The sequence below is a fragment of the Bradyrhizobium sp. 63_E2_N1_3 genome (genome assembly GCF_052076005.1).
Taxonomy (GTDB): Bacteria; Pseudomonadota; Alphaproteobacteria; order Rhizobiales; family Xanthobacteraceae; genus Bradyrhizobium; species Bradyrhizobium barranii.
Genome location: NZ_CP197235.1, coordinates 6676374 through 6791716, shown reverse-complemented (window position 1 = coordinate 6791716; position 115343 = coordinate 6676374). Strand labels below are relative to the sequence as shown.

Genomic DNA, 115343 nt, shown 5'->3' with positions numbered 1-115343 from the left:
GCCTATGTGCCGGAGAACCGCCGCCTGTTCCCGCGCCTGTCGGTGCGCGACAATCTGCGCCTCGGCAGTTATCTGTACCGCGGTGACGCCGACCGCGAGGGGCCGCTCAATCTCGTCTTCACACTGTTCCCGCGTCTCCAGGAACGTTTGGAGCAGCGCGCCGAGACGCTCTCCGGCGGCGAGCAGCAGATGCTCGCGATCGGCCGCGCGCTGATGACGCGCCCGCGGCTGTTGATGCTGGACGAGCCCTCGCAAGGTATCATGCCGAAGCTGGTCGACGAAATCTTCCAGGCGGTACTGCGCATCCGCGACGCCGGCATGACTGTGCTGATCGTCGAGCAGCGCATGGCCGAGTGCCTGGAGATCGCCGACCGCGCCTACATCCTGCAAACCGGCCGCGTGCTGATGCAGGGCCCGGCAGAGGAGATCAGGGGGAACCCGGACGTACGGAAGGCGTATCTGGGGCTGTAGTTACTACCTGGTCGGTGTCATCGCCCGCGAAGGCGGGCGATCCAGTATTCCAGAGACGCTAGTTGGATACGGAGAAGCTGCGGCGTACTGGATTCCCCGCTTCCGCGGGGAATGACTGTGGTGGATGAGGCGTCGTTAGTCCGCCCATGATCGAAGGGCGCTAATGCTCATGCCCATGCTCCGGCAGCGTCACCCCGAACACCTTCACCAGATCCTTCACCTGCTCCGGCGACAGATACCGCGGGTTCATCCCGCGCAGCAGCAGGTACAGCTTCGCCGTCTCCTCCAGCTCCTCCGTCGCGAACACCGCGGCCTCCAGCGTGTCGCCGGCGACCACCGGGCCGTGATTGGCGAGCAGCACGGACGAATATTTGCCCGCCAGTCCCTTGATCACATCCGCAACCGCGGGATCGCCGGGGCGGTAATAGGGCACAAGCGCAGTGGCGCCGCATTTCATCAGATAATAAGCCGTCATCGGCGGCAGCGCGGCGCGCGGGTCGATCTCGGGCAGCATCGAGAGCGCGACCGAATGGGTGGAGTGCAGATGCACGATCGCCCGCGCGCTTTCGCGCGTATCGTAGAGCGCGTTGTGCAGCGGAACTTCCTTGGTCGGCGCATCGCCCGAGAGGAGGCGCCCCCGTGCGTCCAGCCGCGACAGTCGCGCCGGGTCGAGGAAGCCGAGCGAGGCGTTGGTGGGGGTGACGAGCCAACCCCCGTCGTGCATCTTGACGCTGATATTGCCGGAAGAGCCCGGTGTCAGGCCGCGCTCGAACAAGGACCGTCCGAAGCGGCAGATATCCTCACGCAGCCGGGTCTCGTTGCTCATAGCCGTCATGCCCGCTTGTCTCACGCTTTGGCAGCGCGGCCAAGCCGTGTTATTCGGATCAGTGAGCCGCCGCAAAGGGCGGCCGTCCAGGAAACGTTCGCAAGGGTCAGTTGCATGTCCGCCTCCACGTCGCAAAATCAGCGTATCGCGGTCATCGGGCTCGGCTCGATGGGATTCGGCATGGCGACCTCGCTGAAGCGCGCCGGTCATGCCGTGACCGGCTGCGACGTCTCGGCCGACGCGGTGGCGCGTTTCGTGAAGGACGGCGGCGCAGGCGCCAGCACGCCGGCGGAAGCGGCCAATGGCGCCGACATCGTCGTCAGCGTCGTCGTCAATGCCGCGCAGACCGAGACCATCCTGTTCGGCAAGGATGGCGCCGCCGAGACCCTGCCGAAGGACAGCGTCTTCCTGTCCTCCGCCACCATGGACCCGGATGTGGCCCGTCGCCTCGCAAAGCAGTTGGAGGCGACCGGCCGTCACTATCTGGATGCGCCGATCTCCGGTGGCGCGCAGCGCGCGGCCCAAGGTGAGCTGACGATCCTCGCCTCCGGCAGTCCCGCTGCCTTTGCAAAGGCACGGCCGGCGCTCGATGCCATGGCGGCAAAACTCTACGAGCTCGGCGATGCCGCAGGGCAGGGCGCCGCCTTCAAGATGATCAACCAGTTGCTCGCCGGCGTGCATATCGCCGCCGCCAGCGAAGCGATGGCGTTCGCGGCCAAGCAGGGCCTCGACATCCGCAAGGTCTATGAGGTGATCACGGCCTCAGCCGGCAATTCCTGGATGTTCGAGAATCGCATGCCCCACGTGCTTGACGGCGATTACACGCCGCGCAGCGCGGTGGAGATCTTCGTCAAGGACCTCGGCATCATCCAGGACATGGCGCGCAGCGCCCGATTCCCGGTGCCGGTCTCGGCCGCCGCGCTCCAGATGTTCCTGATGACATCAGCTGCCGGCATGGGCCGCGATGACGACGCCTCGGTGGCGCGCATGTACGCGCAGGTCACCGGCGTAAAACTTCCCGGCGACAAGTAAGCCAAGAGGATTCCGATGCCCCGTTTCGCCGCCAATCTCTCGATGATGTTCACCGAGGTGCCGTTCCTTGACCGTTTCGACGCCGCTGCGCAAGCGGGCTTCACCGCGGTCGAATTCCTCTTTCCCTACGAGCATCCGGCCGAGGTGGTCGGCGAGCGGCTCAAGCGCAACGGTTTGACGCAGGCGCTGTTCAACCTGCCGCCGGGCGACTGGAACGCCGGCGAGAAAGGCTTTGCGGCGCTGCCGGCGCGCTTCGCCGATCTCAAGGCGAGCCTGGAGACCGCGTTGCCTTACGCCAAGGCGACCGGTGTCAAGCGGCTGCACTTGATGGCCGGCATTGCCAACCGCGGCGAGCGGGTCGCGATCGAGGCGTTCTACAAGTCGGTGGCGTGGGCTGCGGAGTTCTTCGCTCCGCACGGCATCGACATCGTGCTCGAGCCGATCAATGCGCGCAATGTGCCCGGCTACTTCCTCAATGATTTCGGCTTCGCGCGCGACCTGATCCAGGAGCTGAGACTGGCGAACCTGAAGCTCCAGTTCGACATCTATCACTGCCAGATCATCCACGGCGACGTCACCATGCGCCTGCGTGAGATGATGCCGATCATCGGGCACATCCAGATCGCGAGCGTCCCCTCGCGCAACGAGCCCGACGGCGAGGAGCTGAACTATCCTTTCCTGTTCACCGAACTCGACCGGCTCGGCTATACCGGCTTCGTCGGTTGCGAATACAATCCGCGCGGCAAGACCACCGATGGCCTCGCCTGGTTCAGGCCTTATGCGGGAGTGAAGCCGTGACGCTCGCACTGGGTTGCATTGCCGACGACTATACCGGCGCCTCCGATCTCGCCAACACGCTGACGCGCGCGGGCCTGCGTACCGTGCAGACCATCGGCGTGCCCGCGGACGATCTCACGCTGCCCGAGGTCGACGCCGTCGTGGTGTCGCTGAAGAGCCGCTCGATCGAGGCGGGCCTTGCCGTGTCGCGCTCGCGTGCGGCGGAGAAATGGCTGCGTGGCCGCGGGGCGCACCATGTGCTGTTCAAGGTCTGCTCGACCTTCGATTCCACCGATGCGGGCAATATCGGCCCGGTGATGGACGCGCTGCGCGCCGATAGCGGCGAGGCCGTCGTGCTGGTGACGCCGGCTTTCCCGGAGACCGGTCGCACGGTTTATCAGGGCAATCTGTTCGTCGGCGCCGTGCCGCTGAACGAGAGCCCGCTCAAGGACCATCCGCTCAACCCGATGCGTGATTCCAACCTGGTGCGCGTGCTGGCGCGCCAGAGCAAGACGCAGGTGGGTCTCGTCGACCTCGCGACCGTCGCCCGCGGCGCGGAGGCCGTGCGGGCTCGCCTTGCCGAATTGTCAGGCAAGGGCATCGGTGCCGCGATCATCGATGCCGTGTTCGACCGCGACCTCGAGGCCATCGGCCTCGTCGCTGCCCAGCATCGGCTGTCGGTCGGCGCCTCCGGCATCGGCCTCGGACTGGCGCGGGCTCTGGTCTCGACGGGCAAGGTCAAGTCGGCCGCTGGCAGCGGCGGGGCGGACGCCGCCGTCGGCGGACCGGCGGCCTGCCTCGCCGGAAGCTGCTCGCAGGCGACGCTTCAGCAGATCGCTAATGCCGAACGCGTCATGGCGGTGCTCCATCTCGATCAGGACCGTATTCTTACGGGAGCGGACGAAGTGCAGCGCGCGATCGCCTGGGCCAAGCCGCGTTTAGCCGACGGTCCGGTCCTGATCGCGTCGAGCGCGACACCGGATCAGGTCGCCGCCTTGCAGGCGCGCCACGGCCGCGATGCAGCCGGTCACGCCATCGAGCAGGCGATGGCCGACATTGCGGAAAACCTAGTGAAATCAGGCGTCCGTCGGCTGGTCGTGGCTGGCGGCGAGACCTCCGGCGCCGTCGTCGATCGCCTCGGGATTCCCGGCTTCCTGGTCGGCGCGGAGATCGCTGCGGGCGTCCCGGTGCTGCGCGCCGTCGGCGCTGAAGCAGGCGATATGCTGCTCGCACTGAAGTCCGGAAATTTCGGCGGGCCGGAATTCTTCGCGGACGCGCTTGGGCTCATGCGCTGAGCGCAGGACGTTCTTAGCTGCCTGTTCATTTCTTTCAGGCTCCGTACTCGAACGGAGTCGTAGTTAACATCTGCTCAGTCGCTCTGTTGTCTGATGTCGGCGTCGCTCCTTTTGGTTGATTGTTAAGACCTCCCGGACGCGCGCCCGCGCCAGCACAACGAGACCCGATTATGTTCGCCACCATTTCCATTCGCGCCAAGATCATCAGTGTCGTGGCGTTCCTGCTGGTCGCGATGACCGGCATGGGCCTGCTCGCCGTCACGAAGATGCGGTCGATGAACGCCAACACCACCGACATCACCACGAGCTGGCTGCCCAGCGTCCGGGTGCTCGGCGAACTCCGCGCCAGCGTCATCACCTACCGCAACGTGGTCCGCCAGCACATGCTGTCCGAGACCCTCGAGGAGAAGCTCGCCAACGAAAAGACGGCCGGCACCGTCATCGAGGCGCTCGCCAAGTCCCGCAAGGCCTACGAGCCGATGATCACTTCACCCGAGGAACGCCGGCTGTACAACGAATGGGCCAAGCTCTGGGACGACTACAAGAAGGGCACCGAAGACGTCATGGCGCTGTCACGCAAGGAGGCCGGCAAGGTCCCGCATGACGCCCAGGAGCTGAACACCAAGACGGTCAACAAGATCGGCCTTGCGTCGGATGAGGTCCTGATGAAGGACATCGATCTCAACACCAAGGGCGGCGACCAGGCTGCCCAGGATGCCGCCGACAGCTATTTCTATGCCTTCATGCTGGTCTCGATCATCCTCGGCGCCGCCGTGATCATCGGCATCGGCGTCAGCTTCTACCTGGTCCAGGACGTCTCCGCCGGCATCAACTCGATCATCCAGCCGATGCAGGCGCTCGGCAAGGGCGACCTCTCCGCCGAAGTCCCGCATCGCGGCGAGAAGACCGAGATCGGCGCCATGGCCGACGTGCTCCAGATCTTCAAGGAAGCCTTGATCGCCAAGAAAGCCGCCGACGAGGCCGCCGCCGCCGATGCCGAAGCCAAGATCGAGCGCGGCCGCCGCGTCGACGGCATCACCCGCGATTTCGAAACGATGATCGGCGAGATCGTCCAGACCGTGTCGTCGGCCTCGACCCAGCTCGAAGCCTCCGCCTCGACGCTGACCTCGACCGCCGACCGCTCACAGCGGATGGCGACCACGGTCGCCGCGGCCTCGGAGGAAGCCTCGACCAACGTGCAGTCGGTGGCCTCGGCCACCGAGGAGATGGCTTCGTCGGTCGGCGAGATCAGCCGCCAGGTGCAGGAATCAGCGCGGATGGCGGGCGACGCCGTCGGCCAGGCCCGTGCCACCACCGAGCGCGTCAGCGAGCTGTCGAAGGCGGCTTCCCGCATCGGCGACGTCGTCGAGCTGATCAACACCATCGCGGGCCAGACCAACCTCTTGGCGCTGAACGCCACCATCGAGGCGGCGCGTGCCGGTGAAGCCGGCCGCGGCTTCGCGGTGGTCGCCTCCGAGGTAAAGGCGCTCGCCGAGCAGACCGCCAAGGCGACCGGCGAGATCGGCCAGCAGATCTCCGGCATCCAGGCGGCGACCAACGACTCGGTCGGCGCCATCAAGGAGATCTCCTCGACCATCGAGCGTCTCTCCGAAATCTCCTCGGCGATTGCGGCTGCGGTGGAAGAGCAGGGCGCAGCGACCCAGGAGATCGCCCGCAACGTGCAGCAGGCGGCGCAGGGCACACAGCAGGTCTCCTCCAACATCACCGACGTGCAGCGCGGTGCGACCGAGACCGGCACGGCCTCCTCGCAGGTGCTGTCGGCAGCGCAGATGCTGTCCAACGACTCGAGCCGCCTCAAGACCGAGGTCAGCAAGTTCCTGACCAACGTCCGCGCAGCCTGAGCCGGGACACGATCGCAGTTCTGAAAGCGGCGCCTGCGGGCGCCGCTTTTTTACGGGGGTAAGCCGCTTCTTTTTACGGGGGTAAGCCGCTTCCGTAATATTCCGGCCGCAGGCTGCATATCTGGAATGCGATTTCGCAGTGCGATAGCAGGGAAGTGACCGCACGGGGCGGCGCCGTCGTTGGCCATTTCCACGGTGTTCGGGTAAATCAGCCTCAGGAACCCGTGGGGCGTGTTCCCTGTCCCCCGATTTGGAATTGCCTGACCGATGATTGCTCTGGTCCGTATTGCCCTGAGCCGACCCTACACGTTTGTCGTGCTCGCGCTTCTGCTCCTGATCATCGGGCCGCTCGCGGCCCTGCGGACGCCGACCGACATCTTCCCGGACATCCGCATCCCCGTGATCGGGGTGGTCTGGCAGTACACCGGCCTGCCGCCGGACCAGATGTCCGGCCGCATCACCACGCCGTTCCAGCGCGCGCTGACGACGACCGTCAACGACATCGAGCACATTACCGCCAACTCCTATAACGGCTTTGGCATCATCAAGATCTTCTTCCAGCCGAACGTCGACATCCGCACCGCCAACGCGCAGGTCACCGCGATCTCGCAGACGCTGCTGAAGCAGATGCCGCCGGGCGCAACGCCGCCCCTGATCCTGAACTACTCCGCCTCGACCGTTCCGATCATCCAGGTGGCGCTGTCGGGCGATGGCCTGACCGAGCAGAACCTCGCCGATATCGGCATTAATAACCTGCGCACCCCGCTGGTCACCGTGCCCGGCGCGGCGATCCCGTATCCGTTCGGCGGCAAGCAGCGCCAAATCCAGATCGACCTCGATCCGACCGCGCTCCAGGCGCGCGGCCTGTCGGGCCAGGACGTCGCCAACGCGCTCGCAGCCCAAAACCTGATCACGCCGGTCGGCACCCAGAAGATCGGCCAGTTCGAATACAACATCCAGCTCAACAACTCGCCGCTGAAGATCGACGAGCTCGGCAATCTGCCGATCAGGACCGTCAATGGCGCGATGGTCTATGTGCGCGACGTCGCGACCGTGCGTGACGGCAATCCGCCGCAGACCAACATCGTCCATGTCGACGGCAACCGCTCGGTGCTGATGATGGTGCTGAAGGCGGGCGCGACCTCGACGCTCGACATCATCGCCGGCATCAAGCAGAAGGTGATCGACGTCAAGGACCAGCTGCCGGACGCGCTGAAGATCGGCTTCATCGGCGACCAGTCGGTGTTCGTCCGCGGTGCGATTCAAGGCGTCGCGATCGAAGGCGTGATCGCGGCGCTGCTGACCAGCGTCATGATCCTGCTGTTCCTCGGCAGCTGGCGCTCCACGGTCATCATCGCGGTCTCGATCCCGCTCTCGGTGCTCGGCGCCATCGTCATGCTGTCGGCGATCGGCGAGACGCTCAACATCATGACGCTCGGCGGCCTTGCGCTCGCGGTCGGCATCCTCGTCGACGACGCCACCGTCACCATCGAGAACATCAACTACCATCTGGAGCAGGGTAAGCCGGTCGAGCAGTCGATCCTCGACGGCGCCAACCAGATCGTGACGCCGGCTTTCGTCTCGTTGCTGTGCATCTGCATCGTATTCGTGCCGATGTTCTTCCTCTCCGGCGTCGCCCGCTTCCTGTTCGTGCCGATGGCCGAAGCCGTGATGTTCGCGATGATCTGGTCGTTCATCCTGTCGCGCACGCTGGTGCCGACCATGGCGAACTATCTGCTGCAGGCGCACGTCCATCACGAGGGCGGCCCGCCGAAGTCGCGCAATCCGCTGGTTTGGTTCCAGCGCGGCTTCGAGAAGCGGTTCGAGCGCATCCGCGGCGGCTACCATAATCTGCTGGGACTGGCGCTGGTGCACCGCGCGGTGTTCGTGATCGGCTTCCTCTGCGTGGTCGGCGCGTCCTTCGCGCTGGTGCCGTTCCTCGGGCGCAACTTCTTCCCGGCGGTCGATGCCGGCAATATCCTGATGCATGTCCGCACCCAGGTCGGCACCCGCGTGGAGGAGACGGCCAACCAGCTCGCAGACGTCCAGAAGGCGATCCGCAAGCTGATCCCCGGCGAAATCGAGACGCTGACCGACAACATCGGCATGCCGATCTCCGGCATCAACATGACCTACAACAACACGGGCGTGATCGGCCCGCAGGACGGCGACATCCAGATCAAGCTGAAAGAGGGCCACAAGCCGACGGAAGAGCACGTGCGCGTGCTGCGCGAGCAGCTGCCGCGCCTGTTCCCCGGCGTCAGCTTCGCGTTCCTCCCCGCCGACATCGTCAGCCAGATCCTGAACTTCGGCGCGCCGGCGCCGATCGACCTGCAGATCCGCGGCGCCAACATCAACGCCAACTTTGCCTACGCCAACAACCTGCTGGCGAAGGTTCGCAAGATTCCCGGCGTTGCCGATGCGCGTATCCAGCAGTCGCCGAACAATCCCACCTTCAACATCGACGTCGACCGCACCCGCGCGCAATATGTCGGCCTGACCGAGCGCGACGTCACCAACAGCCTCGTGGTCAATCTCGCCGGCTCCTCGCAGGTAGCGCCGACCTACTACCTGAATCCGGACAACGGCGTGTCCTACTCGATCGTGATGCAGACGCCGCAATACCAGATCGACTCGCTCAGCGCGCTCCAGACGCTGCCGATCACGGCCACCGGCAATTCGCAATCGCCGATCCTCGGCGGCATCGCCGACATCAAGCGCTCGACCTCGAGCGCGGTGGTGTCGCAATACGACATCCAGTCGCTGGTGCAGATCTTTGCCACGACCTCGGGTCGCGATCTCGGCGCGGTCGCCGCCGACATCCGCCAGGTGATCGCCGACACCGCCAAGGACGTGCCGAAGGGCTCCTCCGTGGTGCTGCTCGGCCAGGTGCAGACCATGAACAGCGCCTTCACCGGTCTTCTGTTCGGCCTGCTCGGTGCCGTCGTGCTGATCTACTTCCTGATCGTCGTGAACTTCCAGTCCTGGTCCGATCCGTTCGTGATCATCACGGCGCTGCCGGCCGCGCTCGCCGGCATCGTCTGGATGCTGTTCATGACCGAGACGACGCTGTCGGTGCCGGCCCTGACCGGCGCGATCATGTGCATGGGCGTTGCCACCGCCAACAGCGTGCTGGTGATCTCCTTCGCCCGCGAGCGCTACGAGGAGCTCGGTGACCCCATCGCCGCTGCACTCGAGGCCGGCTTCGTCCGGTTCCGCCCGGTGCTGATGACCGCGCTCGCCATGATCATCGGCATGGCGCCGATGGCTTTGGGGCTCGGGGAGGGCGGCGAGCAGAATGCGCCGCTTGGCCGCGCCGTGATCGGCGGCCTGATCTTTGCAACTTTCGCCACGCTGATGTTTGTTCCCGTGGTGTTCAGTATGGTACACAAGAAACAGGGCGCCAAAGCCGCCGCCCCATTGGAGACTCCGCATGTCGCCCACTGAACCCCGCTCCCCGGTGTCGCACCGGAAACTGGGCATCTTCGGCGTGGTGGCGCTGATTGCGGCAGGCCTCGTCGTGGGTACCGGCATTCGTGCCCGCGAGGAGCAGGGCTCCAAGCTGAAGGAATGGACCGACGATCAGGCCGTTCCCAGCGTTGCGGTGACCCTGCCGAACGCAAAATCCCTCAACGGCACCATCGACCTGCCGGGTCGGCTCGAAGCCTATTACCGCGCGCCTATCTTCGCACGCGTCTCCGGCTATCTGAAGAGCTGGAGCGTCGACATGGGCGCGCGCGTCAAGGCGGGGCAGGTGATCGCCGAGATCGAGGCGCCCGACCTCGACCAGCAACTGCTTCAGGCCCGCGCCGACCTCGCCAGCCAGCAGGCCAGTGCCAGGCTCTCGGAAGCAACGCTCAACCGGCGCAAGACGCTGGTCGCCTCCAACTTCGTCTCCGCGCAGGAGATCGACGAGCGCACCGCCGATCTCTCCAACAAGAACGCGGCCGTCCACTCAGGCCAGGCAAATGTCGAACGGCTTGAAGCGCTGGCCGGCTACAAGAAGATCACGGTGCCGTTCGATGGCGTGGTCACGGCGCGCGATACCGACGTCGGCGCGTTGATCAATGCCGGCGGCGGCTCCGGCCCGGCGATGTTCGTGGTCTCCGACATCACCAAGCTGCGCGTTTACGTCAACGTTCCCCAGAACTACGTGCCTGCGATCAAGATCGGCGCCAAGGCCACCATGGTCATGCCGGAATACCCGAACCGGACATTCCAGGCGACGGTCGAGGCGTCCTCGCAGGCCGTCGACGTCGCCTCAGGAACCACCCGCATGCAGCTTCGGCTCGACAATTCCAACGGCGAGTTGATGCCCGGCGGCTATGCCAGCGTGAAGCTCAACCTTCAGCGCGACACCGCGCCGCTGAGCATTCCCGCCAGTGCCCTGATCTTCAACGGCAGCGGTCTGCGTGTTGCGACCGTCGGTCCCGACGACAAGGTGCAGTTCAAGACCGTGACCATCGCACGCGATCTCGGCAAGGAGATTGAACTCGCCTCGGGCATCGCACCCGACGACCGCGTGATCACTGCCCCGCCGGATGGTATTTCCGACGGCGACCAGGTTCGCGTCGCCGGCGGTGCCGGTGCCAAGGGCAAGCCGGCGACGGCGTCGGAGAAGCAGGCGCCGAAGGGCTAGGTTGATCTCGTAGGGTGGGCAAAGCGAAGCGTGCCCACCGTCTTCATGTGATTGGAGGAAGAATGGTGGGCACGGCGCAAGAGCGCCTTTGCCCACCCTACGAAAGCTACGCCACCCGCCACTCCGGCACGTCATCCGCGGCCATCGCGATCTCGCCGAGCGAGCCTACCGGCGTGCGATCCATGTTGAGCAGATGCGCCAGCGTCGCCGCGTCGCTCGCCGGAATGCGCGCGAGTGTGCGCCGCTCGTCCGCCGTCCGCAGCATCACCACACCGTGTTCGACATCGCCGCCGCGGCCATAGAGCATCGTAAAGCTCTCGACCTTGCCCCTGCCTGAAACCTCCGTGACGAACTCGGGCACCGCGCGCTTGTTGCGGTCGGCCTCGGCTTGCACGCTGGTCTCCTGCGCCAGCGCCGCACGTGGCGTCTTCGACACCACCAATGCGTGGTGCTTGGTGACGAAGCCGCCCTGGCCGTAGAGCAGCCCGAGCTTGGCACCATCGCGCACACGCCGCACCATCGCGCAGGCCGCATGCGTCATGTAGGTGTTGAGCGGCGCGCCGAAGAAGGTGAGACCACCGGTCACGGTCGGCTGCACGTCGGCCCCGAGGCCAAGCGTCCGCCGCGCCATCTTGGGCACGCAAGGGAAGCAGCTATAGAGCTCGATCGCGTCGAATCCGTCGCCGCCGGCGAGGTCCATCGCCGCCTTCAGCACCGCATTCTGTGGATGGCTTTCATGGAACTGATCGCGCAGGAGGTAATCCCGCGGCTCTTCGGCCGAGGCGCCACCGAGCGGATAGACCAGCTTGTCCTCGGCGATGCCGGCCGCGCGCGCCCTGGCGAGGCTGGTGAGCAGCAGCGCGCCGCCCATGTTGACGCTGGGGTTGGCGACCATGAGCTTGTTGTAGGGCCAGGCGATCAGGCGGTTGTCCGCCGACGGCGTCGTGATCTCGTCCGGCGCATAGCGCCGCTTCAGCCAGGCGTTGGGATTTTCGGCGGCGGCTTCGGAGTAGCGCGACCACAGCGTGCCGGACTCTGCCATGGCTTCGCGCGGCGTCTGGCCCCAATGGGCGGAGGAGGCGGACTCATAGAATGGATAAACCGTGACGGGACGGAACACGCCGAGCTTCACCGCGAGCGGCTTCTGGAATGCCGCACCACGCTTGGGCTCCTCGACGTCATGGGCGAACGGCGTCCAGGGTAGCTTGATCCCGGCGCGCTCAGCCTTGGTCGCGGTCGACTGCGCCTCCGCACCGCAGACTGCCGCCACCGTGCACTCGCCACGCGCGATGCGTTTTGCCGCCTCGTGGATGTAGCGGATCGGGCTCTCGCCGCCGACCGGGCCGTAATAGCAATGCGCCGGCGCAATGCCGAGCCGCTGCGCCAAAAGCTTTTCCGGATCGCGATAGCGCCAGCTCAGGAAGTTGACGACGTCGAGCGACTGCACCTCGCCAAGCAGTTTTGCGCCGGCGTCCTGCTCGGCCCGCCGTAGCGCCTGTTCGAGCAGATCCAACGGCTCGAGGCCGTCGGTAATCTCCTTGGGTCGGTCGATGATCTCGCCGACGCCGACGATGACGGGGATGAGGTCTTCCGGGATATTGGTCTTGTCAGTCATAATCTCGATTCACGATGTTAGTTGCTTCGTCATTGCGAGGAGCTCGCGACAAAATTGCGAAGCAATTTTGCGTTGTAGCGACGAAGCAATCCAGAAATGCATCAGCGGAGGCAGTCTGGATTGCTTCGCTTCGCTCGCAATGACGATGTGGATGCTACTCCGCCACCAGCGCATTCATGTGCTCGACGGCCTCGGCAAATTCTTCCTTGAACTCCTGCACCACCGCGCCCGCCGACTTCACGCTGTCGATCAGGCCGACGCCCTGGCCGACGAAATAGCTGACGAGGTCGCGCGCTTTGGCGTTGCCGCTCGCCGCCGCGCGGTCGATCGCGTTGAAGGCGTCGCGGCTGATGACGCTTTGCAGCGGCATCGGCAGCGCGCCTGGGCTTTCCGGCGCGCGGTCCCAGGCATCGGTCCAGACCGAGCGGAGCTGGCGTGCCGGCTTGCCGGTGCGCCCCTTCGAACGGATCGCGTCGCGCGAGGATGCCGCGATCATCTTCTCGCGGAAGATCTCCGTGGTCTCGGCCTCGACGGTGGCGAGCCACACCGAACCGGTCCAGGCGCCGGCCGCGCCCATCGCCATGCAGGCGGCCATCTGCCGTCCCGTCATGATGCCGCCGGCCGCGAGCACCGGCACGTCGCGGATGTTCTTGATCGCCTTGATCACCTCCGGCACCAGCACCAGGGTGGAGACCTCGCCGCAATGGCCGCCGGCCTCGGTGCCCTGCACCACGAGAATGTCGACGCCGGCCGCAACCTGCCGCAACGCATGCTCCTTGGCGCCGACGAGGGCGGCAACCGGCACGCCGTGCTTCCTGCCCATCTCGATCATCGCCTTCGGCGGCACGCCCAGCGCGTTGGCGATCAATCGGATCGGATGGTTGAAGGAGACCTCGAGCAGCTGAAGTGCGGTCTTCGCGTCGAACGGTTGCGGCTGATTGTCGGCCACATCACTTGTCGTCAACTCGATATCGTACTTCATCAGGAGGTCGCGCGTGTAGGCGCGGTGCTCCTGCGGTACGCGCGCCTCCAGGCTCTTCCAGGTGACGTCCTTCTCGCCCGCGGTCGAGATGTTTTCGGGGATCAGGACGTCGATGCCGTAGGGCTTGCCGTCGACATGCTCGTCGATCCATTTCAGCTCGCGTTCGAGCGTGTCGGGCGTGTGCACGGTGGCACCCAACACGCCAAAGCCGCCGGCACGGCTGACGGCGGCAACGACGTCGCGGCAATGGCTGAAGGCGAGCAGCGGGAACTCGATGCCCAGCATGTCGCAGATCGGCGATTTCATGGCTCTCTCCCGGCAGCCGTCGCGTTGCTGTTGTTGCTTTGCTTGAGCGAAGGCGCTTCGAAGCTAGCCCATCGTCGTCAACGATGCCAATCCGGATTTGGCCGCGCATCTTGCGTGCAGACGCCACGCGGCGGATGAGCCATTCCGCTGCACAAAATAAACAGGCCAGAGCCCGCCGATTTGTCTCTTGCGCTTTTGTGAGTCTGTGAGAATGCTGGCGCAAACAAAGAGAAAACAGCGAGGGAGCGCCAACCGATGTCGCAAGCGCAAGCGAGTCCGGCTCGAACCGTGAAAGCTTACGACGTGGTCGTCGTCGGCGCGGGCTTTGCCGGCATGTACATGCTGCACCGCCTGCGCGGTCTTGGCTTCTCGGCGCGCGTCTATGAGCAGGGCGGTGGCGTCGGCGGCACCTGGTACTGGAATCGCTATCCCGGCGCGCGCTGCGATGTCGAGAGCATGCAGTATTCCTACTCGTTCTCGGAAGAGCTTCAGCAGGAGTGGGACTGGAGCGAGCGCTACGCGCCGCAGCCGGAGATCCTGAACTACGCCAACCACGTTGCCGACCGTTTTGATCTTCGCCGCGACATCCAGTTCGACACCCGCGTCGAGCGCGCGGCGTTCGACGCGCGGGCGAAGTGCTGGTCGGTGACGACGTCCGACGGCAAGACGGTTGAGGCGCAGTTCATCGTGCTCGCGACCGGCTGCCTCTCGAACGCGCGCAAGCCCGACATCAAGGGCCTTGAGAGCTTCAAGGGACCGGTCTACCACACTGGCAGCTGGCCGCATGAAGACGTCGACTTCACGGGCTTGCGCGTCGGCTTGATCGGGACGGGATCGTCTGGCATCCAATCGACGCCCGTCATCGCCGAACAAGCAAGACATCTCACCGTGTTTCAGCGCACGGCGAATTTTTCGATTCCCGCGCGCAACGCCGCGCTGACCGACGAAGAACGCAGTAACGTCCGCAAGACCTATCCGGAGATCCGCCGCTTCGCCCGCGAAGTCGCGCGCAACGGCATTTTCGCCGAGCAACCCGATCGCGGCGCGCTCGACGACAGCGATGAGACCAGGAATGGCAAATATTCGGCGCGCTGGGAGCGCGGCGGGCTCACCTTCATGTATGTCTACAACAATCTCGGCCTCGAGCCGTCCGCGAACGATACCGCGGCGAACTTCGTGCGCAGCAAGATCGCCGAGATCGTGAAGGACCCCGAAACCGCGAAGCTGCTCCAGCCCAACAGCCATCCGATCGGCACCAAGCGCATCTGCATCGATACGGATTATTTCGCGACCTTCAACCGGCCGAACGTCTCGCTGGTCGATATCAAGACCAATCCGATCGAGGAGATCACCGCGAATGCCGTGCGTGTCGCAGGCAAGGACCACGAGGTCGACGCGCTGGTGATGGCGACGGGGTTCGATGCCATGACCGGCTCGGTCGCGAAGATCGACATCAGTGGCCCGGGCGGACGGACGCTGAACGAGAAATGGGCGGAAGGCCCAAAGACCTATCTCGGGCTGATGAGCGCGGGCTTTCCGAACCTCTTCATCATCACCGGCCCCGGCAGTCCGTCGGTGCTCTCGAACATGATCGTCTCGATCGAGCAGCATGTCGATTGGATCACCGATTGCCTCGTCCACATGCGCAGGCAGGGTGTTGCCACCATGGAGGCAAGCGGGGAGGCCGAGGACAAGTGGGTCGCCCATGTCAACGAGGTCGCCCGCGGCACGCTCTATCCGCAGGCCAATTCCTGGTACATGGGCGCCAACATTCCAGGCAAGCCGCGCATCTTCATGCCCTATATCGGCGGCGTCGGTGTCTACCGCCGGATCTGCGACGAGGTCGCGGCGAAGGGATATGAGGGGTTTTTGCTGGGGCGGGCCGAGCAGGGGCTGACGGCAGCCGCGTCCTGAACCTGGCTCTTTCCGATCGTTATTCCCGGGGGGCGCGGAGCGGCGGGCGCGGAACGAGGGCGGGGAAGTGGCCTGCCATGACGAAACGTAGAGTTGCCCTGCCCGGCAATGCATTTCTGCGCCCTTGCCATCGGCCATTCGCGGGCTAATTAATGCAGGCGCATCTTTTTCGCCGGAGCCCCCGCATGACCGACGCCCCCGCCTACGTGCCGCCCAAAGTCTGGACCTGGAACAAGGAGAACGGCGGGCAGTTCGCCAGCATCAACCGCCCCATTGCCGGCGCGACCCACGACAAGGAGCTGCCGGTCGGCAAGCATCCCTTCCAGCTCTATTCGCTGGCGACGCCGAATGGCGTGAAGGTCACGGTGATGCTGGAGGAACTGCTGGCGCTCGGCCACAAGGGCGCGGAATACGATGCCTGGCTGATCAGGATCGGCAATGGCGACCAGTTCGGCAGCGGCTTTGTCGACATCAACCCGAATTCGAAAATTCCCGCGCTGGTGGACCGCTCCGGTCCGGAGCCGATCCGGGTGTTCGAATCCGGCTCGATCCTGGTCTATCTCGCCGAGAAGTTCGGCGCCTTCCTGCCAAAGGACATCAAGAGCCGCACCGAGGCGATGTCCTGGCTGTTCTGGCAGATGGGCAGCGCGCCCTATCTCGGCGGCGGTTTTGGTCACTTCTACGCCTACGCGCCGACCAAGATCGAATACGCCATCGACCGCTTTGCGATGGAGGTCAAGCGCCAGCTCGACGTGCTCGACCGGCGCCTTGCCGACAACGAGTACCTCGCGGGCAATGATTACACCATCGCCGACATCGCGGTGTGGCCCTGGTACGGCGCGCTCGCCAAGGGGCTGGTCTATGGCGCCGGCGAATTCCTGTCGGTGCAGGACTACAAGCACGTGCAGCGCTGGACCGATCAGATCGCCAAGCGTCCGGCCGTCAAGCGCGGCCGCATGGTCAACCGCGTCTCCGGCGATCCCGCCAGCCAGCTCCACGAGCGGCACGACGCCGGCGATTTCGACACCAAGACCCAGGACAAGATCGGCGAGCCGGCCGCGACGTAGGTGGTGCTCGCTTCACCTCGCCCCACTTGCGGGGAGAGGTCGAATTCGATCGAAGATCGAATTCGGGTGAGGGGGACTCTCCGCGAGTCCAACTCACACTGTTTTCTCGGAGGCAGCCCCTCACCCCAGCCCTCTCCCCGTAAGAACGGGGCGAGGGAGCGCGATGGCGCGGCCTACTTCCCCTTCGCCCCTTCCGCCGCCGGAAACACCACTCGATCATCCGTGCGGCAGTAGCGATCGGCGAACATGCGGCCGATCGGGTGATAGCGGTCCATGTGCACCCGCATCGCCTTGTCGTCCCACAGTTCGTCGCGGATATGGAAGTGGATGCCTTCGCCCATGATCAGCCGGCGATCGTCGTTGACGTCGATCATCTTCCAGAGCTTGCACTCCATCGCCCAGGGCGTGTCGGCGAGCCGCGGCACGGCGATCTTCGCCGACGGTGCGAGCTTCAGCCCGAGATAGTCAGGCTCGCCCACTTCAGGGGGAAAGTCGCCGCTGCTCTCGTGCATGGCCTTCGCCAGCGGCTCGTCGGCGAGGTTGACCACGAACTCGCCAGTGCGCTGGATGTTGAGGAACGTGTCCTTGTCCTGGCCGTTGGGCTTGCGGTTCGCCGCGAACATGCACAGCGGCGGATCTTCGCAGAAGGCGTTGAAGAAGCTGAACGGCGCGGCGTTGACGATTCCGGTCGGCCCGACCGAGGTCACCCACGCGATCGGCCGTGGCAGGATGAAGGACGTCAGCACCTTGTAGCGCTCGCGTGGCGTCAGGTCGCTGGCGGCGTATTCCATGGTGGCTCCGTGAGTTGTCGCCCCGCTCATGTCCGCCGAAGCTTTAGCGAAGGCGGATGCGGGGAGAGGTCGAATTCGATCGCAGATCGAATTCGGGTGAGGGGGTACAGGTCCCTCGATGATCTCACGTGTAGAGAGAGGCCCCTCACCCCAACCCTCTCCCCGTAAGAACGGGGAGAGGGGGAGGAGAGACTTTTACGCCATGCTCAGCTCGTGGCGTCCCACCACCATCCAGTGCACCTCGTCCGGACCGTCGGCGAAGCGCAGATGGCGCACGTCCTGGTACATCTCGGCAAGCGGGGTCCAGTGCGAGATGCCGGTGGCACCGTGCATCTGGATCGACTGGTCGATGATCTTGCAGGCGCGCTCCGGCACCATGGCCTTGACCATGGAGACCCAGACGCGGGCCTCCTTGTTGCCGAGCACGTCCATGGCCTTGGCGGCCTTCAGCACCATCAGCCGCATCGCCTCGATCTCGCAGCGCGCCTGCGCGATGATCTGCATGTTGCCGCCGAGATGGGCAATCTTCTTGCCGAAGGCCTCACGGGTGAGGCCACGCTGCACCATCAGATCAAGCGCCTTCTCGGCCTTGCCGATGGTGCGCATGCAGTGATGGATGCGGCCCGGGCCGAGGCGGAGCTGCGAGATCTCGAAGCCGCGGCCTTCGCCGAGCAGCATGTTCTCCTTGGGCACGCGGACGTTGTTGAAGCGCATGTGCATGTGGCCGCGCGGGGCGTGGTCCTGGCCGAATACGTACATGGGCCCGAGCACCTCGACGCCGGGCGTATCGCGCGGCACCAGGATCTGCGACTGCTGCTTGCTCGGCGCCGCATCCGGATTGGTCTTCACCATCACGATGAGGATCTTGCAGCGGGGATCGCCGACGCCGGAGATGTAATATTTCTCGCCGTTGATGACCCATTCGTCGCCGACGAGCTTTGCGGTCGTCGAAATGTTCTTGGCGTCGGAGGAGGCGACGTTCGGCTCGGTCATGACATAGGCCGAGCGGATCTCGCCGTCCATCAGCGGCTTCAGCCACTTCTCCTTCTGCTCCTTGGTGCCGACGCGCTCCAACACTTCCATGTTGCCCGTGTCCGGCGCCGAGCAGTTCATCGTCTCGGAGGCCAGCGGACTCTTGCCCAGTTCGGAGGCGATATAGGCGTAGTCGAGATTCTTCAGGCCCTGGCCGGTCTCGTCGTCGGGCAGGAAGAAGTTCCACAGGCCTTCCTTCTTGGCCTTGTTCTTGGCGACCTCGAGCACCTCGAGCTGCTTCGGGGTGAAGCTCCAGCGATCCTGCTTGCCTTCGCCGGCCTTGGCGAATTCGATCGACATCGGCTCGACGGTGTCGCGGATGAATTTCCTGACGTGATCGTAGAGCGGCCGGACCTGGTCCGACATGCGCAGATCGTTGAGCTCGTCGCCGGGATTGAGAGTGTAGTTGGTGGTGCGGGGTATGTAGGCGTGCTTTGTCATTGTTCCTCCCGGGGTCACTGAGATCGCGTTGGGCCGCAGAATAGTCGCAGCGCGGCCAAAGCGCGAGCGCACATTTTTTCAGGCGACCCATGCCATGCGATGGAATATCGCGAGCGTGTTTGAAATGTTGTTTGAACGGGGTGAGGAGGCAGGTGCGGGCCGCACTCACTGTTGTCATCGCCCGGCTTGACCGGACGATCCAGTACTCCGTGACGTCAGCGATTTACGGAGAAGCCGCGGCGTACTGGATTCCCCGCTCCAGTGCGCAATTGCGCACAAGGCGGGGAATGACACCGTCCTGGAGCAATCAGTTCGGCAGCCGATGCATCGCGCAGATCTTGTTGCCATCGAGGTCGCGCAAATAAGCGATGTAGAGCTTGTTCCCTGCGCCCTCCCGGATGCCGGGCGGATTCTCGATCGGCGTTCCGCCGGCGGCGACACCGGCTGCGTGCCACTTGTCGACCTGCTCAGGCGAGTTGGCGGCAAAGCCGATGGTGCTGCCATTCGCACACGTGGCGGCCTCGCCGTTGATCGGCTTCGTCACCGAGAACACGCCGGTCTTGGTGATGTAGAAGATGCGATGGCCGTCGACCCTGGCCGGGCGCACCTCGAGCGTGCCGAGCAGCTGGTCGTAAAAAGCCTTGGCCTTGTCGAGATCGTTGGTGCCGATCATGATGTGTGAGAACATTTGCCCATTCCCCTCAGAGTTTGTAGCCCGGATGGAGCGCAGCGAAATCCGGGTCTTGCTTGTTTTTGAAAATCCCGGATTACGCTTCGCTCCATCCGGGCTACGAGATTCAAAACGCCGTATAGCCGCCGTCGATCACGAACGTATCCGCGGTGTGATACGACGACGCCTTGCTCATCAGATACACCGCGATGCCGCCGAAATCGCTGGCCTCGCCGAAGCGCCGCATCGGAATGCGCGGCATCACATTGGCGACGAACTTCTCGTTGGCCATGATGCCCGCGGTCATGTCGCTCTTGATCCAGCCGGGCAGGATCGCGTTCGCGGTGACGCCGTGACGCGCCAGCTCGACGCCGAGCGCGCGCACCAGCGCGTTGATCGCGGCCTTGGTCGCGGCATAATGCTCGTTGCGCGCCGTGCCGAAGATCGAGGCGAGGCTCGATGTCGCGACCAGCCGGCCGAAGGGATCGCCGGCATTGGCGCGTTCGGTCATGTGTTTTGCGGCGGCCTGGAACGCGTGGAACACGCCGTCGAGATTGGTCGCAAACATCGTGCGCCATTCTTCCTCGGTGCGCTCGATGAAGGAACGCCGGCCGCCGCCGCCGATTCCGGCATTGGCAAAGCAGCCGTCGACCCGGCCGAAAATGTCGAGCGTCGCCTTCATCGCGGCATTGACCGAAGCCGGATCGGTGACGTCGCAGACGCGGGTGTCGACCTTGCCGGAGAGGCCCGTCATGCTCGCGGCAGCAGCCTTGTTCTTGTCAGGATTGCGGCCCCAGATCGAGACGTTGCAGCCCTGGCCGGCGAGCGCCTGCGCGATGCCGAGCCCGATACCGCCATTTCCGCCGGTGATCACGGCGACGCGGCCGGTGAGGTCGAAAAGGTTCATGGCGCGTTTCCTGTTTTTGGCACGGGCGCGCACCAGCCTGTGCGCGCAAGATTGTGCGATACGACGACAAGGTATGTTCGGACCACCATGGACAAGGCCGCGACAAAAATCAAATATGCGCCCCGGCAAAACTAATTCCGGTCTGCGAAACATCGCTAGTACCAACTGACGAGGAAACCATGCAGTTCAAACACGTCACGCTCGATTTCGATGGTTCGGTCGCGATCCTCCGGCTCGACCATCAGGAGGTGATGAACGCGGTCTCCATGGACATGCTGGGTGGCCTCTCCGATGCCCTCGACGCGATCGAGGAGAAGAAGGGCGAGGTCCGCTGCGTGGTGCTGACCGGCGCGGGGCGGGCGTTCTGCACCGGTGCGAATCTGCAGGGGCGCAACAACCAGTCGAAGAAAACCAAGGCCGGCCTGACGCTCGAGACCGGCTTTCATCCCTTCTTGCGGCGCATCCGCAATCTGCATTGCCCGATCGTGACCGCGGTCAACGGCCCGGCGGCCGGCGCCGGCATGAGCTTCGCACTGCTCGGCGACATGATTTTGTGCGCGCGGTCCTCTTATTTTCTTCAAGCGTTTCGTCGCATCGGCCTGGTGCCGGATTGCGGCTCGACCTGGCTGCTGCCGCGCCTGATCGGCCGGGCGCGCTCGGTCGAATTGTCGCTGATGGGTGAGCGGCTGCCGGCCGAGAAGGCGCTGGAATGGGGCCTCGTCAACCGCGTCTATGACGACGGCGTGCTGATGGAGGAGGCGATGAAGCTTGCGCGCGACCTTGCCAGCGGCCCGACCGTCGCGCTGTCGCTGATCCGCAAGCTCTACTGGGACAGCCCCGAAAATTCGTTCGAGGATCAGCTCAATCTCGAATTCCAGTGCCAGCTGCGTGCCGGCGACACGGACGATTTCCGTGAAGGCGTTGGCGCGTTCCTGGAGAAGCGCCCGGCGCAGTTCAAAGGCAAATGATCGAGGCCGAGCTCTCCCGCAGCGTCGCGCGCTGGTGCGAAGGGGCGACCGGCGTCACCGGCGCAGCAAAACTGTCCGGCGGCGCCAGCCAGGAAACCTGGCGCTTCGACATCGAGCATCCCGATGGGCTGATCGGCGCGATCCTGCGACGCTCGCCGAAGGGCTATGGCGCCGCGCCGACGCGCGCGGCGGGTCTCGCCGCTGAAGCGCAGTTGATGCAGCTCGCTTTCGAGGCAGGCGTGCCGTCGCCGCGCGTCATGCATGTGCTGACGCCGGACGAAAATCTCGGCACCGGCTTCATCATGCAGCGGGTCGAGGGCGAGACCATCGCCCGCAAGATTCTTCGCGATGATGAGTACGCGGCGGCGCGGCCGCGTCTCGCGCGGCAGATCGGTGGCGTGCTCGCCGGCCTGCACAAACTGCCGCAGGACAAGCTGCCCGAGCTGCGCAGCCGGTCCGCGACTCAGGAGATCGGCGAGTTCGAGCGCGACTATCGCAGCCTGAACTGGCCCAAGCCCGTGTTCGAGCTGGCGCTGCGCTGGCTGCGCGACCATGATCCCGGTCCCTCGGCCGAGATGACGCTGGTGCACGGCGATTTCCGCAACGGCAATCTGATCATCGGCGCCGACGGTGTCCGTGCCGTGCTCGACTGGGAGCTCGCCCATCTCGGCGATCCCATGGAGGATCTCGGCTGGGTCTGCGTCAATTCCTGGCGTTTTGGTGAGATCGACAAGCCGGTCGGCGGTTTTGGCACACGCGAGGAGTTGTTTGCCGGCTACGAAGCGGCAGGCCGAAAAGTCGATCCCGTGCGCGTAAAATTCTGGGAAGTGATGGGCACGCTGCGCTGGGGCATCATGTGCGGCGGCATGATGCAGCGGTTTCGCGAGGGGCCTGACCATTCGATGGAACGCGCCATGATCGGCCGCCGCGCCAGCGAGACCGAGATCGATCTGTTGCGGCTGCTGGCGCCGCGCGGGAGCTGACACATGCAGGACGAACCAACACCGACCGAGCTGACCAAGGCGGTCGCCGATTTCCTCCGCAACGACATCACGCCGCTGATCTCGGGCCACCAGGCCTTCAAGCTGCGCGTCGCCGTCAACATCCTCGACCTCGTCACGCGGCAGCTGACGCAGGAGGAGGGGAGCGACGCGAAGGAAGTCGAGCGTTTGCGCGCGCTGATGGGCATGGATGGCTCGGTCACCGATCTCAACCGCGCGCTCGCCGAGCGCATCGCCACGGGCGAGATCGACCTCGCAACGCCGGGGCTCGCCGAGCATCTGTGGGCGACCACGATGGACAAGCTCGCGGTGGACCAGCCGAATTACGCGTCATACAAGCGGGAGCTGGGGCGATAGGCGGGTAGACGGTGCCATATTCTCCGCTGTCATCGCCCGCCTAGTGCGCAATTGCGCACAGGGGCGGGCGATCCAGTATTCCAGAGACGGCAGTGAGATACGTTGAAGCCGCGGCGTACTGGATGCCCCGGTCAAGCCGGGGCATGACACCTGTGGTGTTGGGGCATCCGTCGTCGTGACGAGGAGAGCGGCGCTCTACTTCCCCACCCATTTCGGTGGCCGCTTCTCCGAGAATGCCTTTGGGCCCTCGATATAATCCTGCGAGGCCACCATCGCCTTCACCGCCGGATATTCGCGCTGCTCCTCGATCGCCTGTTCCAGTGACACGGCGAGGCCCTTCTGGATGGTCTGCTTCGATGCCCGGATCGACATCGGCGAGTTCTTGGTGATCATCTCCGCCCAGCGCAGCGCGCCCGACAGCGCCTCGCCCTGCGGCACCACCTCGTTGACGAAGCCGAGTTCGTGGCCCTCCTTGGCGCTGACATGGCGCGCGGTGAGGATCATGCCCATGGCGCGCTTCAGCCCGATCTGGCGCGGCAGGCGATGGAGGCCGCCGGCGAGTGCGGCGAGGCCGACGCGTGGCTCGGGCAGGGCGAAGGTCGCGTTCTCGGACGCGATGATCAGGTCGCAGGCGAGCGCGATCTCGAAGCCGCCGCCCATGGCGACGCCGTTGACCGCGGCGATGATCGGCTTGTCGCAGTCGAATCGCGAGGTGAGGCCGGCAAAGCCGCCCTTGTCCCAGCCGCGCTTGCCGCCCGCCGCCTGCCATTTCAGATCGTTGCCGGCGCAGAACGCCTTGTCGCCGGCGCCGGTGACGACCGCGACCCACTGCTCGGGGTCGGCGGAGAAGTCGTCGAACACCTTGTTGAGCTCGAAATGCGCATCGATGTGCAGCGCGTTGTAGACCTCGGGCCGCGACAGCGTGATGATCGTGATTGGCCCCTTGCGTTCCACTTTTGAGAATTTCAGATCCATCGCGCGCTCCCGCATTTTCTCGTGAAGGAATATTGCGGACATACTAGCGCGCGTCGGCGCCGCGACACCATCGAATTGCGCGGGCGCGCCTTGCGCCCGTCACACGCCTTGCCTTGCTTGACTTGCGCGCGCACTTCTCACCTTAATCGTGCGAAGCAAAAAGCGCGGTAGCGCCTTAACGCAAAACAACAAAATCAATCCGGGAGAGAGCCGTGGATTTCTCATTGCCTGCCGATCTCGTCGCCTATCTCGGAGAGCTCGATCGCTTCATCGAACGCGAGATCAAGCCGCTCGAACAAGCCGACGACAACATCCGCTTCTTCGACCATCGCCGCGAATGGGCGCGCACCGATTTCGACAATGGCGGCCTGCCGCGCCATGAATGGGAAGCGCTGCTGCGCAAGGCCAAGGATCTGGCGGACGCCGCCGGCCATCTGCGCTTTCCGGTGCCGAAGCAATATGGCGGCAAGGACGGCTCCAACCTCTGGATGGCCGTGATCCGCGAGCACTTTGCCGCCAAGGGTCTCGGCCTGCACAACGATCTCCAGAACGAGCACTCCATCGTCGGCAATTTCCCTGTTGTCACCATGCTCGATCGCTATGGCCGCGACGACCAGAAGGCGATGATCGACGGCTCGATCAAGGGCAAGTACCGCATCACCTTTGGATTGACGGAGCCGCATCACGGCTCGGACGCCACCCACATGGAGACGCGCGCGGTGCCCGCGACCCGCGACAACGTCAAGGGCTGGATCATCAACGGCGAGAAGATGTGGACGACCGGCATGCACGTCGCCACGCATTGCGCGCTGTTCGCGCGCACCTCGGGCAATGACGGAGATGCCCGCGGCATCACCTGCTTCCTGGTTCCGGCCAAGAGCCATGGCGTGAAGGTCGAGGAATACATGTGGACCTTCAACATGCCAACCGACCATCCCCGCGTCAGCTTTACGGACGTGTTCGTGCCGGAGGATGCGTTGTTCGGCGAAGTCGGCCGCGGCCTGTCGCTGGCGCAGTGCTTCGTGCACCAGAACCGCATCCGCCAGGCGGCAAGCTCGCTCGGTGCTGCCGTCTACTGCATCAACGAGAGTGTGAAATACGCGCGCGAGCGAAAGCCGTTTGGCAGGGCGCTGGCCGAGAATCAGGCGATCCAGTTCCCACTCGTCGAGCTCGCCACGCAAGCCGAGATGCTGCGCCTTTTGATCCGCAAGACGGCGTGGGAGATGGACAAGCTCACCGAGGAGCAGATCGAGCGCACGCTCTCCGACCGCGTCTCCATGTGCAACTACTGGGCAAACCGCCTCTGCTGCGAATCCGCCGACCGCGCCATGCAAGTCCACGGCGGCATGGGCTATTCACGCCACAAGCCGTTCGAGCACATCTACCGCCACCACCGCCGCTATCGCATCACGGAGGGGAGTGAGGAGATCCAGATGCGCAAGGTGGCGGGGTTCTTGTTCGGGTATATGGGGCCGGGGAAGCATTGAGCGGTTGCTGCGAAGCATCGCTGCCGTAGGGTGGGCAAAGCGGAGCGTGCCCACCGTTCTTGTTGCAAACGAAGATTGGTGGGCACGGCGCTTCGCGCCTTTGCCCACCCTACGGTACCGCACCAAGCGGTCAGTTCACCCTTCTATCCTTCCCCGCCCAATAAGGCTCGCGCAGCTGCCGCCGCAAAATCTTGCCTGACGGGTTCCTCGGCAGGGCCGGCAAAAACTCCACGCTCTTCGGCGTCTTGAACCCGGCAATGCGTTCGCGGGTGAAGTTGATGATGTCGGTGGCGGTCGCCTGCTTGCCGGGCTTCATCACCACGACGGCCTTCACGGCCTCGCCCCATTTGTCGTCGGGCACGCCGATCACGGCGGCTTCCGCGACATCGGGATGATCGCACAGCGCGCTCTCGACCTCGGCGGGGTAGATGTTCTCGCCGCCGGAGATGATCATGTCCTTGATGCGGTCGTGGATGTAGAGGTATCCGTCCTCGTCCATGTAGCCGGCGTCGCCCGTGCGCAGCCAGCCATCGCCGCGCAGGGTCGCCGCAGTCGCCTCCGGCAGGTTCCAATAGCCGGCCATGTTGGAGCCTGAGCGCGTCGCGATCTCGCCGACCTCGCGCGGCGGCAGCGGCTTGCCGTCCGCATCCAGGATCGCGATCTCGACGCCCGGCAGCGCCTTGCCGGCCGAGCGCATCCGCTCGAGGCCCTCGACGTGGTCCTCCGGCGGCAGCGCGACGATGGTGCCTGTCGTCTCGGTCATGCCGTACATCTGCACGAAGCCGCATTTGAAGATCTCGATGCATTCCTTCAGCAGCGCCGCCGGAATCGGCGAGGCGCCATACAGCATGTATTTCAGCCGCGAGAAATCGACCGTCCTCGCGCGCGGCTGCCGCACCACGAACTGCATCGCCGCCGGCACCATGAACAGCTTTGTGATGCCCGACTGCTCGAAGAAATCCAGAACCTTGGTTGGATCGAACTCGCGCGCGATCACGCCGCGGGCGCCGTGATAGAGTCCCATCACGCCCCAGCCGGAGCCGCCGATGTGGAAAATCGGCATCGCCACCAGCGACACGTCGTCGGTGGACCACCGATTCCATTCCGGCTTGTCCTCGGCATTGCCGGTTTGCACGAGGTTGAGGAAGTTCGCATGCGACAGCATCGCGCCTTTCGGCTTGCCTGTCGTGCCCGACGTGTAGAGCTGGATCGCGATGTCCTTCGTGTCGATCGGCACCTTCGGGTCGTCGCCGCTTTGCGCATCGCGCCAGGCTGTAAAATCCTGCCATTCCGGCGCGCCGCCTTCGGTGGTGATGACAGTGCGCACGCTGGGCAACTGGTCCTTGATCTGGCGGACCTGGGTGACGAACTCTGGCCCCACAAACAGAACCGGCGCCTTGCAATCGGCGACAATGAAGGCGACCTCGGGCCCGGCGAGGCGCCAGTTCACCGGCGCCATCACCACGCCGGCCTTCATCGCGCCCATCAGCAGCTCGAAATAGAGATCACTGTTCTTGCCGAGATAGGCGATGCGGTCGCCGCGTCTGACGCCCATCGCGATCAATGCGTTGGCGACCTTGTTGGTCTTGACGTCGAACTCGGCAAAGCTGGTGACGCGGCCCTCGAACTCGTAGGCGGTGGCATTGCCGCGGCTGGTCGCGCGCTCGCGCACCATGTCGGCGAGATTCGCCAATGGCTGTGTGGTGGACATGTCTCTCCCGTGGCATCTTGTTTTTGTGTCGCGGAGTGTGGCGTCATCCGCGGGCAAAGACAATACGGGAGAGAGCGAGCTACCCCCGCTTGGCCCGGTCCTTCTCGTTCTGCGCCATGATGCTCTCGCGCGCGGTTTTCCAGTCGTCGTCGCTCCAGTCGCGGAGCTGGTAGAAATTGCCGCCCATCGCCAGCGCCTGCGCGCCGTCCATGGCGATGGTCTCGCCGCTGATCCAGTCGCAGCCGCCGGAGATCAGGAACACCGCGAGGTTCTGCAATTCCTCCATGGTGCCGACGCGGCCCATCGGGTTCATGGCCTTGGTGCGCGCGCCGGCTTCGTCGCCGGGCTTGATGCGCTTGCTCATGCCCTCGGTCGGGATCTCGCCCGGCGCGATGGTGTTGAGGCGGATGCCGTAGCGGCCCCATTCGGTCGCGAGCGACATCGTCATGGCGTGGATCGCTGACTTGCTCATCGCGGACGGCACCACGTAAGGCGAGCCGTTGCGCACCCAGGTCGTGGTGATGGAAACGACATTGCCGGGCTGCTTCAAGGCGATCCAGCGCTTGCCGACCGCATGGGTCACATAGAACGTGCCGTGCATCACGATGTTGGCGACGGCATCGAAGCCGCGGGGCGAGAGCTCTTCGCTGCGCGAGATGAAATTGCCGGCCGCGTTGTTGATGAGATCGGTGAGGGGAGCGTCACGAAAGATGGTCTCGATCATCTCTTCGACCGCGAGCGCGTTGCGGATGTCGACGCCGTGGCTGGTGACGCGGCCACCATACTCAGCCATCAGCTCGGTCGCGGTCTCGTCGCACACGATCTTGCGCCGGCCGCAGATGTGCACCTCTGCTCCAAGCTGGAGGAAGCGCGCCGCCATCGACTTGCCGAGCCCGGTGCCGCCACCGGTGACAAGGATGTTCCGGCCGGCCAGAAGATTTTCCTTGAACATGGCTGTTTCCTCCGCAGGCATTGTCAGTTAATTGGTCGATTGACTAAATCCGGCCGCCGGCTTCCTGTAAAGCGGCACTGAACAAGAACAGGGGAGAATTCATCCATGGAAGAGCGCGTCTCGATCTCGATCTCGGAAGGCGTCGCCGACGTGCGCCTAGTGCGCGCGGACAAGATGAATGCGCTCGATCAGGCGATGTTCGAGGCCCTTGTTGCCGCAACCGACCGGCTTTCGAAGGAAAAGGGCGTGCGTGTCGTCGTGCTCTCGGGCGAAGGCCGCGCCTTCTGCGCCGGTCTCGACATGGGGCGTTTTGCCGCCATGAAGGAGAAGGGCGGCAACGGAATTCCGGGTGGCGAAAATCGCGACCTCACGGCGCGTACGCACGGCCAGGCGAACTTTCCGCAACAGGCGGTGTGGGGCTGGCGCCAGCTTCCGGTTCCCGTGATCGCGGCCGTGCACGGCGTCGCTTTCGGCGGTGGGTTCCAGCTCTCGCTCGGTGCCGACATGCGCTTTCTCTCACCGGATGCGCGGATGTCGGTGATGGAGATCAAATGGGGCCTCGTGCCCGACATGGCGGGCACGCCGATCCTGGCCTCGCTCGTGCGCGACGACATCCTGCGCGATCTCACCTACACCGGCCGCATCTTCTCCGCACAGGAGGCGATGAACTACGGCCTCGCGACGCGCATCTGCGACGACCCTCGCGCCACGGCTCTCGAAGTCGCGCGCGAGATCGCCGGCAAGAGCCCCGATGCGATCCGCGCCGCAAAGCGCCTGCTCAACAATCTCTCGGTCGATCCCGGCCCGGCGCTGCTCGCCGAGTCCATCGAGCAGCAGAAGCTGATCGGTCGTGCGAACCAGACCGAAGCGGTGCGCTCCAATCTGGAGAAGCGTGCGGCGAGGTATGTGGATTAGTAACTCCCCGTCATTCCGGGGCGATGCGTAGCATCGAGCCCGGAATCCATAACCACGATCGGGAGTATGGATTCTCAGATGCGCAATTGCGCATCGTAGCTTGCGCCTTCGGCGCATCCCGGAATGACGATCGCGGGTGTGGCTACAATTTTGAACCGACGAAAGATCGGAAAAGCAACAAATGAGCGAAACGTCCCCATTCCTCGGCATCGTCTCCGGCGAGCGCCGCCGTACCCACGCCGAAGTCGCCAACCGCGCGGATCGCATCGCGAGCGGCCTCGCCAAAATCGGCGTCAAGCAGGGCGATTGCGTCTGCATGCTGATGCGCAACGACATCGCCTTCCTCGAAGCCGCCTACGCTGCGATGCGGCTCGGGGCCTATGGCGTGCCGATCAACTGGCACTTCAAGCCGGAGGAGATCAACTACATCCTTGGCGATACCGGCACGTCCGTGCTGATCGGGCATGCCGACATGCTGCACGCCCTGCGCGATGCCATCCCGAAAGGCGTCACCGTGCTCAGCGTGCCGACCCCGCTGGAGATCCTGTCCAACTACAAGATCGACCCCGATCACCTGAAGACGCCGGACTTCGCGATCGATTTCGAATCCTGGCTTGCGCAACACCAGCCCTATGACGGCCCGGTCGTGCCGCAGCCCATGAACATGATCTACACGTCAGGCACGACCGGCCATCCAAAGGGCGTGCGGCGCAATGCGCCGACGCCGGAACAGGCGGCGGCCGGCGAGCGCATGCGTGCGATGATCTATGGGCTCAAGCCCGGCGCCCGCGCGATCCTGCCGGGTCCGCTCTATCACTCCGCGCCAAATTCGTTCGGCATCCGCGCCGGCAAGCTCGGCGGCGCGCTGGTGCTGATGCCGCGGTTCGAGGCGGAAGAATTTCTTGAGCTGATCGAACGGTACAAGATCGACACCATCTTCATGGTGCCGACCATGTTCATCCGCCTGATGAAGCTGCCTGAGGCGGTGCGCAAGAAATACGATGTCTCGTCGCTGCGCCACATCATCCATGCCGCCGCGCCATGTCCGGCCGACGTCAAGCGCGCCATGATCGAATGGTGGGGGCCGGTGATCTACGAATTCTACGGCTCGACTGAATCCAGCGCCGTCACCTTCGCGACCTCTGAGGATGCGCTCAAAAAGCCCGGCACCGTCGGCAAGATTTCCCCCGGCGCCGAACTGCGCTTCATCGGCGATGACGGCAGCGTGCTCCCCGTGGGCGAAATCGGCGAGATCTATTCCCGCATGGCCGAAATGGCTGACTTCACCTACCACAACAAGCCGGAGAAGCGCGCCGAGATCGACCGTGACGGTTTCATCACCTCCGGCGATGTCGGCTATATCGACGAGGACGGCTACGTCTTCATCTGCGACCGCAAGCGCGACATGGTGATCTCAGGCGGCGTCAACATCTATCCGGCCGAGATCGAATCCGTGCTGCATGCCGTGCCCGGCGTGCATGATTGCGCCGTGTTCGGCATCCCCGATGCCGAGTTCGGCGAGGCGCTGATGGCGGTGGTCGAGCCGCAACCGGGTGTCACGCTCGATGCCGGCGATATCCGCACCCGGCTCAAGGGCTCGCTCGCCGACTACAAGGTGCCCAAGCACATCGAGATTCGCACGAGCCTGCCGCGCGAAGACTCCGGAAAGATCTTCAAACGCCGCCTGCGCGATCCCTATTGGGAGCAGGCGGGGCGGAAGATTTGAAAGCCTTGTAGCCCGGATGGAGCGAAGCGCAATCCGGGGCGGTGCTCGCGTCAGAAAGACCCCGGATTTCGCTTCGCTCCATCCGGGCTACGAACACAGGAACGAATGATCATGACCGACGCCGCAAACGAAGTCCTCTATGAGGTCGCCGACCACATCGCGGTGATCACGCTGAATGCGCCGGAGCGCATGAACACGATCTCCGGCCCGATGCTGAACGATCTGGCGCGGCTGCTGACCGAGGCCAATGAGGACCGCAACGTCCGGGTCGTGATCCTCACCGGCAAGGGGCGGGCATTCTGCGCCGGCCTCGATTTGCGTCGGGAGCGCGACGGCAATGGCCTCAGTGCCGCGTCTTCGCCGACCACGATCAATCTGCGCAACACGCCGCCGACCGTGCTTCAGGCGATGGACAAGCCGACCATCTGCGCCGTCAACGGCGGCGCCGCCGGTTACGGCATGGACACCGCGCTCGGCTGCGATATCCGCATCATGGCGGAGTCCTCGAAGCTTGCGGCGGCCTTCGTCAAGCGCGGCGTCGTGCCGGAATCCGGCGGCACGTGGCTGCTGCCGCGGATGCTCGGCTGGGCCAAGGCGTCCGAGCTGATTTTTACGGGCCGCACGCTGAGCGCGCGCGAGTGCCTGGAATGGGGCCTCGCCAACGAGGTCGTTCCGGATGCCGAGCTGATGAACCGCGCCACTGCGATTGCCCGTGAAATCGCCGCCAACGCGCCGCTCGCGGTGCAGGCCTCCAAGCGCATGATGCGGATGGGCCTCAACGAGAACTTCTCCGATCACGTTCACCACGTCTACCTCCAGCTTCTGCCGCTGTTCAAGACACAGGACATGGCCGAGGGCATGAAGGCGTTCATGGAGAAGCGTGAGCCGAAGTTCGAGGGGCGGTAGGCGCCGCCTGATCGCGCACGCTGGAGTAGCAATCAGTAATCGGCTCGGCTAGGTTGACGTTCCCACGCCAACCGCTTGCGATCGCCGATGCCCTCATACCGCGCCAGCTTCTTCGAAGTTCCTCATGCGGCCCTTTACGCGCTGATGACGGTGACCGTCCTGGCGTCGGGATTCTGCTTCATCCAGGCAGGTAGTCCGGCGGCGCCGGCAGAGTTGTTGTATCGCTATGGCGGCATGTATTCGGGCGCAATCGCGCGGCATGAGTACTGGCGCCTGCTCGCCTATGGCTTCCTGCATGTCAACTTCGTCCACCTCACCATGAACATGTTGTGCCTCGTGCTGTGGGGCGGACATCTCGAGCGGCGAGTGGGACCGGCCTATTTCCTCATCATCTATCTCTGCGCGATGGTGTTCGGCGCCGTCATCGGCAATGGCATCCATTCCACGCCCTATTTGACCGTCGGCGCGTCCGGCGCCACGTCGGGCATTTTGGGTGCGCTGCTCTGCCTGTGGATCCTCGGCAAGCTCGACGTCAGGTTCGACTTCTTCGCCATCAACATCGGATTGAACATCGCGTTTGCGCTCGGCAATTCGCGGATCGACTGGGGCGTCCATCTCGGCGGCTTTGCGGCCGGATTGATCGCCTGCGCATTGCTGGACCTCATCGAGAAGGCGAATCCTTACGCGCTTCGTTGCAAATTTCCCGAAGCCGTGAAGGTCAATCTCACTCTGTTGGCCTGTGTTGCTGCTGCGTGGGCTTGGAGCGGTCAGGCCATCGCCGCCGGGATTTCCGGATGGGGCCTGGCCATCGTTGTCGTGATCGCATGCTGTGCGGTCGTGAAGGTGGTTGATCTCGTCCTCTCCATGAAGAAGGGTCTTGCGATCGTCGTGGTCGCCCTGGCTGGAGCGAATGCTGTCACCATCCTGCTGTGCGGTTTGGCTCTGGCATCTTCTTGCAGTCCGCGCTGGCCAACCGGGTCCGTTCCACTCGATAATCTTCTCGTCATATTCTGTCCCAATCCTGTTCTGATCTCGGGGCTGGCCGCGATCGGTGCCGCCGCGGTGACGCTGTGGCTCTGCGCAAGGGAAATTTCGCGCGGGATCGAGGATGTCGGATTTGTCGGCACATCGCTGCGTGCCGAACGCAGCCGGCGTCATGGACTATGACCTCGTGCTATAAGAGGGCTCATTGACCCCGGATCATCCCAAGGTTCCTAAATCTAATGGCCCCCGTTTCCATTCTGCTCAACGTGATCTGGATTCTCATCGGCGGTGCCTGGATGGCATTCGGCTGGCTGGTGGCTTCTGTCATCATGGCCATTACCATCATCGGCCTTCCCTGGGCGCGGGCGGCGTTCAACATCGCGGTCTACGCCCTGCTGCCGTTCGGCTCGCGCGCGGTCAACCGCGACGAGGTCACCGGTATGGGCGATATCGGCACCGGCCCGCTCGGGGTGATCGGGAACATTATCTGGTTCGTGCTGGCCGGCTGGTGGCTGGCACTCGGCCACGTGCTGACAGCCGTGATCTTCGCCGTCACCATCATCGGCATTCCCTTTGCCTGGGCCCATCTGAAGCTTGCGGGGATCGCGCTCTGGCCGATCGGCAAGGTGATCGTGCCGGCCTAGCCGCAAGGAGTGATCGCCCCTTTCAGTGTGCGCCGCCCCCAACTTCATCTTGCGCTGCGGCAAAAAACTTGCACACTCGGCTGAGCCGGGCAGCGAAGCGAGCTCGAACAAGGAAGCGAGCCATGTCCCTCCAGACCGTGCCACCCGACACCACTGACCATCGCCCTAATCGCCCTGAGGACGCCCAGGCGCTGGAGGCAGATGTGCGGCTGCGTGACGACATCCGCCTGCTCGGGCGCATCCTGGGCGACACGGTGCGCGACCAGGAGGGCGCGGAATTGTTCGACTTGGTCGAGCGCATCCGCCAGACCTCGATCCGGTTCCACCGCGACGAGGACCGGCTTGCCCGCCGCGAGCTCGAGCAGATCCTCGACAGCATGTCGACCTCCGAGACGGTGCGGATTGTCCGCGCCTTCAGCTATTTCTCCCACCTCGCCAACATCGCCGAGGACCAGAACAACATTCGCCAGATGCGCGCCCGCAGTGCCGCCCAGAGCACCGGTTCCGGCGTACTGGCGGAGACGCTGGCCCATGCCAGGGACGCCGGGATCAGCTCCGATGTGCTGCGTAATTTCTTCAAGACCGCGCTGGTCAGCCCGGTCCTGACCGCGCACCCGACCGAGGTCCGTCGCAAGAGCACCATGGATCGCGAGATGGAGGTCGCGGCATTGCTGGACCGCCGCGAGCGTGTGGCGCTGACTGAAGACGAGGCCGCCGCCAGCGACGAACAGCTCCGCCGCGAGGTGCTGACGCTGTGGCAGACCAATCTCTTGCGCCGGACCAAGCTCACCGTGCTCGACGAGGTCGCCAATGGCCTGTCCTTCTACGACTACACCTTCCTGCGCGAGGTACCGCGGCTGGTCAACGTGCTCGAAGACCGGCTGGAGGAGAGCGGCGAGGCGGCTGCAAGCGAGCTCGCCTCGTTCCTGCGCATGGGCAGCTGGATCGGCGGCGACCGCGACGGCAATCCCTTCGTCACCGCCGACGTCATGCGCGGGACGCTGCGGCTGCAGTCGAGCCGGGTGATGCAATTCTATCTCAACGAGCTGCATGTGCTCGGCTCGGAGCTGTCGATCGCAGCGCACCTCGCCGACGTCTCCGAGGAGCTGCGGACGCTGGCGGAACGCTCGCCCGACACCTCGCCGCACCGGAGCGGCGAGCCTTATCGTCTCGCGGTCTCCGGCATCTATGCGCGCCTGACGGCGACGGCCGAAAAGCTCGAGGTCGAGATCACGCGCCGGCCGGTCGGCAAGGGCAGGCCTTACGAGACCGTCAGGGAGCTGCAGGCCGATCTCGACGTGCTGCACCGTTCGCTGATCTCCAACAATGCCCGCGTCATCGCCCGCGGCCGGCTGCGACTGCTGCGGCGCGCGGTGGATTGCTTCGGCTTCCATCTGGCGCGGCTCGACATCCGCCAGAATTCGGCCGTGCACGAACGTACCATCGCCGAGCTGATGGATGCCGCGAACCCCGGCATGTCCTATCTCGCGCTGGGCGAGGACGCGCGCATCTCGCTGCTCACCAATGAATTGCGCAGCACACGCTCGCTGGTCTCGCCATTCGTCAAATACAGCGACGAGACCATGGGTGAGCTCAACGTCTTCCATTCCGCCGCGGAGGCGCATGCGAAGTTTGGCTCGGACGCCATTCCCCAATGCATCATCTCGATGTGCAAGGGCATGTCCGACATGCTCGAAGTGGCCGTGCTGCTCAAGGAGGTCGGCCTCGTCCATCCCTCCGGGCGCAGCGCCATCAACATCGTGCCGCTGTTCGAGACCATCGAGGATTTGCAGGCCTCCAGCGGCATCATGGATCGCATGCTGTCGCTGCACGATTACCGCCGCCTCGTCGACAGCCGCGGCAGCGTACAGGAGGTCATGCTCGGTTATTCCGACTCGAACAAGGATGGCGGCTTCGTCACCTCGGGCTGGGAACTCTACAAGGCCGAGATCGGCCTCGTCGACGTGTTCGAGCGTCACAGCGTGCGCTTGCGCCTGTTCCACGGCCGCGGCGGCTCGGTCGGCCGCGGTGGCGGTCCGAGCTATGACGCCATCATCGCCCAGCCCGGCGGCGCGGTGAACGGGCAGATCCGCATCACCGAGCAGGGCGAGATCATCTCGTCGAAATATTCCAACGCCGAAGTCGGCCGCAACAATCTGGAGATCCTCGCCGCCGCAACGCTGGAGGCGAGCCTGCTGCATCCGCGCCAGAGCGCGCCGCGCCGCGAATATCTCACCGCGATGGACGAGCTTTCAAATTTGGCTTTCAAGGCCTATCGCGGCCTCGTCTACGAGACCGACGGTTTCGTCGATTATTTCTGGGCCTCCACCGTCATCAACGAGATCGCGACGCTGAACATCGGCAGCCGTCCGGCCTCGCGCAAGAAGACCCGCGCGATCGAAGATCTGCGCGCCATTCCCTGGGTGTTCTCCTGGGCGCAGTGCCGCCTGATGCTGCCCGGCTGGTACGGTTTTGGCAGCGCGGTCGAGCAGTGGATCGCGGAGCATCCCGACAAGGGCATGCCGTTCCTGAAAGAGCTCTACAGGGAATGGCCGTTCTTCCGCATGCTGCTGTCGAACATGGACATGGTGCTGGCCAAAAGCTCGATCGCGATCGCCTCGCGCTATGCCGAGCTCGTGCCGGACGAAGCCTTGCGCGAAAAGATCTTCGGCCGCATCCGCCGCGAATGGCATTCCTGCATCGAGACGCTGCTCGACATCATGGGCCAGGACCGGCTCCTCCAGGGCAACCCGCTGCTGGAGCGCTCGGTGCGCCACCGCTTCCCCTATCTCGATCCGCTCAACCACGTGCAGGTCGAGCTACTCAAGGAGCACCGCGCGCAGAACCCGGACGAGCAGGTGTTGCGCGGGATTCAGCTCACCATCAACGGCATCTCGGCAGGGTTGAGGAATACGGGTTAATGGGGCGAGTAGCGAACAGAAGGGCGTGCCGCTGCCGACTATTCGCTACTCACCATTCGCTATTTGTTGATGTTCACGGCTTTAGTGCGCCCTGCACACTGGTGTACACAGCATAGAGCGATGTCGAGCCACAGATATACAGCCTGTTTCGCTGCTGACCGCCGAAGCTCAGATTCGCTACTGTTTCCGGAATATGAATCTTGCCGAGCAGACCGCCCGATGGCGTATAACAGCGCACGCCGTCTTCGTTCGGATCGCCCCAGCCCACCGAACACCAGACCCGTCCTTCGGTGTCACAGCGGACGCCGTCGGTGATGCTTGGCTTTGGCATCTCGGCGAAGACCTTGCTGTTCGACACCTTCCCCGCCGCCACGTCGAGGTCGAACACGCGGATATGCGATGGGTTGTCCGGTCCGTCCGTGAATCCGGTCTCGCAGATGTAGAGCTTCTTCTCGTCGGGCGAGATGGTGATCCCGTTGGGTTCCACAAAATCGTCGATGACGACCTTGACGTCGCCGGTTTTCGGGTCGACGCGGTAGACGTTCTTCTTCTCCTGCTCGGGGTCGGCCTTGATGCCCTCATAGAAGCCACCGATGCCGTAGGCCGGATCGGTGAACCAGATCGCGCCATCGGCGGTGACGACCGCATCGTTCGGCGAGTTCAGTCGCTTGCCATTGAATTTGTCGGCAATGATGGTGATCGAGCCGTCGAGTTCGGTGCGCGTCACACGCCGCCCACTATGCTCGCACGTGATCAGGCGTCCTTCGCGATCGATCGTGTTGCCGTTCGAGTTCATCGAGGGTTGACGGTAGACGCTGGTATGACCGTCATCCTCCGAGAAGCGCATGATGCGATTGTTGGGGATGTCGCTGAACAGCAGATATCGTCCGGCTGCAAAATACACGGGACCTTCGGCCCATCGGAAGCCGGTTGCAACACGCTCAACCGCCATGGTGCCGGCGAAGGCCGGGAAGTCGGCAGGCCCGAACGTTGGCGGCCCCTTCTTCGCGGATTCCAGACGGGAGTCCGGGTAGCGGCTGCCGGGAAGCGGTCCCAAGGGCAACGGGGCCGTCGATATCGTCGGAGTGCCGGTCTGGCCCAATGGCGCGACAGAGGCTGCCAGGGTTGCGTTCATCGTAACGCCGGTCGCGGCTACCGCCGCTGCCGCGCCCTTCAAGAGGGTGCGGCGTCCAAGGCACGGCTCATCAGTACCGGTAGAATTGGTCAGTGATTTTGTCATAGTCGCCTCCCGTTTTTTTGTTGGAAGGAAACCATTCGCCCGCAATCGGGCGTAATGCGGGCGATCTCCGGTCGGACAACCGGAGATCGCAATGCAACAATTGCTGGGAAAACGGCTAGACGGGATCCCAGGGGAAGATGTCGGCCGAACGGTCGAGCTTGTAGAACGAGCCCTTCAGTGCCGGCATGCCGTGTTCCGCGATCGTTTGCGGCGTCCAGCCCTCGCTGCGATGAACCGAGCGCAGCGGGCGGTTCTGGCTGAACAGGAACAGCTCGTTCATGCGTGCGCCGAAGATCTGCCCGGAGACGTCCTTGGCGGCATCGGAGAGCAGATAGGCGCAGATCGGCGCGATCTTCTCCGGTCCCATCTGCTTGATCTTCTCGACGCGCGCCTTCTCAGCTTCGGTCTCGGTCGGAATGGTGCCGATCATGCGGGTCCAGGCAAACGGCGAGACGCAGTTGGAGCGGACGTTGAAGCGGCCCATGTCGAGCGCGATCGACTTCGACAGCCCGATGATGCCGAGCTTGGCCGCGGCGTAGTTGGCTTGGCCAAAATTGCCGATCAGGCCGGAGGTCGAGGTGAAGTGCACGAATGAGCCGCTCTCCTGCTCGCGAAAGATCCGCGCCGCAGCGTGGCTGACGTAGAACGAGCCCATCAGGTGAACCTTGATGACGGCCTCGAACGCTTCCACGCTCATCTTGTGGAAGATCATGTCGCGCAGGATGCCGGCATTGTTGACGACGCCGTCGAGCTTGCCGAAATGATCGGTCGCGGTCTTCACGATCTTGCTGGCGGGGACAGCTTCCGCCACCGACTCGAAATTGGGCACCGCGATGCCGCCGCGCTTCTTGATCTCGTCGACCACCTCCTCGGCAGGCGAAGCGCTGGAACCGGCGCCGTCGGCGGCAACACCGGGGTCGTTGACGACGACCTTGGCGCCCTCCGCCGCGCAGAGCAGCGCGATCTCGCGCCCGATGCCGCGGCCCGCGCCGGTGACGATGATGACCTTGTCTTGCAGTGATTTTGTCATGTGAGTTCTCCGCTAGCCGTTCCAATTTCCGCCGTCATTCCGGGATGCGCCGCAAGGCGCAGGCCCGGAATCCATACTCCCGATCGTGGTTATGGATTCCGGGCTCGTCGCTGACGCGACGCCCCGGAATGACAGTCGTTACCTCTCGTTCGTAAACACGATCGTGCCACTTGCCGCGAACATGCCGCCGACGCCGTGACACACCGAAATCTTCGCGTTCGGCACCTGCGCCGGCGCGATGCCGCGCATCTGGCGCACGCTCTCCTGGAGCGCGTACATGCCGTACATGCCCGAATGCATGTAGGACAGGCCGCCGCCATTGGTGTTGAGCGGCAGCTTGCCGCCGGGCCGCGTGTTGCCGTCGGCGATGAATTGGCCTGTCTCCTCATGCGGCATGAAGCCGAGGTCGCCAAGGCCGAACAGCGGCAGATGCGCAAACGCATCGTAGATCATGAGATGGTCGACATCCCGGTGCGCGATGCCGGCTTCCCTGAACGCCAGCGGGCCGGCGGTCTTGAACGCGCGCGAGGAGTTGAAAGTCTCCATCTGGCTGACCATCGGCGTTTCCACGCTCTCGCCGGTGCCCATGATGTAGACGGGCTTCCTCGGAAAATCCTTGGCGCGGTCGGCCGAGGTCAGGATCAGCGCGCCGCCGCCGTCGGTGACGAGGCAGCACTGAAGCAGGCGGAACGGATAAGCGATCATGCGCGAGTTGAGGACGTCGGCGACCGTGATCGGGTCCTTCATCATCGCGCGCGGATTCTTCGCCGCCCATTCCCGCTGCACCACCGCGACCGAAGCAAGCTGCTCATGGGTGATGCCGTAGGTCTTCATGAAGCGCAGCACGGGGATCGGGAACATGCTGGGCGGGCCGTAGACGCCGAACGGCGCCTCGAATTGGCCGTTGAGGCTGTCCGGCGGCGTCGAGCGCGGCGCCTTTCCGATCATCGACTTGCCGCTCTCGGCATGCGTGATCAGCACGGTCTTGCAGAGACCGGCCTCGATCGCCGCCGCCGCATGGCGAACGTGCAGCATGAACGAGCAGCCGCCGACCGAGGTGCCGTCCACCCAGGTAGGCCTAATGCCGAGGTAATGGCAGACCTGCTGCGGCGTTTCGACCGCGGTGGCAAAGCCGTCGATGTCGGAGAGTTTCAGCCCGGCATCCGCGATGGCGTTGAGCGCCGCATCCGCGTGGAGCTGGAGCTGCGACATATTGGGGATGACACCGAGTTCGGAGGTCTCGGCCGCGCCGACGACGGCAACCTGGTTGCTGCGCATGGCCTATCCCTTCGCCGGACGGAACACGGGGAGGGTGATCTTGTCGTCGAGCGCCTGGAAGGCGACTTCGAGCTTCATGTCGAGCTCGAGCGCCTCCGGCGTCTGCGGACAATCGATGATGTTGCTCATCATCCGCGGTCCTTCGGCGAGCTCGACCACCGCGATCGCATAAGGCGGCGTGAAGCCGGGAGCGGCGGGACGATGATTGATCACGTAACTGTAGAGGAAGCCCTTGCCACTCGCCTTGAAGATGCTGACCTTGCGCGAGGCGCAGGATGGGCAGAACGGACGCGGCGGGAAATAGACATGCGCGCAGGCGTCGCAGCGCTGCAAACGCAATTCGCCCGCTTTCGTGCCGTCCCAGAAATGCTGGGTCTCCGGCGTCGGTTTCGGGCGCGCGCGCTGCGGTTCGGCCATGTCGGAAAACCCTCCCAAAGGCAATTCTTGATAAGGCCTGGGCTTCACGCCTGGCTATTTCGATCTTGATGCGACAATCGACCATCGCGCGTCAACGGTCCAGCAATGCGCATGCATGCCATCATGCGCACAATGCTTGTGTCGAACCGAGGCGGCGCTATAGATTGCGCGCGCAATATTCCGTGAGACAGACATGCCCGATTTTCCGACACTGGCGAAACTCGCCGACGACCTCGAAAGCGGCCGCACGACCTCCCGCAAGCTGGTCGAGGCATGCCTCGCCAGGATCGCCGACCCGGCCGGCGAGGGCCAACGCACATTCATCCACGTCGACAAGGACGCCGCGCTCGCAACCGCGGATGCGATGGACGGCTTGCGCAAGGTCAAGGCGGCGCCGTCGCGCTATGCCGGTATCCCGGTCTCGATCAAGGATCTCTTCGACATCAAGGGCCAGGTCACGCGCGCCGGCTCCCGCGCGCTCGACGATTCTGCGCCGGCCGATCAGGACGCCGCGACGGTGGCGCGGCTGCGCAAGGCCGGCTTCGTCGTGATCGGGCGGACCAACATGACTGAGTTCGCCTATTCCGGCATCGGCATCAATCCGCATTACGGCACGCCGAAGGGCGCCTGGAACCGAGCCGAGGGACACGTGCCCGGCGGCTCGTCCTCGGGCGCCGCGGTGTCCGTGCTCGACGGCATGGCGCATGGCGCGCTCGGCACCGACACCGGCGGCTCCTGCCGGATTCCGGCCGCCTTCAACGGCATCGTCGGCTACAAGCCGACGCAGCGCCGCGTGCCGCTGGACGGCTCCGTGCCGCTGTCCTTCTCGCTCGACAGCATCGGGCCGCTGGCGCGGTCGGTCAGCTGCTGTGCCATTCTCGATGCCGTGCTCGCGAACGAGCCGATCGTCCCGCTGAAGCCGCGGCCGGTAAAGGGCATGCGGCTCGCAGTGCCGACCACGATTGCGCTCGACGATCTCGATGCGGACGTGGCCTCGACGTTCGAGCGCGCGCTCAAGAGCCTCGCCGATCACGGTGCGATCATCGAGCGGATCGAGATGGCCGAATTTCACGACATCGGCCCGATGAACGCCAAGGGCGGCTTTGCGGCGTCCGAAAGCTATGCCTGGCATCGCTACCTCATTACGGCTAAGGGCGACGTCTACGACCCCAGGGTCTCCGTGCGCATCATGCGCGGCGAGGCGCAGAGCGCTGCCGATTACATCGATCTCCTCAACGAGCGCCGCTCGCTGATCGTGCGCGTCAATGCGCGCGTCGCGCCCTATGACGCGCTGGTGCTGCCCACCACCGCCAACACGCCGCCGAAGATTTCCGATCTCGCCGATGACAAGGCGTTCACCAGGGAAAACCTGCGGGCGCTGCGCAATTGCACCCTCATCAACATGATCGACGGCTGCGCCATCTCGCTGCCCGCGCATCGCGAGGGTGACGTTCCTGTCGGCCTGATGCTGGCGGGCGCGGGCGGATCTGACCGTCGTATTTTCGAGCTTGCTGCCGGCATGGAGGCCGTAATTCGTGTTTGACCTGACTTTCACCGTTGACGCCCAGGACACCACCACGCCGCTGACATTGGCGATCGACCAGATGGTCATTGCGGGCTGGACCGGCCGCGATCCCGTCGCGCGCGACAAGCACATCGCCGAGCTGCAAGAGATGGGCATCGCCCCGCCGGCCTCGACGCCGATCTACTACCGCGCCTCGGCGCGCCGGCTGACCCAGGAAGACGGCATCGAATGCTGTGGCGGCGATTCCTCCGGCGAGGTCGAATTCGTGCTGATCGGCTGGCAGGGCCGCATCTTCGTCGGCTGCGGCTCCGACCATACCGACCGCAAGGTCGAGGCCTACAACGTCACGGTCTCCAAGCAGATGTGCGACAAGCCGGTCGCATCCACGCTCTGGGAGCTCGAGGACGTCATCGGTCATTGGGACAGGATGATCCTGCGCTCCTACGCCACCATCAAGGGCGAGCGCGTGCTCTACCAGGAGGGCACGCTGGACGCGATGCTGCCGGTCGCCGACCTCATCGCGCGCGGCTTTGAGGGTGGCAAGTTCCCCGACGGCTGCGCCATGTTCGGCGGCACCTTTGCTGCCAAGGGCGGCATCCGCCCCGCCGATCGCTTCGATTTCGAGCTGGAAGACCCCGTGCTGAAGCGCACGATCAAGCACGGCTACGACGTGACGACGCTGCCGGTGCGGGGCTGAGGCGCCTCCCCACCGTCATTGCGAGCGCAGCGAAGCAATCCAGGCTGGTTCCGCGGAGGCAGTCTGGATTGCTTCGTCGCAAGGGCTCCTCGCAATGACGGGGAGATAATCGGGAATCGGGTGGCGGCGGGCGGATCGATCTTGCGAAAGTCGTAGCTATGACAGCAACAGCACGCAAATCGCCTCAATCGCCTCATAAGTCGGCCGCCGACCTCGCCGCCCATGTCGACACCCTCGACTGGCCGCAGATCACGGCCGAGCTCGACTCCCAGGGCAGCGCCGTCCTGAAGAATCTGCTGGCGCCCGACCTATGCCGCGCCATCGCCGCGCTCTATCCCGATGATGCGGGCTTCCGCAGCCGCATCGTCATGGGCCGCCACGGGTTTGGCCGTGGCGAGTACAAATATTTCTCCTACCCGCTGCCCGATCTGATCGCGGAGCTCCGCCCGGCGCTCTATGCGCATCTTCAGGGCGTTGCCAATCGTTGGAACGAGGCGATGGGGATCGACATCCGTTATCCAGCCGCGCATGCGGCGTTCCTCAAGCGCTGCCACGAGGCAGGCCAGGCGCGGCCGACGCCGCTGCTGCTGCAGTACGAGACCGGCGATTTCAACTGCCTGCACCAGGATCTCTATGGCGAGCACGTGTTTCCGCTCCAGGTCGCGATCCTCTTGTCCGAGCCGGGACGCGATTTCACCGGCGGTGAGTTCGTGCTGACCGAGCAGCGCCCGCGCATGCAGTCGCGTGCCGAGGTCGTGCCGCTGATGCAGGGCGATGCGGTCGCTTTCGCCGTGCATCACCGCCCGGTGCAGGGGACACGCGGGACTTACCGCGTTAATCTCCGCCATGGCGTCAGCCGGATCAGGTCCGGCCAGCGCCACACGCTGGGTGTGATCTTCCATGATGCCAAATGAGCGTTGCGATTGACGGGTGATCTGTTCGACACCGCCGCCGAGGCACAGCCGTCGCGCGAGGAGATCGCCGACGGTGCCGTCTTGCTGCGCGGGTTCGTCAGGCCGATCGAGAGCGAGTTGATCGCCGCCGTGCGCGCGATCGTGACACAGTCGCCGTTCCGCCGCATGACCACGCCCGGCGGCCACCTGATGTCGGTGGCGATGACCAATTGCGGCGAGCGCGGCTGGATCACCGATCACACCGGCTATCGCTATGATCCCATCGATCCGCGAACCGGCGCGCCATGGCCCCAGATGCCGACGGTGCTTCGCGACCTGGCCCGAGGCGCGGCGGAGCAGGGCGGGTTCACCGGCTTTGCGCCCGACGCCTGCCTCGTCAATCGCTACGAGCCCGGCACGCGGCTGTCGCTGCATCAGGACAAGGACGAGCTGGACTATTCGGCGCCGATCGTCTCGGTCTCGCTTGGGCTGCCCGCGACCTTCCTGTTCGGCGGCCTGGCGCGCAGCGACAAGCCACGCCGCTTCCGGCTTGTCCATGGCGACGTGGTCGTCTGGGGCGGAGCTAGCAGGCTCGCCTATCACGGCGTCGCGCCGCTCGCCGATGGCGAGCACGCGCTGCTGGGAAGGAAGCGGATCAATTTGACCTTCCGCCGGACGCGCTGACGCTTCTCGTCATTCCGGGATGCGCCGTAAGGCGCAGGCCCGGAATCCATACTGCCGATCGTGGTTATGGATTCTCAGATGCGCAATCGCGCATCATAGCTCGCGCTACGCGCGCCCCGGAATGACAACAACTACGGCTTCGGCGGATGAATAAACGCCCAGGGGCTGACTTCCGAATCCCGCGTCACCTCGATCGAAATCAGATATGGCCCGCCATGGGCCAGCGCCTTTTCCATCGCCGCCTTGAACTGGTCCGGCGCGGTGACGCGCGCAGCAGCCACACCAAAGGACTCCGCGAGCTTGACGAAATCCGGATTGACCAGATCGGACGCCACCACGCGGCCGTTAAAGCGCTCGCGCTGGTCGCGGCGGACATTGCCATAGGCGTTGTTGTTGAACACCAGCGTCACCACGCCGATGTTGAACTGCACGGCGGTGGCAAGCTCCTGCACGCCGAACATGAAGCCGCCGTCGCCGGTGATCGCGACCACCGGCTTGTCGGGATTGGCCACCTTGGCCCCGAGCGCGGTGGGGAAGCCCGAGCCGAGCGTGCCCTGATAGCCTGACGTGATGAAGGTGCGCGGCTCGTAGATCGGAAAGCCGTACCAGGAGGCGAAGCCGAACTGCGATAATTCATCGGTGACGATCGCGTTCGCCGGCAGCACCTCGCGCAGGATGTTGAGATACGCCATCTGCGGCTGGATGCTCTGGATCTCCGCCAGCGCGGCCGCGGTGGCCTCGCGGATCGCGGCGCGGCGGCCGGCGGTCTTGCCGTAGCCGGCCTTGCTGACCGCTTGGATCAGATCGGCGGTCGCGGTCTTGGCATCGGCGACGATGGCGGTGTCGGAGATGAAGCGCCGCATCTCGACGGGATCGATGTCGATGCGGATGCTCTTCAACCCGTCGGGCCGATACGGCCAGCGCGACATGGTCGGCAGCTCCAGCCGCGAGCCGATGCCGATCATGAGATCGGTCTTCGGCCACAGCTTGTAGGCGGCCGCCATCGTGAGCCCCAGCTCATGCGCGTTGGAGACGATGCCGCGCCCGCTGCGGAAGGCGACGACGGGTGCATCGATCATCTCGGCGAGCTCGAGGATTTCGTCGCGCGCCTCGATCGCGCCGCTGCCGACGAAGATCATCGGCGCCTTGCTGCTCCTGATCACCGCGGCCGCCTGCGTGATCAGATCAGGGTCGGGCAATGGCGCGGGCAGCGGCTCCAGCACCTTTGCGGCACAGGTGTCCGCGCGCTGGGTGAAGACGTCCCAGGGCATCTCGACCGAGGCAGGGCCGCGCCGCCCGGACGTCATTTCCTGGAAGGCGCGCGACACGGTGGTCGGCGCGTTGCCGGGCGTTTCAATCCGATCCGCCCATTTCACATAGGTGCGCAAGGTGGCGAGCTGGTCCGGCATCTCGTGCAGATGGCCGCGGCCCTTGCCCAGAAACTGCGTCGGCACCTGGCCGGTGACGCACAGCACCGGCTCGTTGCAGCCGTAGGCGGTCAGCAGCGCCGCACTCGCGTTGAGCACGCCGGGGCCGGGCACCACGCTGAACACACCGGGCTTGCCGCTGGAGCGCGCATAGCCGAACGCCATGTAGCCGCAGGCTTGCTCGTGCCGCGCGCCGATCACCTTGAGCTGGGCCTGGTGGAAGGCGTCGAACAGACCGTAGACCTGCGCGCCGGGCAGGCCGAACACGGTGTCGACGCCGTGGGCGACAAGGCCGCTTACGATCGCTTCGCCGCCGGTGAGGGTGGTCATTGTACTATTCCATTTCGATTGTTGTCAGGCTTCTTCGATTGTTGTCAGGCTTCGTCGACGACGCCATTCCGTAGCATGCCGATGCCTTCGGCTTCGACCTCGATGACATCGCCGGGCGTCAGATAGCGCGGCGGATCGAACCGCGCACCGGCACCGGTCGGCGTGCCCGTCACAATGATGTCACCGGGGACCAGCGTCGCGAAGGTCGAGATATAGCTGATGAGATAGCGGAACGGGAACATCAGCCGGCTGGTGCGGTCGTCCTGCCGGAGCTCGCCGTTGACATGCGTGGTGAGCCTGATGTCGGCGATCTGCGCTTCCCGCGTGTAGGGCACCAGCCACGGGCCGAGGCTGCCGCTGGAATCAAAATTCTTGCCCTGCGTGACGTTGAACTTGGCGTGGCGAAGCCAGTCGCGCACCGAGCCTTCGTTGCAGAGCGTGAGCGCTGCGATGTGGTCGAGCGCGGCGCTTTCCGCGATGTGCCGGCCCGCCTTGCCGATGACAAGCACGATCTCGCCTTCGTAGTCGAGCTGCGCTGACGCGCGCGGGCGCACCAAAGGCGTGTCGTGGCCGACGAAGGAGCGAGGCGAGCGCATGAACATGCTCGGATATTTCGGCGCCTCCTGGCCGTCCTTGTACTCGGCATTGCGGTCGGGATAGTTGACGCCGATGCAGATGATCTTTTCCGGTGCGGGCACCGGCGGCAGCCAGGTGATGTCGCCGAGCGCGTGGTCTGGCGTCAGGCTGGCGGCCTCCTCGGCAAGGCTCACGAGCTTTCCGGCGGCGATCACTTCGCGCAGCGTCGGATAGTCTTTTGCGTGGCGTGCGGAGAGATCGACGATGCCGCCCTCAAGGACGGCGCCGTACTTGGTTTCACCCTTGACGGAATAGGTGGCGAGGCGAGGGAGCTTCATTGGTGACTCTTCACTTCCTGTCGTCCCGGCGAACGCCGGGACCCATACCGCGGAATCTATCGATTGGATGAGGTAGGAGTACCGAACAACGGGTCTTCGCCAAACTCCTCCCTGTGGTTATGGGTCCCTGCTCCCGTGCGCAATTGCGCACTAGGCAGGGACGACGAAGAGAGAGGCTTTGCCTGTCATCGGCATTAATCCGCCACCAGCACGTCGGCCACGAACTTCGGCTCACGCACGGCCTGCCCGCTGAACGGCGAGCCCTGCTCGAACCAGGACCGCGGCGCCGGCGCGCCCCACAGCGTCTGGCGGCGCGGATCGCGCAGCGACCAGCGCAGCGGCTCGTGGTCGTGATCGCCGGTGAAATAATCGCTGGTGTAAAGTTCGAGACGGTGCCCGTCGGGGTCGCGCACGTACAGGAAGAACGCATTCGAGATGCCGTGGCGTCCCGGTCCGCGTTCGATGTTCTTGACGAAGCCTTGCGAGGCCATCACGTCGCAGAGATGGATGATGTTCATCGCCGTCGGCGTCCAATAGGCGAAGTGGTGCAGGCGCGGGCCCTTGCCGTTGGTGATGGCGAAGTCGTGGACATTGCCCTTGCGATGCATCCAGGCAGCCGCAATGCGCCCGTTCGGTCCGTCCTCCTCGGCGTATTCGGTGAGACGGAAGCCGAGCCGGGCATAGAAGTCGACGGTATCCTGCACCTCGGCGGCGAAGACGTTGAAATGATCGAGCCGCTGCGGATGGCATCCCCTGTAGAGATCGTAGCGGCGAAGCAGATGCGGGCGGCGGTCCATCGACGCGTAGAGCTCGATCTGGAAGCCGAAGGGGTCGGTGAATTGCAGCGTGCGGCCCTGGAAGGGCTGGTCGACGAAGGCGTAGGAGAGACCGTTCTCCGAGAGGAAGGAGGCGGCCTTGTCGAGGTCTTTGTCGTTGCCGACCTTGAAGCCGAGCCGGGCGCAGGCGGGTACCGCCGCCTTGCGCAACACCAGCGAGTGATGCTGGTGCTCCTCGGCTGCGCGCAGGTAAACGACCTTGTCGTCGGCATCCTCGACATGCAGCCCGACGGTGGTTTCGTAGAACGCACGGCTGAGCTTCAGGTCAGTCACGTCGAGCACGACGTGGCTGGAGCGGATGATGTTGAACGGCGGTTCGAAGATGTGTTGCGGTACGGGCATCGGCGTTTCCCCTCGGCTCGACGAGCGTCAGATTCCCAATTTCTGAATCTTGTGCGTGCCCCGCGCCAGCGAGACGTGCTTGGTTTCCATGTAGAAGTCGAACGAGTAGTCGCCGCCGTCGCGGCCGATGCCTGAGGCCTTCATGCCGCCGAACGGCGTCGGCAGATGGCGAACGTTTTCCGAGTTGAGCCAGATCATGCCGGCCTCCAGCGCGTCGGCAACGCGCAGTGCGCGGCCGACGTCGTTGGTCCAGACATAGCCGGTCAGGCCATAGCGGATGTCGTTGGCGATCTCGATGGCGTCGGCTTCGTCCTTGAAGGGCAGCACGGTGAGGAAGGGGCCGAACACTTCCTCTTGCGCCACGCGCATCTTGCCGGTTGCGCCGGTCACCAGTGTCGGCTCGACGTAATGTCCGCCGCCCGGGCCGTCATAGGTCTTGCCGCCGACGGCGATCACAGCGCCGTCCTGCCGCGCGACGTCGAAATAGGAGCACACTTTGGCCAGGTGCCGCTCGTGGATCAGCGGCCCGATCTCGGTGGCGGGATCGAGCGGATGGCCGACCTTGAGTGCCTTCACGCGCGCGGTCAGCTTCTCGATGAATGTCTCGGCAATGTCTTGCTGGATCAGCAGACGGCTCGACGACGTGCAGCGCTCGCCGTTGAGGGAGTAGATCATGAACACGACGGCATCGAGCGCGCGGTCGAGATCGGCGTCGTCGAACACGATCACCGGGTTCTTGCCGCCGAGCTCGAAATGCACGCGCTTCAAGGTCGGCGCGCCCTGAACCATGATCGCCGACCCCGTCGCGCTCTCGCCGACGAAGCCGATCGCCTTGATCGCCGGATGCTCGGTCAGGGCCTTGCCTGCCTCCTCGCCAAAACCGTGCACGGTGTTGAGCACACCGTCGGGAACGCCGGCTTCCTTGACGAGCCTTGCCAGAATGGCGGCCGTCACCGGTGACCACTCGGCCGGCTTGTGCACGACGGTGCAGCCCGCGGCCAGCGCCGGGGCGATCTTCCAGGTCGAGAGCATGAACGGCGTGTTCCACGGCGTGATCACGCCGACCGGGCCGATCGGCACGCGGGTCGAGATATTCCAGTGCTCGTCGCTCGGCGTGTTCTGGCCATCGCGCGCCTCGGCGCACTTGTCGGCGAAGAAGCGAAAATTCTCGGCGGCGCGGATCGCTGCCTTGGCCATGAAGCGATAGGCTTGGCCGGTGTCGATGCATTCGAGCACGGCGATGTCGTCGGCATTGTCCTCGATCGCGTCGGCGACGCGGTGCAGCAGCTTCTTCCGCATCGCCGGCCCCATGTCGCGCCAGGACTTGAAGGCCAGCGTAGCGGCCGTGGCTGCGGCGTCGATGTCTTCGGCGTTGCCGCGTGCGACGCTCGCAAGCGTGGCGCCATCGACCGGCGACTTCGTCTCGAATGCCTCACCGGAGATCGAGGGGACGATCTTGCCGTCGATCATGTGGCCGATGCCGTCGGCCCGCAGCTTCTTCAGCAGCGGTGCGGCGCGGTCACGATTGGCCTGGAACACATCGGCTTTCGGCGTGGGCTTATCCATGGGCAGCTTCCACTTTCAGGGCGTCGTGGATGTTGTTGCGCTTCCAGCTCGTGTCCTTGTCGTTGATCTGCATGTCGAACGACAGGGCGAACTTGCTGGCGGCGAAGACGGGATCGAGATGTTTTGAAAGCGCTTGGAAGACGTGCTCGCCGGCTTTCTGACGCGTAGGAAGGTCGCGGCCTTCGCCGATGCGCAGCACCATGTCGAGAAAGCCGTAGTCCTGTCGCGCGTCGGCGATCGCATAGTGCTCGCATCTAATGGCGCGGACGCGGATGCCGCCGAGCGGGAAGATGCCGGTCTCGACCGCCGCCTTCCGCACCACCTCGCAGACCGCGCCGATGTCGAGGCGGCCGTCGAGATTGGCCGAATATTCGATGGTGAAATGCGGCATCGCGGTTTCACTCCCTGTCTTTTTTGTTCGTCTAAGCGAAGTAGCAGCTCACCGAGCCGTAGGCGCCATAATCGGCCTGAATTGTGTCGCCCTTGCGGGTCTCGATCGGACGGATGAAGGAGCCGGCAAGCACGATCTGGCCGGGCTCGAGCGCAAGGCCGAGCGGCGCGATCTTGTTGGCGAGCCAGGCCACGGCGGTTGCGGGATGATTGAGCACGCCGGCGGCAAGGCCCGTCTCCTCGAGCTGGCCGTTCTTGAAGCAGAGCGCGCCGATCCAGCGCAGGTCGGCGTCCAGCGGGCGGATCGGACGTCCACCGAGCACGATGCCGGCATTCGCCGCGTTGTCGGCGACGGTGTCGAAGATTTTTCGTGTCGCCTTGGTGCCGGGATCGACACGTTCGATGCGCGTGTCCAGGATCTCCAGCGCCGGCACGACGAAGTCGGTGGCGTTGAGCACGTCGAACATCGTGCAGTCCGGCCCCGCGAGGCGCTTGCTCATGACGAAGGCGAGCTCGGCCTCGACGCGCGTGGCGATGAAGCGCTCGGTCGGGACGAGGCCGCCATCGGCAAAGAACATGTCGTCGAGCAGCACGCCGGAATCCGGCTCGTCGATATTGAGCGCGCTCTGCATCGCCTTCGAGGTCAAGCCGATCTTGTGGCCTTTGACGGTGCGGCCTTCCGCGAGCTTGAGGTCGACCCAGGCCTTCTGAATCGCGTAGGCGTCAGCGATGGTAATGCCCGGAAAATCCTGCGAGAGCTGCCGGATCTGGGTGCGGGTCTTCTCCGCCTGGTGCAGACGGTTCGCACAAGCTTGGATATCGTCGTTGGAAAGCGCCATCTGTGATCTTACAAATCGTGGTGCCCGGAGATACTTAACATGTTAAGTGGATGCGTCAAACACAATTTGGGTTTGCTGCACTGCAAACATTTTGCGGCTTGAAAGGGCGGCTTTGAAAGGACGACATGACGAAGAGACCGGCTGATCCCGCGAACGGAAGTGAGCCCGCCGCACGGCAGGTGCCGATGCGTGACTTCTCGCGTTCGCTGCCGATGTCGCTGCTCAGGGCACGTGAAGCGGTGATGCGGCAATTTCGTCCCAAGCTGCGCGAGCACGGCCTGACCGAGCAGCAATGGCGCATCCTCCGCGCATTGGCAGCCATCGAGGCCGCGGAGGTGACTGAGCTTGCGCGCACGGCATTTCTCCTCGGCCCGAGCCTGTCGCGCATCCTGCGCGATCTCGAGGCGCGCAATCTGATCGAGCGCAAGACCGCGAAGGTGGACCAGCGCCGCAGCATGGTCTCGATCTCGAAGGAGGGCGTGAAGCTGATGGCCGCGGTCGCCCCATCCTCGGAGGCGATCTACGCCGAGATCACGCAACGCTTCGGCGCGCGCAAGCTCGCCGAGTTGCAGGAGATGCTCGGTCAGTTGGAATCGTGTCTCGCTTCCACGGACGCGAGTGACGTCACGGATGAAACGTAACGGCAAATTTGCATGATCACTTTCCAACTACGCATGACTGTCATCATTGCATAACGCGTGGGCAGCGCGATCGCCGCGAAATGCGTGAAAATGCCGTGAGAAATCGCTGAGAATAGACAGCCGTCGCGGGTGTTGATCACTATTGGGTGCGCGCTCTGCGCAGTTAGTCGATGTTGGCGCAATATCAATTTACTCGTATCGGCAGAATTCGTAAGTAGCATCCGGTCCTGTATTCAGCGATAGAGCCAAAACAGAACCAAGACCAAGAAGGGCCGACAAGGATGCCCGGCCCCAGGGAGGAATGAATGAGACTGACGAGACGCGACTTCGCGGCCGGAATTGCTGCCGGCATTGCCGCGCCATACCTCATCAAGAGCGCGCATGCGCAAGGCGCCACCATCAAGATCGGCATGTGCGCGCCCGTCACCGGTCCAGCCGCTGAATCCGGCGGTTACGCCATCAAGGGCGCCAAGCTCGCGCTCGAAGCTGTGAACAAAGCCGGCGGTATCCTGGGAAAGCAGGGCGAGCTGATCGTCGAGGACGACCAGACCACCAATCCCGGCATCGTGCTCGCTTTCTCCAAGCTCGCCGCGCAGTCCGACATCGTCGGGTTCCTCGGCTCGATCCGTTCGACCCAGGTGCACGCGATGGCGCCCGACGTGATCAAGCTTGGCAAGCCCGTGATGATCGGCGGCACCGATCCTAACCTCACCCACATGGGCAATCAGTGGCTGTTCCGCTGCCGCCCCAATGACAGCTATTCCGGTCGCGTCATCGCCGAATACGGCGTCAATACGCTCGGCAAGAAAAAGTGGGCCGTGCTGCACTCGACCGACGCTTTTGGCACCGCCGGCGGCAAGGCGTTGACCGCCGCGCTCGAAAAGCTCGGTGCCCCCTCGGTGCTCGACCAAGGCTACGCCAACCAGAGCCAGGACTTCACCCCGGTCGTGCTCGCGATCAAGCAGTCGGGTGCCGACATTCTCGGTTCCTACTTCACCTTCGAGAACGATCTCGGCATCTTCGCCCGGCAGCTCCGTCAGCTCGGCGTGAACATTCCCTGGGTCGGCTCGCCCTCGATCGTCAACATCACCGCGTTGAAGCTCGCGGGTCCCGCGCTGTACAATACATATGGCGTTGCCGATTATGCCGAGAATTCCAGCGAAGGCTCGAAGGCGTTCGGCAAGATCTACCGTGATGCGGTCAAGGTCGCGCCCGACAACCAGAGCTCCTGGACCTTCGACGCCATCAGCGTCTTGTCGGCGGCCATCAACAAGGCCGGCACGACCGATCCGGCCAAGGTCCGCGAAGCCATCCTCGCGATCAAGAAGTTCCCGGGTGCCGAGGGCGAATACAATTTCGACCAGAACGGCGATGGTCTCCACGGCTACAACATCGTGAAGAACGAGAAGGGCAACATCGTCTTCGACAAGCACATCGAGTTCAACGACTGACGTTGAAACGGCCTCCCCGATTTCGATCGGGGAGGTCGAACCGTCTTTCGGCGAACGCATCCGACCTCCAACAGAAGCTTGTCATGGATCTCGCCCTACAACTCCTTTTTACCGGCATCGGTATCGGCGCCGTCTACGCGCTCGTCGCGCTCGGCTTCGTGCTGATCTTCCGTGCCACCAACGTGGTGAATTTCGCCCAGGGCGAATTCTCCATGGTCGCGGCCTATCTGATGGTCGTCGCGGTCGAAGCCGGTCTGCCCTATTGGGCGGCCTTCATCGTCGCGCTGCTCGGCATGGCGCTGCTCGGTGTCATCTTCAATCTCGGCGTCTATTATCCGCTGCGTCACCGCACCTATCTGCCTGTGATCATCGCCACCATCGGCGCCTCGATCCTGATGGCGAATTCGGTGCTCGCGATCTACGGCCCGCAGCCGCAGGTGCTGGAAGGCTGGTTTGAGACGCCGGGCATTCAGGTCGGCCCGGTCTATCTCGACAGCCAGTATCTGCTGATCATCGGCGTCACCATCTGTCTCGTGATCTTCAATTTCTGGTTCTTCGAGAAGACGCTGCTCGGCAAGAAGCTGCAGGCGACCTCGCAGGACAAGGAAATGGCCTCGCTGCTCGGCATTTCCGTCTCCACCATGATCATGATCACCTTCATCTATTCGGCGGTGCTTGGCGGCCTTGCCGGCATCCTCGTCGCGCCCGTGCTGTTCGTCTCGATCCAGATGGGCTCGACGATCGCGCTGAAGGCGTTCGCGGCCACCATCATCGGCGGCTTTGGCGACGTTGCCGGCGCCATCATCGGCGGTCTCGCGCTCGGCGTGATCGAGACCTTTGGTGCGGCCTATATCTCGGTGCCCTACAAGGACGGCTTCGCCTTCCTGGTGCTGGTCGCCTTCCTGATCTTCCGGCCGCAAGGCATCTTCGGCGAACGCGTGGCGGAAAAGGCATGAGCGCCCCCAGCGACAACATGCCGATCCCGGCGCCCGCCATCCGTTCGAAACCGCTCGTGATCCGGCACCTGCCGTACTTCATCGGCGCGGCGATCCTGGTCGCGCTCGCGGCCAACATGCGCTTCGACGGATACGTCCATAACATCCTGCTTCAGGCCACCACGTTCTCGATCGCGGTGTTCGGGCTCTCGGTGGTGCTCGGCCTGTGCGGCCAGATCAATCTGGCGCAGGCCGCGTTCTTCGGGCTCGGCGCCTATGCGGTCGGCATGGGCACGACGGATCTGCAGCTCAGCTTCTGGCTGTGTCTCGTCGGCGGCTGCGTGATCTCGCTGCTCGCGGGCGCGTTCCTCGGCATGTCCACGCTGCGGCTCGGCGGTCATTATCTCGCGATGGTGACGATCTCGTTCCAGCAGATCGTCACGCTGGTGATGATCAACGCGATCTGGCTCACGCGCGGTCCCGACGGCGTCCCCAACATCAAGCGTCCCGAGCTGTTCCAGTCGTCGCAAAGCTATCTCGCCTTCTGCGTCGCGATGCTGGCGATCGTCGGTTATCTGGTCTGGCATCTCTCCGACACCAAGCTCGGTCGTGCCATGCGCGCTGTCCGCGACAACGAGCTTGCGGCTGGTGTCAACGGCATCGACGTGTTCCGCACCAAGATCTACGCCTTCGCGCTCTGTGCGCTGCTCGGCGGACTCGCGGGCGGATTGTTCGCCGGCGGCTTCGCCTATGTCAGCCCCGATCAGTTCTCCTTTGCGGAATCGATCGTGTTCCTGACCATGTCGCTGCTCGGCGGCGTGGCCTCGCCGATCGGTTCTGCCATCGGCACGGGTCTGTTGATCCTGATCCCGGAATGGCTGCGCTTCCTCAAGAGCGTGCCGGGCCTTTATCTCGCGATCTACGGCCTGTTCGTGATCCTGATCATTCGCTTCATGCCTGACGGCATATGGGGCTTTGTTGCGGACGCCTTCACGCGCTGGCGCGCCAAGATCAAGGCGCCGCCGGCAGCGGCTGCCCTGCAATTGAAGCCGGCGACGATCGGCGGCGACACGGTGCTGGAAGTCACCGGCCTGTCGAAGCATTTCGGTGGCCTGAAGGCGGTCGACGGTGTCGACATCGCTGTGAAGCGCGGCGGTGTGCATGCGCTGATCGGGCCGAACGGCTCGGGCAAGACCACGACGCTCAACGTGCTCTCAGGGCTCTATGTGGCCACCGCAGGCAAGATCGTGCTCGACGGCACCGACATCACCCACATGCCGCCGCATCAGCGCACGGCGTCGGGTCTCGGGCGCACCTTCCAGAACATCCGCCTGTTCCGCTCGATGACGGCGCTGGAGAACGTCGAGATCGGCGCGGAACGGCCCGGTAACACCATGGTCGGGAAGGGCGACGACGCCCTGACCGAGCGTGCGATGGAGGCACTGACCTTCGTCGGGCTCGGCAGCCGCGCCAACGAGCTGATATCGAGCTTCTCCTACGGCCATCAGCGGCTGATCGAGATCGCTCGTGCGCTCGCGTCGAACCCGACGCTGCTGCTGCTCGACGAGCCCGCGGCCGGCCTCAACTCGACCGAGAAGCTGGAGCTGCACGAGCTGCTCAAGCGCATCGCGGCGCAGGGCCTGACCATCCTGATCATCGATCACGACATGACGCTGGTCTCGGAAGCGGCCCAGCACATCACCGTGCTCAACTTCGGACGCCGTATCGCGGACGGCGAATCTCTGGCCGTGCTGCGTCATCCCGACGTCGTCTCCGCCTATCTCGGGAGCGAATGATGCCGTTGCTCGAAATCCGCAATCTGGTGGTGCGCTACGGCGAGATCGAAGCGCTGCGCGGGGTGACCTGCGCGGTGGAGCAGGGGCAGGTGGTGACGCTGCTCGGGGCCAACGGCGCCGGCAAGTCCACGACCTTGCGTGCCATCTCCGGCCTCGCCAAGCCGACCTCCGGCGACATCCTTTTCGACGGTAAGTCGATCGCAGGTCTTGGTCCGGAAGCGATCGTCCGCATGGGTATCTCGCACGTGCCGGAAGGCCGCAGGGTGTTCCCGGGTCTCACCGTGAAAGAGAACATCATGCTCGGCGCGTCCAATCGCCGGGCGCCGACCTCGGAGATTTCGCGGGAGGCGGACGCGATGTTCGACCTGTTCCCTGACATCCGGAAGTTCACCAACGCGCTCGGCTGGACGCTGTCCGGCGGCCAGTTGCAGATGGTGGCGGTCGCGCGCGGCTTGATGGCCAAGCCGCGGCTGTTGTTGCTCGACGAGCCCTCGCTCGGTCTTGCGCCCGTCATCGTGCAGGCGGTGTTCAAGATCATCTCGGAGATCCGGCGCAACACGACAGTGCTGCTCGTCGAGCAGAATGCGCGCATGGGCCTGTCGGTGGCCGATTACGGCTACGTGCTCGAAACCGGCCGCATCGTGCTCGGCGGCAAGCCCGACGCGCTCTGGGGCAACGAAGCGATCCGCGCCGCCTATCTCGGCGGCCATGCCAAGGTGAATGCTTAACCGGGGAGTTTCTTGATGGTCACGATCCAGGTCCAGAACCTCATCGATTTCGTCGGCGAGGTGTTTGGTCACGCAGAATCCTCGCCGGAGGAGGCGAAGCGGATCGCGACCTATCTCACCACGGCCAATCTCACTGGCCATGACAGCCACGGCGTGATCCGCGTGCCCGTCTACATCCGCTGGCTGAAGACCGGCTTCGTGGTCCCGAACCAGACCGCAGAGGTGGTTGTCGACACGCCCTCGCTCGCGGTGGTCGACGGCAAGTTCGGCTACGGCCAGACCGTAACGCCGCAAGCGGTCAGGATCGGCATCGAGAAGTGCAAGAAGGCGGGCCTTGCCGCTGTTGCGTTGCGCAATGCCGGCCATATCGGCCGCGTCGGCGACTGGGCCGAGATGGCCGCCGCCGATGGGTTGGTCTCCGTGCATTTCGTCAATGCCGCCGGCTCGCTGCTGGTGGCGCCGTTCGGCGGCGTCGAGAAGCGGCTCTCGACCGCGCCTTATTGCGTCGGCATCCCCCGCGAGGGCCAGGATCCGATCGTGCTGGATTTCGCCACCTCGGTCGTCGCCGAAGGCAAGGTGCTGGTCGCAAGCCGCGGCGGCAAGAAGCTGCCGAAGGGCGCACTGGTCGATGCCGACGGGACCCTGAGCGAGGACCCGACCGTGCTCTACGGGCCCTTCACGCCGGAAGGGCCGCGCGATCACACCAAGGGCACCGGCGCGATCCGCGCCTTCGGCGACCACAAGGGATCGGGCCTCGCCTTCATGTGCGAGCTGCTCGGCGGCGCGCTGACCGGAACTGGAGCCACCTCGGGCGAGCGGCGCTTTGCCAACGGCATGCTGGCGTTCTATATCGATCCGAAGGTCGTCGATACCTCCCATGTGTTCGACGCAGAGGTATCGCGCTATACGGACTTCATCCGTGCCACCAAGCCGATGGCGGGGGTCGATCAGGTGCTGATTCCCGGCGATCCCGAGCGGAAAACCCGGGCTGAGCGCACCAAGAACGGCATCCCCTTGCCGGATGACACCTGGGCGGCAATAGTGAGCACCGCCCGCGAGGTCGGCGTCAGCGAAGTCAGCATCCAGCGGGCGACCGCATAGGTCTTGCGTCATTGCGAGCGTAGCGCGGAGCCCCGGTTCGCGGTAACAGCAGAGCCGTGCTGTCGCGGCGCTCGTCATGGTGACGAAGGTCCAAACAACGGTCCAAGCAACAAAAGAAGGAAGGCAACGTGGCGAACAAGGTCAAGGAAATCTGGAAGTCGGGCAAGGCCGTGGTCAACGCGTGGCTCGCGATTCCCTCCGGCTTCTCGGCCGAGATGATCGCGCAATGCGGCTTCGACAGCGTCACCGTCGACATGCAGCACGGCGTGCAGGACTATCTCTCGATGGTGCAGTGCTTCCAGGCGATGGACAAGCATCCCGTGACCCCGATGGTCCGCGTGCCCTGGAACGAGCCCGGCATCATCGGCAAGGTGCTCGATGGCGGCGCCTACGGCGTGATCTGCCCGATGGTGAACACGGCGCAGGAGGCCAAGAACCTCGTCTCGTATTCCAAGTATCCGCCGCAGGGCGTCCGCTCCAACGGCCCGATCCGCGCCGGCATGTACGGCACCGCGGGCTCCTACCAGAAGACCGCGAATGCCGACACCATCCTGCTGCCGATGATGGAGACCAGGACCGCGGTCGAGAACATGGAAGCGATCCTCGACGTCGAGGGCATCGACGGCGTCTATATCGGCCCGTCCGACCTCGGCTTCTCCTACGGCCTCGAGCCGAAGCTCGACCGCAGCGAGCCCGAGATCCTCGCGATCTACGACAAGATCATCAAGGAATGCGCCAAGCGCGGCCTCAACCCGGGTATCCATTGCAGCGGCGCGGAAGGCGCGGCGCGTGCGATCAACATGGGCTTCAAGCTGGTGACGTTGTCCAACGAAGTCGGCCTGATGACGACCTACGCCAAGATGCAGGTCAACGCGACCCGCAAGGATTCGGCCGGGAAGGCCTGATCTCGTGTCCCGGACGCGATGCGGCGCCTAGCGCCGCTTCGCAGAGCCGGGACCCGGTTGCTTGCGAAAGAAACGACACATGGGGCCCCGGCTCAGCAGCGCACCGTTTCACGCTGCGCTGCGTCCGGGGCACGATAGTTTTGATACAGGAGACCTGCCATGACCATCAGCCCCGTCATTCGCCTCCATCCCGATGATGGCGTGCTGATCGCGCGCGCGAGCCTGCCGCCGGGAACATTGGTTGCCGACGGCGTGACCACGGTCGAGCGCATTCCCTCCGGCCACAAGGTCGCGATCAAGCCGATCGCAGTGGGCGAGCCGGTCAGGCGCTACGGACAGATCATCGGCTTTGCGACGGTGCCGATCGCGCCGGGCCAGCACGTGCATACGCAGAACTGCGGCATGGGCGATTTTTCCAAGGACTATGCCTATTGCGCCGACGTCAAGCCGACGCCGAACTTCGATCTGCCGGCGACCTTCGAGGGCATCCGCCGCCCGGATGGCCGCGTCGCCACGCGCAACTATATCGGCATCCTCACCTCGGTGAATTGCAGCGCGCATGTCGCAAGCCTCGTCGCCGACGTCTTCAAGAAGAATCCGTTCACCGGCGACAATCCGCTCGCCGACTTCCCCAATGTCGACGGCGTGGTCGCGCTGACCCACAAGACCGGCTGCGGCATGACGCAGAACGAGCCCTTGGCGCTGCTCCGCCGCACGCTCGGCGGCTATGCGCGTCACGTCAATTTCTCCCACGTCATCGTGCTTGGGCTGGGCTGCGAGGTGAACCAGATCGGCGGCCTGATGGAGGAGCAGAAGCTCGCCGGCCGCCTGCGCGCGATGGACATCCAGGAGGTCGGCGGCACCCGCAAGACTGTCGAAGCGGGTATTGCCTTCGTGCGTGAAGCTCTCGCGGACTCCAACAAGGTCAAGCGCGAATCCGTGCCCGTCAGCGAACTCACCGTGGCCCTGCAATGCGGCGGCTCGGACGGCTATTCCGGCGTATCCGCCAATCCGGCGCTTGGGGCTGCCAGCGATCTCATCGTCCGTCACGGCGGCACCGTGATCCTGTCGGAGACGCCGGAGACCTACGGCGCCGAGCACCTGCTCACGCGCCGCGCCGTCAGCCGCGAGGTCGGCGAGAAGCTGGTCGATCTCATGCGCTGGTGGGACGCGTATACCGAGCGCGAGGGCGCCGAGATGAACGCCAATCCGAGCCCCGGCAACAAGGCCGGCGGCCTCACCACCATTTTGGAGAAATCGCTCGGCGCGATGGCCAAGGCCGGCACCACCAATCTCGTCGACGTGCTGCGCTATGCCGAGCCCATCACCAAGAAGGGTTTCATCTTCATGGACACGCCCGGCTACGATCCGGTCGCGGCGACCGGCCAGGTCGCCGGCGGTGCCAATCTGGTCTGCTTCACCACCGGCCGCGGCAGCGTGTTCGGCTGCAAGCCGGCGCCCTCGATCAAGCTTGCCACCAACACGCCCATGTACAAGCGCATGGAGGAGGACATGGACGTCAATTGCGGCACCATCCTCGAAGGCGAGGAGAGCGTCGAGCAATGCGGCCAGCGCATCTTCGAGCTCATCCTGAAGACGGCGTCCGGACAGCCGACCAAGAGCGAAAGCTTCGATTTCGGCGGTGCCGAATTCGCGCCCTGGGTGCTCGGGGCGACGATGTGAGGCTACGCGGCAGTTACGGAATGGTGACCGACAACGCCCGGAAGTAGCTTGCCGGAACATGGTCGCGCACGAAGCCGGGCAGTACGTCGGATTGGTCGAGCGTCCGCGGGTCGATGTTGCGGAGTTCCTCGATGCTTGGGATCTTCAGGTGGAAATTGCCTCCGGTAAGAAGGGTACCAAGCCCGACTAGGTTGAAGCTGGGGTCGTTTCCCTCTTTCGACGCCGGCACCTGACCTGCGAAGGTCGAGCCAGACGCGCAACGCAGCATTCGGCCGACGTGGCGGAAGTTGCCTCGCAGGCTGGGTGGAACGGCCGGGACGATGTCGTTACCGTTGACGAGCCGGAACGTGCTTTCGCTGAGAGGCTCGTAGGCTTCAAAGAAATCCTGACCGCCGGTTCGCGGCCCGCCAAACGTGTAAATGGCGGTTGCCCGCAGGCCATGATCCAACGCCCGCAGTGCTGAGATATTTGCCAAGGCGCCGCCCATGCTGTGTCCAGTAAAGAAGAGCGGCTGTCCGGCGCCGCCACTCCTGATCGCGACTTCGATGTCTGATCGGACTGCATCGACGGCTTCGGCAAATCCTTTGTGAAGAACATTTTGACTTGGTGCGAGGGTGAAGTCGGTGATCCAATCCTTGATACTGAGCGGATCGGTGCCGGAGAGTGTGACGAAAGTCGCGCCGCGTCCGACGGCGACAATGAAGCGGGCTTTTGGCGGTACCAAACCTGTAGCGGGAGTGTCGGCACCGAAGCCGCGCATCTCTAGCCCCAGTGCCGTCAGGATATTGTCTACCTTGTCGCGGTCGTCGGTCTCGTAGGCGAGCTGCGACAACCACATCATGGCTTGCGCGTTTTCCGGTGTGAAACCTGGAGTGACCGTGAAACCATCGAGCGCGTCGGCGCGATAGGAAGCCCGTGGGAATCTGACCAGAAAGCTCATCGGAAACATCTCCTCTTTCGGGCCGCGCCACGCGTCGAGACGTTGCGCGGCAACCATTACGAACGGGAGAGTCCATCATGCGCAAAGCGGCGCGTCGGGCGCGGCTTGTGCAGGCAATGGTTCATTCGATCATAGGTAGATCACTTCGGCAAGTGTAACTCGCAATTCAGCCCGCGGCGTAGGCAACCCGTGCCCGTTGTTAGTGCTTGATCCCACCCGGAACCGGTGTTCTGCTCAAAAAAGCTGCTGGAGCACCGCACCCCGTGTCGATCTACGTCGCATTACACCACGTCACGCACTACAAATACGACCGCCCGATCGATCTTGGCCCGCAGACCATCCGGCTGCGGCCGGCGCCGCATACGCGCACGCCGGTTCTGAGCTATTCGCTCAAGGTCACTCCGGCCAATCATTTCGTGAACTGGCAGCAGGACCCGCAAGGCAATTGGCTGGCGCGCTACGTCTTTCCGGAGAAGACGACCGAGCTGAAATTCGAGGTCGACTTCACGGCGCAGATGACCGTGGTCAACCCGTTCGACTTTTTCGTCGAGCCTTATGCCGACAGCTTTCCGTTCGAGTATTCGAAGGATCTGAAGACCGAGCTCGCGCCGTATCTCGAGACCATCAAGCCCGATCGCCTGTTCGCAAAATTTCTCGACGCGATCCCGCCTGAAGCCCCGAACACCGTCAACTTCCTGGTCGATCTCAATCGCGAGCTTCAGAAGCACGTCCGTTACATCATCCGCATGGAGCCCGGCGTGCAGACTCCGGAGGAGACGCTCTCCTCCGGTGCCGGATCGTGCCGCGACTCCGCCTGGCTCCTGATCCAGACCTTCCGTCATCTCGGTCTCGCGGCCCGTTTCGTCTCCGGTTATCTCATTCAGATACGCCCCGACATCGATCCGATCGAGGGACCGCCAGAGGTCGAGAACGATTTTACCGACCTGCATGCCTGGGCCGAAGTCTATTTGCCCGGCGCGGGCTGGATCGGCTTCGACGCGACCTCGGGTATGCTCGCGGGCGAGGGGCACATCCCGGTTGCGGCCACGCCGCATTATCGTTCGGCGGCGCCGATCTCCGGCGGCGCCGGCTTTGCCGAGGTCGAGTTCGAGTTCGACATGAGCGTGAAGCGCATCCGCGAGGCGCCGCGCATTACAAAGCCGTTCTCCGACGAATCCTGGACGCGGCTCAATGACCTCGGCGAGCAGGTCGACGGCGATCTCGCCGCGCAGGATGTCCGGCTGACCATGGGCGGCGAGCCGACCTTCGTCTCCGTCGATGATCTCGAAGCGGCGGAATGGAACACCGAGGCCGTCGGCCCGACCAAGCGCGCGCTCGCCGACGATCTGATCCGCCGCTTGCACACGCGCTTCGGGCCGGGTGGCCTGCTGCACTTCGGCGAGGGCAAATGGTATCCCGGTGAAAGCCTGCCGCGCTGGGCCTTTGGCCTGTACTGGCGCAAGGACGGCGTACCGATCTGGAAGAATGCCGATCTGATCGCCAGGATCGAGAATCCGCGGCGCGCCGAGGTCAAGGACGCCCAGGAATTCGTGGAGGGCGCGGCGGCGCGGCTCGGACTTGATCCCGGCTACATCATCCCAGCCTATGAGGACACCGCGTACTGGCTCCAGAAGGAAGCCGAGCTTCCCCTCAACGTCGATCCGTCCGACTCCAAATTATCCGATCCCGAAGCCCGCGCGCGGATGGCGCGCGTGTTCGACGAGGGCCTCAACACGCCGCGTGGCTTCGTGCTGCCGGTGCAACGCTGGAACGCGCCGCCGCGCTGGCGCAGCGAGCGCTGGCAACTCCGGCGCAATCATCTGTTCCTGATGCCGGGCGATTCACCGCTGGGCTTGCGCCTGCCGATCGGCTCGCTCGGCTACATCCCGCCCAACCAATATCCTTACATCGTCGAGCAGGATCCGTTGGAGCCGCGGGGCAAGCTGCCGGTGTTCACCCTCGCCGCGCGCCCGGAATCGCCGCCGCAGATCGCGCCCGAGCATCTCAACACGTCCGTCCCCGTCCGCACCGCGATGTCGGTCGAAGTCCGCGACGGCGTGCTCTGCGCCTTCATGCCGCCGGTCGAGCGCATCGAGGATTATCTCGAACTGGTCGCGGCCCTCGAAGCCACCGCCGAGGAGATGCAGCTCCAGGTCCATGTCGAGGGCTATCCGCCGCCGTTCGATCCGCGCGTCGAGGTCATCAAGGTGACGCCCGACCCTGGTGTCATCGAGGTCAACATCCAGCCGGCAAAGAGCTGGCGCGAGGCGGTCGACATCACCGTCGGGCTCTATGAGGACGCCGGCAAGACACGCCTCGGCGCCAACCGCTTCCTGGTCGACGGCCGCCACACTGGCACCGGTGGCGGCAACCACGTCGTGGTCGGCGGCTCCAGCCCGCAGGACTCGCCGTTCCTGCGCCGGCCTGATCTCTTGAAGAGCCTCGTGCTGTACTGGCAGCGGCATCCGTCACTGTCCTATTTCTTCTCCGGCCTGTTCATCGGCCCGACCAGCCAGGCGCCGCGGATCGACGAAGCGCGCCACGACAGCATCTACGAGCTCGAGATCGCGCTCTCGCATGTGCCGCCGCCGGGCTACCAGACGCCGCTGTGGCTGGTGGACCGGCTGTTCCGCCATCTGCTCGTCGACATCACCGGCAACACCCATCGCGCCGAAATCTGCATCGACAAGCTCTATTCGCCGGATGGCTCCACAGGCCGGCTCGGCCTCGTCGAATTCCGCGCGCTCGAAATGCCGCCCGATCCGCGCATGTCGCTGGCGCAGCAGTTGCTGATCCGCGCGCTGATCGCAAAATTCTGGCGCGAGCCGCAACAAGGCAAGTTCGTGCGCTGGGGCACTGCGCTGCATGATCGCTTCATGCTGCCTCACTTCATCTGGCAGGATTTTCTTGACGTGCTTTCTGAGTTGAAGCAGTCCGGCTATCCCTTTGAGCCAGAATGGTATCTGGCCCAGCTCGAATTCCGTTTCCCCGCCTTCGGCCGCGTCCATCATGGCGGCGTGACGCTGGAATTGCGTCAGGCGCTGGAGCCCTGGCATGTGCTCGGCGAGGAGGGCTCGGCCGGCGGCACGGTGCGTTATGTCGACAGTTCGGTCGAACGGCTTCAAGTGAAAGCTGAGGGGTTTGTCGAGGGCCGCCACATCGTGACCTGCAACGGCCGCCGCCTGCCGATGACCTCGACCGGTCGCTCGGGCGAAGCCGTGGCCGGCGTCCGCTTCAAGGCCTGGCAGCCGGCCTCCGGCCTGCACCCGACCATCCCCGTTCACGCGCCCCTGACCTTCGACCTGATCGACACCTGGAACGGGCGCTCGCTGGGCGGCTGCGTCTATCACGTCGCCCATCCCGGCGGCCGCAGCTACGACACCAAGCCCGTCAACACCTACGAGGCCGAGGCGCGGCGGCTGGCGCGCTTCCAGGACCACGGCCATACGCCGGGTCCGATGCAGCCCCCGCCCGAGGAACGCACAAATGAGTTTCCGCTGACCCTCGACTTGCGGACCCCGCTCCTGCAATGAGAATGATGGTGGGGCAGGGAGAGGCGCATGGGCGAGGGCGCAGCCGAACAGGACGACAAGACGGGTAAGGCGCAAGGTCAGCGCGAAGGCCAGCGCCGCCTCGCGCAATGGGTCCGCGACTATAGCCGCCTGCCCGGCATCCCCGACGAGTTCCTGGGGCCCGGCGGCGCCCCCCGCGCGGTCTGGAGCCGCTTCTTCGACGCCTTCGGCGCGCTCGCGCCGGACGAGATCGAACGGCGGTTCGGCATGGCCGACCGCCATTTGCGCGAGGCCGGCGTCACCTACCGTGCGCCCGGCGACAGCGCCGACCGGCCGTGGTCGATTAGCCATCTGCCGCTGCTGATCGACGAGGCCGACTGGAAGCAGCTGTCCGCCGGCATCACCCAGCGCGCCGAACTGCTCGAGCTCGTGCTGCGCGACATCTATGGCGAGGGGCGGCTGGTCGCGGAAGGCGCGTTGCCGGCGGCCGCGATCGCCGGCAGCCCCGAATATCTCCGTCCCGTCTGCGGCGTGCCACCGCCGGGTGGGCGCTATCTCTCGCTCTATGCCGCCGATGTCGGCCGCGGGCCCGACGGGCGCTGGTGGGTGCTCGGCGACCGCACGCAGGCGCCCTCAGGCGCGGGCTATGCGCTGGAGAACCGCCTGGTGCTCTCGCGTGCCTTCTCCGACCTCTACAAGTCGATGAACGTGCCGCGCGTCGCGCCGTTCTTCGAGGCGTTTCGCGACAGCCTGCGCGCGCGCGCCGATCGCGACGAGCCGCGCATCGGCGTGCTCACGCCGGGCAGCTTCAGCGAGACCTATTTCGAGCACGCAACCCTGGCGCGCTATCTCGGCTTCCTGCTGGTCGAGGGCGACGATCTCGCCGTCAGCGACAACCGTATCCACATCCGCACCGTCGCCGGCCTGAAGCGGCTCGACGTGCTGCTGCGCCGGGTCGATTCCAACTCGCTCGATCCGCTCGAGCTCGATGCGTCCTCGCATCTCGGCGTGGCCGGCCTGATCGACGTGCTGCGCAAGGACGGCGTCGTCGTCGCCAACATGCCGGGCTCGGGCGTGCTGGAGGCGCGCGCGCTGCTCGGCTTCCTGCCGGCCCTGAGCCGCCGCCTGCTCGGGCAAGAGCTCAAGATGCCGCATATCGCGACCTGGTGGTGCGGCCAGCGCAACGCGCGCGACGAGGTGTTGTCACGGCTCGACGAGGTCGCGATCGAGGGCGCCTATCGCCGCGGCGTTCCCGGCTTCGACAGCAATGGCCCGGTGCTCGCGAGCGAGCTCGACGCCGCCGGGCGCCAGCGTCTCGTCGACGCCATCAGCGCGCGCGGCATGGACTATGTCGGCCAGGAGATGGTGCGGCTTTCGACCATGCCGGTGTGGGAGCAGGGCCAGCTCACGCCGCGTCCCTTCGTGCTGCGCGTGTTCGCGGCCGCGACGGCCGACGGCTGGGCCATCATGCCCGGCGGCTTCTGCCGGATCGCCGAGCAGGCGGACGCGCGCGCGGTGTCGATGGGCGACGGCGCGCGCGCCGCCGACGTCTGGGTGGTCTCGGACAAGAAGGTCTCGATCGCGACGCTGCTGCCCGCGACCGACAAGGTGCGGATCCGCCGCATCGCCGGTGTGCTGCCGAGCCGCGCCGCGGACAATCTGTTCTGGCTCGGCCGCTATCTCGAACGCGCCGAGGCAACGCTGCGGCTGGTGCGCGCGCTGGGCTCGCCGAGCGGGCCCAACAAGGGCACCGCGGCCTCGCTGCAATCGGCCGACCGCATCCAGCGCCTGCTGGTGGCGTGGGGCGCGATCTCGCAGGCCTCGCGCACTGCGCCGGGGCGCATCGTCGCCGAAGCGCTGCAGAGCCCGGAGCGGTTCGGCTCGGCGCTGTCGCTGGTGCGCGCGGCGCAGCGCACGGCGACATCCCTGCGCGAGCGGCTGTCGCCCGACGCCTGGCAGGTCATCACCGAGATGGCCGATCGGCTGGCCTACGAGGTCGAGGACGACGACGATGTGCTGAGCGCGGCCGAGCTGACCTTGCAGGAGCTTGCGAGCCTTGCGGGACTGGCGCAGGAGAACATGAACCGCGCCGCCGGCTGGCGCTTCCTCGATATCGGCCGCCGCACCGAGCGCGCCATCAACACCACGCGCTTCGCGCGCCAGTTCGCCTATGACGAGGCCTGCGACGAGGATCTCGATATCCTGCTGACGCTGGTGGATTCCCAGATCACCTACCGCTCGCGCTATCTGCTGGCGCCGATCCTGGCGCCGGTGCGCGATCTCGCGGTGCTCGACAGCTACAATCCGCGTTCGGTCGCGTTCCAGGTGACGACGCTGAACGAGCACATCGCTTCGCTCCCGAGCCTGAAGGAGCACGGCCTGATCGAGCAGCCGCAGCGGCTCGCGGTGGCGGCGCAGGCGATGCTGGCCACCGCGGAAGCCGAGAAGCTCGAGGTCAAGACCCTGTTCTCGCTGGAACAGGACCTGCTCAGCCTCGCCGAGGCGATCGGGCTGCACTACTTCCCGCACGGCCCCAATGCCAGCCGGCCGGAAAAGCTGACGGGGCTGGCGTGATCTACGACATCCGTCACGTCACGACTTACGAATACGAGAGTGCGGTCAGCTTCGCTCGCTGCACGCTGCGGCTGGAGCCGAAGAGCGGCGACGGTCAGGAGCTGATCTCGCACAGGGTCGAGATCCGGCCGCGCCCGTCCGAGCGCCACGTCCGCCGCGACTTCTTCGGCACGCTCACCGAGAGCGTCGTGATCGAAACCGCGCACCGAAACTTGCGCATCGACTCGCGCTCGCGCGTGTCCGTCTCGCGCAAATCGCCGGCGCGCGATGCCGTCAGCCCGCCTTGGGAGAGCATCCGCGACATCGCGTTTGAAGCAACGAGCCTCGGGCCGTCCTCGCCGGTCGGCTATGTCTTTGCGAGCCCGCTGGTGCCGGTGCTGCACCCCGTCAGCGCCTATGCGGCCACGAGCTTTGCGCCCGGCGCAGGGATCCTCGCCGGTGCGACCGATCTCATGCATCGCATCCGCACCGAATTCCGCTACGATCCGAAGGCCACGGTGATCTCGACGCCGCTTGGCGAGGTCTTCGACAAGCGCCACGGCGTTTGTCAGGACTTTGCCCATGTGATGATCGCAGGGCTGCGCGGGCTCGGCCTTCCGGCAGCCTATGTCAGCGGCTATCTCCGTACCATTCCGCCGCCGGGCCAGCCGCGCTTGCAGGGCGCCGATGCCACCCATGCCTGGGTGTCGCTGTGGTGCGGCGCGGAGCTTGGCTGGGTCGATTTCGATCCGACCAATGATTTGCTGGTCGCCAACGATCACATCGTGCTCGCGGTCGGGCGCGACTTTTCCGACGTCTCGCCGGTCGACGGCATCATTGTCGGCTCGCCGAAGCAGAAGCTCGGCGTCGCCGTGGACGTGCTGCTGGTGGAATAAAAGCGGTCTCGCCGGCTCGGCCAGGCTGTGTCGCGGCCCGACCGCAACCGTGATGTCGCAGGGCACAACAGCAACATATTTCCGTAAATTCGTCCCGGCGTTTGGTCACTTGGCCCAAGATGGGCTATGCTGGCCGTTGCGTTGAGGACACGAATGAGACGTCGGGAGCTGGCGTGGGACACCACCGACAAGCGGGGCTGCATCCATGATGACGTTACCGAGACTGGCGGCTGAATCCCTGGAGAAGTTGCTGGGCTCGTTCATGCGTCGCAGGTACGACGATTCCTATGCCAGGGTGGTGGAGGCCTCGACGCGCACTGCGATGGAATGCATCGGCAACAGCGATGCGCTCTATCACAATATCGAGCATACGATGCTGGTGACGCTGGCGGCCCAGGCGATCATGCTTGGCCGCAATCTGCACACGCACCTCGATGCCGAGGACTACATCCATATCCTGATCGCCTGCCTTGCGCACGACATCGGCTATGTTCGCGGGCTGTTTCCGGAGGACGACGAAGACGGTTTCGTGGTCGACGAGGCCGGCACCAAGGTGTCGCTGCCGCGCGGCGCGTCGGATGCCAGTCTGATGATGTATCACGTTGATCGTTCGATGCTTTTCGTGCGGCGGCGGCTGCCACCGATCCGCGGTATCGACAGTGAGCGCGTCGCCCGCGCCATCGAGGGCACCCGCTTCCCGGCCCGTGAAGGCCAGGAGTACGACGACGAGGCCTCGATCCTGCGCGCCGCGGACTTCATCGGTCAGCTCGGCGATCCCAACTATCTGCGCAAGGCCAACGCGCTCTACTACGAATTCGAAGAGGTCGGCATCAATCGCCAGCTCGGCTACGACTCGCCCGCCGACATCGTGAACCGCTATCCACAATTCTACTGGAACAGCGTCGCACCGCACATCCAGACCGAGATCAGCTACCTCAACAAGACCGAGATCGGCCGGCAGTGGATCGCCAATCTCTACAGCAATGTGTTCCGCGCCGAACGCGAGATCTCGCTGTCAGGCCCGCAGAAATAGCCCCCGTAGCCCGCATGGAGCGAAGCGGAATGCGGGGACGCCTGCATCCGCGAATCCTGGATTGCGCTGCGCTCCATCCAGGCTACGGCCTCTCAACTCCGTGAGCAAATCATGCAACAAAAAACCATCGCCACGGATATCCTCGACATCGCCTATCTCGAATACGGCGCACCGGATGGCTGGCCCTGCATCATGGGTCACGGCTTTCCCTATGATGTGAACGCCTATGCCGAGACCGCGCCGCTGATCGCGGAAGCCGGCGCGCGGGTGCTTGTGCCGTGGCTGCGCGGCTACGGGCCGACGCGGTTCCGGTCCGCCGCGACGCTGCGCTCCGGCGAGCAGGCGGCGCTCGGCGCCGATCTGCTGGCCTTCATGGATGCGCTTCGCATCGAACGCGCGGTCCTCGGCGGTTACGATTGGGGCGGGCGCGCGGCCTGCGTGGTCTCGGTGCTGCATCCCGAGCGCGTGATCGCCCTGGTCTCCGGCAATTCCTACAACATCCAGAACATCGCGCGTTCGATGGAGCCGGCTTCGCCACCGGAGGAAGCGGCGCTCTGGTATCAATATCTCTTCCACAACGAGCGCGGCCGGCGTGCGCTGGAGCGCAACCGGCGCGGTTTTGCGCGCCAGCTCTGGGCGATGTGGTCGCCGAAATGGAGCTTCGACGACGCGACGTTCGAAACGAGTGCGATGGCGTTCGACAATCCTGATTTCGTCGATGTCGTGATCCACTCCTACCGTCATCGCTATGGGCTGGTCGAAGGCGATCCCGCCTATGCCGCGATCGAGGCGAAGCTCGCCGCGCAGCCGCCGATCCGTGTCCCGACGATCGCGGTCGACGGCGACAGCGATGGCGTCAATCCCGGCACCGCCCATCATGCGCCCAAATTCGAAGGCGTGTTCGAACGGCGTGTCTTCGCTGGAGCCGGCCACAACCTGCCGCAGGAGCGGCCTGCGGAATGGGCGCGCGCCGTGCTCGACGTGCGGAAAGCAGCCTCGTAAAGCCCGGCTTTCCCGCCCTGCCGCCCGGTCGCCCGATTTTTCGCGACTTCGGGAACCTTTTCCGATTGCAGCCGTCCAAGCTGAGGGGCCGCCAGATGTGCGCGGCTCATTGCAGGGAGGCTATTGATGAATTCACATGCGCGCAGGTTGCAAGCCGTCGCGGTGGCGCAGCTGCCGGGCGAACGGCCTGGCAGGGCCGAGGTCGAGCAGGCGGTCCGGACCATGATCCGCTGGGCGGGCGACGATCCCGCGCGCGACGGTCTGCACGACACGCCGGACCGGGTTGCGCGCGCCTTCGCAGAGTATTTTTCCGGCTATGCGCAGGATCCGACCGAAATCCTGCAAAAGACCTTTGAGGAGATCGAAGGCTATGACGAGATGATCGTCCTGCGCGGCGTTCGCTTCGAAAGCCATTGCGAGCACCACATGGCGCCGATCGTCGGCCGCGCCTGGGTCGCCTATATCCCGCAGGGCCGCGTCGTCGGCATCAGCAAGCTCGCGCGTGTGGTGGACATCTACGCAAAACGCCTCCAGATCCAGGAGAAGATGACCGCGCAGATCGCCAATACGATCAACGATGTGTTGAAGCCGGAAGGCGTCGGCGTCATCATCAAGGCGACGCATCATTGCATGACCACGCGTGGCGCGCACAAACTTGGAACCGATCTCGTTACCAGCCGCATGCTGGGTGTGTTCCGTGACAACGCGCTGACGCGTCAGGAGCTGTTGGGGCTGGCCAATTCGGACGCGTGATCCGCGCGGGCCGAGCTGAAGGAGACGACACCATGACCGAGCACAAGACGCCGAGCGGGCCGGACCTCACCAAGGGCGTGTTGCTGACCGCGTTCGAGGACGGCAAGCTGCTCGGCCATGTCGGCGAGGAAGACGTCTTGCTGGTGCAAGCCGGCAGCGAGGTCTTCGCGATCGAGCCGTCCTGCAGCCACTACCACGGCCCGCTCGCCGAAGGGCTGGTCGTCGGCGACACGATCCGCTGCCCCTGGCATCACGCCTGCTTCTCCTTGCGCACCGGCGAGGCCACCCGCCCGCCCGCGCTGAACGCGCTGGCGGTCTGGGAGGTCACGCGCGACCAGGACGGGATCTCGGTTCAGCGCAAGCGCGAGATGCCGCAGCCTGCAGCGTCACATCGCAGCGCGCCGACGGCGGAAAAATTCGTCATCGTCGGCGGCGGTGCGGCCGGCTTTGCGGCCGCCGAGACGCTTCGGCGCGAGGGCTTTGCCGGCGCCATCACCATGCTGAGCGATGACGGCGCGATGCCGGTCGACCGGCCGAACCTCTCCAAGGATTACCTCGCCGGCAGTGCACCCGAGGATTGGCTGCCGCTGCGGGGCGAGGACTATTATCAGGACGCGGGCATCGATCTCAGGCTCAACACCAATGTTGCAGCGATCGATCCGAAGGCGCGCACCATCACGCTCGGCAATGGCGACAAGCTGCCGTTCGACCGGCTGCTGCTCGCGACCGGCGCCGAGCCGGTCAAATTGCAGATTCCGGGCGCGGACCAGCCACACGTGCACACCTTGCGGACCGTTGCCGACAGCCGTGCCATCATCAAGGCGGCGGGCAGCGCGAAGCGCGCGCTGGTGATCGGCGCCAGCTTCATTGGCCTCGAAGTCGCGGCCTCCTTGCGGGCGCGCAAGCTGGAGGTGCATGTGGTTGCGCCCGAGGAGCGGCCGATGCAGCGTGTTCTCGGCCCCGAGATGGGCGATTTCGTCCGCGCGCTGCATGAAGAGAGCGGCGTCCACTTTCACCTCGAGGACACCGTGGAAAAGCTCGACGGCAAACGCGCCACACTGAAGAGCGGCAGCGTGATCGAGGCCGATCTGGTCGTGGTCGGGATCGGCGTCAGGCCGCGCCTTGTGCTCGCGGAGCAGGCGGGGCTCGCCATCGATCGCGGCGTCAGCGTGAACGAGTATCTCGAGACCAGCGCATCAGGTATCTTCGCGGCCGGCGATATCGCGCGCTGGCCCGATCCGCATTCGGGCCAGAACATCCGCGTCGAGCACTGGGTGGTGGCGGAGCGGCAGGGCCAGGCCGCGGCGCGCAACATGCTCGGCAGGCGCGAACGTTTCGACGCCGTGCCGTTCTTCTGGTCGCAGCACTACGACGTTCCGATCAACTATGTCGGCCATGCCGAGAGCTTCGACGACATCGCCATCGACGGCAGCATCGACGGCAGGGATTGCCTGCTGAAGTACAGCAAGGACGGCCGCGTGCTCGCGGTTGCTTCGATCTATCGCGATCTCGATAGTCTCAAGGCCGAGCTCGACATGGAGCGCTCGCGCGCGTGAGGCGGCCCCGTCCGCTCTTGACTTAAGTCAATGGGGGCTCCCGGGGGGCTGCTCTACTGGCTGTTGTCCCGGCGCGGCTCGTGCTATCCTGAGATGTGCCTTGGGACTTCGCATGCAGGAGTAGCCGTCATGACAAGTGCTTCGGATACGTCTCCAAACTTGGGTCTTGGGTCCGGCATTGCTGCGCTGCACGCCAAGTGGGGCTGGATCGTCGCCCTCGGCGTCGTCTATCTCATCACCGGCTTCATCGCGCTCGGCAGCATGATGATGGCGACGGTGGCGAGCGTGCTCGTGGTTGGTGTGATGATGATCATCGCCGGGGTCACCGAGGTGATCGGCGCGTTCCAGATGAAGAGCTGGGGCAAGTTCCTGATCTGGGCCTTGCTCGGCGTGCTCTATATCGTCGCGGGCTTCCTGACCTTCGAGAACCCGTTGTTCGCCGCGGTGCTGCTCACCTTGTTCCTCGGCGCGTCGCTGCTGGCCTCGGGCGCCGTCAGGCTGTTTCTCGCCTTCAGCATGAAAAGGGAAAGCCCGTGGGTGTGGGTAGCGCTGTCTGCGGTCATCACCCTGCTGCTCGGGCTCTTGATCCTGGCGCGCTGGCCGGTCAACAGCGTCTATATCCTCGGCCTGTTCCTCGGCATCGACCTGATCATGGCCGGCGCCGGCTGGGTCAGTCTGGGCTTTAGCCTGCGGCGGCGCCATTAAGGCTTGATCCGGAGAAGGACCGTGGTCGTCCAAGAGCGCGATGACGGTTCATCCAGATTTCATCGCGCGTCGGGCGACGCTGAGGGATTGTCATGCGCTGGTTTCATCTCGCCGTGATCGTGTTTTTCGCCGCAGCGACCATCGTCTTCGCCGTGCAGAATCTCGACACGGTCACGATCTCCTTCTTCAAGATGAATCTCAGTCTGCCGCTCGCGCTCCAAACCCTCGTTGTCTATCTCGTTGGAGCCGCGACCGGCGGCAGCCTGTTCGCCCTGCTGCGGCGTTCATACGCAGGTTCGAAACGAGACGTCGAATGAACCAGCAACTCGACGCAAGACCGTGTTGCGGAACTCCGCTGATCTGACGTGCTGGCAAAAAGCAGCACGCCGCGCGGTCGCCTCGCGTGGACGATCATCACCGGGGAGAAACCATGAGAGCCGCTTTGGTCCTGGCCGCAGCGCTGGCTGCCGCCTGCCTGTCCACGCCCGTCTCCGCGCAAAAGTCCTACGGTCCCGGCGTCAGTGACACCGAGATCAAGATCGGCAACACCATGCCCTATAGCGGCCCCGCATCGCCGCTGGGCATCACCGGCAGGGTGATCTCCGCCTATTTCGATGAGGTCAACGAGAAGGGCGGCGTCAACGGCCGCAAGCTCAATCTGTTGTCGCTCGACGACGCCTTCTCGCCGCCGAAGACCATGGAAGCCGCGCGACGCTTGGTCGAGGGCGACGGCGTCGCCTTCATCTTCGCGACCATGGGCACGGCGCCGAACTCGGCGATCGCAAAATACCTCAACAGCAACAAGGTGCCGCAGCTGTTCCTGATCAGCTCGGCCTCGAAGTGGAACGATCCCGCCAACATGCCGTGGTCGATGGCGCTGCCCTGGGCGCCGAACTACACCAGCGAGGCCGCGATCGACGTCGCTTACGCCCGCGCCAAGAACCCGAACGCGCGCTTTGCGGTGCTCTATCAGAACGACGACGCCGGCAAGGAATATTTTCGCGGTGTCAAGGAAGCGCTTGGTGCCGACGCCGACAAGGCACTCGCGATGGCCTCGAGCTTCGAGGTCACCGATCCCACCGTCGATTCCCAGGTGTTGACGCTGGCCAACACCAAGGCCGATGTCTTCATGATCTATTCGGTGACGCCGCGCGCCTGCGCGCAGGCGATCCGCAAGGCGCACGAGGTCGGCTGGCAACCGACGCGCTTCCTCGCCTCCGGCTGCGCCAACAAGGCGACCGTCATGGTCCCTGCGGGCCTCGATGCCGGCAAGGGCGTGCTGTCGCTCGGCTCGCTCAAGCCGTTTGTCGAGCAGCCGAAGGACGACCCGTCGATGACGGCCTATATCGACTTCATGAAGAAGCGCCTGCCCAATGCCGACATCAACAACGTCGCCGGCCTCTACGGCTACACCGTCGCCGAGGCGCTGGTCGTCCTGCTCAAGCAGTGCAAGGACAATCTGACGCGCGAGAACATCATGGCGCAGGCGGCGAACCTCAAGAACGTGCCGCTGTCGCTTCTGTTGCCCGGCATCACGCTCAACACCACACCGCAGGATTTCCGCCCCATCAAGGACGGCTACATGCTCCAGTTCGACGGCAACGACTGGATCGTGGCGAGCGAGCTGCTGCGCGGGACGTGAGGGGACTGCGCGAGCGGCCGCAGAGACAGTGCACCCTCTCCCCTTGTGGGAGAGGGTGGATCGCCGCGAAGCGGCGAGCCGGGTGCAACAGAAGCGGTGGGCACGCTTCGCTTTGCCCACCCTACAATACTTTCTGCTTGTGGAGAGAACCCCATGGACTTTCAACACTCCGCCCGTTCGCTGGAACTCCAGGAGCGTGTCCGCCAGTTCATGCGGACGCATGTCGAGCCGGTCGAGGAGCTCTATTACGAGCAGGTGAAGCCGGAAGCCGCGCGTTACAAGACGCCGCAGGTGCTGCAGGACTTGAAGCGGTTGGCGCGCGAGCAGGGGCTTTGGAACCTGTTCCTCTCCGGCGAGCACGGTCCAGGCCTGACCAATCTCGAATACGCCCCCGTGAAAGAGATCATGGGCCGCATCCTCTGGGCGCCGGAGGTCTTCAACTGCTCCGCGCCCGATGTCGGCAACATGGAGGTGCTGGCCAATTACGGCACGCCGGCGCAGCAGGAGCGCTGGCTGAAGCCGCTGCTGGAGGGGCGCATCCGCTCCGGCTTCTCGATGACGGAGCCGCAGGTCGCCTCCAGCGATGCCACCAACATCCAGTGCGAGATCAAGCGCGACGGCGGCGACTACGTCGTCAACGGCCGCAAATGGTTCACGTCAGGCGCGATGAATGAGGATTGCGAGATCCTGATCGTGATGGGCAAGACCGCGCCCGATGATCCCGATCGCCATCGCCAGCAATCCATGATCCTGATGCCGAAGGCGACGCCCGGCGTGCGCATCGTCCGCGACATGCTGACCTACGGCTACGATGACGCGCCGGTCGGCCATCCCGAAATCGTCTACGAGAATGTCCGTGTGCCGGCCGAGAACATCCTGCTCGGCGAGGGCCGCGGCTTCGAGATCGCGCAAGGCCGGCTCGGCCCCGGCCGCATCCACCACTGCATGCGCCTGATCGGCTGCGCCCAGCGCGCGCTCGAATTGATGTGCCGGCGATCCGTGTCGCGCACAGCCTTCGGCAAGCCGCTCGCAGACCAGGGCTCGGTGCGCGAGGACATCGCCAACTCCTTCTGCGAGATCGCGCAGGCGCGGCTCCTCACCTTGCAAGCTACCGACAAGATGGACCGCGAAGGCAACAAGTCAGCGCGCGACCTGATCGCCGCCGCCAAGATCGTGGTGCCCAGCATGGCCGCCCGCGTCATCGACCGCGCCATCCAGATCCACGGCGCCGCCGGCGTCTCGCAGGACACCTTCCTCGCCCGCGCCTATGTCTATGCCCGCTTCATCCGCATCGGCGACGGCCCCGACCAGGTGCATCTCGCTGCCGTCGGCAAGGAGTTGATCAAGCGCGGCGGCGTGATGGGGTAGGGGCGCTGCTCTCGGCCTCTCGGGTGTGAATCTGCAGGCTTCTGATCAGCAGCCCAGTCGTCGATCTTGCCCAGCGCGGTTTGGGAGCGAGGTACTCGATATCATCCACGTCCCAGTATTCGACACAATGAGCTACACGGCACAGCGATCTCCGCCGTCCTTTAGCGCGACCACTAGTTCCGCGTCCGGAAAATCAGCGACAGTACAGAGCAACGGATTCCGCGCAGTTCCTCCCGCCGCAATACCTTTTGCTTGCAGGGCCTCTAACGCAAATGGCGAGATGGGACCGACGTCTTCAGGCGAAAGTTTCTCGGCCGCGGCTCGCGAGAAGGAGAGCCAATCCAGACCTTCGAGCTTGGCTCGGTGGTGGAAAACCTCCTCGGCATAGCGGCTTCGGTAGCAATGGCCTGCGCAGAGATTTGGCGCCATTATGATTCTATCAAGACTCCACAACCTAAAGGAGTCAGTTAGAGTGTATCCAACTTGATAAACACGCGTTTGTTGTGATTCTATTAATGGTTGTGTATTCATTTGCACTCTCGTAATGCAGGGAGTGGCCGCAAATGGCGCAGGATTCTTGTGGGAAGTCGTCACATTCAAAGTAGAGAAGCACGACGCAAGACGAAATCGTTTCTCTGCGGCTGTTCCAGCTGAATTGGGCTCTCATCACCATGGTCTTGGGGAGCTTTTGTCTCGGCCTTTTGCTCACCGAATTCCGCATTGAGTGGTGCAGCTACCTCACTATGCTCGGAATCGCCGCGCTGTATGGTACCGTCGGCCATCTCAATGCGAGATCCGCGGCCGGAGACCCCAGGATCTACGCCACGCTCCTGATGCAGGCCCAATTCATTTCGATGATCGTGCTGATCACTTCGCTCGGTTACGTCGCAGCTTCTGCGAACCTGCCAATGCAGGAAGAAAATCTGCTCACGCTTGACCGCAGGCTGGGATTGGATTTCCGGGCCTATCTCGGTGTCGTAAACGACCAGCTTCAGTTACGCTGGGCGTTTGAGCAAACCTATAATTCCATTCAATGGCAGCTCGTCATCCTGATTCTAATCCTGCCGTTGTTCGGCCACCATCGGCGCGCGGCGGAGTTCGCGCTTGCCTTCGCCATAGCGCTGATCGTGACCACCATCATCTCTACGCTTGTGCCGGCGACTGGTGTCTATCACGCTCTTGGACTCGTGCCGAGCGACCATCCCAATGTCGAACCAGTTGTCTACTACGGGACTCTGAAAGAGCTTCCACTCGTGCGCGACGGCACTACCAGACTGCTCAACGCCTATCTCCTGGGGCCTATTCTGACGTTTCCGAGCTTCCATGCCATTTCCGCGGCACTTTACGCTTGGGTCTTTTGGCCGTTTCGTTGGCTGAGGGCCGTTGGTCTCTTGTGGAATGCCGTTATGGTCGCAGCGACTCCAATTGGTGGTGGCCATTTCTTTGCTGATGTTGCCGCCGGATTGATCATAGCCGTGGCGGCGACATACGCGGTGCGCCGTGTTGGAAAATATCTTACGAGCGATCGGCAGAAGCAACAAAAGACTCTGATGCCGCCAGATCCCCTAAACGCGCCGATTTTGAGAGTGCAATGAGACTTCGGCTACGTATCATTTTCGACGGTGGTTTTCGGTTGGTTGATGTCCGCTCTACCCACAAATCGGCGGAAGCTGGATGAGCAGTTCTTGCGCCGCGCATCCTTTGGCGGCTGGCGCAATGCTGCGCCAGAATAGCTCGCAGCTGACTCGAGACGAGCGAACGAAACTCGATGACATCGCACATTTCGAGCAGCGGCTGCTGTTGGCGGACCTGCGAGAGGGCGCCCCGATGTGATTCTCGTGGATGCCTATCTGCTGAGTGCGGCCCGTTTCGATGGGTTGGCTTGGGACACCAATTCGGACCCCGAACTCTGGGTGGAATTGAGTCATTATCGTGAAGTTGAGGACTCCCGGCGGCCGCGTTCAAATTTTGGTTGCTCAATCCAATTCGGAACGCCAGTTCGTTTCATTCGATCTGCGCTGTTGATGGCATAGGACTTCCGATCAGCAGCCGAATCGGTTCGTCGATCTTGCCCAGCGCGGTTTGGGGATCGAGGTACTCAATATCATCGACGAGCTGCGCCGGCGAAGCGTTCCTCGATCATGGGGCGATGCTCGGCGTCCTTCAGCACGACGCGTAGCGACTTCGGTAGCAATTGCCAGTGCGGAGCACTCGATTGCCGGCGGGGCGGGTAGCGCCGCTCAGCTGCGACTTCTCGTAGCACAATAGTAACGACTGCCGGTTGAGAATGGCCCATCACGCCATGGCAGGTTCACGCGGGTGAAAGAGAATAGATCGCCTCCTTCCAGGGAGAGCGCCCTGGCCCTGCTAGGAACCGACTTCGGCACGCATCAGCGGCAGTTTGTCGTGATCGCGATCCTGCTGACGGCCCTGCTCGTCCAAATACCTGTCGTTCTCAACGCGGATGTGGGCTGGCTTCTGACCGTCAACGAAAAAATCCTGGACGGCCGAAAGTTTGGGGTCGACCTCTTCGAGTCCAATCCGCCTCTGTCGGTCTACATGTACATGCCGGCGGCGATGCTCGGGCGAATGACCGGCATTGCACCCGAGTTCATCGTGATCGTCCTGGTGATCGCCGAGATATCAGGCGCGCTTTTTGTGATCGATCGCGCGGCTGCGGCCGCGAAGCTGGGCGCTCGGGAGAGGAGTCTTTCAACCTGGTCGTTTGCGTTTCTGCTCGCAATTCTTCCGGGCACCATCTTCGGACAGCGTGAACACATCGCTGTCATCGCGCTGACCCCTTTTGTCGCCATCACCGCGCTGCGCTGGCGCGGGCTCGATCCCGGACGGGTCGCGATCCTCGCTGGCGTAGGGGCGGGGCTGGCCATGAGCATCAAGCCGTTCTTTGCCCTGGTGGCCGGCCTCCCGATCATTCTGAGCGCCCTCCGCCAGCGGTCCTTCAGGCCCTTGTTCACCCCTGAAGCATGGACGGCCGCGATTGTCGTAATCAGCTACGGGGCGGTGGTTGTTGCCGTCTTCCCCGCTTATCTCTCCACCTATGCCCCGATGGTCGCCGAAGCCTATTTGCCGATCAGACGGGAGCTAAGTGCCCTGCTTCCTATTCCGATCGCCGTGATCGGCGCTTCTCTTGGGTTCTTGCGTCTGAGCGGTCCTCAAAACCTCAAGATGGGGAGCGCCGCAATCCCTTGGCTTGCCGCATCGGTCGGCGGCGCCGCGAGTTTCCTGCTTCAAGGCAAGGGATGGCCATACACGGCCTTCGCGCTCTGTCTGTTTGCGATTACCGCACCGTTGCTGCAGGTTGGCACCAAGACGTTGCGGGCGCCTGTTGTGATCGGCGGCCTTGCGACCGTCGTCGCCATCGGGCTCTATTTGTCATCACCAGCCCCGGGATTTCCGCCGCTGCAGGCGCGCGTCCAGGCATATGTGAAGCACCCGCGGCTGCTGACGATTACCGATCACATCGGCCTCGGGCATCCGCTCGTCCGCCAGATCGACGGAGTTTGGGTGGGCAGCTCTTGTGCGCAGCTGCTGGCCGCCGGCGCGATGCTGCGCGAGAACAGCTCGCAACCAAGCGAAGGTGAGCGAGCAAGATTGGACAGCATCATCGAGTTCGAGCGGCAGCAATTGCTGGCGGACGTGCGAAACGGGCGCCCCAACGTCATTCTCGTTGATACCTCTCTGCTGAGCTCGTTCCCGTTCGATTGGCTGGCCTGGGCCAATTCGGATCCCGAGCTCCGGATGGAGTTAAGCCGCTATCGTGAAGTCGAGGATGTCGGCCGCGTTCGAATATTCGTCGATCAATCGAATTCAGAACGCTGATCCCTGCGTTCGATGGCAGGCTGCCAATGCCGGAGCGGGGACTGGCGTGCCATCGCGATGATGACATCATGCCGGTGTTTTGCCCGACGAGTCAAATAGGATTCGTAAAATCCGCAAGGCGTCGAGTGGGGCGGTCAAGCCATTGATATCGTTATCCCCGGCTACTGTGCATGGGGTTGTTTTCGCGTTTTTTGTGAGAGCGTGAGCCCGCCGCGGGTGTGCGCGCTCTTACCCCGCCTTGGCGACGCGGCTGTCCGCGGAGCCCGATCGCAGGTTCTGGAAAAACGTCTCCACCTCCCGCGACAGCGTGTCCGCCGTCTCCGTGAGGCTGCTCGCCGCCGTCAGCACGGAGGCTGCCGCCGTGTCGGTCTCGCCGATGGCGTCGCGCAGCGAGGTGATGTTGGCGACCAGGGTCTCGTTGCCCTGCGCGGCCGATTGGGCGTTGGACGAGATCTCGCGCGTGGCGGTGTCCTGCTGGCCGATGGCGCCGGCGATTGCCGAGGTGACGTCGCTGATCTCGCGCACGGCGCCGCCGATCTCGCGCACGGCATCGACCGCGTTGCGGGTGGACGCCTGGATCATCGAGACGTTCTCGCCGATCTCGGCGGTCGCCTTGGCGGTCTGACCCGCCAGCGCCTTCACTTCGTGCGCGACGACGGCAAAGCCGCGGCCGGCGTCACCGGCGCGCGCGGCTTCGATGGTGGCGTTGAGCGCGAGCAGATTGGTCTGCTCGGCGATCGCCTGGATCAGGTTGAGCACGCCGTCGATGCGCTGGGTGGCGGCCGCGAGGCTTTCGATCTCGGAGATCGACTTCTCGGTGCGCTGACCGGTCTGCTCGACCGCGCCTGCGGACTGCCGGACCTGGCGGCCGATCTCCACCACCGACGCGGACAGCTCCTCGGCTGCGCCTGCCACCGCCGTGACGTTGTGCGAGGCCTGCTCGGTGGCGTTCGCCGCGGTGCCGGCGCGGCTGCTGGCATCCGCCGTGACGCGGGTGATGGTCTGTGCCGTCTCGCGCATGACGGAGGCGTTGTCGCTGAGGCCGCGCATGATCGCGCCGATCGCCTCGCCAAACGCCTCGACGGATTGCTCGATGTGGCGGGCGCGCTGCTCGCGCGCGGCGGAGTCCTGCGAGACCTGCGAGGCGAGATTGCGGTTGCGGCCCATCGCGTCCTGGAAGATCTGGATGGCGCGTGCCAGCGCGCCGATCTCGTCGGCGCGGTCAGAGTGCGGCACCACGACATTCTCGGCGCCGTCCGCGACCTGCTCGATGGTCGCGGTGATGGCGGAGAGGGGACGGGCTATCGAGCGGGCGATGATGACGATGCCGATCACGACGAGGGCCAGCGCCACGCCGCCGAGGCAGGTCAGCACGAAGGAGAGGGTGCGATTGGTCTCGGTCTCGTGCGCGATCTGCCTGGCGCGCTCGGCATAGACCTTGGACAGCGCCTCGAGATCCTTGTTCAGCGCCGAGCGCACGGCGCGATTGGCGTCGTTGTCGCCCCATTCGCGGCCCGCGGCCGCATTGATCTCGACGCCGCGGCGCACCAGCTCCTTGCGGAACTCGACGAACTGCTCGATGCGCCTCTTGAACGTGGCAAACTGCTCGGCATCGTCGGCTTTGACGATGGTCTCCCAGCGCTTCACGACATCGAGGATCTGGGCGTTGAACTTGAGCAGGCCTTCGCCGTATTTCTTCACGACGGCCGGTTCGGTCGACATGTAGACGCCGCGCGATTCCATCACGACCGCGTAGACCAGCGAGTTGACCCGCTCGACATTGAGTGCTGCGGCGTTCGCCGTCTCGATCGCGCTCGTCAACTCGGCGCTGCGGCGGCTGTTGTAGTCGGACAGCATCGCGATCGCCGCCGTGAGCAGCGCGAACAGCGCGAAGATCGCGTAGAGCTTGATCGCAAGCGTGAAACGGCCTGCCACCCCCGTGGCATTCCCAGAACGGTCGGTTGTCATGCTTTTCAGAGGCCCCAATGGCCGGCAGTGGCCGGAGAGCGCGGTCGTATAAAATTGATGCAAAACTATGCAGAATGAAGATGGACGCCGTCTTAACGCCGTGGCCCGGCCCCTTCGTCCTTAGTCAAAAGAAAGGTAAGATATTTCAGTGTCTTGATCTGGGTATAGTTTGGGATCGCGCTGATGTCGGCCACTGGCCGATGAACCCCGGAGGGGCCTTTGGTCTACCGCCACACCATCGACGCCACGACCTACACATTTCCGGACCTGCGCGACCTGCTCGCCAAGGCGACGCCGCCGCGCTCCGGCGACCGGCTGGCCGGGATTGCCGCCGCAAGCGCCGCGCAGATGATCGCGGCGCGGATGGCGCTCGCCGACGTCCCGCTCGGCCAGTTCTTGCAGGAAGCGGTCATCCCGTACGAAGCCGACGAGGTCACCCGCCTCGTCATCGACAGCCACGATGCCAGGGCATTCGCGCCGGTGGCTTCGCTGACGGTCGGCGCCTTTCGCGACTGGCTGCTGTCGGATGCGGCGACATCCGAGGTTTTGCGCAGGCTGGCGGGCGGCATCACCCCGGAAATGGCGGCCGCGGTCTCAAAGCTGATGCGCAACCAGGATTTGATCCTGGCGGCGCGGAAATGCGAGGTCACCACCGCCTTTCGCAACACCATTGGCCTGAAGGGGCGGATGAGCACGCGGCTGCAGCCCAACCATCCCTTCGACGACGCCAGGGGCATCACCGCCTCGATCCTCGACGGCATCCTGTTAGGGGCCGGCGATGCCTGCATCGGCATCAATCCGGCCAGCGACGATCCCGCGGTCATCGGGCAATTGCTGCGGCTGCTGGACGAGATCATCGCGCGGCTGAAGATCCCGACGCAAGCCTGCGTGCTGACCCATGTCACGACGACGCTGTCGCTGATCGGGCAGGGCGTGCCGGTCGATCTCGTCTTCCAGTCGGTCGCCGGCACCGAGGCCGCCAACCGCAGCTTTGGCGTCGACCTCGCGCTCCTGAAGGAGGCGCAGCAGGCCGGCCTGTCGCAGAAGCGCGGCACGGTCGGCGAGAACGTGATGTATTTCGAGACCGGCCAGGGCTCGGCGCTGTCGGCGGGCGCCCATCACGGCGTCGACCAGCAGACCTGCGAGGCGCGGGCCTATGCGGTCGCCCGCGCCTTTGCGCCGTTGCTGGTCAACAGCGTGGTCGGCTTCATCGGCCCGGAATATCTCTACGACGGCAAGGAAATCATCCGTGCCGGGCTGGAGGATCATTTTTGCGGCAAGCTGCTCGGCCTGCCGCTCGGGATCGACATCTGCTACACCAACCATGCCGAGGCGGACCAGGACGACATGGACAATCTGCTGACGCTGCTGGCGGCCGCCGGCGTCACCTTCATCATGGGTGTCCCCGGGGCCGACGACGTCATGCTGAACTACCAGTCGACGTCTTTTCACGACGCGCTCTATGTCCGCGACGTCTTCGGCCTGCGCCGCGCGCCGGAATTCGACGACTGGTTGGTGCAGTCGGGGATCGCGGGCGCCGATTTCCGTCTTGCCGGCGACGCAGGCCTGCTGCCCGATTTTGCCTCACGGCTGATCGCGTGACGCGGCGGGAGCGCCCGGCGGCTTGAGGAAACCATTGGTCCCTCTCGGAATTATGGTCCTGCCACAATATTGAGAAATTCCGGCGACAGCATTACGCTATGTGTCTGGCTGGCAATTTCCGCAGCTATGTCGACCGTGGCGGGGGAGCTTTGATGCGAGCTGAAAGTAACGGTACGGCCCGGCGGATTCTGTGCGTGTTTCCGCGGTACACTTCGTCGTTCGGGACGTTCGAGCATTCCTATCCATTGACCGACGGCGTCTGTGCCTTCATGCCCCCGCAGGGGCTTTTGCTGCTCGCGGCCTATCTGCCCGAGGAGTGGGAGGTCAAGTTCGTCGACGAGAATCTCCGTCGCGCGACCAACGAAGAGTTCGCCTGGGCGGAGGCGGTCTTCGTCAGCGGCATGCACATCCAGCGCCAGCAGATGAACGACATCTGCCGCCGCGCCCATGAGTTCGATCTGCCGGTCGCGCTCGGCGGTCCCTCCGTCAGCGCCTGCCCGGACTATTATCCGTCCTTCGACTATCTTCATGTCGGCGAACTCGGCGACGCCACCAATCGGCTGATCGAGATTTTGGCGCGCGACGCGTCGCGTCCCGGGGAGCAGGTGGTGCTCACCACCAAGGACCGCGTGCCGATGACGGAGTTTCCGATCCCGGCCTACGAACTTGCCGACGTGAAGAAATACTTTCTCGGCAGCATCCAGTATTCCAGCGGCTGTCCCTATCAGTGCGAGTTCTGCGACATCCCCGGCCTCTACGGCCGCAATCCGCGCCTCAAGTCGCCCGAGCAGATCATCGCCGAGCTCGACCGCCTGCGCGAATGCGGGATGACCGACACGGTCTATTTCGTCGACGACAATTTCATCGGCAACCGCAAGGCGGCGATGGACCTGCTGCCGCATCTGATCGAATGGCAGAAGCGGACCGGCTATGTGGTGCGGCTCGCCTGCGAGGCGACGCTCAACATCGCCAAGCGGCCCGAGATCCTCGAGAAGATGCGCGAGGCCTATTTCATCACCATCTTCTGCGGCATCGAGACGCCCGATCCCGACGCCCTGAAGGCGATGCACAAGGACCACAACATGATGGTCCCGATCCTCGAGGGCGTGCAAACGATCAACTCCTACGGCATGGAGGTCGTGTCCGGCATCATCATGGGGCTCGACACCGACAAGCCGAACACGTCGGAGGCGCTGCTGGCCTTCGTCGAGGAGTCCCGGATTCCGCTGCTCACGATCAACCTGCTCCAGGCGCTGCCGAAGACGCCGCTGTGGGACCGTCTGGAGCGCGAGGGACGCCTGATCGAGGATGACGGCCGCGATTCCAACGTCGACTTCCTGTTGCCCTATGACGAGGTCGTCGCATCCTGGAAGCACGCCATGGGCGTCGCCTACGAGCCCGAGAGGGTCTACGCGCGCTTCCAGTATCAATGCGACAACGTCTATGTGCACCGCCTGAAGATGCCGACGCCGGACGAGATGAAGACCTGGCCCAACATCCGGCGTGGGCTCGTGATGCTGCGCAACATCTTCTGGAAGGTCGGTGTGCTCGGCGACTACAGGCGCGTGTTCTGGAAGTTTGCGCTCGGGCGCATCAAGCGCGGCGACCTCGAGGGACTGATCGGCTGCACCTTGATCGCGCACCATCTCATCACCTTTGCGCGCGCGGCCTCCAGCGGCAGGCAAAACGCCTCGAACTATTCGATCCGCCTGCGCGAGGCCTCCGTTCCCGCCGAATGACGCGACATGTCTGATCCGGCCGTCCCGCGCCGCCCGACCCTCGATCTGCGGTCGCTGACGCCTGCGCGCGTCGCGCTCGGCCGCAGCGGCGCGAGCGTGCCCACAAGGGCCTTGCTCGATTTCACGCTGGATCATGCCCGCGCCCGCGATGCCGTGCATGCAGTGTTTGACACGCCGCGTCTGGTCGCAGATCTCCGCGCGCTTGGCCTTATCGTCACCGAGGCGCGGAGCCAGGCGGTCGACCGCAGGGATTATTTGCGGCGGCCGGATTTGGGACGACAGCTCGATGCCGGCTCGGTCGAATTGTTGGCACGACATGCCTCGGAGCTGTGCCAGCTCGCGGTCGTGATCGGCGACGGCCTGTCGGCGGCGGCGGTCCACGCCCATGCGGTGGCGTTGGTGTCTCACCTGCTGCCGCTGCTCGCGGAAGGCGACGACGTCGCGATTGGACATGTCGTTGTCGCCTCAGGCGCGCGCGTCGCGCTCGGCGACGAGATCGGCGCCATTCTCGGTGCGCGCATGGTGGTGACGCTGATCGGCGAGCGGCCGGGCCTGTCCGCGCCCGACAGCCTCGGCGCCTATCTGACCTTCGCACCGAAGCCGGGCCGCACCGATGCCGAGCGCAATTGCGTCTCGAACGTCCACAAGGCCGGGTTGAGCCATGACGAGGCCGCCTTCAAAATCGCTTGGCTTGTTCGCGAGGGGCTGGCGCGGGAGGCCACCGGCGTGGCGCTGAAAGACGAGAGCGGCGATCCTCCCGCTCGAATCGGGACGATCCGGCCGGAATGACCGGTATCAAGGGTCGAAATCGCCGCATGTTGATCCAATTTGTGCGCTTGCGCGCGCTTGCGAGAGGGCGTTTGGACCTGCTAAACCCCTCGCGGCGATTTTCCGCGCATTTTCAAAGGGCAAGCCTCCCATCTGTATGGCATTTTCAAGCCGTTCGCGGGACGCAATAAGCTCACAGACCCGAGCCGATTAGGAACTGGACAAGGCATGCTCGAAAAGCACCGCGAGAATGAGGTTCATGTCGACAAGGTCGAGCAGGGACCGACGTCCTCGATCGCCTTCGGGCTCGAGCGCATCGGGCTGATCGCCGTCCGGGCGCCGATCGTCTCCTGCATCGTTCTGCTCGCCCTGATCGTCGGTGCCGTGTTCGGCATTCACCGGATCAAGATCGACGATTCGCTGTCCCAGCTGTTCCGGTCCAACACGCCGGAATTCCGCCAGTATGAAGCGGTGACAAAGAAGTTCCCGGCCGAGGAATTCGACGTCCTCGTCGTGGTCGAGGGCAAGACCCTCCTGGCGCGGAATAACCTCGAGAAGCTGCGCGACTTCGTCACCGACATGCAGCTGGTCGAAGGCACGCGTGGCCTGGTCTCGCTGTTCTCGGCGCGGCAGGCGCCGGCGCCGGGCAGGCTGCCGGCGGCGCTGTTCCCGCCCGAACTGCCCGAGGGCGCGGCCTATGACAAGTTCGTCGAGACCGTCAAGAACAACGAGATCATCCGCGGCAAGCTGTTGTCGGACGACGGCACGCTGGCGCTGATCGTGCTGTCGCTCGATCCGGAGGTGGTCGCCTCCAACAAGCTGACCAAGACCGTCGGCGACATCCGTGCGCTGATGAAGGAAGACCTCGGCAATACCGGCCTCAACGTGCAGCTCTCCGGCGTGCCGGTGATGCAGCTCGAGATCCGCAACGCGGTCGAGCGTGACGGGCTGACCTACAACATCCTCGGCATCCTCGCCGGCTGCGTTATCGCCATCATCTTCTTCCGCAAGATCTCGTTCATGGTCGCGGCGGCGTTCCCGCCGATGATTGCGATCCTGCTGGCGCTCGGTGCGCTCGGCTGGGCCAATTTCAATCTCAACATGTTCCTGAACGTGATGACGCCGCTCATCATGGTCATCAGCTTCTCCGACTCGATGCAGCTCACCTTCGCCGCGCGCGACCGGCTGATCGCGGGCCAGGACAAGTTCACCGCGTTCAAGAACGCGGTGCTGGTGGTGGGCCCGGCCTGCGTGCTGACGCACGGCACCGCCGGCATTTCCTTCATCGCGCTCCAGTTCTCCGACTCCGACCTGATCCGCAAGTTCGGCGAGGCGGGCCTCGCCGCCACCATCATCGCGCTGGTCGCGGTGTTGTCGCTGGTGCCGGTGTTCGGCGTGCTGTTGGTGCGCAACGAGAAAGTCTTTGCTTCCAAGTTCCAGAGCGCGGATGCCGGCGTGCAGGCGCTGCGCAATTTCTGCTACTGGATCGCGGTCCGCATGGTGGGTCGTCCCGGCCTGTTCAGCCTGATTGCGGTGTTGTTCGTCGCGGGCCTCGGCGTCATCTACGCCAATCTGGAGCCGCGCTACCGGCTCGCCGACCAGGTGCCGGACAAGCGCCAGGCCGTCGCCGCCAGCGACCGGCTCGATGCCAAGCTCACCGGTGCCAATCCGGTCAACGTGCTGGTCCAGTTCCCCAAGGGTGAGACGCTCTACTCGCCGGAGACGCTCCAGACCATCGCGGACGTGCATGCGACCGTCGAGAAAGCCGCCGGTGTCGGCAACGTCTGGTCGCTCGAGACCCTGCGTCGCTGGCTCGCGGACAAGGCCGGCAGCGCCGACGTCGCGACGCTGAAGGAATATGTCAACGTCATCCCCGAGCATCTGGTCCGGCGCTTCATCGACGCCGAGCAGGACGCCGTCGTGGTCGCAGGCCGCGTGCCGGACAAGGATTCCAGCCAGCTGCTACCGATCGTCGACAAGCTCGATTCCGAACTTGACGCCGTCCGCAAGAAGCATCCCGGCTACGAGATCGCGGTAACGGGTCTTGCCGCGATTGCCGCGCGCAACTCGGCCGGCATGATCGAGAAGCTCAACCGCGGGCTCACTGTCGAATTCGCGCTCGTCGCGATCTTCATCGGCCTTGCCTTCCGCTCCTGGGTCGTGATGTTCGCCTGTATCCTGCCGGGCATCTTCCCGGTGGTGATGTCGGGAACGGTGCTGTGGGCGATGGGCGAGGGGCTGCAATTTGCCAGTGTCGTGGCGCTGACCGTTTCGTTCGGCCTGGGCTTGAGCGCGACGATCCACTTCCTCAATCGCCTCAGGCTGGAGAGCAAGCCGGGCGTCGGTTCGGCGCTCGCGGTGGAGCGCGCGACGGTGCTGGTCGGCCCGGCGTTGATCCTGACCACGCTGGTGCTGGCCTGCGGTCTCGTCGTCACCGTGTTCTCCGACCTGCCGTCGCTGCGGCTGTTCGGCTGGCTCAGCGCCTTCTCGATGGTGATGGCCCTCGTCGCCGACCTCTTCATCCTGCGGCCGACGGCGATGTGGCTGATCAACCTGCACGCCAAGCTTCAGGGCCCCGACAAGCCGGCGATCTGAGCGGGCGGCGGCATACGCCGCCCCTTGCTCACGCCTCGACCCGGACGATCCCGTACGGATTGAACTTGAAATCGTCCTCGGCGTAGTCCTGCTCCCGCGAGAGCGTAAGCTTGCGATCGCGTAGCGTCGCTTCGATGCCGCGCTCGGCCATGGCGTTGGCAAGCTCCTCCATGAGCAGCACCGCCGACCATTCGTTGCCGCGCGATTTCGCGACATAGATCTCCGGCAAGCCGACGAGGTGATAGCCGACGGTCTCGTAATAGCGATCGCCGCCGAGCGGACGCTTGGCGAAAGCAAGACGACACGCCTTGGCGACGGCGAGGGTCATGCCAAGGTCCTGACTGGTCTTTGCGCCCTTGCGTGCCTGATCGCCGAGACTGCGCCACCGCTCGAGGCCGTGGGCAACGCCGGCGCTTTCGCCCTTCACGGCGGTGGCGCCGGCTTCGATCATCTCCTCGACGATGCGCAAGGCCGCCGCCGAAAAGGCGACTGCTTTCTGCTGCTCTAGCGGCGGGCTCAGCAAATAAAGCACCGCTTTGTGGTTGACCACGGCCGCTTCGTCCGCGGCAGACCAGGCTTTCGGGAAGACGCGGTCCCAGCACACGCCGAACGACCACTCCATGTGCGGATCGGGCTTGGCCTGCGAATAGGTGCGGTCGATCTCGAAGTTGAAATCCGCGATTGTCTTGGCCACCGCCTTCGGCGGGTGCAGCAGGCTCTCGTCCTTGCCGAGGAAGCAGAGCACGTGACGCGGTTTTACCGACGAAGGCTGCATGCTCGTACCCTGCTGGTCATTGGCGAAGGCGCGGCTGGTTACGAAGAGCCCGGCGGCCTTGAGCAGATGTCTGCGAATTGGGTCCATGTCCGTAACAATGTCAGCAAAAAGCCCCCGGCTCGCGAGAACCGGGGGCGTGTTCCTCTCGAAGCGGGAAGGGTGTCAGCCCTTCGTCATCGTGATGTTGACGCCGCGGATCTCGCCCTTCGAGCTGATCTGCACCGTCTGCTTGGTGCCGTTGGTGCGCAGCGACAGGTTGGCGGCGAAGCCGTTGGCCTCGACGAACACCTCGATCTGGCCTCCGCCGGCGGTGCCCTGGAGATTGCCGAAGATGTTGCGGTTGGTCTCGCTCCAGTTGCCGGAGATTCGCTCGCCCTGGCTCGTCACGTCGCTGGTGAGGTCGAACTTGTAGCTGTCGGACGCGCAGTGAAGGGCCTGCTTGAGGCTGAGACCGGTGCCGGCGACCTTGTAGTCGGCCTTGCAGCGGATGCGCTCGGTGCTACCATCGGACAGCGACACCGTGCCGGTGCCGCTCCACGCACCGTCGAAACCTGCAAACGGTCCGGACGACTGAGCATGGCTTGCCGAGACTGAGAAGAGCAGCGCAGCCCCGATGCCGGCCGCCTTGATTGCCTGTCCAGATCGCCCAATGAATTGCATTTTGAATATCCCGTTTTCGAGCGACGTTCGCTTAGGATGAACGTCTCGCCACATCGAAAGTTTAGTGTTCCGAGCCTGTGTCTGGTTCAAAGCCTGACAGCCAGGGACGGCGGTTCACGACGCCGTCGCGCCAGGTCAGGCTGCGCGATTCTCTCTGTTTCGCTGTGTTTCTCGCGGGAAAAGCAGGGCGGAGAGATGCAGCTCTGCAACAGGTACGCATCAAAACGCAGTGTGCCAGAATTATGACGTAGTATCAATCTGTTACATCTGCCAATGAAGAGCGAGGGAAGACCCGATTTGGTGGCTGTGGCGCCAATTTGGCCGCATTTGCCAGTGCTTGTGCCTTCTCCGAGGCCGCACGTTCCGCGGCGACTTGCCATCAGAACAATCCGTTCCGGTCGTTCGCCCTGTCCGGGATCGGTGCGGTTCTGCCGTCAGAATGAAGGAATACAATGCGTAAGCTTCTCGTCGCTCTCACCCTACTGTTGGCATCCCTTTCGACGGCGGCATTCGCCCAGGCAGGACGTGGCACAGACGCGGAACAGAAGGCCTGCACGCGCGATGTGCAGAAGTTCTGCCGTCCGGTCATCGACCAGGGCGATTTCACCATCCTGGCCTGCCTCAAGGAGAACCGGGCCAAGATCTCGCAGGCCTGCGACCAGGTCCTGAAGACCCACAACCAGTAAGCTCGGCCACTGGCCCACAAGGGCGGCCCGGGGGCCGCCTTTTCGGGCCGGATCCGGAAGGGCAGCCATCGAGAGACAGGATTGGTTTTGCGGCCGTATTCCCCTATATGGGGGCCGCGGCGGCATCGCCGGCATAAGCCCGCGCGAGCGAAAAAGCCCTTCCTGTCCAAACGATTGTAAACCAGCCCTCGATGACCTCTGCGAGCGAATTGCGATCCGGCAAGGGTGACCGCGACGAGAATTTTCCCGTCGCGTCCTGGATCATTCATCCGCGCCATCGCGCGCTGATCCTGGCGTACTACAATTTCGTCCGCACCGCCGACGACATCGCGGATCACGCGACGCTGCCTCCCGACCAGAAACTCGCTTATCTCGACCTGCTCGAGGCGGAACTGCTCGGCGAGGGCGACACCCAGGCCGAAGCCGTCATTCTGCGGCGGGCGCTGGCCGAGCGAGGCATGGCGCCGCGCCACGCGCTCGACGTGCTCATCGCGTTCCGCATGGACGTCACCAAGCTGCGCTACGAGAACTGGGACGAGGTCATCCACTATTGCCGCTACTCGGCGATGCCGGTCGGCCGTTTCATGCTCGACGTCCACGGCGAGAGCACGTCGACATGGGCGGCCTCGGACGCGCTCTGTGCGGCGCTCCAGATCAACAACCACCTCCAGGATTGCGGCAAGGATTTTCGCGAGCTCAATCGTGTCTATCTGCCGCGCGACGCGCTGGCCGCGAGTGGCGCCTCGGTCGAGCAGTTGGGGCTGACGCAGTCGCCGCCGGCGATGCTGGCCTGCCTTCAGGCGCTCGCCGTGCGTAACGCAGCCCTGCTCGACGAGGGCAGATCGCTGAGCGCGGAGATCCGGGATTTCCGCCTCGGCGTCGATGTTGCGGTGATCCAGGCCTATGCCGATCGTATCGTGCGTCTGTTGAAGGTGCGCGATCCCCTGCGCGAGCGCGTGCATCTGAACAAGTTCGAGCTTCTCACTTTCAGCCTCGCCGGCATGATCGGCGAAGTCGGCCGCCGCGCGATCGGACGCAAGGCCATTTCCAGACCGGGGACTGCACATGACGCTTGAGGCGACCTCGCCCAGCGCCAATTACGGCTCGACCGCATCGAACAGCTCCTTCTACGCTGCGATGCGCATCCTGCCGCATGACCAGCGCGAAGCGATGTTCCAGATCTACAGCTTCTGCCGACAGGTCGACGACATCGCCGACTCCGACGGCCCGCGCGACGAGCGGCTCGCCGCGCTTCAGGAGTGGCGCAACGACATCGACGCGCTCTATCAGGGCCATCCGCCGCCGCGGCTGAAGGACTACGTCGCCTCGGTGAAGACCTTCGGCCTCAAGCGCGAGGATTTCCTTGCGATCGTCGACGGCATGGAGATGGACGTGCCGCAGGACATCCGTGCGCCCGACATGGCGACGCTCGATCTCTACTGCGATCGCGTCGCCAGCGCCGTGGGGCGGCTGTCGGTACGGGTGTTCGGCCTGCCCGAGGAAGACGGCATCCAGCTCGCCTACCATCTCGGCCGCGCGCTCCAGCTCACCAACATCCTGCGCGACATCGACGAGGACGCTGGCCTCGGCCGGCTCTATCTGCCGCGCGAGGCGCTGCTGCATGCCGGCATCACCTCCAACGACCCGAACCGCGTGATCACCGAGCGCGCGCTGCCGAAGGTCTGCCAGTCGCTGACGCAGCGTGCGAAGGCGCATTTCGAGAAGTCTGACGAGATCATGAACCGCAACAAGCGCCGCGCCGTGCGCGCGCCGCGGATCATGTCGAAGTATTATCATTCCATCTTGGATCTCCTGATCGCGCGCGGCTTCAACGCGCCGCGCGAGCCGGTGCGTGTGTCGAAGGTCACGCGCATCCTGATCCTGCTCCGTTACGCTTTCATCTGATGCAAAAGACAGCTCATATCATCGGTGCTGGAATTTCCGGCCTCTCCGCCGCCGTGCGGCTCGCCAATGCGGGCTTCAAGGTCGCCGTCCACGAGGCGACGCACCAGGCCGGCGGCCGCTGCCGCTCCTATTTCGACGGCGCCACCAATCTCACCATCGACAACGGCAATCATCTGCTGCTGTCGGGCAACAGCCATGCGCGCGCCTATGCCCGCTCGATCGGCACCGAGGCGGGCCTCGTCGGCCCCGAACGCGCGCAGTTTCCGTTCGTCGACATCAAGACCGGGCAGCGCTGGCAGATCGATCTCGGCGATGGCCGGCTGCCGACCTGGGTGCTCGACGAGAGCCGCCGCGTTCCCGACACCGGGCTCAGCGATTATCTCAAGCTGGCGCCGCTGATCTGGGCGTCGGAGGAGACGCTGGTCGGCAAGTCCATTCCCTGCGAAGGCATCCTCTATCAGCGCTTGGTGCAGCCGCTGCTGCTTGCGGCGCTCAACGTCGATCCGCCAGAGGGCTCGGCCGGGCTTGCCGGCGCGATCGTGCGCGAGACGCTGCTTGCTGGCGGACAGGCGTGCCGGCCGCTGATTGCGCGCGACGGCTTGAGCGCCGTGCTGATCGAGCCTGCCGTGAAGTTCTTGCAGGAGCGCGGCCACACCGTTCAGCTCGGCCATGAGCTGCGTTCGTTTACGACCGGTGACGGCAAGGCTAGCGCGCTGAATTTCGGCGGCGAGGATGTGATCCAGCTCGGTGAGGGCGATGTCGTCGTGATGGCAGTGCCGCCGCGCGCCGCCGCGAGCCTGCTGCCCAGGCTGAAGACGCCGACCGAATTCCGCGCCATCGTGAACGCGCATTTCCGCTTTGAACCGCCGCCCGGTTCGGCGCCGATCCTCGGCGTGATCGGCGGCGTCGTGGAATGGCTGTTCGCGTTCCCGAACCGGCTGTCCGTGACCATCAGCAATGGCGACCGCCTGGTCGACATGCCGCGCGAGGAACTCGCGCAGGCGATCTGGAACGACGTCTGCAAGGCGGGCGGGGTGTCCGGCGAGCTGCCCCCCTGGCAGATCGTGCGCGAGCGCCGTGCCACATTTGCGGCGACGCCGGCCCAGAATGCCCTGCGTCCGGGGCCGGCCACTGCGCTGAAAAACCTGTTTCTTGCCGGCGACTGGACTGCTACGGGATTGCCTGCAACCATCGAGGGATCGGTGCGGTCCGGTGATCGCGCCGCCGATCTGGTTTTGGCCGCAAAGCGGCCCTGACGGGCAAAGTCCCGGTCAATTTCAATCGACTATCGGAGCAATCGAGCGACATGGATGCCGTGAACGCGACCAGCCGCGAAGCCTTGGAATCGGGCGTCCTGGAATCGAGCATTGCGTCGGCGACGCAAGGCGTTCTCGGCTTCCAGCAATCCGACGGCCATTGGGTGTTCGAGCTCGAGGCCGACTGCACGATTCCGGCCGAATACATCCTGCTGCGCCATTATCTCGCAGAGCCCGTGGACGCCGTGCTCGAGGCCAAGATCGGCAATTATCTCCGCCGCGTTCAGGGCGCCCATGGTGGCTGGCCGCTCGTGCATGACGGCGAGTTCGACATGAGTGCGAGCGTGAAGTCCTACTTCGCGCTCAAGATGATCGGCGATTCCGTCGACGCCCCGCACATGGTGCGTGCGCGCGAGGCGATCCATGCCCGCGGCGGCGCGATCAACAGCAACGTCTTCACGCGCTTCCTGCTTGCGATGTTCGGCGTGGTGACCTGGCGCGCGGTGCCGGTGCTGCCGATCGAGATCGTGCTGCTGCCGTTCTGGTCGCCGTTCCACATCAACAAGATTTCCTACTGGGCCCGCACCACCATGGTGCCGCTGATGGTTCTTGCCGCGCTGAAGCCGCTGGCGAAGAATCCCAAGGGCGTCGGGATCGACGAGCTGTTTCTCCAGGATCCGCGCTCGATCGGCATGACCGCGAAGGCGCCGCACCAGAGCATGGCCTGGTTCGTGCTGTTCCGCGCGCTCGACGGCATTCTGCGCGTGATCGAGCCGATGTTTCCGAAGAGCCTGCGCCAGCGCGCGATCGATGCGGCGCTCGCCTTCACCGAGGAACGCCTCAACGGCGAGGACGGCATGGGCGCGATCTATCCGCCCATGGCCAACATCGTCATGATGTATGACGCGCTCGGCAAGGACGAGAATTATCCGCCGCGCGCGGTCACGCGCCGGGGCATCGACAAGCTGCTCGTGTTCAACGGCGACGAGGCCTATTGCCAGCCCTGCGTCTCGCCGGTGTGGGACACGACGCTGACCGCCCACGCGCTGCTGGAAGCCGGCGGTGACATAGCCCTGCCTGCGGCCAAGCAGGGCCTCGACTGGCTGATCCCGAAGCAGGAGCTCGAGGTGAAGGGCGACTGGGCGGTGAAGCGGCCCGAGGTACGCCCGGGCGGCTGGGCCTTCCAGTACAACAATGCCTATTATCCCGATCTCGACGACACCGCGGTGGTGGTGATGTCGATGGACCGCATGCGACGCGAGCACGGTGCGACCGGCTATGACGCCGCGATCGACCGCGGCCGGGAGTGGATCGAGGGCATGCAGAGCGACGACGGCGGCTGGGCCGCCTTCGACGTCAACAACCTCGAATACTATCTGAACAACATCCCGTTTTCGGATCATGGCGCGCTGCTCGATCCGCCGACCGAGGACGTCACCGCGCGCTGCATCTCCATGCTGGCCCAGCTCGGCGAGACCGAGAAGTCCAGCAAGCATGTGGCCGACGGGGTCGCCTACCTCAGGAAGACCCAGCACCCGGAGGGGTCCTGGTATGGCCGCTGGGGCATGAACTTCATCTACGGAACCTGGTCGGTGCTCTGTGCCCTCAACATGGCCGGCGTCCGCCATAACGACCCGATGATTCGGAAAGCCGCCGACTGGCTGGCCTCGATCCAGAACAAGGACGGCGGCTGGGGCGAGGCCGCCGTCAGCTACCGTCTCGACTACAAGGGCTGGGAGGCGTCTCCCTCGACCGCCTCGCAAACGGCATGGGCCTTGCTTGCCCTGATGGCTGCTGGCGAGGTTGATCACCCGGCCGTCGCCCGCGGGGTGGAGTACCTGATTGCAACACAGAACAAAAAAGGACTGTGGGACGAAGAGCGGTACACCGCCACAGGCTTTCCTCGTGTATTCTATCTGCGTTATCACGGTTACCCGAAGTTCTTCCCGCTGTGGGCGTTGGCGCGGTATCGGAACTTGCGGAACACCAACAGCAGGGTGGTAGGGGTCGGGATGTGACTTTGGGGACGGGGGACTATCTGACCGTGGGTAATGCCATCGACCCGCGGCCGATATTGATCGTGACTGGACTGGTTCAGGAGGCCCGTATCGCGGCTGGGCCCGGAATGGCGGTCATTTGCTCGTCGAGCAGCCCGACCCAGTTGCGGGCGCTTCTGACGGTGGTGGATCCCGAGACGATTCGCGGCGTGATCTCGTTCGGCGTGGCCGGCGGGCTCGACCCGACGCTGCGCTCCGGCGACGTCGTGCTGGCGACCGAGGTGCTCTCCGGCGATACCCGCTGGGCCGCGGGCCTGTCGCTCGGCGACGACCTGATCGACCGTCTGACGTCCGGGCGCCGCCGCGTCGTGCGCGGCAGCCTTGCCGGCGCCGAGGAGGTGGTCACGAAGCGGTCCTGCAAGGCGGCGCTGCATTCGGAAACCGGCGCCTCTGCCGTCGACATGGAGAGCCACATCGCGGCCGCCTACGCCGCCGAGGCGGGGCTACCCTTTGCCGCGGTCCGCGTCATCAGCGATCCCGCCCATCGCGCGCTGCCGGCGCTCGCCCGCGCCGCCATCAAGCCGAACGGCCAGATTGATCTCGCCGCCGTGCTCCGTGGCATCGTGCGCAATCCGACCACGCTGCATGCGCTGGTCTCGACCGGCATCGACTTCAACCGCGCGCTGCGTAGCTTGCGCGGCTGCCGCGACTATTTGATCGGCACCGAGCTCGTCGACAGCGAGGCCCTGGTCTCCAAGGCGGCCTGAGCTCTTGATGCGATAAAGCAAAAGGCCCGGTCGCCATTGGCGACCGGGCCTTTTGCGTTTTGGTGCCTACTCACTCGGTCGCCTCCATGCGGTTTCGGTCCACGACCCACAGCGTCCGTCGCATCATGCCTTCGACAATTGCCGCCGACTCGCTTGGAAGCAGATAGATCGCCGTGGACTTGAGCAGCCATGGCAACACCGCTTGCTCGAGCCGCTCCTCATAGGCGCGGCGCATCATGTCGAATGCCTGCAGGCCGGGTCCCGCCAGGATCACATGGTGTGGGCGCAGCACGGATATCGTTGCCGCGGGGCGTTCGCGCCGAAGATGAAAAGGCCCGGTCGCGGTGGCGACCGGGCCTTTTTCGTTCGTACCGACTCGCGTGCTTACGCGGCAGTCGAAGCCTTGCGGGCCGCCTTCTCCTGCGCCGCGGCCGCCTCGTCCTTGCGGATCTCCGACAGGCGCTTCTGCACTTCCGCCGAGAAGATGTACTGCGCCGGACGCTGCTTGGTCATGTCGATCTCGGGCGCCATCGGGCCCGTGGTCCTGATCCCGCGCAGCGACACCCACATCGCCTTCAGCGGGTGGCTGATGGCAGCGGTCGCAGCCGTCGGCTCGTAGCCGCAATGGGCCATACAGTCGGCGCACTTCTCGTACTTGCCGGTGCCGTAGGTTTCCCAATCGGTGGTGTCCATCAGCTCCTTGAAGGTCTTGGCATAGCCTTCACCGAGCAGATAGCAGGGCTTCTGCCAGCCGAAGATGTTGCGCGCGGGCATGCCCCACGGCGTGCACTCGTATTCCTGGTTGCCGGCGAGGAAGTCCAGGAACAGGCCGGAATGCATGAAGTTCCACTTCTTGCCCTTGCCCATCGCGAAGACGTCGCGGAACAGCTTCTTGGTCTTGGTGCGGTTGAGGAAGTGCTCCTGGTCCGGCGCACGCTCATACGCATAGCCCGGCGACATCGAGACGCCGACACCGAGCTCGACGGTGAGGTCGAGGAATTTCGCGATCTCCTCGGCCGGATGGCCGTCGAAGATGGTGGCGTTGACGTTGACGGTGAAGCCGCGCGCCTTGGCCGCCTTGATCGCGGAGACGGCGCGGTCGAACACGCCCTTCTGCGACACAGCCTTGTCGTGATGGTCCTTCAGGCCGTCGAGATGCACGGAGAAGAACAGGTACGGGGAGGGCGTGAACAGGTCGAGCTTCTTCTCGAGCAGCAGCGCGTTGGTGCAGAGCGAGACGAACTTCTTGCGTTCGACCAGGCCACGCACGATCTCGCCGATCTCCTTGTGGATCAGCGGCTCGCCGCCGGGAATGGCGACCATCGGCGCGCCGCACTCGTCGGCCGCGTCCCAGCACTCCTGGGCGGTCATGCGGCGGTTGAGGATCGCATCCGGATAATCGATCTTGCCGCAGCCGACGCAGGCGAGGTTGCAGCGGAACAGCGGCTCCAGCATCAGCACGAGCGGATAGCGCTTGCGGCCAAGCAGTTTCTGCTTGAGCAAATAGCCGCCGATACGCATTTCCTTGAAGAAGGGGATAGCCATTACAAGTTTCTTTCTGGGCTAGGAATTCGGGTGGGTCAGCTCGCAGCCAGTTCGGCCGGAAGCCGGAATTCGATGTTTTCCTCGCGGCCCGGCAGCACCGAGACCTTGACTGGTCCGATCCGCCGCATCGCTTCGATCACGTCATCCACGAGTACCTCAGGCGCCGAAGCGCCGGCCGTGACGCCGACGGTCTTGGCATCTTTCAACCACTCCGGATTGAGCGCGCTGCCGTCGGCAATCAAATAACTCGCGACGCCGGCCTCAGTGCCGATTTCGCGGAGCCGGTTCGAGTTCGAGCTATTGGCAGCGCCCACCACCAAGATCACGTCGACCAGCTTGCTCAAGTCCCTTACCGCAGATTGGCGGTTCTGTGTCGCATAGCAGATATCCCGGATATCCGGGCCTTGAATATCTGTAAAGCGGGCCTGGAGGGCCGCAATAATGTCCTTGGTGTCGTCGACCGACAGGGTGGTCTGGGTGATGTAGGCCACTGGCGTATCCGCCTGCAGCGTCAAGGCCTTAACCTCTTCAACGCTTTGGACAAGCAGCACCGGGGCGGGAACCTGGCCCATCGTGCCCTCGACCTCGGGGTGGCCGGCATGGCCGATCAGGATCAGGGTGCGGCCCCTGGAGATGTAGCGTTTCCCCTGATTGTGAACTTTCGTGACCAGGGGGCAGGTGGCATTGAGCACCGGAAGGTCGCGCGCGGCAGCCTCTTCCTCGACGCTGCGGGCGACGCCATGGGCACTGAAAACGGTCACGGCTTTCGGCGGAACCTCGGACAGTTCCTCGACGAAGATCGCGCCCTTGTTCTTCAGGCTCTCGACCACGTACTTGTTGTGCACGATCTCGTGGCGCACGTAGACGGGCGGGCCGTACTTCTCCAGCGCCCGTTCCACGATCTCGATCGCACGCACCACGCCCGCGCAAAAGCCGCGCGGCTGCGCTAGATAAACTTCCATAGGACGCCCATCACGCAATTTGCACCAATCCGCTTCTCAAGTCCCCGGCGGCACTTCGATACTGTCCAATGAGTTGCAATAACCGCACCATTGGTTTCGCGCACGCGGTAACCGCCCACCCTACTTGGGCCCCGGCGCATGGAGGCACAGCACTTTGTGTCAAAAAATCGGCAAAAAGGAAAGACCGGATGAAACCCTGGTTCCGTTACCGTGCGCATCCGCGGTATTATAATAGGGCATGCGCTCTGAGCAAAATGGCGACATTTGTGCTCACCGCTTCGCCACTTTCCCGCCTCAAGTCACCGGCTATACCGACCGCCCCGCATGATTTTGCCTAGGTCTGTCGCCGTTTACCTCGAACCTTCGTGCGGCGAGAACCACTCAAAACAGCAATAGGTTTCGCCGGGGAACTCCGATAAACAGCGGGCGTTTCCGGCAAGCTGTTAACCGCAGAAAGAAAAGATGCTGCAAAGCGTAGTCGTTGCCATCGTCAGGGCCTGCACCCGGTTTGCCTCCCTCGTCGTCGTTCTCGGGCTCCTGCTTTCGGTCGGGGCGGGCTATTACACGTCTAAGCATTTCGCCATCAACACCGACATCAATTCGCTGATTGCCCAGAATTTGGACTGGCGCCAGCGCGACCAGCAGTTCGACCGTGCCTTCGACCGCGACGCGACGATTCTCGCGGTCGTCGAGGCCAGGACGCCGGAGATGGCGACCGCGGCAGCGGATGCGCTCTTCGCCAAGCTGAAGGACAACAAGACCGACTTCCAGTCGATGCAGCAGCTCGGCACCGGCGAGTTCTTTGAGAAGAACGGCTTGCTGTTCCTGCCGACCGAAGAGGTCGGCAAGATCACCAGCCAGTTCGAATCCGCAGCGCCCCTGGTCGAGATCATGGCCGGTGATCCCTCGATCCGCGGCCTGACCGGCGCGCTGGAGACGGGACTTGCCGGCGTCAAGCGCGGCCAGGTCAAGCTCGACAATACCGCGCGGCCCTTCAATCAGATCGCGCAAACGGTCGAGACCGTGCTCAACAAGGGCAAAGCGAGCTTCTCCTGGCGTGAGCTCGTCAGCGACGAGCCGCTGACGGATTCCGATAAGCGCGCCTTCATCGAGTTCAAGCCGATCCTGGACTACAACGCGCTGGAGCCCGGCAAGGGCGCCACCGACGCGATCCGCAAGGCGGCAGTTGATCTGGATTTTGCGAACAAGTACCAGGCACGAGTGCGACTGACCGGTCCGGTCCCGATCGCCAACGAGGAATACGCCACCGTCCAGGAAGGCGCCGTCGTCAACGGCGTCGGGACTGTGCTGGTCGTGCTGCTCATCCTGTGGATGGCGCTGCACTCGTCGAAGATCATTTTCGCGGTGTTCGTCAATCTCTTCGTCGGCCTTGCGCTGACGACCGCTGCCGGCCTGATGATGGTCGGCTCGTTCAATTTGCTGTCGATCGCGTTCGCCGTACTGTTCGTGGGACTGGGCGTCGATTTTGGTATCCAGTACAGCGTCCGCTACCGCTCGGAGCGCTACAAGCACAACGATCTCTCCGGCGCGCTGGTGCTTGCCGCCAAGCGCTCCGCGGTGCCGCTGTCGCTGGCGGCAATGGCGACCGCCGCCGGCTTCCTCTGTTTCCTGCCCACCGATTACAAGGGCATCTCCGAGCTCGGCCAGATCGCCGGCGTCGGCATGCTGGTGGCGTTCCTCTCCAGCATCACCGTACTGCCCGCAATGCTGAAGCTGTTGAACCCGCCCGGTGAGCAGGAGCCCGTCGGTTATGCCTTCCTGGCGCCGCTCGATTACTTTCTGGAGAAGCACCGTGTGCTGGTCGTGGGCGGCACGTTGCTGCTGGCGCTCGCCGGTCTGCCGCTGCTCTACTTCCTGAAGTTCGACTTCAACCCGATGAACCTGCGCAACCCGAAGGCCGAGTCGATCGCGACCTTCCTCGATTTGCGCAAGGATCCGAACACCGGCGCCAATGCCATCAACGTGATGACCACGTCCGAGGAGCAGGCGAGGCAGGTCGAGGCGAAGCTGGAGAAGGTGCCGGAGGTGCTGCGCGTGATGTCGCTCGACAGCTTCGTGCCGACCGACCAGGCGCCAAAGCTGAAGCTGCTCGCGCAGGGCGCCAAGGTGCTCAACCCCGCGCTCAATCCTGACCAGGTCGACGCTGCGCCAACGGACAAGGAAAACGTCGAGGCGTTGAAATCCTCGGTCGACAATCTGCGCCGGACCGCCGGTGACACGAAGGGCCCGGGCGCCGTCGCCTCGCGCCGGCTGGCGGACGCGCTCGAAAAGCTCGCCAATGGCGACGAGGCCACGCGGAACAAGGCGCAGGACGTGTTCGTCACGCCGCTGAAGATCGCGTTCGGCCAGCTCAGGAACGCGATGCAGGCCGGGCCGGTCACCCTGGCCTCACTGCCCCCCGAGCTCGTCAGCGCCTGGAAGAGCAAGGACGGGATCATCCGCGTCGAGGCGCAGCCGAAGGGCGATCCCAATGACAACGACACGCTGCGCAAATTTGCAGCCGCCGTGCTCGCTGCCGAGCCGACCGCGATCGGCGGGCCGGTCTCGATCCTGAAATCCGGTGACACCGTGGTGAAGGCGTTCATCCACGCCGGCATCTACGCGCTGCTGGTGATCGGCCTGTTGCTTTGGATCACGCTGCGGCGGTTCGTCGACGTGCTGATGACGCTGGTGCCGCTGCTGGTCGCCGGCGCGGTTACGCTCGAAATCTGCGTGTTGATCGGCCTGCCGCTCAACTTCGCCAACATCGTCGCGTTCCCGCTGCTGCTCGGCGTCGGCGTCGCCTTCAAGATCTATTATGTCGTGGCCTGGCGCTCTGGCAGGACAAACCTGCTGCAGACCAGCCTGACGCGCGCAATCTTTTTCAGCGCGCTGACGACGGCGACCGCGTTCGGCAGCCTGTGGCTGTCGAGCCACCCCGGAACGTCCAGCATGGGCAAGCTGCTCGCACTCTCGCTGGTGACGACGCTTGCCGCAGTGCTGCTGTTCCAGCCGGCCCTAATGGGCAAACCCCGCAATCTCAGGGAGTAGGCAGATGTCGCCGACCGGGTCGGCGGCGTTCTTCTGACCGGGCTTGGCGGTGGTAGCGGTCTTCTGGGCTGCGGGGGCAGGGGCCGGCGCTGGGGCGCTGGCGCCGGTCGTGCCGCCTGTTGTCGGGCCGCCTGTGGTGCCGCCGTTGTTGCCTTGGACTTTCGGCGCCGCGCCGGTGGGCTTTGGCGCGCCCTTGGCCATGGCGTTGGCGGTGCTCAAAGGAATCGGCGGGGCGACGCGGGTCCAGGTCTCGCCGCCGCAGAGGAAGCCCATCACGCAGCCCTTGATTTCGAGCTGGTCGGTGCCGACGGTCGTGATGGTTGCGCTGTAGAGCTGGCCGTCCTTGGCGTTGTAGACCTGCCCTTCCCACTGATCGACGCCGGGCTTCTTCTTCATGTCGATCAGGGTCGCCATGCCCAGCGTCGGCCTGGTCTTTTTCGACGCATCCGGATTGTATTCATCGCGGCCGCCGGGCTGCTTTTCCCAGGAAACCGCGCCCCACATGCTGCCATTGCATTGGGCGACACGAATGTTGGCGATGGCGTCGGCGACCCGCCAGTCGCCGGTGGGATCGGCGGCGAGCGCGGGTGTCAGGCAGGTGTAACCACCAGCCAGTATTAGTCCGGTGTAAAGGGCTAAACGCATGATAGTTCCTTGGCAGTGCAACATGGTTTAAAGCTGTGCTTGCGAAGATGGTCCGAAAAAGGGCAAAAGGCCGCACAGACCGTTTTCGGTAACGGTCCCTTTTCAGTTGACGAGCCGGCCCTCAAGCGAAGTATGTAGCGGATGCACAGCCCAAATCCAGACATGTCTCAGCTATTCGCGGACCGTCAGGCCCAGCGCAGCACCCTGCATAATCGGTATCTGAACGAGCAGTTCGTTCGGGTTCTCAAGACCATCGGCTACGATGTCGGCTTCCAGAAGGGGCAGGGGCAGTACCTCTACGATCGCGAGGGGGCGCGCTATCTCGACCTGCTGTCCGGCTTTGGCGTGTTCGCGATCGGGCGCAATCACCCCGTCATGCGCGAGGCGCTCAAGAGCGTGCTCGATGCCGACCTGCCCAATCTGGTCCAGTTCGACGTCTCGGTGCTCGCCGGCGTGCTCGCCGAGCGGCTGCTGAAATACGTCCCCTATCTCGACAAGGCGTTCTTCGCCAATTCCGGCGCCGAATGCGTCGAAGCGGCAATCAAGTTCGCGCGCGGCGCCACCGGCCGTCCCGGCATCGTCTATTGCGCCCACGGCTATCATGGCCTGACCTACGGCGCGCTGTCGCTGACAGGTGATTCGAACTTCCGCACCGGCTTCGAGCCGCTGCTGCCCGGCTGCACCTCAATTCCGTTCAACGACCTCGCCGCGCTCGAAAAGGCGCTGGCCTCGCGCGAGGTCGCGGCCTTCGTCGTCGAGCCGATCCAGGGCAAGGGCGTCAACATGCCCACCGACGAGTTCCTGCCGGGCGCTGCCGCGCTCTGCAAGAAATACGGCACGCTGTTCGTCGCCGACGAGATCCAGACCGGCATGGGCCGCACCGGCCGATTCCTGGCGGTCGAGCACTGGAACGTCGAGCCCGACATGGTGCTGCTGTCGAAGTCGCTGTCCGGCGGCCACGTGCCGGTCGGTGCCGTGCTGACGCGCAAGAGCATCTTCGACAAGATCTTCAACCAGATGGACCGCGCGGTGGTGCACGGCTCCACCTTCTCCAAGAACGATCTGGCGATGGCCGCGGGCATCGCGACGCTCGACGTCATGGAGTCCGAGAAGCTGATCGAGTCCGCCGCCAAGCGCGGCGCCGAGCTGCGCCTGGCGCTGACGCGCATGGTGCCCGGCTACGAGCTGATGAAGGAAGTGCGCGGCAAGGGCCTGATGATCGGCGTCGAGTTCGGCCCGCCGAAGTCGCTGCGGCTCCGGGCGTCCTGGAACGTGCTGGAAGCTGCCAACAAGGGCCTGTTCTGCCAGCTCATCACCGTGCCGCTGTTCAAGGACCACAAGATCCTCACGCAGGTCGCCGGTCACGGCAGCCACACCATCAAGCTGCTGCCGCCGCTCACCATCACCGAGGAAGACTGCGGCTGGATCGAGCGCGCCTTCGACGACGTCATCGCCGGCAGTCACAAGGTCCCCGGCGCGATCTGGTCGCTCGGCAAGACGCTGGTGGACAACGCGGTGCGGCGGTCGGCGTAAATTCGCCGATCTATCTCAGCAATCGTCATTGCGAGCGAAGCGAAGCAATCCAGTATCCCTCTGCGGATGCGGGCTGGATTGCTTCGCTCCGCTCGCAATGACGCTGGTTTCAGTTACCCCTCCACATTCGCCTTCATCGCCGCCTCGAACTTGTCGACGAATTCGGCGAGCTCGTCGGCGCCGATATCGCTGACGGCCCAGAAGTTCAGGCCGCGATTGCCCCAGCGGCGGCAGTTGAAGCCCTGCATGGTCTCGGTCTTCGGCGCGCGATATTCCGCGTTCGATGTCTGCGATACGAACAAATTGATCACGTGCTGCCGGCGCTTGTAGACGACGGCGCCGATGGCGCGGGCGTCGATATAGTCGAGCCGGCCGCCGACCAGCGTGAAGCCTTGCGCGGTGAGATCGATCACGGGCGGGGCGACGTCGAGCTTGCCGTTGAACCACGGCTTCACGGTGTGCTGGTCGGTGGAAACCACGTCGATGAGGTGGCCGGCTTGAAGCGAGCGCAGATGCGCGGAGACGACCTCCGACAGGATGCGCTGCTGGTCGTCCTGGCGCAGCACCACGGCGACGACGCCGGAGGCGGCGAGCGCGGAGACGGCAGAGCCCATCGCAAAGCCGCGCAGCACGGAGCGGCGGGTCGGTTGCCGGCGCTGCGGCTGTGGCAGCGAGGCTTCGATCCGGGCGCGCAGGCTAGCCGGCGCAGCATAGCGCAAATCGGTGTCGGCGAGCACGCGCTGCATCTCGCGTTGTGCGGCAAACTCCGCGGCGCAGTCCGGGCAACTGGCAATGTGGGCTTCGACCTCGCGCGCGTGGCCAGCATCGAGCTCGTTGTCGAGCAGCGCGTGAAGCAGGATTTTTGCTTCGTCGCAGGTCATCGAGAGTGCTCCTCTTCCGCCGTCCAGGCCGCGCGCAGCATGGCGCGGGCGCGGGCGAGGCGGGACATCACGGTGCCGACGGGGGCGCCGACGGCCTCGGCGATTTCACGATAGGACAGGTTGTTGATCTCCCGCAGCACGAATGTTTCCTTGAACGGTTCGGCGAGCGCGTCGATCAGCTTGCGGATGGCGCCGGCATCGCGGCTGCGCAGCACTTCGGTCTCGGGGCTCGCCTCGCTCTCCTGCCAGATCGGCGTCTGCTCGGCGGCGCCGGGCGTATCCTCGATCGCGCTGGGCCTGTGCGCGCGCCGCGCGTATTCGGCGTTGCAGACGTTGCGCAGGATCGCGAACAGCCAGGGCTTCATCGCCGGTCCGCGATAGCTGTCGAAGTGCTTCAGCGCGCGGAGATAGCACTCCTGCACCGCGTCCTCGGCATCAGAGGCATCGCGCAGCAGATAGCGCGCGAGCGTGTAGACGTCGTCGAGATAGGGCAGCGCGGCTTCGCGGAAGCGCTGCGCCTTCTGCAAATCGTCGTTGGCGGGCATCGCTCCTCGCTTTGCCTCTTGTTCTGCGCGTCGCGTTGTTTCGTCCCTGTTTGTTTCGTCCCCGTGTGTGACGGAAGGCACACGAGCCCGGCCGGCGTGGGACCACCGGCCGGGCAAGACGTTGATGCCTTGGTTTGAGACGTTACTCAACCTTGATCATCCCCGTCATGTGCGGGTGCAACGAACAAAAATATTTGTAGTCGCCCGCATTGGTGAAGGTGAACGAGAACTTGTCGTCGGTGTCCAGGGCCTTGGACCTGAACTTGCCGGCCGACACCACGGTGTGGGGGATGTCGTCCCGGTTGGTCCAGGTCACGGTGGTGCCGAGCTTGATCTTCAACTCGGCCGGCTGGAAAACGAAATTGTCGATATGCACTTCCATGTCGTCGGCACGGGCCGTCGTTGCGGGCAACAGGATGGCCGCGACCACGGCGACACCGAAGTCGCGGCGATTGAGTGTTTTCATTGTCAGCTTCCGTTCAGCCTTTTTCCGTTCAATCTTGGATCAACCCTGCAGTGGCGTGTCGATGATCGCGAGCCGCTGCTCGTTCTGCTTGAAGTTGATGCTGGCGACGCCGAGCATGCCGCGCAGCTTTGCGTCCTCGACCTTCATTGGTCCGGGCGAGGGCGCGGTCCCCGGCGCGGGCTGCGGGAACGCAGTCGAGCGCGCGGTGTGGAAAGTGACGTTGCCCTCGACCTTCTGCATCACCTGATGGATATGGCCGTTCAGCACGGTGACGGAGCCGAAGCCTTTCACGTGTTCCAGCGCGCGGCCGCCGTCCTCGGTGCCCCAGCCCCATTCGGGATAGACCGTCCAAAGCGGGATATGCGCGAACAGCACGATCGGCGTCGATTTCGACTTGCCGCGCAGATCGTCCTCGAGCCAGGCGAGTTGCTCGGCGCCGAGATTGCCGAGACCGCCGCCCTTGAGGTCGACGACGTTGACGAGGCCGATGAAGTGTACGCCGCCGGCGTCGAACGAATACCAGCCTGCACCCTTGGTGCCGCGGCCGTAACGCTCGCGATAGAATTTCACCTCCTCGTCGAGAAAGTCATGCTCGCCAGGCACGTAGTGCACGTCGAGCTTGCTCTGCGAGATGATGCGGTCGGCATTGTCGAACTCGGCGGCCTTCGACAGGTGCGTGATGTCGCCGGTGTGGATCATGAAGGAGGGTTTTGCCGGCATTGCGTTGATCTTGTTGATGGCCTCCTCCAGCGTGCCGAGCGCGTTGGGGTTCGCCGGCTTGTCGAAGCCGACATGGCTGTCGCTGATCTGGAGGAAGGTCATGCCGGGCGCGGCCGCGGTCGCGGCCTGCGCGGAATCGATGATGCCGAGCGAGCGCGGCACGCCGCCCGTGATGGTCCAGAGCACCCCGGTGCCGGCCCAGGTCATGCATTCCAGCACCTTGCGGCGGCTGACGCCGTCCCCGTGATCGTGTCCGCTCATCGCACGTCTCCACTTCGCCCGGAATTGGGCTTCGGGGAGGTGATTGGGGGAGGGGGAGACTTATTCCCGGATGCGATGACGTTTTCGTGAGGTGGTAGGGTCTCGTGTCCCGGACGCGGTGCAGCGCCCAAAAGCGCGTTCACGCGCGTCTTCGACGCGCTATGGCGGTGCGCCGCAGAGCCGGGACCCACGCGGCTCGGGTTGTCTGGGCCCCGGCTCTGCGCAGCAGCGTTGCACGCTGCAGCGCGTCCGGGGCGCGAGACTTATTTCGCGAATTCCCGCACGGCGGCTACCACGCGTTCCGGCACTTCCTGCGCCACGCAGTGCCCGGCACCCTCAAAGACCATCGTGCTGACACGCGGAATCAGCGACACGGCGCGTCGCGCCATCTCCTTGTAGATCGGCCCCGACTTCGCGGCGGTCGCGACGCGGACGGGGCATTCGATCTCGGCGAGCCCTGCAAACGGGTTGCCGCGGGCATCGCCGACATAGACCTGCTCCATCGCCTCGTAGATCGGACGCAGGATTGCGAATTCGATCTCGGGCGTGCAGCAAAGCCGAACCCGGCCATTCTCCAGCGGTACGAAGCCGTGTTGGACATAGGCCCGGAGCGAGGTCTCGGTCCAATCGGCAAACGCCGGCGCAGCGCGGTAGCGCTCGAACACGGTGTCGGCACTGTCGAACTCGGCCCGCCGGCGCAGCGTGCCCTGGACGCGAGCGAGGGACTCTTCGTTCAATCCCCCGGGCCGCGCCGCGCGCGGGTCCATCACGGTCGGCTCCATCACGAACAGGCGTGTGAAGCGTCCGGGCCGAAGTTTCGTCGCGAGCAGAAGATCGGTCGCGCCGGCGCTGTGGCCGATGCCATAGACGTCGCGCAGATCGAGCGCATCGATCACCCGGCAGACATCCTCGGCATAATCAAGGAAATGATAGGCATCGGGCTTGTGGCTCGCGCCGTGGCCGCGGCGGTCGAGCGCATAGACGGTGTAGCTCGATGCAAGCTCGCGCGCGACCTCGTCCCAGACGTCGGCGACGAAACCGGTGCCGTGCACGAGCAGCGCGGGCGGCCTCCCGCTCTCGCCCCATTGCAGCATGGCGATCTCTGTGTCGGCCGGGCCGATTGAAAAGAGATGCGGGCTGATCATGGTTGGGGCGCTACTTCGCATCCTCCAAAATCATCGTCGCACCCTTCTCGGCGATCATCGCGGTCGGCGTGTTGGTATTGCCTGACGTTATCGTCGGCATGATCGACGCGTCGATAATGCGCAGGCCGCTCAGGCCGTAGAAACGCAGCCGCTCGTCCACCACCGCCATCGGATCATTCGCCGCGCCCATCTTCGCGGTGCCGACGGGATGGAAGATGGTGGTGCCGATGTCGCCGGCGGCCTTGGCGAGCGAGGCATCGTCGTCGCCGACGGTGGGGCCGGGCAGATATTCGCTCGGGCGATATTTGGCGAGCGCCTTCTGCTGCATCAGTCGCCGCGTGGTCCGGATGGCGTCGGCGCCGACCTGGCGGTCGTCGTCGGTCGACAAATAGTTCGGCGCAATGATCGGCTTCTCGTCCGCGCTCGCCGAGCGCAGCCGCACCGTGCCGCGCGAGGTCGGCTGCAGATTGCAGGCGCTCACCGTGATCGCGGGGAAGCGGTGCAGGGGATCACCGAACTTGTCGAGCGACAGCGGCTGCACGTGGAACTGGATGTTGGCGCGGGCGCGCGTCGCGTCGGAGCGGGTGAAGATACCGAGCTGCGACGGCGCCATGGTCAGCGGTCCGCGACGGCGGAAGGCGTAGTCGAGCCCCATCAGGCCACGGCGGAACAAATTGTAGTAGGTCTCGTTCAGCGTGCGCACGCCCTCGACCTTGTAGATCGCGCGCTGCTGGAGGTGGTCCTGGAGGTTGCGACCGATTCCGGGCTTGTCCATCACGATGTCGATGCCGAGCGGCGACAGCCAGTCGGCGGGACCAATGCCGGAGCGATGCAGCACCTGCACCGAGCCGATGGAGCCTGCCGAGAGGATCACCTCGCGCTTGGCACGCGCCTCGATGACCTCGCCATTCTGGATGAAGCGCACGCCGACGGCGCGGCCCTGCTCGATGATGAGACGGTCGACCAGCACGTTCTTCTCGAGCCGCAGGTTGGGACGGTTCAGCGCCGGCTTGAGGAAGCCCCGTGCGGACGACCAGCGCCGACCGCGCTTCTGGTTGACGTGGAAATAGCTGGTGCCTTCGTTGTCGCCGGTGTTGAAATCGGGAATGCGCTTGATGCCCATCTCCTCGGCGGCGTCGCCGACGGCGTCGAGAACGGCCCATGACAGCCGTGGCGCCTCGATGCGCCAGCCGCCGCCGGTGCCATGATGCTCGCTCGCACCGAGGAAGTGATCTTCGAGTTTCTTGAACAGCGGCAGCACGTCGTCATAACCCCAACCGGTCATGCCGAGCTGGCGCCAGTGGTCGTAATCGGCGGCCTGTCCGCGCATCGAGATCATGGCGTTGATCGCCGAAGAGCCGCCGATCACCTTGCCGCGGGGATAGGCCAGCGAGCGGCCGTTCAGGCCCGGCTCCGCCTCGGTCTTGAACATCCAGTCCGAGCGCGGATTGCCGATCGCGAAGAGATAGCCGACCGGAATGTGGAACCAGATCCAGTTGTCGTCGCCGCCGGCTTCGAGAATGAGGACGCGATTCCCTGATACGGCCGAGAGGCGGTTGGCGATGATGCAGCCGGCCGTGCCGGCTCCGACGACAATGTAGTCAAACTCACCTTCGAGGCGCCTCGGCATTCTGCTTCCACCCAAACAGGCGTCATGCCCGGGCTTGTCCGGGGCATCCACGCGCTTTCCGTCCTAATAGTCAGACGTGGATGGCCAAGACAAGCTGGTGACAAGCCCGGCCATGACGAGAGCACAGGGGACCCTCGATCCACGGGAGTTAGGTGGACTGGTGCTTGCATGGTAGACAGTCCTGTATTCCCAACAAGGCTTGAGACCCTCCATGCCCATCGTGAACCGCGTCGCCGACCTCCAACCCGATATTCAGGCCTGGCGCCGGGACATCCACCAGCATCCGGAGCTGCTGTACGATGTTCACCGCACCGCAGCATTCGTTGCGGACCGGCTGCGCGAGTTCGGCTGCGACGAGGTTGTGACCGGCCTCGGGCAGACCGGCGTGGTCGGCGTGATCAAGGGCAGCAAGCCGGCCGGCGACGGGCTCAAGGTGATCGGCATGCGTGCCGACATGGACGCGCTGCCCGTCGACGAGCAGACCAACCTGCCTTACGCCTCCAAGACTCCGGGCAAGATGCACGCCTGTGGCCATGACGGCCACACCGCGATGCTGCTCGGTGCGGCCCGCTACCTCGCCGAGACCCGCAACTTCGCCGGCGATGCTGTGGTGATCTTCCAGCCTGCCGAGGAGGGCGGCGCCGGCGGCGCGGCCATGGTCAAGGACGGCCTGATGGAGCGCTTCGGCATCGAGCAGGTCTACGGCATGCACAACGGCCCGGGCATCCCGATCGGCTCGTTCGCGATCCGGCCGGGCCCGATCATGGCGGCGACCGACGAGGTCGACATCATGATCGAGGGCCTCGGCGGCCATGCCGCGCGTCCGCACAAGTGCATCGATTCCGTGCTGGTCGGCGCGCAGGTGATCACCGCGCTGCAGTCGATCGTCGCCCGCAGCGTCGATCCGCTGGAATCGGCCGTGATCTCGATCTGCGAATTCCACGCCGGCAATGCCCGCAACGTCATTCCGCAGACTGCGACGTTGAGGGGCACCATCCGCACGTTGTCGCCGGAGGTGCGCAAGCTGGTCGAGAAGCGCGTGCACGAAGTGGTGGCGGGCGTGGCGCAGATCACCGGTGCCAAGATCGACCTGCACTACAAGCGCAACTACCCTGTCGTGAACAACCACGCCGCGGAGACCGAGGTGGCGCGGCGCATCGCCAGGAACGTTGCCGGCGAGGCCAATGTGCACGAGATGCCGCCGCTGATGGGCGGCGAGGATTTCGCCTACATGCTGGAAGCGCGGCCCGGCGCGTTCATCTTCTGCGGCAACGGCGACAGCGCCGGTCTGCATCACCCCGCCTACAATTTCAACGACGAGGCGATCGTGTTCGGTACGTCCTATTGGGTCAAGCTGGTCGAGGAGTCGCTCGCGGCGTCTTAACGCCGAACCGAAGCACAAACGAAGAGGGCCCGTGCATCGCACGGGCCCTTTGTCTTTGCGGAATGATCGGCTCAGAAAATCTGCGAGAAGATCACATACAGCGTGGCCGACAGCGCGATCGCGCAGGGCAGCGTCAGCACCCAGGCCATCAGCAGGTTGCGGATGGTCGCCATCTGCAGGCCCGAGCCGTTCGCGGCCATGGTGCCGGCGACGCCGGACGACAGCACGTGGGTGGTCGAGACCGGCAGGCCGAACACGTCGGCGGCGCCGATCGTGGCGGCGGCGACCAGCTCGGCGGAGGCGCCCTGTGCGTAGGTGAGATGGGTCTTGCCGATCTTCTCACCGACGGTGACGACGATGCGCTTCCAGCCGACCATGGTGCCGAGGCCGAGCGCGATGGCGACGGCGACCTTCACCCAGGTCGGGATGAACTTCGTGGCGCTATCGAGGCCGCCCTTGTAGGCGTTCAAGGTCGCGACCTCTTCCTTGTTGAGGTCGTTTTCCTTGTCCTTCATCAGGAAGCGGATCGCTTCCGAGGTCAGGTACATGTCGTTACGGGTGTTGCCGACCACTTCCGCCGGTACCTTGTTGAGCGAGCCGTACTTCGCGACCTGGTCGCCGACATCCTTCACCAGCACCGACAGCGAGGGGTAGGTGCCTTCGCTGATGTGGTGCGAGGTGATGTACTGCGTCACCGCAGGACGGGGATCGCCGATGATCGAGTGACCGGCGCCCTTGGCCGCGATCACCTTGGAGGCTGCGTCCGAGACCTTCTGGAACTGGGCGACCTGGCTCTCCGGCAGCGCGCGGTTAAGCGCGTAAGCGGTCGGCACGGTGCCGATCAGGATCAGCATGATCAGGCCCATGCCCTTCTGGCCGTCGTTCGAGCCGTGGGCGAAGCTGACGCCGGTGCAGGTTGCGATCAGCAGGCCGCGGATCCACAGCGGCGGCGCCTTGTTGCCTTCGGGCGCGGCATAGAGCGCAGGGTTGCGCACGATGAACTTGAGCAGCAGCAGCAGCACGGCGGCGCAGATGAAACCGAACAGCGGCGACAGCAGCAGCGCGTAGCCGATCTCGGTGGCCTTGCTCCAGTCGACGCCCGAGGTGCCGTCGCGGCCGCGCATGACGGCATTGGCGATGCCGACGCCGATGATCGAGCCGATCAGCGTGTGCGAGGAGGAGGCGGGCAGGCCGAAATACCAGGTACCGAGGTTCCAGATGATCGCGGCGATCAAGAGTGCGAACACCATGGCGAAGCCGGCGCTGGAGCCGACCTGGAGGATCAGCTCGACCGGCAGCAGCGAGACGATGCCGAACGCGACCGCGCCGGAGGACAGCAGCACGCCGAGGAAGTTGAAGAAGCCCGACCACATCACCGCGAATTCAGCCGGCAGCGAATGGGTGTAGATCACGGTCGCCACCGCGTTGGCGGTGTCGTGGAAGCCGTTGACGAATTCGAAGCCGAGCGCGATCAGCAGCGCGACGAACAAGAGGATGTAGGGCAGGAAGGTCGTCACCTTCGTGCCGGTCGCGTTGACGTCGACATAGATGCTGTAGGCAACGAACAGCAGGCCTGCGGCAAGGATGCCGAAGAACAGGATCATCGTGAGCGGGTTAAAACCCTTGTCGAGATTTGGCCTGGAAGCCGGCTGGACAGGCGTCGGATCGCCTACCGCACGGTCGAATGCAACATCTGTCATTTTTGGACGCCCCTTAACTAATTTGAAGGGCTATTGTCCGCGATGGATTTGAAGGCTGGATGACAGCTGCGTCGTAAAGTCGCTTTCCCTCCAGTATTTGCCAGTATTTAGGCGGCGCGTGCGGCTTTCTTCTGCAAGCCGGCGGCAATCTTCAGGTCTTCGACAAAGCGCTGATATTCCAGCACTTTGGCTTCCGGATCGGGCAGTCGGAGCAGATAGGACGGGTGCACCGTCACCAGCGCCTTGCGGCCGTCGGGCAGGTCTATGAGCCGGCCACGGGTCTTGCCGATCGGGATGATCTTGCCGAACACGCTTTGCGCGGCGGTGGCGCCCATTGCCACGATGAGCTCGGGCTGGATTGCCGAAACTTCCCGCTCGTACCATTGCCGGCACGCCCGGATCTCCGGCGTCGCCGGCTTCTGGTGCAGACGGATCTTTCCGCGCGGCACGAATTTGAAGTGCTTGACCGCGTTGGTGACGTAGACCTTGTTGCGGTCGACGCCGGCTTCCTGAAGCGCACGGTCGAGCATCTGGCCGGCCGGGCCGACGAAGGGGTGGCCGGCGAGGTCTTCCTTGTCGCCGGGCTGCTCGCCGACCAGCATGATGGTCGCGTCTTTCGGGCCCTCGCCGAACACGGTCTGCGTCGCGTCCTTGTAGAGCGGGCAGGCGCGGCAATGCGCGGCCTCCTCGCGGAGCGCTTCGAGATCGTCGGCAGCCAGCTTGCGTGGCATCGGAGCCTCCGGCCGCTTCTGGGGCTTGTGCGGATCGGTTGCGGCATTGGCGATCATGGCGCCGGTCATGCGCTCGGCGTCCTCGATCAAGGGCTTAATGATCGACGCCTCGGGCAGGTTCCTCCAGTATTTCTTCGGCATCTCCGTCTGCATTGCCTTCACCTTCAGCCGCGCCGGATTGAAGATGCTGGCGTAGTAGCGCCGCCAGGTTTCCTCCAACCGGTCTTCGCCGGGTGCTTCGTTCTTGCTCACGCCCGACGTGAACGAGAGCGCGTGGCCGTCCCAATGCGCACACAGATCGGGTGTCAGGATCGACCAGGGCATGTCGGCGAAGCGCTTGGCAAAGAACGGCGCGGCAAGCTCGACGATGTGATGCTCCGGCTCGAACCAGGCGACGTAATGCGCCGCGCGCTCGCGTCCGATCTCGCGGAAGCGCACGAAGGCATGCATCTTGTGCTCGTCGCGATGGACTGCTCTTGCCATGGCGGTGACTTGCGCGACATCGGGATCGGTCGCGACCTCGATGAGATCGTGATTGTCTTTCAAGCGCCAGAGCAGGCGATAGAGGATCGCAAAGCGCTCGCCGTCGCGATGCAGGATCGCGGCCTTGGCGAGCTCGACGAATTTTGCCGAGACGTTGAAGGTGCCGTCGTTCACCTCAAATATCGGAGACGGCGCGGGCGGTGCGAACAGCTCGGCTTCGCCGCCTTGTACGGTCCAGGTGGCATCGGTTGGCGGCACATGATGCAGCACGAGCGACCGCGCGGCTTTGCGCCAGCCGTCGAAATCGGTTTCGGTGTCGAGGGTGATGTACTGCATCAGAAGCCAAACCCCAGTTGTGTTGCCTTCGGCTTGAACCGTTCGATCAGCCGCGCCTCGTCGAGGCGGTGCGGCGCGGGGCGGTGATCGCTGAGGACGATGAAAGGCAGCGCCTTGTTGCGGGGCACGTGCAGCCGCGCGAGATCGGAGAGGCGGATCGTGGTGGTGCGCCGGGTCGCGATGATGCGTTCGACCGCCTTGGTGCCGAAGCCGGGCACGCGCAACAGCTCCTCGCGGCTGGCGCGGTTGACGTCGAGCGGGAAGCGGTCGCGATGGCGCAGCGCCCAGGCGAGCTTCGGATCGATGTCGAGCGGCAGCATCGCGTTGTCATCGACGATCTCCGCAACGTCGAAACCGTAGAACCGCATCAGCCAGTCGGCCTGGTAGAGCCGGTGCTCGCGCAGCAGCGGCGGCTGTACCAGAGGCAAAGCGCGGCTGGCATCGGGGATCGGGCTGAAGGCGGAGTAATAGACGCGCCGCAGCCTGTAGGAGCCATAGAGATTGGAGCTGGTGTGGAGAATGGTGTGATCGGAGGCCGCGTCGGCGCCGACGATCATCTGCGTGCCCTGTCCGGCGGGCGCGAAGCGCTGCGGCCTCGCCTTCGTCTTTGTGCTGCGGTTTTCCTCAGCCTCGTCGAGCTTCAGCCGCAGCCGGCCCATGGTGCGGCGGATCGCGCGCACATCCTTTTCCGGTGCGTATTGCTGCAGGCTCGTCTCCTCAGGCATCTCGATGTTGATGGAGAGGCGATCTGCATATTTGCCGGCTTCCGCGATCAGCGCGTCGTCGGCCTCGGGAATGGTCTTGAGATGGATGTAGCCGCGAAAGTGATGCTCCTCGCGCAGTTTGCGCGCGACGCTGACCACCTGCTCCATGGTGTAGTCGGGGCTGCGGATGATGCCGGAGGAGAGAAACAAGCCCTCGATGTAATTGCGCCGGTAGAAGTCGAGCGTGAGCTTGACCACTTCGTCGATGGTGAAGCGGGCAC

At 64.5% G+C, this 115343-nt stretch carries 93 protein-coding genes and 1 pseudogene (2 of these 94 cut by a window edge); 57 read left to right on the top strand and 37 right to left on the bottom strand.

The annotated features are described in order from the left end of the window. Window positions 1-471, top strand: partial view of an ABC transporter ATP-binding protein gene (locus AB7531_RS32310; RefSeq protein WP_063984698.1) — the 3' portion only. Its footprint begins 234 nt before the window's first position; only the last 471 of its 705 coding nucleotides appear in the window; the start codon falls outside the window, past its left edge; its stop codon occupies window positions 469-471. 160 nt (window positions 472-631) lie between these two features. Here the strand turns inward: AB7531_RS32310 and otnC are convergent, their stop codons facing one another. Next, complete coding sequence (otnC, locus tag AB7531_RS32305; protein WP_063984697.1) at window positions 632-1306, bottom strand: 3-oxo-tetronate 4-phosphate decarboxylase; 675 nt, start codon at window positions 1304-1306, stop codon at window positions 632-634. A gap of 105 nt (window positions 1307-1411) precedes the next feature. On the opposite strand from otnC, the gene ltnD reads away from it, so the two are divergent. From ltnD to AB7531_RS32275, 6 genes are all read left to right on the top strand, one after another. Next, window positions 1412-2329: an L-threonate dehydrogenase gene (gene ltnD / locus AB7531_RS32300; RefSeq protein WP_441280220.1), complete on the top strand. Its 918-nt coding sequence runs from the start codon at window positions 1412-1414 to the stop codon at window positions 2327-2329. Between the two features lie 15 nt (window positions 2330-2344). Continuing rightward, window positions 2345-3127, top strand: a complete 783-nt coding sequence (gene otnI / locus AB7531_RS32295; RefSeq protein ID WP_063984696.1) for a 2-oxo-tetronate isomerase — start codon at window positions 2345-2347, stop codon at window positions 3125-3127. Further along, window positions 3124-4401, top strand: coding sequence for a 3-oxo-tetronate kinase (gene otnK / locus AB7531_RS32290; RefSeq protein WP_063984695.1), 1278 nt, complete (start codon window positions 3124-3126; stop codon window positions 4399-4401). The genes otnI and otnK overlap by 4 nt, the downstream gene beginning before the upstream one ends. A gap of 170 nt (window positions 4402-4571) precedes the next feature. Continuing rightward, window positions 4572-6263, top strand: a complete 1692-nt coding sequence (locus tag AB7531_RS32285; RefSeq protein ID WP_063984694.1) for a methyl-accepting chemotaxis protein — start codon at window positions 4572-4574, stop codon at window positions 6261-6263. Between the two features lie 267 nt (window positions 6264-6530). Beyond that, entirely contained in the window at window positions 6531-9710 is a 3180-nt protein-coding gene (locus tag AB7531_RS32280) for an efflux RND transporter permease subunit (RefSeq protein WP_063984693.1), read from the top strand. Beyond that, complete coding sequence (locus tag AB7531_RS32275; protein WP_063984692.1) at window positions 9697-10902, top strand: efflux RND transporter periplasmic adaptor subunit; 1206 nt, start codon at window positions 9697-9699, stop codon at window positions 10900-10902. The genes AB7531_RS32280 and AB7531_RS32275 overlap by 14 nt, the downstream gene beginning before the upstream one ends. Window positions 10903-11008: 106 nt before the next feature. Here the strand turns inward: AB7531_RS32275 and AB7531_RS32270 are convergent, their stop codons facing one another. Both AB7531_RS32270 and AB7531_RS32265 read right to left on the bottom strand, forming a co-directional pair. After that, window positions 11009-12517: an acetyl-CoA acetyltransferase gene (locus AB7531_RS32270; RefSeq protein ID WP_063984691.1), complete on the bottom strand. Its 1509-nt coding sequence runs from the start codon at window positions 12515-12517 to the stop codon at window positions 11009-11011. A gap of 154 nt (window positions 12518-12671) precedes the next feature. After that, window positions 12672-13805, bottom strand: coding sequence for a nitronate monooxygenase (locus AB7531_RS32265; RefSeq protein WP_063984690.1), 1134 nt, complete (start codon window positions 13803-13805; stop codon window positions 12672-12674). Window positions 13806-14060: 255 nt separating this feature from the next. Here AB7531_RS32265 and AB7531_RS32260 point away from each other — a divergent pair, with 255 nt between their 5' ends. Then, window positions 14061-15719 (top strand): flavin-containing monooxygenase, encoded by a 1659-nt coding sequence (locus tag AB7531_RS32260; RefSeq protein ID WP_063984689.1) that lies wholly within the window; start codon window positions 14061-14063, stop codon window positions 15717-15719. A gap of 185 nt (window positions 15720-15904) precedes the next feature. Continuing rightward, window positions 15905-16786 carry a glutathione-dependent disulfide-bond oxidoreductase gene (gene yghU, locus AB7531_RS32255; protein ID WP_063984688.1) on the top strand — a complete coding sequence of 294 codons (882 nt, stop codon included), beginning with the start codon at window positions 15905-15907 and terminating at the stop codon, window positions 16784-16786. 173 nt (window positions 16787-16959) lie between these two features. Here the strand turns inward: yghU and AB7531_RS32250 are convergent, their stop codons facing one another. The 4 genes from AB7531_RS32250 to AB7531_RS32235 form a co-directional block, all read right to left on the bottom strand. After that, on the bottom strand, window positions 16960-17577 hold the full coding sequence (locus AB7531_RS32250; protein WP_063984687.1) for a flavin reductase family protein: 618 nt from the start codon (window positions 17575-17577) through the stop codon (window positions 16960-16962). A gap of 195 nt (window positions 17578-17772) precedes the next feature. After that, window positions 17773-19050, bottom strand: coding sequence for an acyl-CoA dehydrogenase family protein (locus AB7531_RS32245; protein ID WP_063984686.1), 1278 nt, complete (start codon window positions 19048-19050; stop codon window positions 17773-17775). A 307-nt stretch (window positions 19051-19357) separates the two neighbouring features. Continuing rightward, on the bottom strand, window positions 19358-19738 hold the full coding sequence (locus tag AB7531_RS32240; RefSeq protein WP_231144415.1) for a VOC family protein: 381 nt from the start codon (window positions 19736-19738) through the stop codon (window positions 19358-19360). 109 nt (window positions 19739-19847) lie between these two features. Then, complete coding sequence (locus AB7531_RS32235; RefSeq protein WP_063986559.1) at window positions 19848-20627, bottom strand: SDR family NAD(P)-dependent oxidoreductase; 780 nt, start codon at window positions 20625-20627, stop codon at window positions 19848-19850. Window positions 20628-20806: 179 nt separating this feature from the next. Here AB7531_RS32235 and AB7531_RS32230 point away from each other — a divergent pair, with 179 nt between their 5' ends. From AB7531_RS32230 to AB7531_RS32220, 3 genes are read left to right on the top strand one after another with little or no spacing between them, the layout of a single operon-like run. Continuing rightward, window positions 20807-21595: an enoyl-CoA hydratase/isomerase gene (locus tag AB7531_RS32230; protein ID WP_028146899.1), complete on the top strand. Its 789-nt coding sequence runs from the start codon at window positions 20807-20809 to the stop codon at window positions 21593-21595. Beyond that, window positions 21592-22578: a phosphotransferase family protein gene (locus AB7531_RS32225; protein ID WP_063984685.1), complete on the top strand. Its 987-nt coding sequence runs from the start codon at window positions 21592-21594 to the stop codon at window positions 22576-22578. The genes AB7531_RS32230 and AB7531_RS32225 overlap by 4 nt, the downstream gene beginning before the upstream one ends. Before the next feature lie 3 nt (window positions 22579-22581). Then, window positions 22582-22953 (top strand): DUF6285 domain-containing protein, encoded by a 372-nt coding sequence (locus AB7531_RS32220; RefSeq protein ID WP_063984684.1) that lies wholly within the window; start codon window positions 22582-22584, stop codon window positions 22951-22953. 195 nt (window positions 22954-23148) lie between these two features. On the opposite strand, the gene AB7531_RS32215 is transcribed toward AB7531_RS32220, so the two are convergent. Further along, the gene (locus AB7531_RS32215) at window positions 23149-23928 is read right to left on the bottom strand and encodes an enoyl-CoA hydratase-related protein (RefSeq protein WP_166351187.1); all 780 of its coding nucleotides are present in this window, start codon (window positions 23926-23928) and stop codon (window positions 23149-23151) included. A 212-nt stretch (window positions 23929-24140) separates the two neighbouring features. Here AB7531_RS32215 and AB7531_RS32210 point away from each other — a divergent pair, with 212 nt between their 5' ends. Further along, window positions 24141-25415, top strand: coding sequence for an acyl-CoA dehydrogenase family protein (locus tag AB7531_RS32210; RefSeq protein WP_063984682.1), 1275 nt, complete (start codon window positions 24141-24143; stop codon window positions 25413-25415). A 130-nt stretch (window positions 25416-25545) separates the two neighbouring features. Here AB7531_RS32210 and AB7531_RS32205 read toward each other — a convergent pair whose 3' ends face one another. Then, window positions 25546-27126 (bottom strand): fatty acid--CoA ligase, encoded by a 1581-nt coding sequence (locus tag AB7531_RS32205; RefSeq protein WP_063984681.1) that lies wholly within the window; start codon window positions 27124-27126, stop codon window positions 25546-25548. 79 nt (window positions 27127-27205) lie between these two features. Continuing rightward, on the bottom strand, window positions 27206-28078 hold the full coding sequence (locus AB7531_RS32200; protein WP_063986558.1) for an SDR family oxidoreductase: 873 nt from the start codon (window positions 28076-28078) through the stop codon (window positions 27206-27208). A gap of 105 nt (window positions 28079-28183) precedes the next feature. Between AB7531_RS32200 and AB7531_RS32195 the strand changes: the two genes are divergently transcribed. The 6 genes from AB7531_RS32195 (at window position 28184) to ppc (ending at window position 36174) form a co-directional block, all read left to right on the top strand. Continuing rightward, complete coding sequence (locus AB7531_RS32195) at window positions 28184-28993, top strand: crotonase/enoyl-CoA hydratase family protein (protein WP_063984680.1); 810 nt, start codon at window positions 28184-28186, stop codon at window positions 28991-28993. 181 nt (window positions 28994-29174) lie between these two features. Beyond that, on the top strand, window positions 29175-30719 hold the full coding sequence (locus tag AB7531_RS32190; protein ID WP_231144416.1) for an acyl-CoA synthetase: 1545 nt from the start codon (window positions 29175-29177) through the stop codon (window positions 30717-30719). A gap of 111 nt (window positions 30720-30830) precedes the next feature. Further along, window positions 30831-31625, top strand: a complete 795-nt coding sequence (locus tag AB7531_RS32185) for an enoyl-CoA hydratase/isomerase family protein (protein WP_063986557.1) — start codon at window positions 30831-30833, stop codon at window positions 31623-31625. 87 nt (window positions 31626-31712) lie between these two features. Then, a complete protein-coding gene (locus AB7531_RS32180; protein ID WP_063984678.1) occupies window positions 31713-32792 on the top strand; it encodes a rhomboid family intramembrane serine protease in 1080 nt (359 codons plus the stop codon). Window positions 32793-32848: 56 nt separating this feature from the next. Beyond that, window positions 32849-33253 (top strand): YccF domain-containing protein, encoded by a 405-nt coding sequence (locus tag AB7531_RS32175; protein WP_071915736.1) that lies wholly within the window; start codon window positions 32849-32851, stop codon window positions 33251-33253. 122 nt (window positions 33254-33375) lie between these two features. Beyond that, window positions 33376-36174 (top strand): phosphoenolpyruvate carboxylase, encoded by a 2799-nt coding sequence (gene ppc, locus AB7531_RS32170; protein WP_063984676.1) that lies wholly within the window; start codon window positions 33376-33378, stop codon window positions 36172-36174. Between the two features lie 73 nt (window positions 36175-36247). Here the strand turns inward: ppc and AB7531_RS32165 are convergent, their stop codons facing one another. The 4 genes from AB7531_RS32165 to AB7531_RS32150 all read right to left on the bottom strand — a co-directional run bounded on the left by AB7531_RS32165 (window position 36248) and on the right by AB7531_RS32150 (window position 40139). Further along, the gene (locus AB7531_RS32165) at window positions 36248-37414 is read right to left on the bottom strand and encodes an SMP-30/gluconolactonase/LRE family protein (RefSeq protein WP_063984675.1); all 1167 of its coding nucleotides are present in this window, start codon (window positions 37412-37414) and stop codon (window positions 36248-36250) included. Between the two features lie 115 nt (window positions 37415-37529). Beyond that, on the bottom strand, window positions 37530-38444 hold the full coding sequence (locus AB7531_RS32160) for an SDR family oxidoreductase (RefSeq protein ID WP_014496864.1): 915 nt from the start codon (window positions 38442-38444) through the stop codon (window positions 37530-37532). Window positions 38445-38582: 138 nt separating this feature from the next. Continuing rightward, window positions 38583-39722: a thiolase C-terminal domain-containing protein gene (locus AB7531_RS32155; RefSeq protein ID WP_063984674.1), complete on the bottom strand. Its 1140-nt coding sequence runs from the start codon at window positions 39720-39722 to the stop codon at window positions 38583-38585. A 3-nt stretch (window positions 39723-39725) separates the two neighbouring features. Then, window positions 39726-40139, bottom strand: a complete 414-nt coding sequence (locus tag AB7531_RS32150; RefSeq protein WP_038957112.1) for a Zn-ribbon domain-containing OB-fold protein — start codon at window positions 40137-40139, stop codon at window positions 39726-39728. A gap of 193 nt (window positions 40140-40332) precedes the next feature. Here AB7531_RS32150 and AB7531_RS32145 point away from each other — a divergent pair, with 193 nt between their 5' ends. From AB7531_RS32145 to alkB, 4 genes are all read left to right on the top strand, one after another. After that, window positions 40333-41682 (top strand): amidase, encoded by a 1350-nt coding sequence (locus tag AB7531_RS32145; RefSeq protein WP_063984673.1) that lies wholly within the window; start codon window positions 40333-40335, stop codon window positions 41680-41682. Beyond that, window positions 41675-42361, top strand: coding sequence for a DUF2848 domain-containing protein (locus AB7531_RS32140; RefSeq protein ID WP_063984672.1), 687 nt, complete (start codon window positions 41675-41677; stop codon window positions 42359-42361). The genes AB7531_RS32145 and AB7531_RS32140 overlap by 8 nt, the downstream gene beginning before the upstream one ends. A gap of 158 nt (window positions 42362-42519) precedes the next feature. Beyond that, a complete protein-coding gene (locus AB7531_RS32135; RefSeq protein ID WP_063984671.1) occupies window positions 42520-43275 on the top strand; it encodes a 2OG-Fe(II) oxygenase in 756 nt (251 codons plus the stop codon). Window positions 43276-43284: 9 nt separating this feature from the next. Further along, on the top strand, window positions 43285-43938 hold the full coding sequence (gene alkB, locus AB7531_RS32130) for a DNA oxidative demethylase AlkB (RefSeq protein WP_063984670.1): 654 nt from the start codon (window positions 43285-43287) through the stop codon (window positions 43936-43938). A gap of 131 nt (window positions 43939-44069) precedes the next feature. Here alkB and AB7531_RS32125 read toward each other — a convergent pair whose 3' ends face one another. The 6 genes from AB7531_RS32125 to hpaH form a co-directional block, all read right to left on the bottom strand. After that, on the bottom strand, window positions 44070-45695 hold the full coding sequence (locus tag AB7531_RS32125; RefSeq protein ID WP_063984669.1) for a thiamine pyrophosphate-dependent enzyme: 1626 nt from the start codon (window positions 45693-45695) through the stop codon (window positions 44070-44072). A 44-nt stretch (window positions 45696-45739) separates the two neighbouring features. Beyond that, complete coding sequence (locus AB7531_RS32120; RefSeq protein ID WP_063984668.1) at window positions 45740-46609, bottom strand: fumarylacetoacetate hydrolase family protein; 870 nt, start codon at window positions 46607-46609, stop codon at window positions 45740-45742. Window positions 46610-46803: 194 nt separating this feature from the next. Continuing rightward, window positions 46804-47787, bottom strand: a complete 984-nt coding sequence (gene hpaD, locus AB7531_RS32115) for a 3,4-dihydroxyphenylacetate 2,3-dioxygenase (protein WP_063984667.1) — start codon at window positions 47785-47787, stop codon at window positions 46804-46806. A gap of 27 nt (window positions 47788-47814) precedes the next feature. Beyond that, window positions 47815-49353: a 5-carboxymethyl-2-hydroxymuconate semialdehyde dehydrogenase gene (gene hpaE / locus AB7531_RS32110; RefSeq protein ID WP_063984666.1), complete on the bottom strand. Its 1539-nt coding sequence runs from the start codon at window positions 49351-49353 to the stop codon at window positions 47815-47817. Further along, window positions 49346-49744 (bottom strand): 5-carboxymethyl-2-hydroxymuconate Delta-isomerase, encoded by a 399-nt coding sequence (locus AB7531_RS32105; RefSeq protein ID WP_038957103.1) that lies wholly within the window; start codon window positions 49742-49744, stop codon window positions 49346-49348. Before AB7531_RS32105 ends, hpaE begins: the two co-directional genes overlap by 8 nt. Before the next feature lie 31 nt (window positions 49745-49775). Beyond that, on the bottom strand, window positions 49776-50582 hold the full coding sequence (gene hpaH / locus AB7531_RS32100; RefSeq protein WP_063984665.1) for a 2-oxo-hept-4-ene-1,7-dioate hydratase: 807 nt from the start codon (window positions 50580-50582) through the stop codon (window positions 49776-49778). A gap of 125 nt (window positions 50583-50707) precedes the next feature. Here hpaH and hpaR point away from each other — a divergent pair, with 125 nt between their 5' ends. The 8 genes from hpaR (at window position 50708) to AB7531_RS32060 (ending at window position 59822) form a co-directional block, all read left to right on the top strand. Beyond that, a complete protein-coding gene (gene hpaR / locus AB7531_RS32095) occupies window positions 50708-51223 on the top strand; it encodes a homoprotocatechuate degradation operon regulator HpaR (RefSeq protein ID WP_063984664.1) in 516 nt (171 codons plus the stop codon). Window positions 51224-51528: 305 nt separating this feature from the next. Continuing rightward, the gene (locus AB7531_RS32090; RefSeq protein WP_063984663.1) at window positions 51529-52674 is read left to right on the top strand and encodes an ABC transporter substrate-binding protein; all 1146 of its coding nucleotides are present in this window, start codon (window positions 51529-51531) and stop codon (window positions 52672-52674) included. A gap of 83 nt (window positions 52675-52757) precedes the next feature. Beyond that, window positions 52758-53630 (top strand): branched-chain amino acid ABC transporter permease, encoded by an 873-nt coding sequence (locus AB7531_RS32085; RefSeq protein WP_063984662.1) that lies wholly within the window; start codon window positions 52758-52760, stop codon window positions 53628-53630. Next, the gene (locus tag AB7531_RS32080; RefSeq protein WP_063984661.1) at window positions 53627-55405 is read left to right on the top strand and encodes a branched-chain amino acid ABC transporter ATP-binding protein/permease; all 1779 of its coding nucleotides are present in this window, start codon (window positions 53627-53629) and stop codon (window positions 55403-55405) included. The genes AB7531_RS32085 and AB7531_RS32080 overlap by 4 nt, the downstream gene beginning before the upstream one ends. Further along, window positions 55405-56133 (top strand): ABC transporter ATP-binding protein, encoded by a 729-nt coding sequence (locus AB7531_RS32075; protein ID WP_063986556.1) that lies wholly within the window; start codon window positions 55405-55407, stop codon window positions 56131-56133. The genes AB7531_RS32080 and AB7531_RS32075 overlap by 1 nt, the downstream gene beginning before the upstream one ends. Before the next feature lie 15 nt (window positions 56134-56148). Further along, complete coding sequence (locus AB7531_RS32070; RefSeq protein WP_063984660.1) at window positions 56149-57234, top strand: malate/lactate/ureidoglycolate dehydrogenase; 1086 nt, start codon at window positions 56149-56151, stop codon at window positions 57232-57234. A gap of 128 nt (window positions 57235-57362) precedes the next feature. Beyond that, the gene (locus tag AB7531_RS32065) at window positions 57363-58139 is read left to right on the top strand and encodes an HpcH/HpaI aldolase family protein (RefSeq protein ID WP_028146930.1); all 777 of its coding nucleotides are present in this window, start codon (window positions 57363-57365) and stop codon (window positions 58137-58139) included. 159 nt (window positions 58140-58298) lie between these two features. After that, a complete protein-coding gene (locus AB7531_RS32060) occupies window positions 58299-59822 on the top strand; it encodes a UxaA family hydrolase (protein ID WP_071915717.1) in 1524 nt (507 codons plus the stop codon). 13 nt (window positions 59823-59835) lie between these two features. On the opposite strand, the gene AB7531_RS32055 is transcribed toward AB7531_RS32060, so the two are convergent. Beyond that, window positions 59836-60762: a lipase family protein gene (locus AB7531_RS32055; protein WP_187387769.1), complete on the bottom strand. Its 927-nt coding sequence runs from the start codon at window positions 60760-60762 to the stop codon at window positions 59836-59838. Between the two features lie 263 nt (window positions 60763-61025). On the opposite strand from AB7531_RS32055, the gene AB7531_RS32050 reads away from it, so the two are divergent. From AB7531_RS32050 to AB7531_RS31990, 13 genes are all read left to right on the top strand, one after another. Beyond that, window positions 61026-64295, top strand: a complete 3270-nt coding sequence (locus AB7531_RS32050; RefSeq protein WP_063984657.1) for a transglutaminase family protein — start codon at window positions 61026-61028, stop codon at window positions 64293-64295. Window positions 64296-64322: 27 nt separating this feature from the next. Further along, window positions 64323-66848: a circularly permuted type 2 ATP-grasp protein gene (locus AB7531_RS32045; RefSeq protein WP_063984656.1), complete on the top strand. Its 2526-nt coding sequence runs from the start codon at window positions 64323-64325 to the stop codon at window positions 66846-66848. Further along, window positions 66845-67723, top strand: coding sequence for a transglutaminase family protein (locus tag AB7531_RS32040; RefSeq protein ID WP_063984655.1), 879 nt, complete (start codon window positions 66845-66847; stop codon window positions 67721-67723). The genes AB7531_RS32045 and AB7531_RS32040 overlap by 4 nt, the downstream gene beginning before the upstream one ends. 205 nt (window positions 67724-67928) lie before the next feature. Next, window positions 67929-68756 (top strand): HD domain-containing protein, encoded by an 828-nt coding sequence (locus tag AB7531_RS32035; RefSeq protein ID WP_063984654.1) that lies wholly within the window; start codon window positions 67929-67931, stop codon window positions 68754-68756. Between the two features lie 111 nt (window positions 68757-68867). Next, on the top strand, window positions 68868-69758 hold the full coding sequence (locus AB7531_RS32030) for an alpha/beta fold hydrolase (RefSeq protein ID WP_063984653.1): 891 nt from the start codon (window positions 68868-68870) through the stop codon (window positions 69756-69758). A gap of 126 nt (window positions 69759-69884) precedes the next feature. Further along, window positions 69885-70511, top strand: a complete 627-nt coding sequence (gene folE, locus AB7531_RS32025; protein WP_063984652.1) for a GTP cyclohydrolase I FolE — start codon at window positions 69885-69887, stop codon at window positions 70509-70511. Between the two features lie 32 nt (window positions 70512-70543). Continuing rightward, window positions 70544-72067 carry an FAD-dependent oxidoreductase gene (locus AB7531_RS32020; protein WP_063984651.1) on the top strand — a complete coding sequence of 508 codons (1524 nt, stop codon included), beginning with the start codon at window positions 70544-70546 and terminating at the stop codon, window positions 72065-72067. 129 nt (window positions 72068-72196) lie between these two features. After that, complete coding sequence (locus tag AB7531_RS32015; RefSeq protein ID WP_014496836.1) at window positions 72197-72772, top strand: HdeD family acid-resistance protein; 576 nt, start codon at window positions 72197-72199, stop codon at window positions 72770-72772. Between the two features lie 92 nt (window positions 72773-72864). Further along, window positions 72865-73089, top strand: coding sequence for a hypothetical protein (locus AB7531_RS32010; RefSeq protein WP_014496835.1), 225 nt, complete (start codon window positions 72865-72867; stop codon window positions 73087-73089). A gap of 113 nt (window positions 73090-73202) precedes the next feature. Next, on the top strand, window positions 73203-74414 hold the full coding sequence (locus AB7531_RS32005; protein WP_063984649.1) for an ABC transporter substrate-binding protein: 1212 nt from the start codon (window positions 73203-73205) through the stop codon (window positions 74412-74414). 153 nt (window positions 74415-74567) lie between these two features. Next, complete coding sequence (locus AB7531_RS32000) at window positions 74568-75782, top strand: acyl-CoA dehydrogenase family protein (protein WP_063984648.1); 1215 nt, start codon at window positions 74568-74570, stop codon at window positions 75780-75782. Window positions 75783-76525: 743 nt separating this feature from the next. Next, window positions 76526-77377 carry a phosphatase PAP2 family protein gene (locus AB7531_RS31995; RefSeq protein ID WP_187387768.1) on the top strand — a complete coding sequence of 284 codons (852 nt, stop codon included), beginning with the start codon at window positions 76526-76528 and terminating at the stop codon, window positions 77375-77377. 811 nt (window positions 77378-78188) lie between these two features. Continuing rightward, window positions 78189-79622 (top strand): hypothetical protein, encoded by a 1434-nt coding sequence (locus AB7531_RS31990; RefSeq protein WP_231144420.1) that lies wholly within the window; start codon window positions 78189-78191, stop codon window positions 79620-79622. Between the two features lie 228 nt (window positions 79623-79850). On the opposite strand, the gene AB7531_RS31985 is transcribed toward AB7531_RS31990, so the two are convergent. Further along, window positions 79851-81590: a methyl-accepting chemotaxis protein gene (locus AB7531_RS31985; protein WP_063984646.1), complete on the bottom strand. Its 1740-nt coding sequence runs from the start codon at window positions 81588-81590 to the stop codon at window positions 79851-79853. 219 nt (window positions 81591-81809) lie between these two features. Between AB7531_RS31985 and AB7531_RS31980 the strand changes: the two genes are divergently transcribed. The 4 genes from AB7531_RS31980 to AB7531_RS31965 all read left to right on the top strand — a co-directional run bounded on the left by AB7531_RS31980 (window position 81810) and on the right by AB7531_RS31965 (window position 88294). After that, the gene (locus AB7531_RS31980; RefSeq protein ID WP_063984645.1) at window positions 81810-83192 is read left to right on the top strand and encodes an ethanolamine ammonia-lyase subunit EutB; all 1383 of its coding nucleotides are present in this window, start codon (window positions 81810-81812) and stop codon (window positions 83190-83192) included. Between the two features lie 152 nt (window positions 83193-83344). Beyond that, window positions 83345-84931: a B12-binding domain-containing radical SAM protein gene (locus AB7531_RS31975; protein ID WP_063984644.1), complete on the top strand. Its 1587-nt coding sequence runs from the start codon at window positions 83345-83347 to the stop codon at window positions 84929-84931. Window positions 84932-84937: 6 nt separating this feature from the next. Next, a complete protein-coding gene (gene eutC, locus AB7531_RS31970; RefSeq protein WP_063984643.1) occupies window positions 84938-85720 on the top strand; it encodes an ethanolamine ammonia-lyase subunit EutC in 783 nt (260 codons plus the stop codon). Window positions 85721-85927: 207 nt separating this feature from the next. After that, the gene (locus tag AB7531_RS31965; protein WP_063984642.1) at window positions 85928-88294 is read left to right on the top strand and encodes an efflux RND transporter permease subunit; all 2367 of its coding nucleotides are present in this window, start codon (window positions 85928-85930) and stop codon (window positions 88292-88294) included. A 28-nt stretch (window positions 88295-88322) separates the two neighbouring features. Here AB7531_RS31965 and AB7531_RS31960 read toward each other — a convergent pair whose 3' ends face one another. Beyond that, window positions 88323-89156, bottom strand: coding sequence for a hypothetical protein (locus tag AB7531_RS31960; RefSeq protein WP_063984641.1), 834 nt, complete (start codon window positions 89154-89156; stop codon window positions 88323-88325). Between the two features lie 75 nt (window positions 89157-89231). Then, window positions 89232-89729, bottom strand: coding sequence for a hypothetical protein (locus tag AB7531_RS31955; protein ID WP_063984640.1), 498 nt, complete (start codon window positions 89727-89729; stop codon window positions 89232-89234). A gap of 452 nt (window positions 89730-90181) precedes the next feature. On the opposite strand from AB7531_RS31955, the gene AB7531_RS31950 reads away from it, so the two are divergent. From AB7531_RS31950 to AB7531_RS31925, 6 genes are all read left to right on the top strand, one after another. Then, on the top strand, window positions 90182-90415 hold the full coding sequence (locus tag AB7531_RS31950; protein WP_063984639.1) for a hypothetical protein: 234 nt from the start codon (window positions 90182-90184) through the stop codon (window positions 90413-90415). Between the two features lie 191 nt (window positions 90416-90606). Then, the gene (gene hpnC, locus AB7531_RS31945) at window positions 90607-91491 is read left to right on the top strand and encodes a squalene synthase HpnC (RefSeq protein WP_063984638.1); all 885 of its coding nucleotides are present in this window, start codon (window positions 90607-90609) and stop codon (window positions 91489-91491) included. Continuing rightward, window positions 91481-92320, top strand: coding sequence for a presqualene diphosphate synthase HpnD (hpnD, locus tag AB7531_RS31940; protein WP_063984637.1), 840 nt, complete (start codon window positions 91481-91483; stop codon window positions 92318-92320). Before hpnC ends, hpnD begins: the two co-directional genes overlap by 11 nt. After that, window positions 92320-93576, top strand: coding sequence for a hydroxysqualene dehydroxylase HpnE (gene hpnE / locus AB7531_RS31935; protein ID WP_063984636.1), 1257 nt, complete (start codon window positions 92320-92322; stop codon window positions 93574-93576). The genes hpnD and hpnE overlap by 1 nt, the downstream gene beginning before the upstream one ends. A gap of 50 nt (window positions 93577-93626) precedes the next feature. After that, window positions 93627-95594: a squalene--hopene cyclase gene (gene shc, locus AB7531_RS31930; protein ID WP_063984635.1), complete on the top strand. Its 1968-nt coding sequence runs from the start codon at window positions 93627-93629 to the stop codon at window positions 95592-95594. Continuing rightward, window positions 95591-96340 carry a phosphorylase gene (locus AB7531_RS31925; RefSeq protein ID WP_063984634.1) on the top strand — a complete coding sequence of 250 codons (750 nt, stop codon included), beginning with the start codon at window positions 95591-95593 and terminating at the stop codon, window positions 96338-96340. Before shc ends, AB7531_RS31925 begins: the two co-directional genes overlap by 4 nt. Before the next feature lie 70 nt (window positions 96341-96410). Here AB7531_RS31925 and AB7531_RS31920 read toward each other — a convergent pair. The 3 genes and pseudogenes from AB7531_RS31920 to ispH all read right to left on the bottom strand — a co-directional run. Then, window positions 96411-96656 (bottom strand): annotated as a pseudogene (locus AB7531_RS31920) (ROK family protein); the annotation flags it as partial. Window positions 96657-96724: 68 nt separating this feature from the next. After that, window positions 96725-97885 (bottom strand): adenosyl-hopene transferase HpnH, encoded by a 1161-nt coding sequence (hpnH, locus tag AB7531_RS31915; RefSeq protein ID WP_063984632.1) that lies wholly within the window; start codon window positions 97883-97885, stop codon window positions 96725-96727. A 35-nt stretch (window positions 97886-97920) separates the two neighbouring features. Further along, window positions 97921-98847, bottom strand: coding sequence for a 4-hydroxy-3-methylbut-2-enyl diphosphate reductase (ispH, locus tag AB7531_RS31910; RefSeq protein WP_063984631.1), 927 nt, complete (start codon window positions 98845-98847; stop codon window positions 97921-97923). A gap of 462 nt (window positions 98848-99309) precedes the next feature. On the opposite strand from ispH, the gene AB7531_RS31905 reads away from it, so the two are divergent. Beyond that, window positions 99310-101898, top strand: a complete 2589-nt coding sequence (locus AB7531_RS31905) for an MMPL family transporter (protein ID WP_063984630.1) — start codon at window positions 99310-99312, stop codon at window positions 101896-101898. On the opposite strand, the gene AB7531_RS31900 is transcribed toward AB7531_RS31905, so the two are convergent. Then, complete coding sequence (locus AB7531_RS31900) at window positions 101866-102543, bottom strand: DUF2147 domain-containing protein (protein WP_441280219.1); 678 nt, start codon at window positions 102541-102543, stop codon at window positions 101866-101868. The genes AB7531_RS31905 and AB7531_RS31900 overlap by 33 nt on opposite strands. Window positions 102544-102684: 141 nt before the next feature. Between AB7531_RS31900 and hpnO the strand changes: the two genes are divergently transcribed. Then, complete coding sequence (gene hpnO / locus AB7531_RS31895) at window positions 102685-104076, top strand: aminobacteriohopanetriol synthase HpnO (protein ID WP_028146959.1); 1392 nt, start codon at window positions 102685-102687, stop codon at window positions 104074-104076. A gap of 113 nt (window positions 104077-104189) precedes the next feature. On the opposite strand, the gene AB7531_RS31890 is transcribed toward hpnO, so the two are convergent. From AB7531_RS31890 to AB7531_RS31865, 6 genes are all read right to left on the bottom strand, one after another. Beyond that, the gene (locus AB7531_RS31890; protein ID WP_063984628.1) at window positions 104190-104957 is read right to left on the bottom strand and encodes an anti-sigma factor family protein; all 768 of its coding nucleotides are present in this window, start codon (window positions 104955-104957) and stop codon (window positions 104190-104192) included. Continuing rightward, entirely contained in the window at window positions 104954-105502 is a 549-nt protein-coding gene (locus tag AB7531_RS31885) for a sigma-70 family RNA polymerase sigma factor (RefSeq protein ID WP_028146963.1), read from the bottom strand. The genes AB7531_RS31890 and AB7531_RS31885 overlap by 4 nt, the downstream gene beginning before the upstream one ends. A gap of 142 nt (window positions 105503-105644) precedes the next feature. Beyond that, entirely contained in the window at window positions 105645-105968 is a 324-nt protein-coding gene (locus AB7531_RS31880) for a cupredoxin domain-containing protein (RefSeq protein ID WP_028146964.1), read from the bottom strand. A 39-nt stretch (window positions 105969-106007) separates the two neighbouring features. Beyond that, complete coding sequence (locus AB7531_RS31875) at window positions 106008-106949, bottom strand: metallophosphoesterase family protein (RefSeq protein ID WP_063984627.1); 942 nt, start codon at window positions 106947-106949, stop codon at window positions 106008-106010. Between the two features lie 263 nt (window positions 106950-107212). Continuing rightward, the gene (locus AB7531_RS31870) at window positions 107213-108094 is read right to left on the bottom strand and encodes an alpha/beta fold hydrolase (RefSeq protein WP_063984626.1); all 882 of its coding nucleotides are present in this window, start codon (window positions 108092-108094) and stop codon (window positions 107213-107215) included. Window positions 108095-108104: 10 nt separating this feature from the next. Further along, window positions 108105-109724, bottom strand: coding sequence for a GMC family oxidoreductase (locus AB7531_RS31865; RefSeq protein WP_063984625.1), 1620 nt, complete (start codon window positions 109722-109724; stop codon window positions 108105-108107). Window positions 109725-109935: 211 nt separating this feature from the next. Between AB7531_RS31865 and AB7531_RS31860 the strand changes: the two genes are divergently transcribed. Next, window positions 109936-111108: a M20 aminoacylase family protein gene (locus AB7531_RS31860; protein WP_063984624.1), complete on the top strand. Its 1173-nt coding sequence runs from the start codon at window positions 109936-109938 to the stop codon at window positions 111106-111108. 71 nt (window positions 111109-111179) lie between these two features. Here AB7531_RS31860 and AB7531_RS31855 read toward each other — a convergent pair whose 3' ends face one another. From AB7531_RS31855 to AB7531_RS31845, 3 genes are all read right to left on the bottom strand, one after another. Further along, window positions 111180-112808, bottom strand: coding sequence for an inorganic phosphate transporter (locus tag AB7531_RS31855; protein WP_063984623.1), 1629 nt, complete (start codon window positions 112806-112808; stop codon window positions 111180-111182). A gap of 107 nt (window positions 112809-112915) precedes the next feature. Next, window positions 112916-114358: a UdgX family uracil-DNA binding protein gene (locus tag AB7531_RS31850; RefSeq protein ID WP_354095224.1), complete on the bottom strand. Its 1443-nt coding sequence runs from the start codon at window positions 114356-114358 to the stop codon at window positions 112916-112918. Further along, window positions 114358-115343: the 3' portion of a putative DNA modification/repair radical SAM protein gene (locus AB7531_RS31845; RefSeq protein ID WP_441280218.1), read on the bottom strand. The gene runs 250 nt beyond the window's last position; 986 of the gene's 1236 nt are visible here — the last part of the coding sequence; its start codon lies off the right edge, out of view — the gene reads right to left on this strand; it ends in the stop codon at window positions 114358-114360. The genes AB7531_RS31850 and AB7531_RS31845 overlap by 1 nt, the downstream gene beginning before the upstream one ends.

Bases quoted from the DNA above. Each gene is read 5' to 3' on its own strand.
- otnC (WP_063984697.1), bottom strand. From the start codon at position 1,306: ATGACGGCTATGAGCAACGAGACCCGGCTGCGTGAGGATATCTGCCGC.
- ltnD (WP_441280220.1), top strand. From the start codon at position 1,412: ATGTCCGCCTCCACGTCGCAAAATCAGCGTATCGCGGTCATCGGGCTC.
- otnI (WP_063984696.1), top strand. From the start codon at position 2,345: ATGCCCCGTTTCGCCGCCAATCTCTCGATGATGTTCACCGAGGTGCCG.
- AB7531_RS32285 (WP_063984694.1), top strand. From the start codon at position 4,572: ATGTTCGCCACCATTTCCATTCGCGCCAAGATCATCAGTGTCGTGGCG.
- AB7531_RS32280 (WP_063984693.1), top strand. From the start codon at position 6,531: ATGATTGCTCTGGTCCGTATTGCCCTGAGCCGACCCTACACGTTTGTC.
- AB7531_RS32275 (WP_063984692.1), top strand. From the start codon at position 9,697: ATGTCGCCCACTGAACCCCGCTCCCCGGTGTCGCACCGGAAACTGGGC.
- AB7531_RS32270 (WP_063984691.1), bottom strand. From the start codon at position 12,517: ATGACTGACAAGACCAATATCCCGGAAGACCTCATCCCCGTCATCGTC.
- AB7531_RS32265 (WP_063984690.1), bottom strand. From the start codon at position 13,805: ATGAAATCGCCGATCTGCGACATGCTGGGCATCGAGTTCCCGCTGCTC.
- AB7531_RS32260 (WP_063984689.1), top strand. From the start codon at position 14,061: ATGTCGCAAGCGCAAGCGAGTCCGGCTCGAACCGTGAAAGCTTACGAC.
- yghU (WP_063984688.1), top strand. From the start codon at position 15,905: ATGACCGACGCCCCCGCCTACGTGCCGCCCAAAGTCTGGACCTGGAAC.
- AB7531_RS32250 (WP_063984687.1), bottom strand. From the start codon at position 17,577: ATGGAATACGCCGCCAGCGACCTGACGCCACGCGAGCGCTACAAGGTG.
- AB7531_RS32245 (WP_063984686.1), bottom strand. From the start codon at position 19,050: ATGACAAAGCACGCCTACATACCCCGCACCACCAACTACACTCTCAAT.
- AB7531_RS32240 (WP_231144415.1), bottom strand. From the start codon at position 19,738: ATGTTCTCACACATCATGATCGGCACCAACGATCTCGACAAGGCCAAG.
- AB7531_RS32235 (WP_063986559.1), bottom strand. From the start codon at position 20,627: ATGAACCTTTTCGACCTCACCGGCCGCGTCGCCGTGATCACCGGCGGA.
- AB7531_RS32230 (WP_028146899.1), top strand. From the start codon at position 20,807: ATGCAGTTCAAACACGTCACGCTCGATTTCGATGGTTCGGTCGCGATC.
- AB7531_RS32225 (WP_063984685.1), top strand. From the start codon at position 21,592: ATGATCGAGGCCGAGCTCTCCCGCAGCGTCGCGCGCTGGTGCGAAGGG.
- AB7531_RS32220 (WP_063984684.1), top strand. From the start codon at position 22,582: ATGCAGGACGAACCAACACCGACCGAGCTGACCAAGGCGGTCGCCGAT.
- AB7531_RS32215 (WP_166351187.1), bottom strand. From the start codon at position 23,928: ATGGATCTGAAATTCTCAAAAGTGGAACGCAAGGGGCCAATCACGATC.
- AB7531_RS32205 (WP_063984681.1), bottom strand. From the start codon at position 27,126: ATGTCCACCACACAGCCATTGGCGAATCTCGCCGACATGGTGCGCGAG.
- AB7531_RS32200 (WP_063986558.1), bottom strand. From the start codon at position 28,078: ATGTTCAAGGAAAATCTTCTGGCCGGCCGGAACATCCTTGTCACCGGT.
- AB7531_RS32195 (WP_063984680.1), top strand. From the start codon at position 28,184: ATGGAAGAGCGCGTCTCGATCTCGATCTCGGAAGGCGTCGCCGACGTG.
- AB7531_RS32190 (WP_231144416.1), top strand. From the start codon at position 29,175: ATGAGCGAAACGTCCCCATTCCTCGGCATCGTCTCCGGCGAGCGCCGC.
- AB7531_RS32185 (WP_063986557.1), top strand. From the start codon at position 30,831: ATGACCGACGCCGCAAACGAAGTCCTCTATGAGGTCGCCGACCACATC.
- AB7531_RS32180 (WP_063984678.1), top strand. From the start codon at position 31,713: ATGCCCTCATACCGCGCCAGCTTCTTCGAAGTTCCTCATGCGGCCCTT.
- AB7531_RS32175 (WP_071915736.1), top strand. From the start codon at position 32,849: ATGGCCCCCGTTTCCATTCTGCTCAACGTGATCTGGATTCTCATCGGC.
- ppc (WP_063984676.1), top strand. From the start codon at position 33,376: ATGTCCCTCCAGACCGTGCCACCCGACACCACTGACCATCGCCCTAAT.
- AB7531_RS32165 (WP_063984675.1), bottom strand. From the start codon at position 37,414: ATGACAAAATCACTGACCAATTCTACCGGTACTGATGAGCCGTGCCTT.
- AB7531_RS32160 (WP_014496864.1), bottom strand. From the start codon at position 38,444: ATGACAAAATCACTGCAAGACAAGGTCATCATCGTCACCGGCGCGGGC.
- AB7531_RS32155 (WP_063984674.1), bottom strand. From the start codon at position 39,722: ATGCGCAGCAACCAGGTTGCCGTCGTCGGCGCGGCCGAGACCTCCGAA.
- AB7531_RS32150 (WP_038957112.1), bottom strand. From the start codon at position 40,139: ATGGCCGAACCGCAGCGCGCGCGCCCGAAACCGACGCCGGAGACCCAG.
- AB7531_RS32145 (WP_063984673.1), top strand. From the start codon at position 40,333: ATGCCCGATTTTCCGACACTGGCGAAACTCGCCGACGACCTCGAAAGC.
- AB7531_RS32135 (WP_063984671.1), top strand. From the start codon at position 42,520: ATGACAGCAACAGCACGCAAATCGCCTCAATCGCCTCATAAGTCGGCC.
- AB7531_RS32125 (WP_063984669.1), bottom strand. From the start codon at position 45,695: ATGACCACCCTCACCGGCGGCGAAGCGATCGTAAGCGGCCTTGTCGCC.
- AB7531_RS32120 (WP_063984668.1), bottom strand. From the start codon at position 46,609: ATGAAGCTCCCTCGCCTCGCCACCTATTCCGTCAAGGGTGAAACCAAG.
- hpaD (WP_063984667.1), bottom strand. From the start codon at position 47,787: ATGCCCGTACCGCAACACATCTTCGAACCGCCGTTCAACATCATCCGC.
- hpaE (WP_063984666.1), bottom strand. From the start codon at position 49,353: ATGGATAAGCCCACGCCGAAAGCCGATGTGTTCCAGGCCAATCGTGAC.
- AB7531_RS32105 (WP_038957103.1), bottom strand. From the start codon at position 49,744: ATGCCGCATTTCACCATCGAATATTCGGCCAATCTCGACGGCCGCCTC.
- hpaH (WP_063984665.1), bottom strand. From the start codon at position 50,582: ATGGCGCTTTCCAACGACGATATCCAAGCTTGTGCGAACCGTCTGCAC.
- hpaR (WP_063984664.1), top strand. From the start codon at position 50,708: ATGACGAAGAGACCGGCTGATCCCGCGAACGGAAGTGAGCCCGCCGCA.
- AB7531_RS32090 (WP_063984663.1), top strand. From the start codon at position 51,529: ATGAGACTGACGAGACGCGACTTCGCGGCCGGAATTGCTGCCGGCATT.
- AB7531_RS32085 (WP_063984662.1), top strand. From the start codon at position 52,758: ATGGATCTCGCCCTACAACTCCTTTTTACCGGCATCGGTATCGGCGCC.
- AB7531_RS32080 (WP_063984661.1), top strand. From the start codon at position 53,627: ATGAGCGCCCCCAGCGACAACATGCCGATCCCGGCGCCCGCCATCCGT.
- AB7531_RS32075 (WP_063986556.1), top strand. From the start codon at position 55,405: ATGCCGTTGCTCGAAATCCGCAATCTGGTGGTGCGCTACGGCGAGATC.
- AB7531_RS32070 (WP_063984660.1), top strand. From the start codon at position 56,149: ATGGTCACGATCCAGGTCCAGAACCTCATCGATTTCGTCGGCGAGGTG.
- AB7531_RS32060 (WP_071915717.1), top strand. From the start codon at position 58,299: ATGACCATCAGCCCCGTCATTCGCCTCCATCCCGATGATGGCGTGCTG.
- AB7531_RS32055 (WP_187387769.1), bottom strand. From the start codon at position 60,762: ATGAGCTTTCTGGTCAGATTCCCACGGGCTTCCTATCGCGCCGACGCG.
- AB7531_RS32045 (WP_063984656.1), top strand. From the start codon at position 64,323: ATGGGCGAGGGCGCAGCCGAACAGGACGACAAGACGGGTAAGGCGCAA.
- AB7531_RS32035 (WP_063984654.1), top strand. From the start codon at position 67,929: ATGATGACGTTACCGAGACTGGCGGCTGAATCCCTGGAGAAGTTGCTG.
- AB7531_RS32030 (WP_063984653.1), top strand. From the start codon at position 68,868: ATGCAACAAAAAACCATCGCCACGGATATCCTCGACATCGCCTATCTC.
- folE (WP_063984652.1), top strand. From the start codon at position 69,885: ATGAATTCACATGCGCGCAGGTTGCAAGCCGTCGCGGTGGCGCAGCTG.
- AB7531_RS32020 (WP_063984651.1), top strand. From the start codon at position 70,544: ATGACCGAGCACAAGACGCCGAGCGGGCCGGACCTCACCAAGGGCGTG.
- AB7531_RS32015 (WP_014496836.1), top strand. From the start codon at position 72,197: ATGACAAGTGCTTCGGATACGTCTCCAAACTTGGGTCTTGGGTCCGGC.
- AB7531_RS32010 (WP_014496835.1), top strand. From the start codon at position 72,865: ATGCGCTGGTTTCATCTCGCCGTGATCGTGTTTTTCGCCGCAGCGACC.
- AB7531_RS32005 (WP_063984649.1), top strand. From the start codon at position 73,203: ATGAGAGCCGCTTTGGTCCTGGCCGCAGCGCTGGCTGCCGCCTGCCTG.
- AB7531_RS32000 (WP_063984648.1), top strand. From the start codon at position 74,568: ATGGACTTTCAACACTCCGCCCGTTCGCTGGAACTCCAGGAGCGTGTC.
- AB7531_RS31995 (WP_187387768.1), top strand. From the start codon at position 76,526: ATGCTCGGAATCGCCGCGCTGTATGGTACCGTCGGCCATCTCAATGCG.
- AB7531_RS31985 (WP_063984646.1), bottom strand. From the start codon at position 81,590: ATGACAACCGACCGTTCTGGGAATGCCACGGGGGTGGCAGGCCGTTTC.
- AB7531_RS31975 (WP_063984644.1), top strand. From the start codon at position 83,345: ATGCGAGCTGAAAGTAACGGTACGGCCCGGCGGATTCTGTGCGTGTTT.
- eutC (WP_063984643.1), top strand. From the start codon at position 84,938: ATGTCTGATCCGGCCGTCCCGCGCCGCCCGACCCTCGATCTGCGGTCG.
- AB7531_RS31965 (WP_063984642.1), top strand. From the start codon at position 85,928: ATGCTCGAAAAGCACCGCGAGAATGAGGTTCATGTCGACAAGGTCGAG.
- AB7531_RS31960 (WP_063984641.1), bottom strand. From the start codon at position 89,156: ATGGACCCAATTCGCAGACATCTGCTCAAGGCCGCCGGGCTCTTCGTA.
- AB7531_RS31955 (WP_063984640.1), bottom strand. From the start codon at position 89,729: ATGCAATTCATTGGGCGATCTGGACAGGCAATCAAGGCGGCCGGCATC.
- AB7531_RS31950 (WP_063984639.1), top strand. From the start codon at position 90,182: ATGCGTAAGCTTCTCGTCGCTCTCACCCTACTGTTGGCATCCCTTTCG.
- hpnC (WP_063984638.1), top strand. From the start codon at position 90,607: ATGACCTCTGCGAGCGAATTGCGATCCGGCAAGGGTGACCGCGACGAG.
- hpnD (WP_063984637.1), top strand. From the start codon at position 91,481: ATGACGCTTGAGGCGACCTCGCCCAGCGCCAATTACGGCTCGACCGCA.
- hpnE (WP_063984636.1), top strand. From the start codon at position 92,320: ATGCAAAAGACAGCTCATATCATCGGTGCTGGAATTTCCGGCCTCTCC.
- shc (WP_063984635.1), top strand. From the start codon at position 93,627: ATGGATGCCGTGAACGCGACCAGCCGCGAAGCCTTGGAATCGGGCGTC.
- hpnH (WP_063984632.1), bottom strand. From the start codon at position 97,885: ATGGCTATCCCCTTCTTCAAGGAAATGCGTATCGGCGGCTATTTGCTC.
- ispH (WP_063984631.1), bottom strand. From the start codon at position 98,847: ATGGAAGTTTATCTAGCGCAGCCGCGCGGCTTTTGCGCGGGCGTGGTG.
- AB7531_RS31905 (WP_063984630.1), top strand. From the start codon at position 99,310: ATGCTGCAAAGCGTAGTCGTTGCCATCGTCAGGGCCTGCACCCGGTTT.
- AB7531_RS31900 (WP_441280219.1), bottom strand. From the start codon at position 102,543: ATGCGTTTAGCCCTTTACACCGGACTAATACTGGCTGGTGGTTACACC.
- hpnO (WP_028146959.1), top strand. From the start codon at position 102,685: ATGCACAGCCCAAATCCAGACATGTCTCAGCTATTCGCGGACCGTCAG.
- AB7531_RS31890 (WP_063984628.1), bottom strand. From the start codon at position 104,957: ATGACCTGCGACGAAGCAAAAATCCTGCTTCACGCGCTGCTCGACAAC.
- AB7531_RS31885 (WP_028146963.1), bottom strand. From the start codon at position 105,502: ATGCCCGCCAACGACGATTTGCAGAAGGCGCAGCGCTTCCGCGAAGCC.
- AB7531_RS31880 (WP_028146964.1), bottom strand. From the start codon at position 105,968: ATGAAAACACTCAATCGCCGCGACTTCGGTGTCGCCGTGGTCGCGGCC.
- AB7531_RS31875 (WP_063984627.1), bottom strand. From the start codon at position 106,949: ATGAGCGGACACGATCACGGGGACGGCGTCAGCCGCCGCAAGGTGCTG.
- AB7531_RS31870 (WP_063984626.1), bottom strand. From the start codon at position 108,094: ATGATCAGCCCGCATCTCTTTTCAATCGGCCCGGCCGACACAGAGATC.
- AB7531_RS31865 (WP_063984625.1), bottom strand. From the start codon at position 109,724: ATGCCGAGGCGCCTCGAAGGTGAGTTTGACTACATTGTCGTCGGAGCC.
- AB7531_RS31860 (WP_063984624.1), top strand. From the start codon at position 109,936: ATGCCCATCGTGAACCGCGTCGCCGACCTCCAACCCGATATTCAGGCC.
- AB7531_RS31855 (WP_063984623.1), bottom strand. From the start codon at position 112,808: ATGACAGATGTTGCATTCGACCGTGCGGTAGGCGATCCGACGCCTGTC.
- AB7531_RS31850 (WP_354095224.1), bottom strand. From the start codon at position 114,358: ATGCAGTACATCACCCTCGACACCGAAACCGATTTCGACGGCTGGCGC.